Consider the following 115,343-nt stretch of genomic DNA (forward strand, 5'->3'; position numbering starts at 1 on the left):
CCGTGATGACGAAGGCCGGCAAATCGACCACCAGGTGGAAGCCGTTGAACAGCTCCGGCGCCTGCGTCCAAGCCTTGTAGCCGTCCATTTGGGCGGGCGTGGCTTCGGCCAAGGGCCGGCCGGCCTGCATGATGCTCATCACGGCCTCGTAGCCGGCGTGCCCGGTTTGGGTGCCCATGGTGAGCCACAGCGGCAGGTGAATGCCAATGCCATCGAGCAGCCCAGTGAAGTAGTCGGACCAGGAAATGGCCACCACGATGTTGCCCACCGCATATTCCATGATGAGCGCCCACCCGATAATCCAGGCCGCCAGCTCGCCAAACGAGGCGTAGGCGTAGGTGTAGGCCGAGCCGCTAACCGGAATGGTGGCCGCAAACTGCGCGTAGCACAGCGCCGAAAACGCGCAGGCCACGGCCGTGAACACAAACAGCAGCGACACGGCCGGGCCACCGTCGAGGCTGGCCTTGCCAATGGTGCTGAAAATGCCGGCCCCAATGATGGCCGCAATGCCCAGCGCCGTGAGGTCGCGCACGGTGAGGTGGCGGGCCAGGCCGCCGGCGGAAGGCCCTTCGTGGTCGGCGGGTGGGTTTTGGAGGATGGCCGCAATGGTCTTGCGGCGGAAAAGAGACTTGTCGGAGCTCATGAAAGGTGGGAGGAGCGGGTTTGAAGGGCAAAAGATAAAGCATAATGGCGGGGGCGTGTGCAATCGGGGCCGCGCGGGCATCAATCGGGCAAGCTCTTTCGCCTTCTTCCTCAGCCCATGCGCCCCACCGTTTCCCTCACCGTTCCGCAGCCCTGCCACGAAAGCTGGGACGCCATGACTCCCGCCGCCCAGGGCCGCCACTGTGCCGCCTGCCAGAAAACCGTGGTCGACTTCACCCTGAAAACCGATGCCGAGATACTGGCCTATCTGGCCACGGCCGCGGGCGGCCCCACCTGCGGGCGCTTCGCGGCGGGGCAGCTGAAGCGGCCGTTGCAGCGCGCCGTTCCGGCTGCCCCAATGGCTCGGTGGCGGGCCTGGCTGGCGGCGGCCGTGGCCGTGTGGGGCGTGCGCGAAGCGGTGGGCACGAGTGCGCAGGCACAGACGCCGCAGGAATGGCGGGCCCGCTACTGGGGCGGCCCGGTGCCCGCTGCGCCGATGCAGAAGCCTCGCAAGACACCAGCGGCCGAAGCAAAAACCGCAGGCGCGCAGCCCATCAGCCACGCGGCAAGTCAGGAAGCCACCACCGGGGCACCGATGCTAATGTCGTCCTTCCCGGACCAGCTGCCGCCGCAGCCCCTCGCGTCGCTCGTGCTGCGGGGTTTGGTGACTGATTCTATCAGTGGCGAGCCTATTCCCGGCGTGACGGTACTGATTAATGGTACCACCGTGGGTACCAGCACCGACAAGGACGGCTTATACAGCCTAGCTGTGCCGACGGAGCTGGCCAGCAAAAAGGGACTGGAAGTGAAAGTTGCCTCCGTTGGGTTTGTCTCGCAGTTTCGGACAGTAGCAACTCAATCCGGCATGCCCATGAACTTCCGACTGCAAGCCGACATGAAGACTCTGGGCGAGGTGGTAATAGCGGGTGGCTTCATGGTTTCCGCCATGCCGCCCGCGCCCTGGCACCCGCGGGCGCTGTGGGGCTGGGGCAAGTATTGGGTCATGCGGCCGTTTCGGCGGTAGGTGAAGCGTTAAAATTGGTAGTCTAACGTGAGCAGGCCGTGAACCATCGAACCCGGGCTGAAACCCATATACCAACCAAAATCCGGGCCCAGAAAAGCAGATTCCTGCCTGTAAACACTGGTGTCATAATCGGGTTGCGGACGTGGATTGCCCCGAAATCCCAACAGTGCATTGCCGAGCAGTCGCCCATTGGTGGCTCGGCGCAATACGGTGCGCCGATACCCGAGCCCAATGCCGCCACCAAAACTTGTGGTGCGGTAATGATAGGCCACGTACTGCTTGGTTTTAATGTTTACCACGTTTGCCGTCTGCTGGAAATCGAGGATGCTGAGCTGGAATTGGAAGTACAACCCACCCGGAAATTGCTGGGTCAGGAAGCGGCGATAGTAAACTGAGGCTTGCTCTCCCCGGTATTCGCTCAGCGCACCGTAGTGGTAGCTGGCGTGCACGCCCACCGAGCTGCTTTGGCCCGTGCGGTGCTCGTAGCCCAGCTGTGTTTTGTATAAAAGCTCAACGGGCGAAATTGAAACGATGTTGGCCCGGGGCGCCGGTGGCTCAGCGGGAGTTTGCGCTTGCACGGCTCCGCGGCCCAATAGCAGCAAGGCCAGTCCACGCTGGAGGCATAAAAGGCGTTGGCATGCTTGCATGGCTTGAATTACAAGATGAATGCATTGGGTAATCAAATAAAAAATTGGCAAATAAGGACTTTTGCCAGCTGGGGTGCGCTGACACCAATGGTTCTACAGCGCCCGGCAGGGCCATTTGCAGCGCGGTAAAAAGGACTTTACACCCAAACCTTTCGGCCCCAAAAAGCCTTAAAGCAGGGTATGAGATTCCTGCGTTTTACCCTGCTGCTGCTGGCCACGGCGTGCGCCGCCCCGCGCCCCACCACCCGCTTCAACCCCACCGCTACCCGTGCCGAACTGCCCCGCGAAGAAGCTGTGCACCCCAAAAACTCGCTGGAGTGGTGGTACCTCACCGGCCACCTCACCGACCAGGCCACCGGCCACCAATACGGCGTGGAGTACGTTTTCTTCCACTTCAACCTGAAGGACGGCAAGCAGGACTGGCAGATGGTGAACATGGCCCTCACCGACCCACAAAACCAAAAGTTCAACTACGACTACAAGCTGGGCCGGCTGCCGCGCCTGCTCACCGACTCGCTGCCGCTGCGCCTGCGCGAGCAGCAGCGCGGCCAGGTCTGGAAGCTCGACGGGCAGGAGGGGGCCTACCACCTGCAAGCCGCCTTCACCGGCAAGCAGAACGCCGGCTACGCCCTCGACCTCACCACCCGGCCCACCCGGCCCGTGGTGCTGCACAGCGGCACCGGCTACGAAAACTACGGCAACGGCATCACGGCCGGCTACTATTCCTACCCCCGCCTGGCCACCACCGGCACCCTCACGGTGGGCGGCCAAACCCACACCGTGACCGGCGAGCTGTGGTACGACCGCCAGTGGAACTGCACCAGCATCGTGGACAAGAACGTGGGCTGGGATTGGCTCAGCATTCAGCTCGACGAGCCGCGCGAGGAGTTCATGCTCAACACCCTGCGCAACTCCGCCACCGGCCTCTCCCTCAACAATGGCACCTTCAGCCGCGCCACTGGCGGCGCCGACCTGCACCTCTCAGGCACCGATTTCGTGCTCACGCCCCTCACGTACTGGACCAGCCCGAAATCCAAAAAGAAGTACCCCGCCACCTGGCGCGTGCAGGTGCCCGGCCAGGGCTACGACCTCACCGTGGAGCCGCTGGTGCCCCAGCAGGAGCTGGCCCTGCGCTTTTTCCACGCCTTCACTATGTACTACTGGGAGGGCATGTGCCGCGTGACCGGCACCCACAACGGCCAGCCCGTGACGGGCAAGGCGTATGTAGAGATTACGAATCGGTAGAGAAGCGAGACAATGAGACATGAGACACGCGACCCATGGAGAACGTCTTGCCAACCATAAGTTTCACTTTCTCACGTCTCGCTGTCTCAGGTCTCATGTTTTACTGATTTAGCACCACCCGGAACGTGGTGCCGCGGCCCTGCTCGCTCCATTTCACGAAGAGGCGGCCTTCGTGGTAGTTCTCGATGATGCGCTTGGCCAGGGCCAGGCCCAGGCCCCAGCCCCGCTTTTTGGTGGTGTAGCCGGGCAGGAACACGCTTTCCATCTTGTTTTTGGGAATGCCCTTGCCCGTGTCGGTGATGTCGACGGCCACCTGCCGGGCGGGGGTGCCGCGGCGGTACCATGTGCGGCGCGTGCGCACCCGCCGCAGGTGCAGCGTGATGGAGCCGCGGCCATCCATGGCGTCCACGGCATTTTTGCAGATGTTTTCGATGACCCAGTCGAACAGCGGCACGTTGATGCGGGCGGGCGTGTCCGTCGGCAGGTCGGTTTCGATTTTGAAGATGACCTTCTTCGACACCCGACTTTGCAGGTACTCGATGGCATTGCGGGTGGTCTGGAGGAGGTTTTCATCCTTGAGCACCGGCACCGAGCCAATGTTGGAAAACCGCTCCGTGATGATTTCGAGGCGTCGAATGTCCTTGCCCAACTCCTCCACAATGGGCTCGTCCTTGAACCGGTCGGAGTCGCGCAGGTAGTTTTGCCAGCCCACCAGGCTGCTGAGCGGCGTGCCCAGCTGGTGGGCCGTTTCCTTGGCCAGGCCCACCCACACGCGGTTTTGCTCGGCCCGGCGCGAGGCGCTGAACGCGAAGTAGGCAATGACGGCCAGGCAGCCAATCACCACCAGCTGCACCAGCGGGTAGGTGCGCAGCTGCCGCAGCAGCTGCGAGTCGCGGTAAAAAATGTAATTCACCTGCCCGCCGCCGAACTTTACCACAATGGGCGGGTGCTTGGTTTTCATCAGCGCCAGCTCGGTTTCGAGGTACGCCACCGAATCGGCCAGGGGCAGGTGGCGGGCCATGTCGATGTTTTTGGCCGCGATGATGTCCTTACCGTCGCTGCTGAGAATGACCGGAATGGTCGTGTTGCCGTTGATAATCTGGTCGAAAACGAAGGGGTTGGTTTCCGATTCCGAATTGACGATGAATTCCTGCGCCTTGGCGTAAAGCTGAATCTGTTGCTGTTCCCGCTCCGACACGCGCTGCACCAGCAGGTTGGTATACACCACCGTGGCCGCCCCGATGAGCAGGGCCAGTACGGCAATCAGGATTTTGATGCGGGTTTTCTTTTCGTAAATCGGAATCATGTAGTCGTTAGAAAGAACGTCATGCAGAGCGCAGCGAAGCATCTTGCTCGCAATAGCTAACTCTTCCGACTGAATTACTTACTGCGGGCAAGATGCTTCGCTGCGCTCTGCATGACGGGCAGCGAGGACATTCTATTACCCCACCAGCACGGCGTCGCTGCTGGCAATCTCGGCCAGGATTTCCAGCACGGCGGCGGGCGTTTCTGCATCTACCAGGCGGGTGCGCCAGGCTTTGGCGCCCTCCAGGCCGCGGAAGTACTGGGCGTAGTGGCGGCGCATCTCAAACACGCCCACTTTCGGGCCCTTCCACTCCACGCTGCGGTCGAAGTGCATCTGGCACATGGCCACCCGCTCTTCCAGGGTGGGCGGGGCCAGCAGCTCGCCGGTGGCCACGTAGTGCTTCACCTCCCGGAAAATCCAGGGGTAGCCAATGCTGGCCCGGCCTATCATCACGCCGTCCACGCCGTAGCGGTTTTTGTATTCGAGGGCTTTTTCGGGCGAGGTAATGTCGCCGTTACCAAAAATCGGAATCTTGATGCGCGGGTTGTTTTTAATGCTGGCAATGAGGCGCCAGTCGGCCTCGCCCTTGTAGAGCTGGGCGCGGGTGCGGCCGTGTACCGTGAGGGCCTGAATGCCCACGTCCTGCAGGCGCTCGGCCACTTCTTCCACGTTTTTGGTGCCCTCGTCCCAGCCCAGGCGGGTTTTCACGGTCACGGGCAGGTGGGTGTGCTTCACCACGGCGGCCGTCATGGCCACCATTTTGGGGATGTCCTGGAGCAAGGCCGCGCCGGCGCCGCGGCAGGCCACCTGCTTCACCGGGCAGCCGTAGTTGATGTCGATGAGGTCGGGCCCGGCTTCGGTGCTGATGGCCGCGCACTCGCCCATGGTTTCCACATCAGACCCAAAGAGCTGGATGCCGATGGGCCGCTCGTAGTCGAACACGTCGAGCTTCTTGCGGCTCTTGGCGGCCGCCCGGATGAGGCCTTCCGAGGAAATGAACTCGGTGTACATCAGGTCGGCCCCGTTGGCCTTGCACACGGCGCGGAAGGGCGGGTCGCTCACGTCCTCCATGGGGGCGAGCAGGAGCGGGAAGTCGGGGAGGGAGATATTGGGACCGATGTTGACCACGGGGATAATTTAAGTAGGGCGTTGTGTGATGTTCTGGCGGGGCGCCTCGCCCCCTGACCCCCTCTCCAGAGGGAGAGAGGGCACCGGACTTGCTCCAAATGGAAATCGTCGGGCTCCCCTCTCCTTTGGGAGAGGGGCCGGGGGTGAGGCGCCCGCAGTGTGCTACAGCACGTTCTTTGTTTGAGTGACTAAGCCTAAGTTAAAATCTGCGGTAAATTTACGCCCTTCCCAACTAGCGCCCCGCCATGAAAGGTTTCCTGCCCCGCACCCTGCACCCTGGCTTGCAGATACTCCTGTTGCTGGTGACGATGCTGGCCGGGGCCTGCGTGGGACTGGCCGTGTACTACGCCCTGGCCCAGGCCTTGTTCCATACTTCGGTGCTGGAAGCCAGCAACGTGATGGTGCAGCCGGGCACCAATCCGCAGGCCTGGCCCCTCATCATGACCTACCAGGGCGCGGTATTGTTTTTTGCGTTTGCGGGGGGCGCGCTGGCGCTGGCGTCGGCGCTGGGCTACGGCTGGGGCGAGTATTTCAACGCCCGCCGGCTGGGCGCGGGCTGGTGGCTGCTGGGCGCGGCGGCGCTCATCATCGTTCTGCTGCCGTTCATGTCCACGGTCATTGCCTGGAATGCGGGGGCGCATTTCCCCGGCTTCCTGCACGACTTTGAGGTGTGGGCCCGCGCCAGCGAAGACCGGCTGGCCGAGCTCACCAAGTTTCTGACGCGCCTGAATTCGGTGGGGCGGCTGGTGGTGGCCATTGTGGTGGTGGCCCTGGTGCCAGCCATCGGTGAAGAGCTGGTGTTTCGGGGCGTGGTGCAGCGCAACCTGGTGCGCTGGTTTTCGCCGCACGTGGGCGTGTGGCTGGGGGCGGCCATTTTCTCGGCCATTCACATGCAGTTTTTTGGGTTTGTGCCGCGCTTCCTGCTGGGCTTGGTGCTGGGCTACCTCTACCTCTGGAGCGGCAACATTCTGGTGAGCATGGCCGCGCACTTCACTCAGAATGCCTTTCAGCTCCTCATCCTCTACTTCACGCAGCAGGGCCGCTTCGGGTGGGGCTTCGACCCCGACGCCACCGAGCCACTGCCCTGGACGCTGGTAGTGCCGTCGGCGCTGCTCTCGGCCGGGCTGCTCTATTTCCTGCACCAGCGCCTGACCGCGCCCGCCGCGCCCACCACCATGCTCACCCTCAGCAGCGAGGGCGTGGCCGTGCATCGCAACGACAACCAATAATCTGTAGAGACGCGACACCTCGCGTCTCTCGTCTGAACGACCGGTATTGCACCGGCGTACTTTCCCAACGCCGAGACGCGAAGTGTCGCGTCTCTACATCCCTTTCCCACTTGTCCGACTCTACGCCTCCGATTACCAACGCCGCCCCCGAAACCCCCGCCGCCAAAGCCGGCCCCAGCAACCTGCGTTTACGCATCATCTGGGGCGTCATCGGCGCGGCGCTGCTGCTGGGCAGCGTCTGGTTCAGCCCCTGGACGTTCGGGTTGTTTTTCGCCCTCGTGCAGGCCGTGATGCTGTGGGAGTTCTACCGCATGATGCGGGCGGGCGGCTACGCGCCGGCCACGTGGATTGGGATTGGAGCAGGTTTAATACTGTTTGGCGGTACCCTATGGGTCGTTTTTCATGATTTGGTAAGTGCCGTCAACGAATCTAATGGTTTGACCGCTTTTTTTGAAGCTGCGGGGGCTGCTGTCAACATCGACCTGCTATGGCGCGGACTAGCCATTTTGCTTCCCGTGCTGCTGTTGATTCGGGAGATGGTAGTGTGGCCTCGCTACAAGCAGCCATTTGTTAATGCCGCTACGGCTTTTTTTGGGCTGATGTATATCGGAGTTCCCATGTCGCTTCTAAACGTCATTGCCTACGGAAATAGCGGCTACGACTACCGACGCATCTTCGCCCTGCTCTTTCTCATTTGGGCGTCCGACATCGGCGCCTACGCGGCCGGCAAAACCTTCGGCAAGCACAAAATGGCCCCCAAAATCTCGCCCGGCAAAACCTGGGAAGGCTGGGCCGGCGGCTTTGCAATGACGCTGGTAGTGGGCTGGGCCATCGGCTTCATGCTGCCCGATATGCCGCTCACGCACCGCCTCGTGGCAGCCGGCGTGGTGGCCGTGTTCGCGCCGCTGGGCGATTTGGCCGAGTCCATGCTCAAGCGCAGCGTGGGGGTGAAGGACTCGGGCAGCATCATGCCCGGCCACGGCGGCCTGCTCGATAGGTTCGACGCGTTTCTGCTGGTGCTGCCGGTGCTGGCGCTGCTGCAGCTGCTGGCGGGGTAGGGGCCTTTGGTCGTTGCGAATGAAGCACAGCGGAATGCGGCAACCCGTCCTGTTCTCAGCGACCAACCCAATCATGCGAACAAGCCCATCGGAAAACCCCGACACTGCGCAGCGTCGGGGCTTTTTACTAACCGTGGCTCGCACAACGGAAAGTGTCTGTCATTTACAGAACGGATTGCCGCGGCTACGCCTCGCAATGACAGGCGGTTGCAATTTCCCCCAAACGTTTGCGGCCAATTCATCTCCGGTCTTGCCAAAAGCAATACCTTTGCGGCCCTCAATCGTATCCATCATCCCACCCAACGCTTCTTAAAACCAATCCCACCACGAATGGCAGCCCACACCGTGTATAAAGAGCCCGCTCCGCTAGTAGACCGCGAAAATCCGCTCGAATCGATGATGTCGCGCTTCAACATCGCCGCCGAAATCCTCGGCCTCGATGAGGCGACCTACAACGTTCTGAAGGCCCCTGACAAGCAGGTCATCGTCAACATCCCCGTGACGATGGACGATGGCCAGATTCACGTGTTTGAGGGCTACCGCGTGATTCACAACACCATCCTGGGCCCCAGCAAAGGCGGCATCCGCTACGACAAAAACGTGCACCTCGACGAGGTGAAGGCCCTCGCGGCCTGGATGACCTGGAAGTGCGCCGTGGTCGACATCCCCTACGGCGGCGCCAAGGGCGGCATCATCTGCGACCCCACCACCATGAGCCCCGGCGAAATTGAGCGCATGACGCGCGGCTATACGCTGGCCCTGAAAGACATTTTCGGCCCCGACCGCGACATTCCGGCCCCCGACATGGGCACCGGTCCCCGCGAAATGGCCTGGCTGATGGACGAATTCTCGAAAACCAATGGCATGACTTCGCCCGCCGTGGTAACCGGCAAGCCCCTGGTGATGGGCGGCTCGCTGGGCCGCACCGAGGCCACCGGCCGCGGCGTGATGGTGTCGGCCCTGGCCGCCCTCAAAAAGCTGGGCCTGAAGCCGACCGAAGTGTCGGCTGCGGTGCAGGGCTTCGGCAACGTGGGCTCGTGGGCCGCCGTGCTGCTGCACGCCCAAGGCGTGAAGATTAAGGCCGTGTCAGACATTTCGGGCGCCTACTGGAACGAGAACGGCATCAACATCGACGACGCCATCGCCTACAAAAACGCCCACAACGGCCGCCTCGAAGGCTTCGCCGGCGCCACGCCGATGGACCCGAACGACCTGCTGACCTCCGACGTGGACGTACTGGTGCCCGCCGCCGTGGAGGACGTCATCACCGAGCACAACGCCCACAACATCAAGGCTAAGCTTATTGTGGAAGGCGCCAATGGCCCGACTTCGGCCTCGGCCGACCCCATCATCAACGAGAAGGGCATCATGGTGGTGCCAGACATTCTGGCCAACTCGGGCGGCGTGACGGTGTCGTACTTCGAGTGGGTGCAAAACAAGCAGGGCTTCAAGTGGAGCCTCGACATGGTGACCGAGCGCGCCGACCGCATCATGTCCGACGCCTTCGAGAAAGTGTACCAGACCAGCCAGAAATACAAGATTCCGATGCGCATCGCGGCCTACGTGGTAGCCATCGACAAAGTGGCCCAGACGTACAAGTTCCGCGGCGGCTTCTAAGACGCAGGCGCAATGGAACAGGCAGATTTATTGGGTGTTAGCTTTGGTGAAGTGCCCAGGTAGCATCTGTTTTTAAATTCCTTCCGTAATTGCTGGTGAAAAGGCACGTGCCGTGAGGTTCGTGCCTTTTTACTTTTCCTGCCGACCTTTGTTTGCGGATACCACCCGCCCGGCGGCCATTCGGAACCCCAAACCATCCGTATTATCCGCCAAAATCCGTTTACGCTGCGGTTCATGAAAATACACAAAGAAGGACGACGCATCCTGTTCGTTACGCTGCTGATTTTGCTAGCGCTGAACTTGTTGATGTTTTATTTCAACCGGGGCAATACGCTGGTTAACCGCTTGTTCGCGGGGGCTACGGTCATCATTTTCCTGCTGATTCTGCAGTTTTTTCGCAGCCCGTTCCGCCACATGTTCACCCACGAAGACCTGCTGCTGGCGCCCGCCGACGGCAAGGTGGTGGTGATTGAGAACGTGTTTGAGCCCGAGTATTTCGAGGATGAGCGCAAGCAAATCAGCATTTTCATGTCGCCCATCAACGTACACGTCACGCGCAACCCGATTTCGGGCATCGTGAAGTACTTCAAGTACCATCCCGGCAACTACCTGGTGGCCTGGCACCCCAAAAGCAGCACCCAGAACGAGCGCACCACCGTGGTGGTGGAGTCCGACGCCGGCCCGCTGGTGCTTTTCCGGCAGATTGCCGGCGCCATGGCCCGCCGCATTGTGTGGTACGTGAACGAAGGCGACGAAGTGAACCAGGGCGAGGAGTTCGGCTTCATCAAGTTCGGCTCGCGCGTGGACGTATTTGTACCGCTCGATACGGAGGTGAAAGTGGAGCTGGGCCAGAAAGTGAAAGGCGGCGAAACCGTCATTTGCCAGCTCAAAGTCTGAGCCAAGGACGCCATACAACCATAGAGTAAATACAGGGAAGGCCACTCAATCGAGTGGCCTTTTTGTTTGTAGAATCTACATTAACCGTCATACCTCGACTCCGCTCAGCATGACAGATGGAGCGAAGTGGTTCAGACCAGGATGTGCGGCACAAACTCCGATAGGTTGATGATGAGGCCGGCCTCGCGGCGAAAGCCAATGGCGCAGGCCTCGCCGGCCCAGAACACGCCAGCCTGGTAGCGGCGGCCCTGGGCGTCGGTGGGCAGTTCGGCCCAGCGCTGGTAGAGCTGCGGCTGCTGGCCAAACTCGCCGGGGACTTCGGCACCGGGGCGGCCGTCGGCTTGCACCTCGGCCACGTTCTGGCCCTCGCGGCCCAGCACGGGCTTGCGCACGTGGTGGCCGGGCAGCGGGCTCAGGCTGGCTTCGAGCAGCAGCGGGTGGTGCGGAAACGTTTCCCAGAGGTGGGCCAGCAGGGCCTTGCTTTGGAAGAGCAGGGCGTAGGCCGGGTTGGCCATCACCACGTCGCGGGTGAGCTGAAGTTGTACCAGGTCGGCGGTGAGTTCGGGCTCTTCTTCGGCCAGAATTTCCCAGGGCACCAGCTTGAACAGGAAGTCGAACTTCTGCCACTGGCCGGGCACCGATTCGGCCCATACGCCCCGGTCTTCGCCCTGCACCGATACCGTCATGGCATCCACGGAGCACATAAATACGTCGGCAAAACCGGCCGTGCGAGCCGCTTCGGCCAGCACGGCGCAGTTGGCTTCGTCCTCGGCGCTGTCGGGCAGGTGCACGAGCAGGAGCGTGGCTTGCCGGTCCTGGTTGAGGGCGCGCCAGTGGCGGAACTGGTCTTCGAGGCACTCGAACAGGCCGTTGGCCTGGCGTTCATCGTCGGATTGGCCGGCGGCGACCAGGCTGGCCCATTGCACCACGGCGGTTTCGGGCAGGCCGGTGGCGGTATCGGCGTTAAATTCGAGGAGCTTGGAGCCGTCGGCCGTCAGGGCCATATCGAAGCGTCCGTAGAAGTGCCAGTGCCGCTCGTCGTGCCAGGAGTGACGCACGGCTTCCCACAGGTTAGCCGGGATAGCCAGTTTGTGCAGCAGCGCATCGGGAATGGGGTCGGGAATGGCTTCCACCAGCATGTCGTAGAGCGTATCGGCTGCTTGGAGCAGCGTCTCGGCGTCGGCTTCCGGGAGCAGCACGGCTTCACGGGCCACGTAGTTCTGGCAGGCGTCTTCGATAGCCCAGTCCCAGCCCAGGGCCTGCACGGCCGGCGCTACGTCGCCAGAGAGGGGGAGAAGGTTAATCATCTGCGGGGATATAAACTAGGAAGTGTTAACAGTAGGTATTAATTTGGGGTATGGATTATTTGCTCACAGACGCGCAGTGGGCCCGCATCGCGCCGCTGCTGCCGGGTCGGGAAGGCACGAAAGGTGGCCGGGGCCAGGACAACCGCCGTTTTGTAGAAGCGGTGCTGTGGTTGTTGCGCAACGGCTGCCGCTGGCGTGCCTTGCCGGCCGCGTGGGGCAACTGGCACACAACATACACGCGCTTCCAGCGCTGGACCGCCTCGGGCGTGTGGGCCCGGGTGCTGGCCGCCGTGCAAGAGGACGACGCGCTGCACACGCTGCTGGTCGACTCGACCACCGTGCGGGTGCACCAACACGCGAGCGGGGCACGCAAAAAAACGGGCCGCAAGCCCTGGGGCGTAGCCGCGGCGGATTGACCACCAAGCTGCACGCGGTGGCCGACGCTGGGGGCCGGTTCGTGCGCGGCAGCCTGACAGCCGGCCAGCGCCACGACGCCCCGCAAGCGCTGCCGCTGCTCGACGGGCTGGCCCCGGCCTACCTCGTGGCCGACCGGGGCTACGATTCCGACCCGCTCGTGGCCACCCTGGCTGCCCGCGGCACCTGTGCCGTGATTCCGCCCCGGTGCAAGCGCCGCTACCCGCGGGGCTACGACGCGGCGCGTTACGCCCAACGTCACCCCATTGAGCGCCTTTTCAGCCGCCTCAAGCAGTTTCGCCGCGTGGCCACCCGGTATGACAAACTCGATGCGCATTTTTTGGCCTTTATTCACCTCGCTGCAACCGTCCTGTGGCTACGCGACTGTTAACACTTCCTAGAACGTCATGCAGCGCGCAGCGAAGCATCTTGGCAGCGCAATACAATCAACTGATTATTGGAGGCGGGCAAGATGCTTCGCTGCGCGCTGCATGATAGTCTTTGCCAATTGGTTGCGCCGCGACTTCATTGCGCCACCATTACCCCCCAAAGCCCCGGAAGCCCCCGCGGCTGCCAAACCCACTGCTACGGCCCGAGGGCGCGCTGCTCCGGAAGCTGGGCCGCGGCGAGCTGCGCATCGTGGAGCGGCTTTCCTGGATGCCGGCCGTGGGCGTGCGCCGGCCCACGAAGCCCCGGCCGAAGAAGCCGCGGCCCTGGTCCTGGCGCTCGCGGGCCACGTTGGCGCGCCAGCTTTGGTTGCGTTGGAGCAGGCCGGGGTAGGCGTAGTAGCCGGGGTTGGGGGTGAGGAAGCGGCCGGCCATGTAGCCGATGCCGCTCCACATCAGCACGTCCATTAAGCCGGTGCCGTTGGCGCGGTTTTCGGGGTATTGGCGGCTGTAGTCCTGCATCTGGCGCTGCAGGGCCTGGCCTTGCAGGGTGTCGGTTTTGCCGTCGAAGTGGTGCAGCACGGCGGCCACTTCTTCCTTGCCGGCCGGGCGCTCGGCCGTGATTTTCCACTGGCCGGGCTGCACTTCGGTCATCTCCGTCACGACGCCCTGGCTGTAGCTTTCGCCACCCCAGCTGCCTTCGGCGCCGTTGTCGTCGCGGCGGTTGTCGTTGGAGCAGGCGGGCAGCGTCAGGCCCAAGCTGCTGGCCGCGGCAATCAGCAGCACGTTGCGGCGCCAGTCGCCGAGAAGGTGGAAGTGCTTTTTCATGGCGTGGGCGGGTAAGGAGGAATTAAGAGTATAGGTCCAGGCTTAGAACCACTGGCCCGCCAGCTGCATCAACTGCTCCAACGCGGCCTGGTCGTCGTGGTCGAAATCGTTGAGCTGGTCGCTGTCGACATCCAGCACGGCCACTACTTGCCCCTTGTTGAAGATGGGCACTACGATTTCCGACTTCGACTCCGAGCTGCAGGCAATGTGGCCGGGGAAGGCTTCCACGTCGGGCACCAGCAGGGTTTCGGCCCGCGCCCAGCTGGCACCGCACACGCCCTTGCCGTGCCGGATGCGCGTGCAGGCAATGGGGCCCTGGAACGGCCCCAGCACCAGCTCTTCGCCCTTCACGAGGTAAAAGCCCACCCAGAAAAACCCGAACGCCTGCCGCAGGGCCGCGGCCGTATTGGCGAGGTTGGCGGTGAGGTCGGACTCGCCGGTGGTGAGGGCTTCGATTTGGGGCAGCAGCTGGCGGTATTGCTCGGCTTTGGTGAGCGTGGTATCGAGGGAGAGGGTTTCGGCCATGGTTACGAATGCAAAGTCGGGACTCGCGGAATGTTGGAAGGCAAATGATTAATCGGGAAGAGGCGCCAGCCATTACAGGCATTACGGCGATGAACGTGGGCGGCTACTCGTTCACGTACCAGAACAACTCATCGGGGCCAACGTTCGTGCGGCTGCGCAGGCCACTGAACCCGATGCGCGGCGCCGCAATGCCCTGGCCCAGCTTGGTGGGCGCGCGGAACACTCGGATTTCGTCCCACAAGCCCGCTTGCAATAAGGCATTGAGCACCGTGGGGCCGCCTTCCACCAGCACCGACTGCACCTGCCGTTGGTGGAGGTCGGCCAGCATTTGCGGGATGAGGTCATCGGCCTCCGACAGGGTCACGAGGTCGAGGTTGGCTTTGTGGTAGGGCTGGCGGTAGGTGTAGATGAGTGTGGGCTGGGAGCCGTCGAGCAGGTTGTGCGTGGGCGGCAGGCTGAGGTTTTTGTCGATGACGAGGCGGGTGGGCTGGGGCCCGGGCCAGTCGCGCACGCTCAGGCGCGGGTTGTCGTGCAGGGCCGTGCGCGTGCCCACCAGAATGGCCTGCTCCTCGGCCCGCCACTGGTGCGTGAGCAGGTTGGCCTGCGGCGAGCTGATGCGGATGGGCTGGAAGTACTTGCCGGCCAGAAAGCCGTCGGCGGTTTCGGCCCATTTCAGCACCAGGTAAGGCCGCTTCTTTTCGTGGAAGGTGAAGAAGCGCCGGTTCAGCCAGCGGCCTTCGGGGGCCAGCAGGCCGGTTTCGACGCGCACGCCGGCGGCGCGCAGCTTTTCCAGGCCGCGCCCGTCCACCAGCGGGAAGGGGTCCTCGTTGCACACCACCACTTCGGGCACGCCCTTGGCAATGAGCAGGTCGGCGCAGGGCGGCGTTTTGCCGTGGTGGGCGCAGGGCTCCAGCGTCACGTACACGCGGGACTGCTTCAGCAATTCCGGGTCGGCCACGGCAGCCAGGGCGTTTACTTCGGCATGGGGACCGCCGTACTGCTCGTGCCAGCCCTCGCCGATGATGCGGCCCTGGTGCGTCACTACGCAGCCTACCAAGGGGTTGGGCCGGGCGTAGCCGGTGCCGAGGTGAGCCAGCTGCAGCGCGCGGCTCATGCAGGAAACGTCGTCGATTTTCATTGGGGCGAAGGTAGGAACGGGGCCGTGGCTGAGCCCGCCGCCTACCTTTGCGCCGATGACCATTCGCCACTTCACCACCGCTTTGGCCGAGGCCCTAAACGCCGTGTACCCGTCCCGCGAAGCCGAAAGCATTGCGGCCCTTGTGGCAGAGCACCTGCTCGGCGCCACGCCGCTGCAGCGCCTGATGCGGGCGCAGGAGCCCGTGCCGGAAACTGCCCTGGCGGCCCTCCCGGCCCTGCAAACCCGCCTGCTGGCCCACGAGCCGGTGCAATACGTGCTGGGCGTGGCCCACTTCGCCGACATGGAGCTGGAAGTGACGCCCGCCACCCTCATTCCGCGCCCCGAAACTGAAGAGTTGGTGCAGCTCATTGCCCAGGAGCAGCACGGACGGCGCGGCCTGTCGGTGCTCGACGTGGGCACCGGCTCGGGCTGCCTGGCGCTGGCGCTGGCCCGCGACCTGCCCGATTCGGCGGTGCTGGCCGTGGATATTTCGGCCGAAGCCCTGGCCGTGGCCCGGCGCAATGCCGCCCGCTACGGCCCGGCCGTGGCTTTTCAGCAAGTCGACATTCTGCGAAGCCCGCCCGCGGGCCTGGCTGCCGGCACCCTCGATGTGCTGGTAAGCAACCCGCCCTACGTGCGCGAAAGCGAGCGCCCCCAGATGCGCGAAAACGTGCTGGCTTGGGAGCCGGCCACGGCCCTGTTCGTGCCCGATGAGGACCCGCTGCTGTTCTACCGCCGCCTCGTCCAGCTGGGCCACGAGCTGTTGCGCCCGGGCGGCGCCATCTACTTCGAAATCAACGAAGCCCTGGGCCCGGAAACCGCCGACCTGCTCACGCAGCGCGGGTTTGCTGGGGTACGCGTGCAGGCTGATATGTTCGGGAAGGTGCGAATGGTGCGGGGGGAGAGGAGCTAGCACGGCCCCGGTCTGATGGCGCAGCCGTCGGGCTGGGGCTTGATTAACCAGTCGCTTTTTGCAGTAGGCGCCGCCTGTTACGAGCCGGCCGGCCCGGCCCGCGGGCACGGGCCCAAGCCACAGGCTGCCAGCTTTTCAGGTATGGCTAAAGTGCTGTTTTTTGGGGTGATTGGCTTTGCGCGGCAGCTCGGCGCTAATGACGGTATAAGCAAAATCTATCGAACGCCGGCCCGGCTTCTGGCGTTCTTTGCGCAGCAAACCGACATTTTCTTTCCACTATCTAGCACATTCTTTCTATGAGCGAACAGCAAAATCCCACGTCGGGCGACGGCACGGGCACGGCCGTGAACGGCGCGGGCACCGCGCAGGACGGCCGCTTGGCTTCCGGCGAAAACGCCCAGACCCTGACCACCCGCCAAGGCCACCCCCTCACTAACAACCAAAACACCCGCACCGTGGGCAACCGCGGCCCGGCCACGCTGGAGAACTACCAGTTCATTGAGAAAATCAGCCACTTCGACCGAGAGCGCGTGCCCGAGCGTGTGGTGCATGCCCGCGGCGCCGGCGCTCACGGCGTGTTCGAAGCCTACGGCAAGGTGGGCGACGAGGCCATTGAGAAGTACACCCGGGCCAAGCTCTTCAACACCAAGGGCAAGGAGACGCCGGTGTTTGTGCGCTTCAGCACAGTGGGCCACGGCGGCCACTCGCCCGAAACCCTGCGCGACCCGCGCGGCTTCGCGGTGAAATTCTACACCGAAGACGGCAATTGGGACCTGGTGGGCAACAACCTGAAGGTGTTCTTCATCCGCGACGCCATGAAGTTCCCAGACCTCATTCACTCGCAGAAGCCTGACCCGGTGCACAACCGCCAGACCGGCGAGCGCATCTTTGACTTCATCTCGAACACGCCGGAAGCCATGCACATGGTGAGCTTCCTGTTCTCGCCCTGGGGCATTCCGGCCAACTACCGCCAGATGCAGGGCTCGGGCGTGAACACCTACAAGTGGGTGAACGCCAACGGCGACGCCGTGCTGGTGAAATACCACTGGGAGCCGCAGCAGGGCGTGAAAAACCTGACCGCCAGCGAAGCCGAAGCCATTCAGGCCAAGAACTTCAACCACGCCACGCAAGACCTGTTCGAGAACATCGAGAAGGGCAACTTCCCCAAGTGGGAGCTGCGCGTGCAGATGATGAGCGACGACGAGCACCCGGAGCTGGACTTCGACCCGCTCGACGACACCAAAATCTGGCCCGAAGACCAGTTTCCGCACCTGCCCGTGGGCATGATGACGCTGAACCGCAACCCCGAAAACTACTTCGCCGAGGTAGAGCAGTCGGCGTTCGGCACAGGTGTGCTGGTGGACGGCCTCGATTTCTCCGACGACAAGATGCTGCAGGGGCGCACGTTCTCGTATTCCGACACGCAGCGCTACCGCGTGGGCACCAACTACTTGCAGCTGCCCATCAACGCGCCCAAAAAGCACGTGGCCACCAACCAGCGCGACGGCCAGATGGCCTACCACATGGACTCGGCCCCCGGCCAGAACAACCACATCAATTACGAACCCAGCTCGCTGAACGGCCTGAAGGAGGCGCCCCGCACGGCGCCCGACCACATGCCGCAGTACAACGGCCGCCTGATGCGCCAGACCATCGACCGCCAGAACAACTTCAAGCAAGCCGGGGAGCGCTACCGCCTGCACGAAGACTGGGAGCGCGACGACCTCATCAGCAACATGGTGGGCGCCCTCGCCACCGCCAACCGCACCGTGAGCGACAAGATGGTGGAGCTGTGCACCAACTGCGACGCCGACTGGGGCAAGCGCCTAGCCGACGGCCTAGCCGCGGCCCGCGGTGGCCAGGCTGCCGAAGGCGGCAACCAGTACAACGAAGCCAAAGGCTCGAAAGCTGCTGCCGAAGCTGAGGCAGTGGCTCACGACGCCAAGCCGTACTAACTCCGATTAGCCAGGCAACAAAAAAGGGCTCCCGGCATCGGGAGCCCTTTTTTGTTGCCTGGCTAATCGGTTATTTCTGCACTTCAAGGCGCACCGAGCTCGACTGCTGGCCGTTCTGGATGCGCACCAGGTACAGTCCCTGGCGCAGTTCCGGCCGGTTTACGGCAAAGTCGCGCTGCTCGCCGGCCGCAAGCTGGCCGTTGAATACCTGAGTCACCAAATGGCCCTGCATGTCAAACAGGTTTACCTGCACCGGGCCCGTGGCGGTGGCTTGCACGTGCACCTGGAACTGGCCGCTGGTGGCGGGGTTCGGCGAGGTCTGCACCAGCATTTCGGGCGAAGAGGCTTTGATGGCGCTGCTTTCGGTTGTGGCCGTGTTGGCCGCCATCAGCGAAGCGCCACCGGCACTGCAGTCGCCGTAGGAGTCGCCGTGGGCAAGGTGAGCGGCCACAGCCGACTGCGCCACGCAAATCTGATGGCCATTGTGGCACAGGTTGATTTTGTCGCCGTGGGGGCCGCAGGCGGCGTTCACCACCGTCACGGTAGAGGTGCTGGTGGTGGTTTCGCCGCAGCCCGATACGGTGAGCTTCACGGTGTAGGTGCCTGGCGTGAGGGTGAGCGAGGCCACGGCCGGCTGGCCGTAGGAAGCCGTCACGTACAGGCTTTTGGGGAAGACGCCGTAGCAGGGGTCGCCGCCGAAAGTAGAATTTTCAACCGGAATCGACGCCGAGTTATTCCCCAGCAGGTAAGCCTCTACCACGGCTTTGCTGGTGGGGGCGCTGCAGCCGCTGGTGGTGCCGTAGTTGGCGTAGTCAACCGAGGTGAACACCTGGCCGGCCGGGGCGGCAATGTTGAGCTTGCTGCCGCCGCCCTCCGGCTGGGATACCGTCATGCTGCCTTCCTGACCGGTGACGAGCGACACCAGCTGGGTGGTTTGGCTGCAGCCGCTCACCACCGGGCTCAGGGTGGCGGGCGTGATGGTAGCCGTGCCCGCGGCTCCGGTCATAACCGTCAGGCTGGAGGTGGTGGCCGTGAGGCTGGCAGGGGCCAGGGGAGCTGCCTGAGCGGCAGTACCACCCACGAGGGATGCCAAAAGGGCGCCGGCCACGGCAAGGGTACGCGAGTAGTTGTACGTCAACATAGCTGAAAAAAAGTGGTTGACGGCGGTTACGCCCCCGCCGTGGTGGGCTCTTTGGATGATAACGACTCAAAGACAGGACAAACCTATTATGAAAAATCTCATAAAAAATCATACAATAACACTTTATGATAAAATTTATAAAAAAGTGAGCTTAATCATTGCGGTTTGGCCGAAGCACCATTCGGAGGAACATCAATAGCCAGCGTCTTTGCTACGAGTTATAGAAATTCATAAATTTTGTAATGGCTTTGATAAATCATATAGCGTTGGACTGGCTGGTGTTGAGGCCAAAAAAGCCCCGCAACCGGTGCCACGGCGGCACAGTTGCGGGGCTTGCCCGTCCGACGAGTGGCGTTCCTACAGGTTCTGCAGCACGAAGTTGGTCATCTGACGGTAGAGGTGCAGGCGCGTGTTGCCGCCCGCAATGCCGTGGTTGCGGTTGGGGTAGTACAGCGTCTGGTAGTCCTTGTTGGCCTTGATGAGGGCATCGACGAAGGCGATGGAGTTCTGGAAGTGCACGTTGTCGTCGCCGGTGCCGTGCACGAGCAGGAACTTGCCTTTCAGGTTCTGGGCAAACTGCACGGGCGAGTTGTCGTCGTAGCCGCCGGGGTTTTCCTGGGGCGTTTTGAGGTAGCGCTCGGTGTACACGGTGTCGTAGTAGCGCCAGTTCGTGACCGGGGCCACGGCAATGCCCATTTTGAAGAGGTCGGCATTCTTGGTCATGGCCAGCGAGGTCATGTAGCCGCCGTAGCTCCAACCCCAGATGCCGATGCGCGCCTTGTCCACGTAAGGCAGGCCGCCAAGGTACTTGGCGCCCTCGCCCTGGTCGATGGTTTCGAGCTTGCCCAGGTTGGCGTAGGTGGACTTGCGGAAGGCCGCGCCGCGCCCCGAGGAACCCCGGCCTTCGACCGAAACCACGATGTAGCCCTGCTCGGTCAGCAGCTGGTGCCAGAGGTAGTTGGTGAGGGCGGTGCCGCCGCCGGCGTTGTCGAGCACGGTCTGGCTGCTGCTGGCGCCGAAGCTGGGGCCGCCGTACACGTGCATCAGCACGGGGTATTTCTTGGCAGGGTCGAAGTTGCTGGGCTTCATCATCCAGCCGTTGAGCTCCACGCCTTCGGAAGTTTTGAAGCTGAAGAACTCGAACTTGCCGAGGTCGTACTGGCTGAGGGTCTGCTTGAGCTTGGCGTTGTCTTCCAGCGTCTTCACCAGCTTGCCGGTGCTGCCTTCGCGCAGGCTCACCACGGCGGGCACGCCGGCCGAAGAGTGCGTGTTGAGGAAGTACTTGGTGTCGGGGCTCATGTTCACCACGTCGGTGCCGTTGCCGGCTTCGCTGATGCGCTGCTTGCCCTTGCCGCTCACATTGATGCGGTAGAGGTGGCGCTGCAGAGCCGAGCCCTCGGTGCTGGTGTAGTAGACGTTGCCGGTTTTGGCATCGAAGCCGTTGATGGCCGAAATCTCCCAGTTGCCTTTCGTGATTTGGCGCACCTGCTTGCCGCTCATGTCGTGCAGGTAGAGATGCTGGTAGCCGTCCTTCTCGCTGGTGAACACGAACTGCTTGCCGCCGGCCAGGTAGCGCAAATCGTCGTTGATTTCCACGTAGGCCGGGTTGGTGTCGGTCAGCGCCACGCGGGTTTGGCCGGTGTTCACGTCACCGTGCAAGATTTCGAGCTTGTTCTGCAGGCGGTTCAGCCGCTGAATGCTGAGGGTGTTGGGCACCTGCGTCCACATCACGCGCGGGATGTACTGGTCGGGGTTGGGGCCCACGTCCAGCTTGGTGGTTTTGCCGCTGGCCACGTCGTAGCTGCTCACGTTCACCACCGAGTTTTTTTCGCCGGCTTTGGGGTACTTGAAGCGGTATTCTTTGGGGTAGAGGCTGCCCCAGAGCTGCATGTCGTACTCGGGCACCTGGCTTTCGTCAAAGGTGTAGAAGGCAATCTGCTTGCTGTCGGGCGACCAGAAAAAGCCCTGCGCAAAGCCAAACTCCTCCTCGTACACCCAATCCGTGGAGCCGTTGATGAGGTTATTTTTCAGGCCGTTGGTGGTCACGGCGGTTTCCTTCATGGTGGCCAGGTCGGTCACAAACACGTTGTTGTCGCGGGTGAAGGCCACGCGCAGACCGTCGGGCGAGAAGGTGGCGTAGCCCTGCTTGCCGGTGCTTAGGGCCGTCAGCTTCTTCGTGCCGCGGTCGAACACGTAATAGGCCGACTGGGCGCTGTGCCGGTAAATGGGCTCGGTGGCCGTGGTGAACAGGATTTTCTGCTCGTTGGCGTTGAAAGAATAGCCGTCCACGTCCAGGGGTTTGGCGGTGCCGGCGGGCTGCAGGTCGGTGGCGGCCACCAGGGTTTGCACGGCCTTGCCGGTGGTCACTTCGTGCTGCACCAAGCTGCCGCCTTCCAGGGCGGAGTAGTAGCGGCCGTCATTCATCCAGTTGAAGCCCGGCACCGAGGCCGAGCGGAAGGTGGGCTTGGCCCAGATGTCTTCCAGCGTGAGGGGCAGCTTTTGCTGGGCCTGCACGGCGGTGGGGGCGAGACCCGGCAACAGGGCCGGGCCGTTAGTGGCCAGCAGCGCGGCCAGGGCAAGAGAGCGAAAACGCATGTAGGAGGGAATCGTGAGCGAAATAAGAGTCAGTATAAGACGTTAAAGGTACTCGCTGCCCCCAGCACCGGCACGCCCCCGTTACCTTTGCGCCATGCGATTTCGCCTGCTTCTGCTTTGCCTGCCCGTGCTGCTGGGCGCTTGCTCCAAAACCAACCCCGGCGTGCAGCTCGACCTGATTGGCGCTTCGGGGCTGACGTCGGGCAACCGCACAGCCAGCCCCAGCGACACGCTCCTTACCCGCGTCTATGCCGTGGGCAACAACGACTCGCTGCGCCGCCTGCGCATTGTGGTGAACTACGAGCCCGGGCTCACGCCCATTGCCTACCCCACACCGCTTTCCAGCTTCGACCCCAAGAATGCCCCCGAAGCGCAGGAAATCGTGTACCTCGACTCGCTCATCAAACCCGCTTACAAAAGCTCGCCGCCCTACCCCGGCGGCGAGTACCTGTTCAACAACACCTTTGCGGCGCGCACCACTTCTGGCACCGAGCGGTGGCAATACACCGTGACCGACAAGCAGGACGAGTCGGCCAGCCGGGCCTACCGCATCACGGTGCGGCAGACGGATTCGGCCCAGGTGTACCACCGCTTCACGGCGCTGCTGCGCCCCGTGCCCGGCAACCGCCTCCGGGCAGACAGCCTCCGGGCCGTGCGGCGCGTGTATCTCAACCTGCGCACCGGCCTGCTGCTGCCCAAGTTTGCCGTGCTCAGCCGCGTGCCGCAAGCATCCAGCCAAGCGTTGGTCGACCTCATTGCCCTGAGCGCCGACGGCAACAGCGTGAGCCTGAGCTCGCCCAACGACACGCGCGTGCTTAACTTAAGCAATGCCCGCTGGCCCACCCGCCGCACCACCGTGCTGAAAAGCACTACCCTCTCCGATACTGATTTTAACAACGCCGCCTCCGCCGGCACCTTTGTGGCCGCCTTTGCCGGGGGCACCGACTTCCCCAACGGCGCCAACACGGGCTCATTGAGTAAGAACGAAGTCATTGCCTTCCAGGTGAAGGGCGGCGGGAATGACGTATACACCGGCCTGCTGCTGGTGACCAACATTGTGCTGGGTACCTCGCCCACCGTGACCTGCACCGTGAAAGTGCAGAAGGTGCCCTAAACCATGACTTTTACAAAAAAGGCGCTCTCCATACGGAGAGCGCCTTTTTTGTGTGAGCAGCGCAGCCGGGCTAGAACGTGAGGCCCGCCGTGACGCTGGTGGTGAAGCGCGAGTGGTTGATTTTCACCAGCGGCTCCAGGCCGCCGAGGTCGTAGGCGGTGTAGTCCTGGTTGAAGGTGGTGTACACGCCGGCCAGGTCGAGGAAAAAGTTGTTTTGCCGCAGGCCAAAGCCGCCGGTGTAGAAGTTCTGGGCGCGCTCGTTGTTGGTGTCGGCTTTGTAGGGGTCGCCATAGCGGGCGTAGCCCAGGCGCACCCGGAAAATATCGAAGCGGCCCTCGGCGCCGAAGCGCAGGTTCACGGTGTTTTTGTAGAGCGCCTGAATGTCGCTGTTCTCGGCCGTGAAAGGGTAATCGCTGCCGTTGGCATCGTTGGAGTTGTTGTGCAGGCGGGCCTGCCCGTAGCTCACATACTCCACATCGCCGCTCACAAAGCCGTGCTTGCCCAGCGTGTAGGCCAGCCCGCCGTTGGCCCGGAAAGGCGTGGTGAGCGTGTAGGCATAGGGCGCAAACGTCTGGTCGAGCGACTTCACGCCCACCGGGCCCGTGGGCAGCGAGGTGGCCACCACGTCGTTGCCCTGCGCAGTAAACGTCGTCGTAAACACGGCGTTGTAGTTATCTGTCAGCCAGGTGAAGGTCGGGGTCTGAATGGACGCACCGATGCGCAGGGCGTCGGTGGCCCGGTAGATGGCCCCGACGCGGGCGTTGATGCCCGTGCCGCTGGTTTTCAGCTCCTCGCGCAGGGTGTAGTCGCTGAGGTGCGTGTTCGGGTCCGATTCGCGCTCGGTAAACGTCTTAACGGACGTGTAGTTCGAGCTCACCAGCCCCACGCCGATGCCCAGGTAGAGGCGGTCGCGGTAGCTGGCGCCGTAGCCGAGGTCGAACTGCGACGCCGAGCCCCGCGCCACGCTCGTTTCGGCCTGCTGAATGGGCCCGCTGCGGGTGGTGGACGCGATGCCGATGTCGGCCCCGGTGCGCGGGTCTTTCGCGATGCGGCTCAGGTAAGCCCCGTAAGCCAGGGCGTTGAGCGAGTAGTATTCGCCGTTGGAGGCCTGATTACGCAGGTTGTCAATGTTCTCCTGGCCATAGCCATCGAAGCCCACCGTGCGGCGCAGCGACGCCAGGTAGGACTGGTCGTCGGCGGTCAGAGCCAGGTTGCCCACTTTGCGGTCGTTCAGGGTGCCGCCGTAGCGGAAGGACGTGTTGAAATCGGCCAGCCGCGTGAAGCCCAGGGCGAAGGACCCGCCGCGCCAGTTGGTGCTCTGGTCGTCGTCGGGGCGGCGGTTGGCCAGCACCAGGCCCGCGCTGCCAATGTGGAAGCTGTTCTTGGTGTCGTTTTGCGCCGCTGAGCTATTATCCATGCGGCCCGTGCTTTCGCCCAGCCCCACGCCCGGCGTGATATGAACTTCCGATTTTTGAAACAGGCCCAGGCCGGCCGGGTTGCTGCTGAGGTTGCCGAAGTCGGCGCCTACCGCTACGTTGGCTCCCCCAATGCCCTGGGTGCGGGCGGGGCCGCCAAACTGGAGGCGGGAATAGCGCAGGGCGTCGCTGGGGCCCTGGGCAAAGGCGTGGCCGGCCTGCCCTGCTACGAGGGCCAGGCTAAGCCAGTATATCCGTTTTTTCATAGGGGTGGGAAGAAAAGGAGCCGGCCGTTGGGCCGGCTCGCTAGGGAAATGAATTGCAGAAACCGAAGGTGAAAACGCTGGTTAGTCGGCGCGGCCGCGGCCCCGGCCGCCGCCCCCGCCACCGCCGCCATTCGACGGGGCCGAGTACGAAGGCTGGCTGTAGGAACGCTGCGGCTGCTCGTAGCTGCGCTGCTGGGGCTGCTCGTAGGTGCGCTGCGGCTGCTCATACGTGCGCTGCTGCGGCTGCTGGGGTTGCTCATACGTGCGCTGCTGCCGCTGGGGCTGCTCAAAGCGGCGGCGCTGGGGCTGTTCCGTTACTACCTGGTCGGGCGTGGCGTTGGGCCGCTCGGCGGGCACGCTCTGGAATATGCCCCCGCGACGGCGGCCCTCCTGCGGCTGCGGAGTAGCGGGCTGCGTCTGGTCGATTTGCGTGGCGGCGTCGAGGTTGCGCCAGCGGGGGCGGTTGTCTTCGCGCGTCACCTGGCCGGAGCCAGGGGCCGATTCCATGGGTTGGCGTCCTTCGGCGGCGGGGCTCTGGTCCATGTTGCGGTAGCGGGGCTGCAAGCCGTCGGCAGTCATCTGACGGGGGCGGTTGAACCCGCCGCCAGCGGGCGTCGTGGTTTCGGTGCCGGGGGCTGTGGTCAGCACCTCGGTGCGGGTGCGGCCTCCGGCTTCCACCATGCCGGCGGTAGGTTGCGGCGCATTGGGCGACTGCGGGCGCATGTCGTCGCGGGTGCGGCCAGTGCCGGCCGGGGCCGGAATGCCGGTAGAGCCGGGGTTGCTGCCAGCTACGCTGCCGCCGGGCCGACGGCCATCGGAGCTGCGGTCGTTGCGGTGCACCGGAGTGCTGGTGCGGCGGCCGTTGCCGTTGTCGTAGTAACCACCGTTGCTGTAGCCATAGTTGCTGCCGTAATAACGGTTGCCATAGTACCCCCCGCGGCCATAATAGCCGCCGTAGCCCCAGGGACTGTTGTAGTAGAAGGGGTCGTAGTAGCCGGCATAGCCATAGCCGTAGGGACGGCCGTAGCCATAGCCGTAATAGCCGCCGTAGCCATACCCCCACGGGCGCCCAAACCCAAAGGTGATGCTCAGGCCCGAGCCGTAGCCGTAGTACGGGCTATAAAACGGACTGTAGAATGGGTCGGCAAAGCCATAGGCATATGGCGAGAAGCCGCAAGCCCCGCCGCCCCACCCGTAGCCGTAGCTCAGCGTGGTGTAGGCGCTGTAGGGGGTGTAGTAGGCCAGGCCGGGGCCGTAGCTGGGCACGCCCTGCATGTAGGTGTAGGTGTTGTCGTAGTACTGGGTAGAGCCGCTACCCTGGCGGGCCGACGAGCCAGACTGACTGCCGCCGTTGTAGTCGGGGTTGGCGTCTTCCTCAGCGCTGGCGGCCACCGGCGCGGCACTTACCAGGGCCGTGGTGCGGTCTTTGGACGAATAATAAACGCCGTCGTCCTCTGAGGTGGCGACGGCCGAGGTGCTCGCGCAGCCGCCCAGCGCGAGCAGGGCCATGGCGGGCAACAAAGCGGTGAGCAGGTTTTTCATGACGTGAGACGTGAAGAGTGGGAGGGGCGCATCAATAGTAGTAAAGTAACAACGCAAATGGTGGAAAGGGTATGAAGACGGAAAGACTCGATGAGACTTTAACAAGCAGAAAGATAAGGCGGTGTTGCAACGACTGCTGGATACCAGCCCAAGGCCTTGGCGCGTGCCCTCATCAGGTCCACTTATTCCTAACGTAATTTGGCACCGAAACGGTGCCGCTTGGTCAATTCAAATCTTGTACCAGAGTTGGGAACTTTTTCATTTACCCCTAAGATGCCTTCCATGAGCAAAAAGTTGCCTACCCGCCAAGAAGATTATTCACTCTGGTACAACGAGTTAGTGAAGCGTGCTGGCCTGGCCGAAAATTCGGCCGTGCGCGGCTGCATGGTGATAAAACCCTACGGCTACGCCATTTGGGAAAAAATGCAGCGCCAGCTCGACGACATGTTCAAGCGCACCGGCCACGAAAACGCTTACTTCCCCCTCTTCGTGCCCAAAAGCCTGTTTGAGGCAGAGGAGAAAAACGCCGAAGGCTTTGCCAAAGAGTGCGCCGTGGTAACGCACTACCGCCTCCAAACCGACCCCGATAAGCCGGGCAAGCTGCGCGTAGACCCCAATGCCAAGCTGGAAGAAGAGCTGGTGGTGCGCCCCACGTCGGAGGCCATCATCTGGAGCACCTATAAAAACTGGATTCAGAGCTACCGCGACCTGCCGCTGCTCATCAACCAGTGGGCCAACGTGGTGCGCTGGGAAATGCGCACGCGCCTGTTTCTGCGCACCGCCGAGTTCCTGTGGCAGGAAGGCCACACCGCCCACGCCACCGCCGAGGAAGCCGTGGCCGAAACCCGCCAGATGCTGGACGTGTACGCCGAATTTGCCGAAGAGCACATGGCCCTGCCCGTAGTGAAGGGCGTGAAAACGCCCAACGAGCGGTTTGCCGGCGCCGAAGATACCTATTGCATTGAGGCGCTGATGCAGGACGGCAAGGCCCTGCAGGCCGGCACCAGCCACTTCCTGGGCCAGAACTTCGCCAAGGCCTTCGACGTGCAGTTTGCCAATAAAGAAGGCGGTCTGGAGCACGTGTGGGGCACCAGTTGGGGCGTGAGCACCCGCCTGATGGGCGCCCTCGTGATGGCCCACTCTGACGACGAAGGCCTGGTGCTGCCGCCCAAACTGGCGCCCATCCAGGTGGTCATCGTGCCCATCTACAAAACCGGCGAGCTCGACGCGCTGTTGGAGCGCATCCGGCCCATTCAGCAGGGGCTCATTGCCCGCGGCATTGCCGTGAAGGTGGACGCGCGCGACACCGAGCGTCCGGGCTTCAAGTTTGCCGAGTGGGAGATGAAGGGCGTGCCCGTGCGCCTAGCCATCGGCACCCGCGACCTCGACGCCGGCACCGTGGAAGTGGCCCGCCGCGACACCAAGGAGAAAATGAGTCTGCCCCTGGCCGATATCGTGGCCAGCGTTGACCAGCTGCTGACCGACATCCAGAGCAACATCTACAACAAGGCGCTGAAGTTCCGTGAAACGCACACCACCCGCGTCGACAGCTACGACGAGTTTAAGCGGCTGCTGGACGAGGAGCCCGGTTTCCTATTGGCTCACTACGACGGTACTTCCGAAACCGAGGAGCGCATCAAGGAAGAAACCAAAGCCACCGTGCGCTGCTTGGCCCTGGCCGAGCCCGACGAAGACGGTGTGTGCATGGTAACGGGCAAGCCCAGCGTTCGGCGGGCGTATTTTGCTCGGGCTTATTGATAAATATTCCCGTTTAAAAATAAATTCTCGTTTTTAGTAGTGATATTTTAAAACAGAATAGTACCTTAAAGTGGCGTTGGGCCGCGCAACAGTGCGCGGCCCATTAAGCCATGTTGCGATGCGTATTCTTCTACTCAGCTTACTCGTCTTGGCAGCTAGCTCCGGCTATGCTCAAACCACCTCATCCATCGAAGTGCCTGCCAAAGCGGCGGCAAAGCTGGAGCGGGTGCTCAAACAGACCCAAGAAGCGGTGGTCATCGGCAAGCGCGCCGAAACGTTGCCGGTCGAAGCTCGGCCCATGCTGAATCGCATTCTGGCGCAGTCGACGGCGGACTTTTTGGCCGTAACCTCGCAAAGCCCCAGCAAGGAGGCGTACTTCAAAATTGTGGACGCGGGCCTGAACCGCCTCAATCCCATGGCCAAGTCGCTAGAAGACCGCCAGCAAGTGGCCGCTTACTACGAAGACCTGCTCGACATCGTGGGCATTGACAGCTCCGATGGCCGGCTGCCGGCTTTCGTCGAAAACAACCCGGTTGCGGCCAAGCAGTAAGCGCCCTCGCGGCAGCTATGATATGGCCTTCGGGTGGCAGGTTACGTATCTTTAGGAGGTAAACATTTCCCTGACGCTCATGCCCTGGCTCACCATTGCGCTGCTGTTGCTGTTCGGCCTGCTTTTCGTGGCCGCCGAAGTCATTTTCATTCCCGGCACTACCATTGTGGGCATTGTGGGGTTTGTGCTGCTGGCGGTGGGCGTGTGGCTGGGCTACCGCGACCTCGGCACGCCCGTGGGCCACTACGCGCTGGTGGGCGTGGTAGCGCTGGCCGGACTAATAGTGTACGTGGGGCTGCGGCCGAAAAACCTGGCCCGCGTGGCCCTCACCAACGTCAACGACGCCTCGGTGCGCGACGCGCGCTGGCCCGACGTGGCGCCCGGCACGGTGGGCCGCACGCTGTCGGCGCTGCGTCCGGCGGGCACGGTCTTGTTCGGTACCGAGCGGCGGGAAGTGGTGACGCGCGGCGAGTTTTTGGCTGCCGGCCACGAGGTGCGGGTGCTGGGCATTGAGCACAACCGTATTGTGGTGGCCGCGGCGTAGTGCGGTGCGGAATTCGGCGTTACTTTACGCCATGAATTTTCCCATCTTTCCCCTAGCAATAGCGGCCGTTGTGCTGCTGGTGTTCCTGTATTTCTTCCCGATTAGCCTGTGGGTCACGGCTATTTTTTCGGGGGTGCGGGTGAGCTTGTTTCAGCTGGCGTTTATGCGGGTGCGCAAGGTGCCGCCGTCGCTCATCGTCAACTCGCTCATCACCTCCACTAAGGCCGGTCTGCAGCTCACGGCCAACGACCTGGAGACACACTTCTTGGCGGGCGGCAATGTGCCGAGTGTTATCAAAGCCCTGATTTCGGCCGATAAGGCCAACATTCCGCTCAGCTTCAAGCAGGCCACGGCCATCGACTTGGCCGGCCGCAACGTGTTTGAGGCCGTGACGACGAGCGTCAACCCCAAGGTGATAAACACCCCCAGCGTGGCCGCCGTGTCGCAGGACGGCATTCAACTCATCGTCATTGCCCGCGTCACGGTGCGGGCCAACATCGCGCAGCTGGTGGGCGGCGCCGGCGAAGAAACCATTCTGGCCCGCGTGGGCGAGGGCATCGTGAGCACCATCGGCTCGTCGAAATCGCACAAGGAGGTGCTCGAAAACCCCGACAAGATTTCCAAAGTCGTGCTCTCGAAAGGCCTCGATGCCGGCACGGCGTTCGAAATCCTCTCCATTGACATTGCCGACGTGGATATTGGCGAAAACATTGGCGCCAAGCTCCAAACCGACCAGGCCAGCGCCGACCTGCGCGTGGCCGAAGCCCGCGCCGAAGAGCGCCGCGCCATGGCCGTGGCCATGGAGCAGGAAAACCGCGCCAAAACCCAGGACGCCAAAGCCCGCGTGGTGGAAGCCGAAGCCGAAATCCCCAAGGCCATTGCCGAAGCCTTCCGCAGCGGCAACCTGGGCGTGATGGACTACTACAAAATGCGCAACGTGCAAGCCGATACCGAAATGCGCGACTCCATTGCCAACCCTGGTGGCAGTGGTAGCGGCAGCATCAAGCCGGGTAGGGAAGAAGGGCGGCAGTCCTGATGGGCGCCTCACCCCCTGCCCCCCTCTCCAAAAAGGAGAGGGGGGCAGGGGGTGAGGCGCCCATCAGAACGAGCGTTACTTCTTCGTAATCGTGAACTCCACGCGGCGGTTTTTGGCGCGGGTTTCTTCTTGGTCGTTGCTGGCAATGGGCTTGCTGCCGCCGAAGCCCTCGGTGGTGATGCGGCCGCCATTGATGCCGTGGCTCACGAGGTACTTCTTCACTTCGTTCACGCGGTCCACGCTCAGCTTCAGGTTGAGGGCGGGGTCGCCCTGGTTGTCGGTGTGGCCCGAAATCTTGATTTCGACCGACGGGTACTCCTTCAGGATGCGGATGAGGCGGGCCAGCTCGGGGTAGGAGGTGGTGGTGAGGTAGTACTTGCTCTGCTGGAAGAAGATGTTGTTCAGCTTCACGGTCTGGCCCACGTCGAAGGGCACCAGGAACAGGTCTTCCTTCTGCTCCGAGTACTTGTCCTTGGCCGTCACGTCGAGGCTGGCGTTTTCGGAGATGTAGCCTTTGGCTTCGGCGCGCATACCGTATTGCACGCCGCTGGGCAGCACAATGGTGTAGGAGCCGTCGCGCGGGTCGGTTTCGGTCACGCCGATTTCTTCGCCCGTGAGCAGGTTTTCGTAGTGAATAATGGCCCGGATGGGCTTTTTGGTGTTCACGTCCAGCACCTGGCCGGTCACCAGCGTCACCACTTCGGGCTGGAAGGCGGGGGCCAGCGAGATGCGGAAAATGTCCTTGGAGTTGTCGATGCCGTTGCGCGACGACACTAGGTAGGCGTCCTGGCCGGCGGCCGAGATGGTGTAGTAGGCGTCGAAGTCGGGCGAGTTCACCACCGGGCCCAGGTTGCGGGGCGTGCTCCAGTTGGTCCAGCTGTCGTCGAGGCGCTTGGTGTAGAAAATGTCCGACTTGCCGTAGCCGCCGCGGCCGTCGCTGGCGAAGTACAGCGTCTTTTCATCGGCGGCTAGGAAGGGGGCGAAGTCCGATTTTTCGGTGTTTACGGTGCGGCCCAGGCTCTTGGGCTTGGTCCAGGTGTTAGGCGTTTCGGGCACCGGGAAGCTCACGAACAAGTCCTGGCCGCCCAGGCCGTCGGGGCGCTCCACGGCCATGAGCAGGGCCTTGCCCGAAGTGGCCAGGAAGAAGTCGACGTGCTCCTTGTCGAGGTTGATGAAGTCCTTGATGTCCTGCTTCACGGGCTGCGTCCAGCCCATGCGGGTGCGCTTGCTGAGGCTGCAGCCCTGCGGGTCGATGGTGCCGTCGCGGTTGTAGATGTTGATGACGATGGCGCTCTGGCCGTTGGCCGACACCGAGGCCAGGCCGTTGGGGTCGTCGGGGGTGTTAATGGGGCCGCCGATGTTTTTGGCCTTGCTCCAGGTTTTGTTGCGGCCGCTCACCAGCGTGGAGTAGTACACGTCCTGCGGGTCGCGGCCGCCGCCCACGTTTTCGGGCATGCTTTGGCGGGCGAAGTAGAGGGTGCGGCCGTCGGGCGAAATCACGGGGTGGGTGTCCACGTAGCGCGTGTTCACGTTCGGCCCCAGGTTCACCAGCGAAGAGTCGAACTGGCTCGACTTGATGGCATCGGGGCCCTTGGGGGCGTCGAAGGCCTGCTTCACCATGGTGGAGGCCACATCGGCGATGCCGATGGCGTCAATCTGGTTCACGCCTTCCACCTTGGCGGTGTTCATGTACACTTTCACGCCCAGGGTGCGGTAGTCGGCCGGCGGGAAGCGCACTTCCAGCGTGCGGAAGGCCTCGGGCAGCGGGCCGGGGTTGTCGTTGGTATACACCTCGTGGTGCTCGCCCTTGGTGTCCACCAGCTCCACCTTGGTGATGGAGCCCGGATTGAAGTTCTCCACGATGGTGACCTGCTGCGCCTGAATGGAGCGGGCAAAGCGCACTTCGATGAACTCATTGGGCCCTTCCTTGCGCGGAATCCAGGCGTCGTTGCTGATTTGGCCCAGCGGCAGGGCGTTGGGCACGCCCAGCACCTGGTTGGGCGAGAAGGGCTCTTTGCCTTCGGCTTTGTAGGACGAAACCGCTACGAGGCGAGCGGCCCACTGCACGTGTTGGGCGGCAGCCGGCGCGGCCGCCAGCAGCATCGTGGCGGGCACGGCCAGCAGCAAATTCCGGATAAGATAATTATTCATAGTATCGGCAGCATGAAAACGTAACAACAGCGCTAAGTCTGACAAATAACGGGATTTGCAACGGAACCGGGAAGCAGTTTTGCACAGCTAACCTAACGAAAAAGGATTTGCGGAGCCTCCCAAGCGAATGTATTACCTTCCCGATACGGTTCCGCGAGGCAGCATTTCGGGGGCCGCCTATTCGTGGCAATTCCAGTGTTTTCGGTGCGTGAGCGGGCGTTTGGAGCGGGTAACTGCCCCGGATTTTGGCGCGCCAGTGCGGCATTGGTTTTATTGTTTTTCCTAGTAGGTAGTTTTTCGGGCCGGGCCCAGGTGCTGGTGGGCGCCACGCCGTTTGGGCCGGTGTTCAGCGGCCTGCGGCCGGCCGGGGCCGACACCGCCTTGTTTCTGCTGGCCCGGGCCCGGCGGGTGGGCGTGAGCACCTTCGTGCAAACCACCGGCGCCCGCGGCTACCTGCAGCTGGGGCCGCGCCAGCAGCTGCGCTACCGCGTGGGCACCGACATGATTTACGACTCGCGCGGCACGCCGCCCTTTGTGCGCGAGGACTACGGCGCCGACGTGGCCCACGTCTTCGTCCTCGACGCCGCCAACCACTGGCAGCTGGGCCAGCAGCTGCACTACGACCAGAGCCGCGCCAACGCCACCCGCACCGGCCTGTGGCTGGGCCGCCTGGGCTACCAGCGCCGCCTGCGCCCCGCGGGGTCGGCCGACTCGCTTTCCCAGCTGCACCTCACGGTGCTGGGCGGCCTGGCCACTGACCGCCGCAACGGCCGCAACGACGCCGGCGTGGCCTACGGCTTCGACGCGGCGGCGCTGTATTTCCTCAACGGCACCGCGGCGCCGCCGCTGGCCCTGCGCGTGCTGGGCACCCGCTCGCGGCTGGGCCCGCGCACCATGCAGCGGCTGGTGGCCGAAGCCACCGGCGAGCAGGCCTTCATGGCCGATGCGCCCGTGACGGTGCAGGGCCGGCTGGGCTACCGCACCAACCGCGCCGAGGACTACCTGCTGGGCTCGGTGCAGCGCATTCAGTCCGACACGGTGCTGGCCCAGGCCGGGGCCACCTACAAGGTGAACGACTATGCCACCCTGCGCTCCGACAACAGCGTGCTGCTGCCCACGCGCGCCTTCCTGTACCGGCGCCTGAGCGAGGGCGCCGACACGCTGCAGGACGTGGGCTACCGCCAGCGCGAGCTCGACACGCGGCAGGAGCTGCGCTTTGGCCGGCCCCGGCTGCAGGCCAGCATCGTGTTCAACTACCGGGAGCGCACCCGCGCCTACTACCTCGACAACTCGCGCCGGCTGAGCGCCCCGCGCCTGGCCGCCGCCCTCAGCCGCGAGCAGGTGAAGGACATCACCGAGCAAACCACGCTCTGGCAAGGCAGCCTGACCTGGCTGCCCACGCCCCGGCACTCGCTCGACGTGGTGGGCACCGCCCAGCTGCTGCGCGTGGACGCCCCCAGCAAAGACAACCAGCAAACCCGCGACGAAGCCCAGCACCTGGCCCGCCTGACCTGGACGGGGCGTTGGGCCGGAGCCTTCCGCACCACGCTGGGCGTGGCCGGCGAGTACCGCCAGACGGTGTTCATCCGGGCGGGGCTGAGCGCCGAAAACTACGCCGACCACCTGCTGCACTGGGAACCGGGCTTTACGTGGGCACCGGGCAAATGGAGCATCCGCTCGCAGTACCACCTGTGGGTGAGCTACCAGGTGCGCGACCAGCCCACCGAGCAGGCCCGCAACCGCGCCAGCCGCGTGCTGGAGCAAACCCAGAGCATCAGCTACCAGCTGCGGCCCCGCCTGCTGCTGCTGGCCGACTACGTGCGCCGCGAAAACCGCGTGGGCCAGCTCAACTGGTCGCAGTTTCGGGAGAGCCCCCTGGATACCAGCGTGACGCACGACTTTTCTGTAGGGGCGCGGCAGGGGTGGGCGGGGCCCCGTGGCAGCACCAGCCTGCGCCTGGGCTACCGCCTGCTGGAGCAGCGCAACTACGGCCGCGCCGCCCTGCTGCCCGAAGCCACGGCGGCCAACCCCTCGCCGCAGCTCATCTACCTGCACAACATCACCCGGCAGCACGGCCCCGAGGTGGCCGTGGAGCGGCACGCGGTGGCGGGCTTCCACCTCACGGCCAGCCTGTGGCTGCAGTGGCTGCGCACCTTTTCCACCTACACCGTGGGCAAGGGCACCTTCCTCGGCAGCAGCTACTCGGCCCTGGACCTGGACCGCGAAACCACCCGCGTGCTGCCCTACTTTGAGCTGACGGCGGAGTGGCGCGTGGGGCGGCGGTAGGCCGTAGCGCGGACTCTGTAGTCCGCGTCCCCGCGCCAGGTGGCCCAGGGTAAGAAGCCCCGGCTACGTGAGTGGTTGGGGCCTTTGTGTACCGTTGGGTATGTGGACCAGCTGCGGCGCGTGTCCAGAGCACAATGTTATCAAATTGGTTTTACGCGCTGCGTAATGTCCCTTCTGCGCCCCGCAAAACAGCCGTTTTGAGTTGACACCATCGCATTCGATTCCAGGCCGACACGAAAGAGCCTGTTTTAAAAGTCTGAATACTACATATGTTTATTTGACTTCTGCTACCGAATGACTTAGGTTTGATGACTTCCGCATGGCCCTCACGGCCGAGCGGTGCGGCCCCGGATTCTACCCCTCCCCAGCCATGCATTTCCCGATACCCAAGCTCCTGCTGTTACTGGCGCTGCTCTCCTCGCTGGGGGGCTGCAAGAAAGACCCCGCGCCCGAGCCGCCCACCGACCCGCTCAGCCTGCTGCCGCCCGAAACCCAGACCGGCCGGCGCACCTTCGGCTGCCTCGTCAACGGCCAAGCCTGGACTCCCGCCGGCAGCCCGCTCGGCGGACCAGTGCTCACAGCCCAGTACTTGAATAAACATTTAAGCGTGGTGGCAAGCGGGTTGACCTCCGACGGGAAATCTTCCGGAGGTGTAATACAAATCGGTATCGACAACATCACTACCGTAGGCCGCTACACCTTAATCAGAAGAGACACCAGCTTCGTCAGTTACGACGATGTAAGGACCAACTGCCTGTATTACCCCAACGCCTCGCACCCGGCCACGGTGGAAATCACCAAGCTGGACCTGCCCAACCGCATCGTGTCGGGCCGCTTCTCCTTCACGCTGGAAACGCCGGGCTGCGGGCGGGTGGAAGTGACCAACGGCCGCTTCGATTGCCCTTTTTAATACCGCTTTTTCACCTTTCACTTTCCCCTTTTCCACATGAAGCAGTTTCTACTTTCGATGATGCTGGTCCTGGCCAGCGTTTCCGGCAGCCAGGCCCAAAAGACCGGCGGGCCCACCACGCAGGCCACCGTGCCCGGCGGGGGCGGCCCCGTCGCCCCGCCCGCGTTTGCGCCGCCCGTCACGGCCTTTGCCGATTCCCTCAACGCCGTCTTTCAGTACCTCGACAAAAGCCGCGTGGCCTCGGGCATCCTCGAAGAATACGGCCTGCAGCTCCTCGACCACCTGCCCTTCACCGGCACCAACGGCTTCCCCGTTGCCGGGTAACGGACCCTCCTTTGTTCCACGCTTTCCCATTCCGTCATGAACAAACGCCCCCTTTTCCTCGCCCTAATGCTGCTCTCCCTGCTGGGGGGCTGCAAGAAAGAGCCCGCCCCCGAACCGCCCACCGACCCGCTGAGCCTGCTGCCCCCCGAGACGCAAACCGGCCAGAGCACCTTCGGCTGCCTGCTCAACGGCCAAGCGTGGCTGCCGGCTGGCAACCCGACAGCAGGAATAACTTTTACAACTCAATATTTTAATGGCTCGCTAAAAATAAGTTGCCCCAGGGCTTTTAGCAGTCAAGACGGTACTCGTGTAAATCAGGCAATAGTCTTCAGTATTGACTCTGTTTTCGCGGCAGGCAATTATGTTATAGATGGCAAAAATGGGAGGACTTTAACATTCTCCGACTACCTCAGCAACTGTACTTGGGTGTCGTCTGCAAGCTCCCCGGCCCAAATGCAGCTCACGCGCATGGATTTGGTTAATCGCATCGTGTCAGGGCGTTTTTCCTTCACGCTGGAAACACCTGGCTGTAGTCGTATAGTCGTGACTTACGGAAGATTCGATTCACGCTTTTAATTTTTTCACTTTTTCCTTTTCCATATGAAGCAGTTTCTACTTTCGCTGGTGCTGGTGCTGGCCAGCGTTTCCGGCAGCCTGGCCCAAAAGACCGGCGGGCCCACCACGCAGGCCACCGTGCCCGGCCCCGTTGCGCCGCACAATAATTGGCTTGACATCAACCGCTAGCTCGTCTCAAAAAATATCCGGTTTAGGCGGGAAGTTCTTGGCTGTCCGCTACCTTCCCGCCTCACAACCTAACCTCAACCCTTTACCGCTTATGGCCGCTCCCTACCACGACCTGTACGAAAACCATTTCGCCAACATCCGGTGCAGCCGGGCCACGTTTCTGGCCTTCCTGAACTACACCGCCACGGCCACGGCCGGCAGCCCCGTGCCCGCCCTCAAAAAGCTGAGCGCCGACCTGCAGGCCGCCGCCACCGCGCTGGGCGGCGCCGTGGTGACGCGCGAAGGCCAGGGCGCCACCGGCCAGGCCCTCACCCGCTCCAAGAAGGACGTGCTGCGCGCCATGCGCGTGTTTGTGCAAGACACCCACGCCGTGCAGCTGGTGCCCGCCTACCGCCAGCAGCCCGGCAAGCTGAAGGAGCTGCTGCCCCAGGGCCTCATGCACCTCACCGAAGCCAACGCCACCGACCTGCCCGTGCGCTTCGATGCCTTCGCCCAGGCCCTGAAAGCCCACGCCGCCGACTTTCCCGCCGACCCCAGCCCCGCCGCCACCGCCCTCTTGGCTGAGCTCACAGCCGCCAGCGCCGCCAAAGACGCCGGCCTGAAAGTGGCCAAGGAAACCATCGGCAGCATCGGCGGGCAGTGGGCCCAAGCCACCCAGCTGCTCTGGCAAACGCACTGCACCGCCCTGGGCGCCCTGTGGGAGCATCCGGAGCAGGCCTACCTCTACTTCAACTACGGCCTGCTGCCCAACCGCAACCCCGGCCGCGACAAAGCGGCCAAAGTCCCCGCCGCTACGGCCTGACCCCAGCCCCCTCGCCACGCGTGGCGAGGGCCTCGCCCGATGTGCCCCTGCCATCCGCCACCTGTGGCGACGGGCAGGGGCACTGTACTTCTATGCCCTGCCACCCGTGGCGGGGGGCGTGGGAACGGTGCCGGGGTAGTCTGCCACGGGTGGCGGGTGGCGTGGTAGGTGTGCTGGCGGGCGCTACCGCGGGTGGCGGCGTGTGTGGGGCGCCCCTGGGCGTAGGCGGCGCGGGCGTGGCGCCTCACCCCCGGCCCCCTCTCCCAAGGGAGAGGGGGAGCCACGGCGGCGCGGGCGTGGCGCCTCACCCCCGGCGGCGCGGGCGGGCGCCTCACCCCCGGCCCCCTCTCCCGAGGGAGAGGGGGAGCCACGGCGGCGCAGTGATATTTCTACTATATTTTCAGCAGCTATTTCAACCCCAACAACGTCAGGCTCCCCCTCTCCCTTGGGAGAGGGGGCCGGGGGTGAGGCGCCCGCCCGCGCCGCCCGGGGGCGTAGGCGCCCCGTCTGAACGCCCCGCTCCGCCATCACTCATTCCCCAACGCATGGAGCATCACCGCGAAGACTACATCTTCAGCGCCGACAAGCGCCAGTACGGCCGGCTCGACCTCAAGGGCCGCGCCCGCGCCATGCGCCGGCAGTCCACCGCGGCCGAAGAAGCCCTGTGGCAGGCCCTGCGCGGCGGAAAAATCGGGGCCAGGTTCCGCCGCCAGCACCCCATCGACCGCTACGTCGTCGACTTCGTGTGCATCGAAGCCAAGCTGGTGCTGGAAGCCGACGGCGCCGCCCACCTCCCGCCCGACCAGCAGGCCTACGACGCCGGCCGCACCGCCCTGCTCGCCGAGCACGGCTACCGCCTCCTGCGCTTCCCCAACCACCAAATCCTCACGAACCTGCCCCAGGTGCTGCGCGAAATCCAGGCCGCCCTCCAACCGCCCAACCCAGGCAGCCGCCCCTCATCTGGCTCCCCCTCTCCCTCGGGAGAGGGGGCCGGGGGGTGAAGCGCCCGCCCGCGCAGCATGCGCCGCCGTGGCTCCCCCTCTCCCTCGGGAGAGGGGGCCGGGGGGTGAGGCGCCACGCCCGGAGGATAAGGCACCCCTACGCTACACCTCCTTCGGCAGCCCCGCCAGCAGCACTTCCAGCCCCGCAATCAGCTGCTCGGTGCCGGCCTGCCGCTCGGCGTCGCTCGAATCCGGGGCTTCCACGGCGGCGAGGGGCGTCACCACCTGGGCCGCCCCAATCAGGCGCAGCGAGGGGCGCAGCTTGTGGGCCACGGCGGCAGCGGCGGGCCAGTCGGCGGCGGCCAGGGCGGTGCGCAGCTCGGCCACGCTGGCAGGGGTATTGGTGTGAAACGAGGCCAGGATGCGGTTCATGAAGGTGGTGCTGCCGTGGGCCGTTTCGCGCAGCAGGGCCAGGTCGAAGAGCGGGCCGGCGGCTTCGGGCGCGGCCGGCAGCGGCGCCGGGGCGGGCGGCGCGGGGGCGGGCCGGTCGGCGGGCTGGCTGCTTCCGCCGGCCATCAGCGCGGCCAGCTTGCTGAGCAGCTCGGCCTCGTCGAAGGGCTTGGGCAGGGTGTCGTTCATGCCGGCGGCCACGTACTTCTCGGCATCGGCCCGGAAGGCGTTGGCCGTGAGGGCCAGAATGGGCGTGGCCGCCTTCACGGGGTCGGCGTGGGCACGGATGCGGGCCGTGGCCTCCAGGCCGTTCATGCCCGGCATCTGAATGTCCATCAGCACCACGTCGTAGCGGTGCAGCTCAAACTGCTCCAGGGCTTCGAGGCCGCTGGCGGCTTCGTGCACCACCACGCCGTGGCTTTCGAGCAGCAGCTGGGCCACTTCGCGGTTCACGGGGTTGTCTTCCACCAGCAGCACGCGGGCGCCGCGCACGGCTGCCTCCTGGCCCGCCGCCTGGGGCGCCAGGGCTTCCTGCCGGGCTTCGGGGCTGGCCTTGGGCAGGGTGGTGACGAAGGAAAACGAGCTGCCTTTGCCCTGCTCGCTCTGCACCGTGAGCTGGCCGCCCATTTGCTGCACCAGCGCCCGGCTGATGCTCAGGCCCAAGCCCGTGCCGCCAAACTGCCGGGTGGTGTCGGCGTAGGCCTGCGTGAATTCAAGGAAGATGCTCTCGAGCTTGTCGGGGGCAATGCCGATGCCCGTGTCGGTGACCCGAAACTCGGTGGTGAGCGTGTCGTCGGTTTCGCTCACAAAGTAGCCGCCCACGCTCACCGTGCCGCCCGCCGGCGTGAACTTGATGGCGTTCGAGAGCAGGTTTATCAGCACTTGGTTGAGGCGGTAGGAGTCGCCCAGCACCCAGGGGTGGGGGCAGGAGTCGCGCAGCAGCGTGCCCACCACCCGAATGCCCTTTTCCTGGGCCTGCAGCACCAGGGGCTCGGCGGCCCGGCCCATCGAGTCGCAGAGGTTGAAGGCCGACTGCTCCAGCTCCAGCTTGCCGGAGGTGATTTTGGCCATGTCGAGCACGTCGTTCACCACGCTCAGCAAGTGCCGCCCCGAGTGCTGAATGATGGCCGTGTAGTTGCGCTGCTGCTCGTTGAGGCCGGTTTTGGCCAGCAGGCTGGTCATACCCAGCACGCCGTTCAGGGGCGTGCGGATTTCGTGGCTCATGTTGGCCAGGAAGTTTTCGCGGGCCAGGGCGGCGGCCTCGGCGGCCTGCTGGGCCTGTTTCAGGGCGGTAATGTCGGTGCTCACGCCCAGCACCTGCACGGTGTCGTCGGCCGGCACCAGGGGGCAGCGCACGGTCTGGTACCACTTGACTTCGCCGTTGGCCAGCTTCACCGACATTTGCGTGGTGAGCGACTGACCGGTGCTGAGCACCTGCTGGTCGGCCAGAATGGCCACCTGAATTTCGTCCTTGCTCATGGCCGCCTCCATCGAGGGCGCCCCGGCCACCTCGGCAATGTGGCGGCGTTGGGCGCGCATCTCGGCGTTTTCGAACACGGTGCGGCCCTGCGCGTCGCGCACCCAGATGAGGTTGGGGTTGAGGTCGAGCACCAGGTTGGTAAACGCCTGCTGGGCCTTCATTTCGGCTTCGTTTTCGCGCACGCGGGCCTCTGCCTGCCGCCGGATGGTGATGTCGAGCCCGTAGCACATTACCTCGCGCAGCACCCCGTCGGGACCGAAGATGGGCTGGTAGTAGCACAACCAGTACAGTTTTATCTGGCCGTCGGGGCCGGGCCAGCGCTCCTCCCAGCTCACCAGTTGGCGGCTGCTCACGGCGCGCTCAAAGAGGCGGTGGCGGCGCGTCACCAGGGCATCGGGCAGGCCAATGGCGGCCGCGTGCTCGGCAAAGGACAGGCCGATGCGGTTCCGTCGCTTGGCCGCGTCGGGCTCGGCGTAGGGGTTGATGTAGCGGTAGCGCTGGTCGGGGTCGAGCACCGTCACCACGGCCGGCAGGTGGGCCAAAATGGTTTCGTAGAACTCGCGCTGCCAGCGGTTTTCCTGTTCGGCCTGGCGCTGGGCCGTCACGTCGGTGAGGTAGAGCATGGCGTGGCCGTCTTCCACCACAGGCACCGTTACCAGCAGGTAGTGGCGGCCGTTGGCCGTCACCTCGCCCTGGGCCGTTTCGCCGGTGCGCAGGGCCTGGGTGGCGGCCTGCAACAGCTGAGGACGCACCCGCGAAGGCCCCGTGGCTTCCAGCTCCTGGGCCAGCAGCCCGGCCGCGTGATTGGCAAACAGCAGCCGCCCCGTGGCGTCGAGCCGCAGAATAGGGTTGGGGTTGAGCAGCGGGATGCGGCTGAGGGCGTATAGCTGCTGCAGCTCGGCTTCGGCGTGTTCGCGGCGGGCGCGCTCAGCCAGCAGCAGTTCGCGCAGGTCGGCGGTGTCGGTGGGCAGGGCGTCGGTTTTCACAACGTAAATATGCCGACGCGCGGGGGAAATGGGGAGGGAGACGGTGGGGGAGCTTTCCCTTTCCCGACCTCCTACAGCTCCTTGCGTAGCCGCGCCACCGGAATGTTCAACTGCTCACGGTACTTGGCCACGGTGCGGCGGGCAATGTTGTAGCCGCGGGCGTTGAGCATCTTCTCCAGCTTGTCGTCGCTCAGCGGCCGGTCCTTGTTTTCCTTGCCGATGAGGTCTTTGAGGATGCTTTTCACCTCGCGGCTGCTGGCGTCCTCGCCCGAGTCGGTGGCAATGCCTTCGGAGAAAAAGTACTTGAGGGGGTAAATGCCGAACTCCGTCTGAATAGACTTGGAGTTGGCCACGCGGCTCACCGTCGAAATGTCCATGCCAATCATCTGGGCAATGTCTTTCAGAATCATCGGCTTGAGCTTGCCCTCGTCCCCTTCCAGAAAGAACTCGCGCTGCAGCTCCACAATGGCGTTCATGGTGCGCAGCAGCGTGTTCTGCCGCTGCCGGATGGCGTCGATGAACCACTTGGCCGAATCCAGCTTCTGCTTCACGAAGGTCACGGCTTCCTTCATCTTGGTGTCCTTCTTGGCGGCCTTGTCGTAGGTCCGGAACATCTCGGTGTAGGCCGGGCTCACGCGCAGCTCGGGGGCGTTGCGGGCGTTCAGGGTCAGGTTGAGCACGCCGTTGTCGTTCGTCAGAATGAAGTCCGGCATCAGGTACTGCGTCTTGCCCAGGCCGGTGGGGCCGCTGCCGCCCGGCTTCGGGTTCAGCTTCAGAATCACGTTGATGGCTTCTTTCAGCTCGTCATCCTCCAAGTCCAGCTTCTGCTGAATGCGGGGGTAGTGTTTCTTGCTGAACTCCTCAAACGTATCGGTCAGAATGCGCTCGGCGTTCACGGTGTTCTCGTCCTGCGGGCGGCGCTCCAGCTGCAGCAGCAGGCACTCGGGCAGGTCGCGCGCCGCGATGCCGGGCGGGTCGAACTGCTGCACCACGCGCAGCACGGCCTCAATCTCGGGCACAGTCACCTCCAGGTTCTGGCTAAAGGCCAAGTCGTTGGCAATGGCCGAAAGGTCGCGCCGGATGTAGCCGTCGCCGTCAATCGAGCCAATCAGCTGCTGGCCAATGGCCTCCTGGCGCTCGTCGAGGTCGGCAAAGTGCAGCTGGTCGAGCAGCGAGTCCAGCAAGGAGCCGCTGGTGTCGGCCAGGGGCGTGTCGCGCTCCTCTTCTTCGCCGGGGCCGTCGCCCTGCATCTTGTAGCCGGCTATTTCGTCGTCGTTGAGATAGTCGCTCAGGTCGAGGTCGGTGTTGTCGGGGGCTTCGTCGGTCGAAGCCAGGTCTTCCTTGGCGGCCAGGTCGGGCTCGGGCATTTCGTCGGCCGTGTCCTGGCTGCTGCGGTCCTCAAAATCCTCGTCCAGGGTGTTGTCGTCGTTGTCGAGGCTGGCGTCGGGGTCGTCGGAATCGTCGCCGTCGTCGTCGCGGTCCAGGTCTTCGGGTTCGTCGGGCTCGTCTTCTTCCAGCGCGGGGTTCACCTCCATTTCCTCCTTGATGCGCGTCTCAAGCTCCGCCGTCGGGATTTGCAGCAGCTTGATGAACTGAATCTGCTGCGGGCTAAGCTTTTGGGAAAGGAGCTGTTTGAGGTCGAGACGTTGCATAGTAGCGAAATTACGGAAAGGAGGGGCCGGCGGTCAATTTTACTAAAACTTGGCATGAAAAGTTGATGTAAGCTCGTACCCCGAAGCTGTGCTTCGGCTCGCGTCAGCACATCTGTCGTTCCACGCGAGCCGAAGCACAGCTTCGGGGTACAGGCCCACGGCCCTACCTTTGCCCTCTCACACCCGCTTCTCCAACACTATGTCCCTCAAACGGTCCACCGTCAAAGAACTCCTGGCCAGCCAGGACCTCGACCGCGAAGTCCTCGTCAAAGGCTGGGTTCGCTCCCGCCGCGGCAACAAGTACGTGCAGTTTATTATCGTGAACGACGGCTCCACCATCCACACCATTCAGGCCGTGGCCGCCGCCGAGAACTTTCCCGAGGAAACTCTCAAAGACGTGAGCAACGGCGCCTGCGTGGCCATTCGGGGCCAGCTGGTGGCTTCGCAGGGCAAAGGCCAGGCCGTGGAAATTCAGGCCACCGAAGTGACCGTGCTGGGCGCCGCCGATGCCGAAGCTTACCCCCTGCAAAAGAAAGCCACCTCGCTGGAGCACCTGCGCGAAATTGCTCACCTGCGCCCCCGCACCAACACCTTCGGGGCGGTGCTGCGCGTGCGCCACGCGCTGGCCTTTGCCATCCACGACTACTTCAACCGCCACGGCTTCTACTACGTGCACACGCCCATCATCACTGGTTCCGACGCCGAGGGCGCCGGCCAGATGTTCCGCGTCACCACGCTGCCGCCCGAGCACCCGCCCCGCACCGCCGACGGCTCGGTGGACTTTTCGGAGGACTTCTTCGGCAAGCAAACCAACCTCACCGTGTCGGGCCAGCTCGAAGGCGAGTTGGCGGCCATGGCCCTGGGCAGCATCTACACCTTCGGCCCCACGTTCCGGGCCGAGAACTCCAACACCGCCCGCCACCTGGCCGAGTTCTGGATGATTGAGCCCGAAGTGGCTTTCAACGAGCTCGAAGAAAACATGGACCTGGCCGAGGACTTCCTCCAGAGCTTGGTGCGCTACGCTCTCGAGCACTGCGCCGACGACCTGCAGTTCCTCAACGACCAGTACGACAAGGAGTTGCTGGGCCGCCTCAACTTCGTCATCGACAACGCCTTCCAGCGCCTCACCTACACCGAGGCCGTGGAAATCCTGAAGTCGGCCAAGCAGAAGTTTGAATTCCCCGTGGACTGGGGCACCGACCTGCAGAGCGAGCACGAGCGGTACCTGGTGGAGAAGCACTTCAAAAAGCCCGTCATCCTGACCAACTATCCGAAGGAAATCAAGGCCTTCTACATGAAGCTGGACGACGACGGCCGCACCGTGCGCGCCATGGACGTGCTGTTTCCGGGCATCGGCGAAATCATCGGCGGCTCGCAGCGCGAAGAGGACTACACCAAGCTCACCACCCGCATGGCCGAGATGCACGTGCCCGCCGACGAGCTGGACTGGTACCTCGACACCCGCCGCTTCGGCACAGCGCCCCACGCCGGCTTCGGCCTGGGCTTCGAGCGCCTCGTGCTGTTCGTGACGGGCATGAGCAACATCCGCGACGTAATTCCCTTCCCGCGCTATCCCAAGAATGCGGCATTTTAAATCTTAATCAGGTCAACCACACCAAAAAAGCGGCCCAACAAGCCGCTTTTTTGTTGCTCGATACTATGCAAAAATGAAATATTCATGAAGTGAGGTGAATATGTGGTAATTTGAAAGCGGTTTTTTCTTTTCACCCTCTTTCCCCTTTCCACCTCATGCGTATACATTTTCTCTCTTCCCGAGCGGCCAAACGCGCCGGCAGCGCCTTGCTGCTGCTAGGCCTTGGCCGCGCCGCGCAGGCGCAGACGCCGGTCACCATTACAATTGGCGCGGGTACTTCCGCCAGCGCCACCAACGTGCTGCTAAGCACCAGCACCACCACCAACAAGTACGCGCGCACCATCTCCATCTTTTCGGCCGCCGAGCTCACCGCTGCTGGCGCTGTGCCGGGCAACATCGTTAGCATTGCCTGGTTCAAGGGCGGCACTGGGGAACTCACCAGCGCTGACTCGCAGCTTTCGGTGTACATGAAAAGCACCTCGGCCACCAACCTGGGCGGCGACCCCGTGACCTGGGCCACCGAAGTAGCCACCGCTACGCCCGTCTACACCAACCTCACGCTGTCTATGCCCACGGGCACGGGATTCAAAACCTTCGCGCTGAGCACGCCCTTCGCCTGGAACGGCACCAGCAACGTGGAAGTACTGGTGGACTGGTACCGCAACGGCACCCCCACCGCCGACATCAGCTGGCAGTACACGGCCGTGACCGCCGCCTCGGGAGTGCACGCCACCCAAGTCAACAGCGTGGCTATTCCCACGGTGCGCTACGCCGCCAATCGGCCCAATACCCAGTTCGTCATCAGCCGCACCGGGCTGGCCAACCGTGAGAGCCGTGAGGCGGCCTTGGTGAGCCTCTTTCCCAACCCCGCTTGCCAGCTGCTGAACGTGCTGGTGCCCGCTGAACTCACCCACCAACCCGTAGCCGCCACCCTCACAAATGCCTTGGGCCAGGTGGCGCACCGGCAGGTGCTGCCCGCCGGCCCGGCCGGTGCCCAAGGCCAACTCGACATCAGCCAACTGGCCGCGGGCGTCTACACCCTGCAACTGACTACCGGCACGGCCTTCATCTCCAAGCGCGTAATCGTAGAGTAAGCCGCTCGTCGGTCGGCGCACAAAAGAGGCCCTGCTGAAAAGCAGGGCTTTTTTTGTGACTGTCAGGGAGAACGGACTAATCGCGGCGGGAGCGGCCGCGGCCGTTGTTATTGTCGTGGCCGTGGCCCCGGTTGTCCTCGTAGCGGCCTTGCTGGTAGCCGTCGCGGTAGGCCCGGCGCACCTGGCCCGGCGGCATGGCGCGGCGCGGCTGCACCACCACCACGCGGCGCGGGTACCGGTCGCGGTGGGCATTCACAAACACCCAGGGCTGGCGGCCGCGGTAGTCGAGAATGACCGGGTGAAAGGCGTAGGGGTCGTAGTAGGAAGGCGGCAGGGCCACCCACTGCCCGTTCTGGAACACGATGTACTGCTGGGCATACAGGTCGTAATACCCATCAATTTCGGGGATGTAATAGAACTGCGTGCCCTGCGGCACGGGCGGGCCCCAGGCGGGCGGGCCGTAGGTCTGGGCCCGGGCGGTGGGTGCCGCCGTCAGCACCAGCAGGCCCAGCAGCGCGGCGCACAAGAAGTTAGAGAGCGTTTTCATCGGTTTTAAAAAGAAACAAGACAACATCCCAGTTGCAAGGAAGATGCCAAACGCCAGGCACAACAAAGCCCCGCAGGGTGGGCGGGGCTTTGCGTAACAAACTGGAAGCAGGTGAGCTTAGTGCTTGCCTTTGCCATGACCGTGGCCTTTGCCTTTGCCATGGTCGTCGTGGTCACGGTCGTCGTAACGGCGGTCGTCGTAACGGCGGCCATCGTTGTAATAATAGCCTTGTTTCTTGGCCTGGCCGGGGGGGAGGCCGCCGTTGCTGGGATTGGCGCGGTAGCCGTATTTTTTGGCCTGGCCGGGAGGCAGGGGCTTGCGGTAGCGGCCGTCGCGGTACCGGTCGTCGGTGGGCACGCGGTCGACGATGACGGGGTTGTTGCCACCGATGATGACCGTGGGCTGAGTCTGGGGTTGGGGAGCCGGCTGCGAAGCGGGCGCGTTTTTGTCGAGCCACGGTGGCAGCTTGACCTGGGCCCGGGCCGGAGCCGCGGCCAGGGCCAACAGGCCGACCAACGAAGCACAGAGGATTTTATGGAGCTTTTTCATGATACCAAGCAAAAAACAGGGGTGAATAAACAAGCCTACGCAAGGACAGTGCCAGGCTGCAGATGCGTCTTTGTACGCTGCAAAAGTCCCGGCGTTGGCCTGTGCCGGGCGGCTGCTGGCGGCATCTGAAAAAACCGGGCACAAAAGTGCGCCCGTGGATGTTGTTCGCCGACGCCCCGCAGCTTGCCGGTTTCAGCGGTTTGTATTTCACGTTAGCCTGCGGCAGGCGTTTCCCGTACTTTTGCAGAATTATTCGCTGCGTTCCTGAATGGCCAAAAAATCCACTGCTACCCCGGTTGCCCCCGCCCCCAAGGCCAAAGCTGCCGCTCCGATAACCACGGTCAAAAACGGCGCCGCCGATACGGCTGCTGCCGTGCGCGACATTGCCGAGATTCCGGCCGCCGGGCCCACCACCGGGCTCGTGCACGGCCAGCTCAACGGCCACAGCCCTGCCTCGCAGCACCTCGAAGCCCCTTTCATTGAAGTGTACGGCGCTCGCGAGCACAACCTCAAGAACGTGAGCGTGCAGATTCCGCGCAACCGGTTGGTGGTGTTCACGGGCATCTCGGGCTCGGGCAAGAGCAGCCTGGCCTTCGACACCATTTATGCCGAGGGGCAGCGGCGCTACATGGAGACGTTTTCGGCCTACGCCCGCAGCTTCATGGGCGGCTTGGAGCGGCCCGACGTGGACAAGATTGAGGGCCTGTCGCCGGTTATCAGCATCGAGCAGAAGACGACCTCGCGCAACCCCCGCTCCACGGTGGGCACCATCACCGAGATTTATGACTTCCTGCGTCTACTCTATGCGCGTACCGCTGAAGCTTTCAGCTACGCCACGGGCAAGAAGATGATTCGGCAGAGCGACGACCAAATCATCAACTACATTCTCAAACACTTCGACGGCAAGAAGCTGGTGGTGCTGGCGCCGGTAGTGAAGGGCCGCAAGGGCCACTACCGCGAAGATTTCCAGAAGATTGCCAAGCTGGGCTTCGCCAAAGTGCGGGTGGATGGCGAAATCCTCGACATCACGCCCAAGATGCAGGTGGACCGCTACAAAATCCACGACATCGAAATCGTCATCGACCGGCTCATCGTGAAGGAAGAGGACCGGTTCCGTCTCAGCGGCTCGGTGCAAAATGCCCTCACGCACGGCAAAGGCACCATGCTGGTGCTCGACCCCGACGCCAAAAAAGCCGCGCCGCAGTTCTTCTCGCGCTTTTTGATGGACCCGGCCACCGGCATCGCCTACGACGACCCGGCGCCTAACACGTTCTCTTTCAACTCGCCCTACGGCGCCTGCCCCACTTGCAACGGCCTGGGCGAGGTGCAGGAAATCACGGAGGACAGCGTGCTGCCCGACCGCAAGCTGAGCATCGCGCGCGGCGGCATCGCGCCGCTGGGCGAATTCCGCGACATCTGGATTTTTCAGCAGCTTTCGCTCATCCTCAAAAAGAACAAGGCCACGCTGAACACGCCCATTGAGAAGCTGCCCGAGGAACTGCTCAAGCGCCTGCTGCATGGCATTTCGGAAGACGAGGCCGACAGCGGCAAAGGCACTTTCACGGAGCCATTTGAGGGCATTATCCCCTTTCTGCGGCGGCAGATGGATTCCGAGTCGGACAACATTCGGGAGTGGATTGCGCAGTATGCGCAGGCCCAGACTTGCCCGGAGTGTAGCGGCTACCGCCTCAAGAAGGAGAGCCTACACTTTAAGATGGACGACAAGCACATTGGCGAGCTGTCGGTAATGGACCTGAACGAGCTGGCTGGCTGGTTTGAAGGCCTGGAAGACCGGCTGAGCGAACGCCAGAACGTGATTGCGTGCGAACTGCTGAAGGAAATCCGCAAGCGCATCGGCTTCCTGCTGGAAGTCGGGCTGGACTACCTGAACCTGCACCGCCCGGTGCGCACGCTGAGCGGCGGCGAAAGCCAGCGCATCCGCCTCGCTACGCAGATTGGCACCCAGCTCGTGGGCGTGCTCTACATCATGGACGAACCCAGCATCGGCCTGCACCAGCGCGACAACGAGCGCCTCATCAAGGCCCTGCAGCACCTGCGCGACATCGGCAACTCGGTGATTGTGGTGGAGCATGACAAGGACATGATTCTGCACGCCGACCACGTGCTCGACATTGGTCCCGGCGCGGGCATCCACGGCGGCCACATCGTGGCCTCGGGCACACCGCAGGAGATTTTCAACTCCGGTTCGCTCACCTCGCAGTACCTCAGCGGGCAGAAGCACATCGAGCTGCAGAAGAAGAAGCGCAAGGGCGAAGGCACCGAGCTGGTGCTGAAAGGCGCCAAAGGCAACAACCTCAAAAACGTGACGCTGAAAGTGCCGCTGGGCAAGCTGGTGGCCGTCACGGGCGTGTCCGGCTCGGGCAAGTCCACGCTCATCCATGATACGCTGTATCCAATTCTGAACCAGCACTTCTTCAATTCCAAGAAGGAGCCGCTGGCGTATGGCAGCATTGAGGGGCTGGAGTTTATCGACAAGGTGATTGAGGTCGACCAGTCGCCCATTGGGCGCACGCCGCGCTCGAACCCGGCTACTTACACGGGCGTGTTCACCGAAATCCGGCAGCTGTTTGGCGAGATGGCGGAGGCGAAAATCCGGGGCTACGGTCCCGGCCGCTTCTCCTTTAACGTGAAGGGCGGGCGCTGCGAAACCTGCGAGGGCGCCGGCATTCGCACCATCGAGATGAACTTCCTGCCCGACGTGCACGTGCCCTGCGAAACCTGCAAGGGCCGCCGCTACAACCGCGAAACGCTGGAAGTCCGCTTCAAAGGCAAGTCCATCACCGACATTCTGGACATGACCGTGGAGAAGGCCGTGGAGTTCTTCGAGTTCCAGCCCCGCATCCTGCGTAAAATCAAGACCCTGAACGAGGTCGGCCTCGGCTACCTCACGCTGGGCCAGCAGGCCACCACGCTTTCGGGCGGCGAGGCCCAGCGCGTGAAACTCGCCACCGAACTCAGCAAGAAGGACACCGGCAAGACGTTCTACATCCTGGACGAGCCCACCACTGGCCTGCACTTCGAGGACATCAACCACCTCGCCGACGTGCTCCAGAAGCTCGCCGACAAGGGCAATACCGTCCTCATCATCGAGCACAACCTCGACCTGATTAAGGTAGCCGACCACGTCATCGACATCGGCCCCGAGGGCGGCGCGGGCGGCGGCACCATCGTGGCCCAGGGCACGCCCGAGCAGGTGGCCAAGGCCGGTAAGGGCCACACCGCCCGCTTCCTGGCTGAGGAATTGCGCACCAGCAAGTACGCCACGGTCTAAACAGAAAGGGATATTGCGAATGAGGCCGGCAAATAGTTATTTGCCGGCCTCATTTATTTTCCATCCTATGCGTGCATTGCTACTGTTTCCATTGTTGGCGGCCTTAAGCGCCGCCCATCCCACCGCGCCCCCGGCCGGCACCCGCTTCGAGGGCAAATTCACCAACGGGCTTAAGGGCAACACTTTGAGCTTTGTGCTGGCACCCGACGGTAAGACCATCCGCGACTTCACCTTTAAAGGCTACTGGCGCTGCGATGGGAAGCTGGAGATGCTGGGCGGTGCCGGCCCCACCAAGGGCACGTTTGCCGTGAGCAACGGCACCATTGCGGGCCGCATCTGCGAGCCGCCCAACGGCGGAGCCACGGCTTGGTGCTTTGATTTGGGCGGCAAGATTGCGGGCAAAACCGCCACCGGCCGTTTCCGCATGAACATCAACGCCCTGCGCTGCGATTCCTACGAGCTGCAGTGGGAAGCGGCTGCCGTGGGGCCGGCCAAGTAGCGCGGGCTAGGGAGCCGGCGTCGGGGCCGGAAGCGTTTCGGCCGGACTGCTGGGAACTGCTGTCGGCGCCGGCACCCGCGTGTGCTGAAACTCACGCGTCAGCCGCCGAAAGCGGCGCTGGTAGAGCCAGAAGGCCGGAAACAGCAGCATGGGCAGCGGCCGCAGCATCGACGCGTGCACGCCCGGCACAAAAGCCAGCGCAATGCTCAGCAGGAAGATGAGCGGCGACACCAGCGGGCGCACGGGGTCGAGGTCGGGGTGCTGCTGCTCGGCGGGGCGCACCACCGCGGCCGCCGGGCTGCCCAGGTAGGCCTGCAGGCGGTGCTGCATCCAGCCGCTGAACAGGATGTTGAGCGAATAGAGCACCCATGGCAGCCGGAGCATGGCGTATTCGCTCTGAAAAGCCGTGGTGAAAGGCATGAGCACAATGCTGAGCAGAAACAGCATGTTCAGCCACAGCAGCTTAGGCGTGGTGTGCGTCACAAACCGAAAAATGCGGTGGTGCGCCATCCAGTACACCGCAATGATGAAGAAGCTGAGAAAGAAGCCAATGAACTTGGCCGTCTGCTGGGCCAGGCCCTGCAAAGCCGCGTCTTCGCTGCGGTGCTCCAATTCGGGCACTTTTATTTCAATCACAAGTAGCGTGATGGCAATGGCAAACACGGCATCGGTGAACAGAATGACGCGTTCCAGCTGAAACGCTTCGCGGTTGTGCAGGGCTTTTTCGTTGCCGTCCATGGGGGGAGAGCGGCCCAAAGGCCGCCGCCGCAAGATAGGGCAGGCACGGCACGAAAAAGCCGCCCTGGTTTCCCGGAGCGGCTTTCTGCATGCAAATAGTGAGCGGCGGCGAAGCTTACATCTTCATGTCGGAACCCTTCATGGCCATGCCCAGGTGCTGCTCCACCACGGGCACGGTTTTGCCGATGAAGGCTTTCAGGTCGGGGTCTTGGGTCATTTTCTCGTGGGCGCGCATGATGTTGGCCGTTTTCTGGTGGTCGGCCTGCATCTGCGAGAGGTACTTGGCTTCAAACTCCTTGCCCGAGAGCTTTTCCATGGCCGGTTTCATGGCCTTGTGCTCAGCGTCCATGTCGGTGGGCAGGGTCACGCCTTTTTTGGCGGCAATGGCTTTCAGGTCGGCGGTCGACTTCGCGTGGTCGGCTATCATCTTGTTGGCCATCTCCTTGGCCATACCGGTCACGCCCTTAGCCAGGGCCATCTTGCTTTGCTGAATCTCGTTCTGGTCGCTGTGGGCGGCCGTCATCATAAATTCCTTGTCGTCTTTGTGGGGGCCGGTGGGGCCGTTGGGGTCGCCCATGGCCTGGCCGCCGGCCGCCGGTTCGGTGCCGTTCATGGCGCCGTTGCCGTTGTCGCTTTGGGCCGAGCCAGCAGCGCCGGGCTGGTTTTCGGGCTTTTCGGAGCCGGCTGGCATTGTGGCCGACACGGTGTCGCCGCCCGTGGCCGAGCTGGTCATGGTGTTGTCGCTGGCGTTGCCGTTTTCGGCGCTAGCGCCTTTGTCGTCGCCGCACGAGGCCAGCGCAAACAGGCCCGTGGCCAGCAGGGGCATGAGGATGCGTTTCATGAAAAGAAAGTTGGAAAGTGGAAAGGAAGGTGAGCCCGTCTGAGGCACTCAGGAAGACGCCCCGGACGGGTGGAAGTGCAAGTCATACGGGGCGTTACGGATTGGTTGTTGCGCGTCGGCCTGAGTTTTATCCGCCGCTGCCGGGTAAGCAGAACCGTTGCCGGGCATAAAAAAAGCCCGCTTCGCAAAGCGGGCTTTCAGGCACTGCCGGTGGCGGGGCGGGCTATTTGCGGGCGTCCACGGTGGGCTTCATCTTGGTCACCATGTCGAGGTGCATCTGCAGCACGGGCACGTTCTTGGCCGCAAAGGCCTTGATGTCGGGGTCGGAAGCCCGGATGGAGGCATCGGTGAATTCCTTCACGTCTTCCTGGTGGTCTTTCAGCATCTCCTTCAGGTATTCCTGGTCCATCTCGACGCCTTTTTCCTCGGTTACGTCTTTCAGCACCTTGGCGTGGTCGTCGCCGAGAGTGGTGGGCAGGGTGATGTTTTTATTAGCGGCCAGGGCCATCAGTTCGGCGTTCGACTTGGTGTGGTCCGATACCATTTGCTGCGCAAACTGCTTGGCTTCGGGCGTAATGGCGCGGGCGGCCACCTGCTTGCCCAACTCCACTTCCAGCATGCCGCCGCTGGCGGCCTTGGTCAGGAACTCGGAGTCATAATCCATTTTTTTCTCTTCCAGTTTGCCGGTTTCGGTCGACGGCGTGGCGTTGTCGGCCTTGGCTTCGTTGGTTTCCTGAGCCTCCTTCACGGAGTCGTGAGAGTTGCAGGCGGTGGCCAGCAGCACCGCGGCGCTGCACAGGGTAATCAGGGAGCGTTTCATGGGAAAGGAATAAGTGAAAGATGAACCTAAAAAATAGTCTCGCTCGATGAAATCGGAGTGAAGTCCAGTCTTGTTACGGCAGCTTTTCGGCCGCGTCGGCTGCTTCCTCGGCGGCGTCCAACTGCGCTTTGATGGGCTGGTAGTACTTGGCTGCCAGGCCGCGGATGTCGCCATCATAAGCGTCGTCCTTCATGTCGTCGAAGGCGTCTTCGTCCTGGTTCTGGGTTTTCACCAGCAGGGCCATTAGGTGCTTGTCGAGTTGGCTGCCGGTTTGGGCGCTCACTTCGTGGTAGGCTTCCTGCTCGTCCTCGCCCAGCGCGGGCGGAATGGCCAGCTTCTTGGCATCGGCCAGGGCGCGCAGGGCCGCCAGCAGGTCGAGGCGGCTTTGCAGCAGGGCCGCGCCGTGGGCGCGCACGGCGGGGGCAGTGGCGCGGGCCTGGGCCAGCTTGCCCAGCTCCACTTCCAGCAGGGCGTTGCTGGTGGCCTTCACCAGAAACCGGGCGTCGGCCTCCTGCTTCTCGGTGACGTCGGCCGCGCCGATTTTCTGGGCGTTCTGGGCATTGGCGGCTTCCACGGCGTCGTCGGCACCGCTCCCGCCTCCCGACGAGCAGCCCGCGGCCGGCAACAGCAGGGCCAAGCCCAGAAATAGCCGCCGCAGGGGCGCCAAAGCAAGTGGCAGCATGAGCATCACAAAGGGGTAAGATGAAGTAGCCGAAACCGGTGGCCCGCTATACGGAGGCTTGGGGGGCAGGTTTTTTTGGCCGCGACTGAACTTTTTTGGCAGGGCGTTTAAACTTGTGCTGCCGCTGTTCTTCCAACCGGCCAAACACACAGTTCTCATCTTTAATATTCCTATTTTTCTCACCTTCGCCATGCGTACTTTCTCATTCCGCTCCCTCACGTTGGCCTGCCTGGCCAGCGGCCTGCTCCTCACCGCCGGCTGCAACCGCAAGGCCGACGACGCTGCCCCCGACGATATCACTACGGCCGAAGACCGTAGCGAAGACAACATCGAAACCGCCATCAGCACCGATGCCATGAACCTGGCCGGCCCGGCCGATTTCAGCTCCACTACGCCCGCTTTTGCCATTCCCGATGCCGACTTCCGCGCCCGCTTCGGCTCCTGCGCCACCCGCACCTACGACGCCCAGGCCCGCGTGCTGACCATCGACTTTGGCACCACCAACTGCCTGTGCGCCGACGGCCGCTACCGCCGCGGCCAGATTCGGGTGGCCTTCACCACCGACGTGCTCAAGCGCCGCGCCGGGGCCGTGGTGACCCGCGTCAACTACTTCGTGAACGATAACCAGCACACCGCCACCCGCACCTTCACCGACCTGGGCCAGGGTTCCTTCTCGGTTGATGTAACCGGCGCCAGCATCATCCGCGCCAACAACGGCGGCACCCACTCCTGGACCGCCAACTGGACTTTCACCCAAACGGCTGGCTACGGCACCGCCACCTTCGCCGATGATGTGTACACCGTGACCGGCTCGGCCGCTGGTACTAACCGCAAGGCCGTGGGCTACACCACCACCATCGACGCCAACAACCCGCTCATCAAGCGCGGCGACTGCCCCAAGTACTTCGTGCAGGGCAGCATGACCAGCTCCAACACCAACGGCAAAACCATGGTGCTGAACTACGACCCCAGCGGCACCCACGACTGCGACCGGATTGCCAGCGTGACCGTGAACGGCCGCACCCGCACCATCACGCTGCGGTAGGCTCCGGCTTCGACCCGAAGCCGCTAAAAACAAAAGCGCCGTTCCTGTCCGGGACGGCGCTTTTGTTTTTAGGCTAAAGTGGCAAGGGTGCGATTACTGGCCCTTGAACGCCGGCTTGCGCTTCTCGCTGAAGGCCTGCACGCCTTCTAGATAGTCGGCCGACTCGCCGGCAATCTGCTGGCAGTGGGCTTCGTAGTCCAGCATTTCGTCCAGGGTGGCGGCGCCGGCCTTGTTCAGCATCTGCTTGATGAGGCCAATGGATTTGGTGGGCGCCGCGGCATAGCGGGCAGCCAGCGCATACGCGGCTTCGTCGAGCTGCTCGGCCGGCACCACTTGGTTCACCAGGCCGAGGCGCAAGGCTTCATCAGCCGGCACTTTCGAGCCCAGGCTGCACAACTCAAAGGCCTTGAGCGTGCCTACCAGCCGCGGCAGAAACCACGACGAGCCCGAGTCCGGCACCAGCCCGATGTTAATGAACACCTCAATCAGCGAAGCCTCGCTGCTGGCAATGATGGCATCGCAGGCCAGCGCCAAGGAGCAGCCGGCGCCCGCCGCCACGCCATTCAGCCGGCAGATAATGGGCTTGGGCAGCCCGCGCATGGCCCGGATGATGGGGTTGTAGCGCTGGTGCAGCGAGTCGTAGAATGAGCGGGGCTTGCCCTCGGCCGCGGCGGCTTCCTGGGCCGCCTTCAGGTCCTGGCCGGAGCAGAAAGCGCGGCCCGCGCCCGTGAGCACCAAGGCCCGCACGGCGGCATCGCGCGCCACCTGCTTCAGGGCGTCCTGCAGCTCGTAGCTCATGGGGTCGTTGAAGGCGTTGAACACCTCCGGGCGGTTCAGGGTGATGGTGGCCACGCCGTCGGGGCGCACGTCGTAGAGCAGGCTGGAGTATTCCATTTGGTGGGTTTGCGGATGAGCGGGTTGAGGATTTAATGAGGTGCAATAACGTCATGCTGAGCGCAGCGAAGCATCTTTACCGCTTAATGCATTCATATACTGCTGCGGTAAAGATGCTTCGCTGCGCTCGGCATGACGTTCTTTTTCTTATGCCCGCAAATCCACCAATCCACTACCCCGCCAATCCGCCAAGCAATGCCTCTGCCACCAGCAAATCCTCCGGGGTCGTGATTTTCAGGTTGCGGTAGTCGCCGTCCACCAGCTGTACGCGGCAGAGGTCGTCTACCACGGTGGCGTCGTCGGTGAAGGAGGCCAGCTCCGGCATGGCGTAGGCGCGGCGCAGCAGGTCGATTTCAAACGTCTGGGGCGTCTGCATCAGGCGCAGGCGGCTGCGGTTTTGGGCCGCCGAGCCGTGCTGCGACAGCAGCCGCACCGAGTCTTTGGGCATCACGGCGGCGGCGGCGGCGGCGTGGGTGGCCGCGGCGGCGTAGGTGCGCTCCACCACGGTGCGACTCACCAGCGGGCGCACACCGTCGTGCACGGCCACCAGCCCTTCGGGGTATTGACTAAGCGCCGCCAGGCCGGCCTTCACCGAGGCCCAGCGCGTGGCCCCGCCCGTCACCAGCCGGTGCGGAATGTCGACGCTGAACTGTGCGCACAGCGCCTGCCAGGTGTCAAACTGGTCGGCGGGCAGCACCAGTACAATTTCCTGCACGCCCAGCGCGGGCTCAGCAAAGCGGCGCAATGTGTGCAGCAGCACGGGCTCGCCGCGCAGCAATAGGAACTGCTTGGGGCGGTCGGCGCCCATGCGGGTGCCGCTGCCGCCCGCCACCACTATGGCGAGGCGAGGCGCCCGGGGCCGGGCAGTTCGGGCGCCTGGCGCTGGGGGAGGGGAGGGGTTTTCATCGGGGCGAAGTTCTGTTAAAAAAGAACGCCGGAATTCCTGCGTAGGAATTCCGGCGTTCTCGAAGCCTGACGGCTCAACTTCTTACAGAATCAGCATGGCGTCGCCGTAGCTGAAGAACTTATACTTCTCGGCAATGGCCTGCTTGTAGGCTTCCATCAGCAGCGGGTAGCCGGTGAAGGCGGCCGCCAGCATAATGAGCGTGCTCTCCGGCATGTGGAAGTTGGTGAGCATGCAGTTGGCGATTTTGAAATCGTGGGGCGGGAAGATGAACCGGTCAATCCAGCCCTGGGTTGGCTTCATGCGGGCGTTGGCCGACACCGACGCCTCCATGGCGCGGATGGTGGTGGTGCCCACGGCGCACACTTTCTTCTTGGTATCAAGGGCTTTGTTCACCACTTCGCAGGCCGGAGCCGTCACGATGAAGTTCTCCGAGTCCATCTTGTGCTTGGTCAGGTCTTCCACGTCCACGGTGCGGAAGGTGCCCAGGCCCACGTGCAGCGTCACAAACGCCGGCTCCACGCCCTTGATTTCCATGCGCTTCATCACCTCGCGGGTGAAGTGCAGGCCGGCCGAAGGGGCCGCCACCGCGCCGATGTGCTCGGCGTAGATGGTCTGGTACCGCTCCTTGTCGGCGGGCTCGGTTTCGCGGTTGATGACCTCTTTCGGAATCGGGGTCTCGCCCAGCTCGTAGAGGGCCTTGCGGAACTCCTCGTCGGTGCCATCAAACAGAAATTTGATGGTGCGGCCACGCGAAGTGGTATTGTCAATCACCTCGGCCACCATATCCGACTCGCCGAAGTACAGCTTGTTGCCGACGCGGATTTTGCGGGCGGGGTCCACCAGCACGTCCCACAGGCGCAGCTCCTTGTTCAGCTCGCGGAGCAGGAAAACTTCAATCTTGGCGCCGGTTTTTTCTTTGTTGCCGTACAAACGGGCCGGGAAAACCTTGGTGTCGTTGAACACCAACACGTCGCCCTCGTTGAAATAATCGAGAATATCTTTGAAGTTGCGGTGCTCAATCTGGCCGGTGGCGCGGTGCACCACCATCAGGCGGCTTTCGTCGCGGTTGCGGGCCGGGTGCATGGCCACCAGCTCCTCGGGGAGTTCAAACTTGAACTCGTGCAATTTCATCGCCATAGGGCAGTATTTGGGGGAAGTTACGGAAATTTGGGGAGGCAAAAGTACGGCTTTTTCCGGGAGTATCTACTTTTCAGCAAGTGCGCCATCGCGGGGCGTGCTTTCACCGTCAGCAACTTCCCCGCTCGTTTCCGTCTTTTAAAGCCGTAAACCTACTTTACGGCAAAGCGCCGCCGTTGGCGAAAATCTTCCGATGCACTTTTGCAGCAGCTCTCTGCTGCGCTCCACCTTTTCTGCAATCCTTCCTTCGTTATGCTCGCTCTGCGCCTCACCTTCGAAAGCTTCCGCTTCGCCCTCGACGCCCTCAAAGCCAACCTGTTGCGCACCATCCTGTCGCTGCTGGGCGTCACGGTGGGCATTTTTTCCATCATCGCCGTCTTCACCGTCGTCGACTCGCTGGAGGCCAGCATCCGCCACAGCATGGACTTTGTGGGCGACAAGGTGATTTATGTGGCCAAATGGCCTTGGACTTTCGGCCCCGATTATCCCTGGTGGAAATATTTCAACCGGCCCGTGCCCACCGTGCGCGAGTTTCAGGCCCTGCAGCGCCAGCTCGGCAACAACCGCAAGGGCGTGGCCATTTTCGTGGTCAAGGGCGGCAATACCCTCACGGCCGGTTCCAATTCGGTCGCGGACTGTGCCCTGCAGGGCGTGAGCTACGAGTACCGCATTGTGAGCAACGTGCCCATCGCCGACGGCCGCTACTTCACCACTCTGGAAATGGATGCCGCCCGGCCGGTGGCCATCATCGGGGCCACCATCGCCGAAAACCTGTTTCCGCAGGGCGGCGCCGTGGGGCAGGAGTTTAAGGTCAAGGGCCAAAAGTTTATCGTCATTGGGGTGATGGAAAAGGAAGGGAAGAAGATATTGGACACCCCAAGCAACGACACCAACTGCCTGATTCCGTTCGGCATGTTTTCGAAGCTGTACGCCTTAAGCGCCAACGGCATGAGCGGCCCCAGTCCCTCGCTGGGCGTGAAGGGCCGCGACGACGACCCCGGCCTGCTCGACCTGGAATACGAAATGCGCGGCGTGATGCGCAACATCCGCGGCCTCAAGCCCCGCGAGGAAGACAATTTTGCCCTGAACCGGCCCGAAATGTTTGCTTCGGCCATCAGCACGCTGTTTAGCCGCATCGGCGTGATTGGGGCCATCATTGGCGGGCTGGCCACGCTGGTGGGCGGCTTCGGCATTGCCAACATCATGTTCGTGTCGGTGCGCGAGCGCACCAACATCATCGGCATCCAGAAGTCATTGGGGGCCAAGAACTTCTTCATCCTGTTTCAGTTTCTGTTTGAGGCCATTTGCCTGTGCCTCATCGGGGGCGGGGCGGGCCTTTTCTTGGTCTGGCTCATCACCCTCATTCCGCAAGACGCCCTGCCGCTCACCATGTCGGCCGGCCGCATTGTGCTGGGCCTGCTCATCTCGGTGGCCATTGGAGTGGTGGCCGGCATTGTGCCCGCGGCCGTGGCGGCCAACCTCGACCCGGTTATTGCCATTCGGGCCAAGTAGGGGCCGCCGGCCGGGCCGGCGCGCCCCAACAAGGAGGCGCGAAGTTGCGTCTTACCGGGGTTCACCATTGCTTTTGTTGATGACGTTTCCTCCTTTTCTGCACCACGAGGTGCTGGGCAATGCCCTGAGCCAGTACCTCATTGCGGCGCTCATTCTGCTGGTGGGGGCGGGCCTGCGCCGGTTGTTGTCGCGCCTGCTCAGCAAGGTGCTGTTTCGGCTCACCAAGCGCTACACGGCCGGCGTGACGGAGCGCGAGCTCCACGATTTGCTCATTCAGCCCCTGTCGGTGCTGTTTTTGTTGGCCACGCTGTATTTGGCATTCGGCGTGTTGCGCTACCCCCTGCCGCCCGACGCCGTGCCCGGGGTGGAGCCCTGGCCTAAGGTGGCGCTGCTGCGCCTGTTTCTGCTCGGCGTCATTGCCACCATTACCTGGGTGGCGCTGCGACTGGTCGATTTTGCCCTGCTGGTGGTGCAGCGCCGCGGCGAGCTGCGCGAAACCCCGGCCATTCGGCGGCTCGACCACCAGTTTCTGCCTTTTGCCAAAGACCTGCTCAAGGTGCTGGTCATCATCATCGGGCTGATGGTGGTGCTGGGCGAAGTGTTTGGCGTGAACGTGACGGCCCTGATTGGCGGCCTGGGCATTGGCGGGCTGGCGGTGGCCTTTGCGGCCAAGGAAAGCCTCGAAAACCTCATCGCCTCGTTCACCATCTTCCTCGACCAGCCCTTTGGCGTGGGCGACCTCGTGACGGCCGGCGACGTGAGCGGCACCGTGGAGAAAATCGGCTTTCGCAGCACCCGCCTGCGCACCGCCGAGAAAAGCTACGTGACCGTGCCCAACAAAAGCATGATTGACAAGCCCCTCGACAACCTTTCGCTGCGCACCTCGCGCCGGGTGGGCTTCACGCTCGTATTCGACCAGAAAACCACCAGCGCCCAGCTTCACGCCATCATTGCCGGCTCGCTGCAGGCCATGCAGGCCCACCCCCTCGTCACCCAGGACGTGCAAATGAAGTTCAACGCCCTCACGCCCGCCGGCAAGGAAGTCACGGTGCAGTACTTCGTGGATACGACCAGCTACGACGAGTACCTCGACGTGAAAGAAGACCTCAACTACCGCATCATCGAAGTGGTGGAGCAGCACGGCGGTGCATTTGCCGGCACGGTGGCGGCGCCTACCACGGTAGCGGGCAAGGTTTGAGCGTAAAAGCCGAACAACAAAAAGGCCCCTCGCGCGAGGGCCTTTTTGTTGTTACTATTCTGGTTTGAGGCTACCGGCCGCCAAACAGGCCGCCCAGCATGCCACCCAGGCTGCTGCCGCCCAGCAGGCTGCCCAAACCGCCGCCGCCCGCGCTGGCCGGCTGCGAGTTGGGCCGCCCGCCCAGGCCGCCCAGGATGGACATCATCGAACCCAGGCCGCCGCTGCCGATGGCCGAGCCCTGCTGCGGATAGTTGGCCTGCTGGCCGCCACCCATCAGGCCGCCCAGCATGCCGCCGCCCAGCAGGCCGCCGAGCATGCCACCCAGGCCGCTATGGGCCGCACCGCCGAGCAAGCCGCCCAGGCTGCCACCGCCGCCCAGGCCGCCCAGCAGTCCGCCGCCGCCCTGGTTCTGGTTGCTGCCGCCGCTCATCACGCGCGAAATCACCATGGGCGCCACCACGCCGAGCAGGCCGGTCATGAGGGCCGACTTGGGAATGCCGGCACTCGAGAGCTTGTCGCCGATGCGGTCGAAGAAGCCCTGTTTGGCGGGGTCCTGCGGGTCGTGGGCCACGGTGGCGGCTTGGTCAACCACTGTTTCGAGGGTTTGCTTCTGTTCGGGGTTGATGCCGAGGTACTGCGACATCTTGCCAATCATGGCCTCTTCGTCGTTGGCGTAGGCGCCGTCGGCGCGGGCAAAGCTGATGAGGTCGGTGACGAGCGAGAAGCGCAGGTCGCTGCCCTTGAGCGCGTCCAGGTTCTGCTGAATGGTTTGGTTGTTGGCGTCTTGTGCGGCGGCCAGCACCTGCTGCGTGGCGCCTCCCGAGAGGCCCGCCTGTTGGGCCAGGGCCTGCAAGAACTGGGTTTCGGCGCCCGAGGCCTGGCGGTCGGCGGTGGCGAGGCTGGCAATGGCGCTCAGGTAAGCAGTTTTTTCGGCTTCGGAATAGTTCTGGAGGAGTTGGGTTTCCATGGGAAAGAAGGATTGGTTGGAGTGCGGTTTCGGAAGCTTAACGGGAGCGGCCCGAATACGTTGCTTTCCAAAAAGCGGCTGCCAGCGCAGTTTTTTTGCCTGTCCGTTGCAAAAATTCCGGGCCTGAAAATGAAGCCATTGCTTCCTGCAGGGGCTGTGGGTGGCAAAAAATCTGCGCGCTAAATCAGAATTTCGTTTGGCGCTTCCAAAAACACCTCCCATCTTTGCAATCCCAAACGGGAATACCCACGGGGGATTAGCTCAGCTGGTTCAGAGCATCTGCCTTACAAGCAGAGGGTCGTAGGTTCGAACCCTACATCCCCCACTTTGAAAGACAGCCACTTAGCTGCAAGGCCAAGTGGCTGTTTTATTTAAGTTTGTTTGCCTCTGGCACTGGTTGCCGGAGTATTATGGGAGGTTAGCTCAGTTGGTTTAGAGCGCTTCGTTCACACCGAAGAGGTCGAAGGTTCGAATCCTTTACTTCCCACACTTTCAGTAGCAGCCACTCAGCAATAAAGTTGGGTGGCTGTTTTGCTTTTCCCGGTTGGGGAAGAGGGACTCAACGAGGCTCATTTTTCCAATTTGCTCACCGGACTGCAGATGCCTTCCCGGTTGCTGGCATTTTAGCTGGTCTTTCCGGCAGCACGAGCAGCGCCTTTTCACCAACCTGGAAGGCCGGACTCCCGCGGTGGAAGTGCCTGCCCGATTACCCGGGCGTTGCGGAAGGCGTGCGGGGCATAGCTTGCAGCGAAATTGTCACTGCCTCGAGCTGCTGCTTGCGAAAGTGGACCGCCTTCACCGTTCCGGATGTGTATGAAAACCATTAAAGGCCCCGCTATTTTCCTGGCCCAGTTCATCGGCGACCAGCCGCCGTTCAACAGCCTGGCCGCTATTTGCCAGTGGGCCAGCGGCCTGGGTTACAAAGGCGTGCAGCTGCCTACGCTGGACAGCCGGTTTATCGACCTGCAAAAAGCGGCCGAAAGCCAGACCTACGCCGACGAGGTGAAAGGCATCGTGAACGCGGCCGGACTGGAAATTACGGAGCTGTCCACGCATTTGCAGGGGCAGCTGGTGGCCGTCAACCCGGTCTACGACCAGCTGTTCGACGGCTTTGCGCCCGAAGCCTACCGCAACAGCCCCCGCGCCCGCCAGCAGTGGGCCGTGCAGCAGCTCAAGTACGCCGCTCAGGCCTCCAAAAACCTGGGGCTGACGGCCCATGCCACGTTCAGCGGGGCGCTGCTGTGGCCCATGGTGTACCCGTGGCCCCAGCGCCCGGCCGGCCTGGTGGAGGCCGGCTTTGCGGAACTGGCCAAGCGCTGGACGCCCATTCTGAACGTGTTTGACGAGTGCGGGGTGGACCTGTGCTACGAGGTGCACCCCGGCGAGGACCTGCACGACGGCATCAGCTACGAAATGTTCTTGGAGAAGGTGGGCCAGCACCCGCGCGCCTGCCTGCTCTACGACCCCTCGCATTTCGTGCTGCAATGCCTCGATTATCTGGCCTACCTCGACATCTACCACGAGCGCATCCGCATGTTCCACGTCAAGGACGCGGAGTTTAACCCCACGGGCCGGCAGGGCGTGTACGGCGGCTACCAGAACTGGACGGACCGGGCCGGTCGCTTCCGCTCGCCCGGCGACGGGCAGGTCGATTTCAAGGCCATTTTCAGCAAGCTGGCGCAGTACGACTTCCCCGGCTGGGCCGTGCTGGAGTGGGAATGCGCCCTCAAGCACCCCGAAGACGGCGCCCGCGAAAGCGCGAAATTCATCAAGGACCACATCATTCGGGTCACCGACAAAGCCTTCGACGACTTCGCCGCTGCTGGCAGCGACGCGGCGCTGAACCGCGCAATGTTGGGCCTCTAGCCCAGCCGCGCGGCCGAAGCCGCCTGGGCTGCCGCTACACCTCGTAGAATTCCAGCGGCAAGCCGTCGGGGTCGGCAAAGAAGGTAAAGCGGCGGCCCGTTAGTTCATCCACGCGCATGGGTTCGCAGGGCACCGCGTGTTTTTCCAGCCACTGCATGGCGGCCGGCAGGTCGGCCACGGCGAAGGCGAGGTGGCGCAGGCCGGCTGCTTCCGGGTAGCTGGGGCGCGGCGGCGGACTGGGGAAAGAAAACAGCTCGATGAGGTATTGGCCGTGCACGGCCAAGTCCAGCTTATAGGAGTTGCGTTCGGCCCGGTGGGTTTCGGCCAGCACCTCCAGTCCCAGGATTTCGGTGTAGAAATGCTTCGAAACGGCATAATCGGCGCAGATGATGGCGACGTGGTGCAGGCCAAGAATGGGCAGCATGGGGCTTGGAGCTGGAGGTGGATGGAAGCTCAAAGAACAGCCTTGGTGAGTGCCCATCCGAATGAAAGCGGAAAAAGCTGATGGGTTTTGGCGAAACCACCGTTACCAGCCTAGCCAAGCCGGGCTTTGCTTACGGGCGTCTGGTCAATAAAAGGGCAGAACCCTTTTGCTTTCCGCAGAATAAGTAAGGAGCCTAAGCCGTTGCAGCCGCAAAACGGTTTTCACTAATCGGCTAGTCTACTGTGTATATTTGAAAGGTTGCGCCATCCATCCCACCCTGGGCCCAATCGTTCTCTTCCTGTGATTACACAACTATTTTTTCGGGCTTCAGCACGTCTGCTGCCTGTTTTGCTGCTGCTGAGCGCCTGCGGCGGGCCGGCGGCGCACCCGTCGTACCGCATCGGCTTTTCGCAGTGCAGCACCGGCGGCACCTGGCGGCAGGCGGTATTGGCCGGCATGGAGCGCGAGCTGAGCTTCCACCCCGAAATGCACCTGCGCATGCTGGACGCGCACGACAACAGCCAGCGCCAGCAGGAGCAAATCCGGGAGCTGGTGCGCGGGGGGATTGATTTGCTCATTGTGTCGCCGCAGGAGGCCGGGCCCGTGACGCCGGCCGTGGAGGAAGCTTACCAGCGCGGCATCCCGGTGGTGCTGCTCGACCGGCGCATTACTTCGGAGCAATACACCGCTTTTGTGGGCGGCAACAACCTGGAAGTGGGCCAAACGGCGGCCAAGTATGCGGCCCGCCTGCTGAAGGAACACGGAAATGTGCTGGAGATTTTGGGGTCGGCGAGTTCTTCGACCACCGTCAACCGACACCTGGGCTTTGCGCAGGGCCTGGCGGCGTTTCCCAACATGCATTTGGCCACGCAGGTGAATGGCAACTGGGACCGCGCGGCCTTGCAGCCCTTGCTTGTGGCGGCCCTGAAGGCCCATCCCGAAGTATCCATCATTTATGCGCACAACGATGAAATGGGCCTCGGGGCGGCTCAGGTGCTGCGAAAGCTGGGCCTCACCAAAAAGGTGCGCATCATTGGCGTAGACGGCTTGCAGCCCGGTTTGGTGCAGCAGCGCGCGCTCACGGCTTCGCTGCTGTACCCGCCCGCCGGCGAAGACGCCATTCGCACGGCGGTGAAGATTCTCACCCACCAGCCCTTCAAGCGGGAAAATATCCTGGGCACAATGGTCATCGACTCGACCAACGCGGTGACCATGCGCCAGCAGATTGACAAAATGGTGAGCCAGCAGCGCGACATTGAGCGGCAGCAGGGCCTGATGCAGCACCTGCTGGCCACCTACGCCAACCAGCAAACGGCCTTGTACGGCCTGGTGGCCTCGCTACTGGTTGCGCTGGCGCTGGGGGCGGTGGCCTGGCGCTCGGCCCGCAAAAACCGGCAGATAAACCGCGAGCTGGCCCTGCAAAACGCCGAGAACGACAAAATCAACCGCGAGCTGGCCAGCCGCAACGCCGAATACGACCGCATCAACCACGAGCTGACCAGCCAGAACGAGGAAAACGACCGCATCAACCGGCAGCTGCTGGCCCAGAACGAGGAAATCAGCGCCCAGCGCAACCAACTGGAAGTGCTGGCCGAGCAGTCGCGCGCCGACACCGAGGCCAAGCTGCGCTTCTTTACCAATTTCTCGCACGAGTTGCGCACGCCGCTCACCCTCATCATGGGGCCGGTGGAGGAGCTGCTCACCAGCGGCCCCACCCTGACCGACGGCCAGCGCCAGGACTTGACCTTGGTGCGCCGCAACACCCAGCGCCTGCTGCAGTTGGTGAACCAGCTGCTGGACTTCCGCAAGATTGAGGTGGGCAAAATGGCTGTTCGGGCCCGCCAGGGCGATTTGGTGACTTTTGTGCGCGAGATTGTGGAGGTGTTTGAAAAGCCGGCCCGCCTGCGCGGCGTGGACCTGCGGCTGCGGAGTGCCGAGTCGCAGCTGGCCGCCTGGTTCGACGGCAACTTGCTCGACAAGGTCTTCTTCAACCTGCTCTCGAACGCCGTCAAATTCACGCCCGACCAGGGCACGGTAACCATCAGCCTGCAGCCCGCCGACGGCGGGCGGGCCATTCAGGTGAGCATCGCCGACACGGGCCGCGGCATCAGCGAGCAGGACCGGGCGCACATTTTTGAATGGTTTTACCAAGGCGACCAGGGCGCCGTGGCCAAAGGCTCGGGCATTGGCCTGGCGCTGGCGCACGGGCTGGTGCGCCTGCACCAGGGGCAGCTCACGTTCAGCAGCCTGCCGGGCAAGGGCAGCACCTTCACCGTGACGCTGCCGCGCGAGCTGCCGGTGGAGCTGCGTGCCAACGATGCCGTGGACAACCCCGCCGACGAAGCGCTGCTTCCGCTGGGAGTTTCCGCGGAAGTATTGCCGGACCTGGGCCCGGAGGCCCCGGCCGTGGCAGCTACCGAAAGCGACACGCTGGTGCTGGTGATTGAAGACAACGAGGAAGTAAACCACTTCCTGACGCGCAAGCTGGGCGGCGACTTCCGGGTGCAGAGCGCCACTGATGGCCACACCGGTTTCCGCCTGGCCACGGAACTGGTGCCCGACCTGATAGTGTGCGACGTGATGATGCCCGGCCTGAGCGGCCTGGAAGTGGTGGCTCAGCTGCGGGCTGACTGGCGCACCTCGCACATTCCGGTCATCATGCTCACGGCCCGCGGCGCGGCCGAGCAGCAGGTGGAAGGCGTGCAGGCCGGGGCTGACCTCTACCTTACCAAGCCCTTCAACCCCACCTTCCTGCTCGAAAGCGTGCGCACGCTGCTGGCCAACCGTGCCCGCCAGCGTGCGCAGTTTCGCCGCGAGTTCCGCCTGGACGAAGCCACCCCCACGCCCGACCAAAAATTTGTGGCCGACCTCACTGCCACCGTGCAAACTCACCTCAGCGACACCAACCTGGGCGTGGAGGACGTGGCCCGCTACCTCGGCCTCACGCGCATGCAGCTCTACCGGAAAGTGAAGGCCGTGCTGGGCACCGGCGTTACGGAGTTTGTGCAGGGCCAGCGCCTGGAGAAAGCCGGCGAGCTGCTGCTCGATGAAACCCGCTCCATCACCGACGTGGCCTACGAGTTGGGGTTCTCGACGCCGTCGTACTTCTCCAGCAGCTTCCGGGCCCGCTACCAGCTCTCGCCCTCGGAGTACCGCGCCCGCCACGTAGCGCAGTAGGGAAGGGGCTTGCTCGCGCCCGTCTTTGAACGAAATCGTTGAAACGGCGCCAGCGCCTAGGCGGCGGCAAGCCCCGCCCCAACACCGTTCGGACGGCAGAACACTACTAAAAGGATTGTTGCAGACCCGCACTAAAAATGAAACCGAGCCCCTGATGGGTTCGGTTTTTTGCTTTTTATCGATTTCATTTTCAAGCGGTAATAGAAATCACCGCTGGTGAACACATGCTGTTGAAAATGAGAAAGGGTCGGCTGCCGCGCCCCCGGAACTTTGCGCTACTTCGGTTTCAGGTGTTGTTCTAACCTTCTGCTTGTTATGATGCGCAAATTTCTGGTTTGGTGCTGGGCGATGGCCTCGTTGCTGGGCGCTAGTGCTGCTGAAGCACGGCCTCAGAAGGAAGGGCGCCCGGCGTTTATCCTGCTCGATGGTGCCCAATTGGCCGCCTACAAAGCGGCGTACCAGAAAGGCAGCCCGGCCGAAACCCGGCAGGTGCAGGCCGCCGTGGCCGACGCCCAAAAAGCGCTGAATCACGGCCCGTACACCATCGTCAACAAACCTCAGACGCCACCCACCGCCGACAAGCACGACTACATGTCGCAGGCGCCTTACAGCTGGCCCGACCCCGCCAAGCCCGACGGCAAGCCCTACATCAACCGCGACGGGCTGCGCAACCCCGAAGCCGCTGCCTTCACCGACGAGGACAACATGCTGGACATGACCAGCGACGTGAAAAAGCTGGCCGTGGCCTACTACTTCACCGGCCAGGAGGAATACGCCGCACAGGCCGCTAAGCAACTGCGCATCTTCTTCCTGGACCCAGCCACGCGCATGAACCCCAACCTGAACTTCGCGCAGGCCATTCCGGGCCTCTACACGGGCCGCTGCTACGGCCTAATAGAAACCCGCAACCTGGTAGAAATCCCCGATGCGCTGGCCCTGATGGCCGATAGTAAAAGCATTGACACCGAGCTGGTGAGTGGCCTACAGGACTGGTTTCGGCAGTTCACCAACTGGGCGATGACCAGCCCGCTGGGCTCGGCCGAAGGCCGGGTGGAAAACAACCACGGCACCTTCTGGGACTCGGAAGTGGTGGATTTTGCCCTCTTCACCGGTGATGAGGCCCTGGCCCGCAAAGTGCTCGAAACCCAGACCAAGGGCCGCATCGCCACCCAGCTGCAGCCCGATGGCTCGCAGCCCCTGGAGCTGGCCCGCACCCGCCCCTGGAACTACGTGACCATGAACATGCTGGGCTGGGTGCGCCTGGCCCGCCTGGCCGAAAAAGTCAACGTGGACCTGTGGAACTACACCTCGCCCGATGGCCGCAGCCTGCATGCCGGCGTGGCTTGGCTGAAGCCCTACCTGCTGAAAGAGAAAAAGATGGAGCGCGCCGACGTGGCGCCCGTCAGCAACAGCACCGCGTTGTTGCTCTACGACAAGGCCGGCCAGCACTACCCAGACCTGGCCGCCGACAAGGTCTTTGCCCTCTACCCGGACAACGTCCGGCGCCCCTGGACCTTGTAGCGAAGCGGCCCTGGTGGTTTCGCGGTGGGACATGAAGCCCCAGGGCCGCCGAGCTAAAAAACGCCCCACTGGCCGGTGCCGGCCGGCTGTGACACGTTCCTACTGCCACCCTTTCCAGATATCCTTTTGCCATGAACGCACCGCGCCCGACGCTGCTGCTCCTGCTCGCGCTGGCGGGCCCCGCGGCGGCCCAGAAGTCCCCCGAAATTCCCGTCGACCAAGTAGTGGCGCTGGCCGAGGCGCAATACGCCGCCTTCCTGCGGCAATACCCTGATAGCACCCGCCAGCCGCGCAGTACCCAGCCCGACGGCTCGCTGCAGCTCACCACCTCGCGCAACTGGACCAGCGGCTTCTTTGCCGGTAACCTGTGGCAGCTGGCTCGCTTCACGGGCAAGGACAGCTGGCGCCGCCGGGCGGCTGCCCGCACCGAAACCCTGGAAGCCGAGAAATTCACCACCGACAACCACGACCTCGGGTTTATCCTGAACAACTCGTTTGGCCAGGGCTATGCGCAGGCGCCGACGCCGAAGTACCGCGAGGTGCTGTTGCAGGGCGCGGCCACCCTCTCGCGCCGGTTTAGCCCGAAGGTGGGCGCTATTCGGTCGTGGGACTTTGCGCCGTTTACTTATCCGGTCATCGTCGATAACCTGATGAACCTGGATTTTCTGTTCGTGGCCAGCAAGCTCAGCGGCGATACTGCATTTGCCCACCTCGCCACAGCCCATGCCAATACCGACCTGAAATACCGCTTCCGCAAGGACTACAGCACCTTTCACGTCCTCGATTTTGACCCGGCCACTGGCCAGCTGCGCAAGGCCATGACGCACCAAGGCTACGCCGACCAATCGTGCTGGGCCCGCGGGCAGGCCTGGGCCATCTACGGCTACGCCATGCTGTACCGCAACACCCGCGACCCGCGCTACCTGGCTGCCGCCCAGCACGCGGCCGACTACTTCCTCAAGCAAACCAACCGCATTCCCGACCACATTCCTTACTGGGATTTCAATGCGCCCGACATTCCGAATTCCCCGCGCGACGCCTCGGCGGCGGCCATCGCGGCCTCGGGCCTGCTGGAATTGAGCAAGTACGCCAAGAGCCCCAAGAAGTATTACCAGGGCGCCACGGGCCTGCTTAGCAGCTTGTGCACGCCGCAGTACCTGGCCACGGCCGGCACCAATAACTTCTTCCTGCTGAAGCACGCCACCGGCTACAAGCCCGCCAACTCCGAAGTGGACGTGCCGCTGGTGTACGCCGACTATTACCTGCTCGAAGCCCTCTGGCGCTACCAGAACTACAACCAGTTTCTGGCGCTGCTGTAGGAATAAAGGCGTGAGACAGCTTATTGGATGAGGTTAGTTTACTTCAACCATATAGGAAACGAAAGAAGCCAACAGGTGTGCTATTAAGATGCACAACTGCTGGCTTCTTTCGTTTGCGACGGCCCGGCTGAACGCAGGCGAAGCATCTTTATCGTTTGCTTGAATAGGCTTTGTCAGCGTATTAACGGCAGAAGACGGTAAGGGGAATTGTGTATGATGGCCTTCGCCAGCGACTCATTGCTGACGGTTTGTCGACGACAGGGACGTGAAAAACGACGTCTTGGCGGACTCGCTCCTTCATTTTGGCCAGTAGCGGCATGGGCACCTCTCGCGCCGCTTTGTAGAGCCGCACACCGGTGATGTCCTCGATGCGCCCGTTGCCGTCCACTTGAAACCGAAATTCGATGAAGCCGCGGCCTTTTCGGCACAACGTAACCCGTTCGGCGGAAGAAAGCGCGTGGTTAGCTGCCTGGGCTACGGCAGACGGTACGAGGGGCCTCATTTCGTCGGGGTCGGAGTAGACCTGGTTAGCTTTTGTTTGCCCGTAGGCGCTTAACAAGCCACCAGCGCAGCTGAAAAGCACAGCGAATAAATAAGCCTTGGAGAGCATGAAAGGGACTAAGCGCAGCGTTATTGTAAAAGAGACACTATAAACATAGCCTCCTTTTGCGGGTCGAACCAGTCGTTGGCGCTTCGTTGCGCTATATAGGTGCTTCGACCAAGCTAACAGGACGACAGTCTAATTCAATGTAAAAGAGATGGGGAGGTAGCCGAATTTAATTCAGCTACCTCCCCATCTCTTTTACAATCAAGCCTCTGTGCTTAGTACCCCGGGTTCTGCACCAGCTTGCTATTCAACAGGATTTCGACCTGCGGAATGGGGAATAGCTCTTTGTACGTGGCTGGGGCCAGGTTGGCGTTGGCAGCGTCGAGGGTGAGGTACTTGGTTTTGAAGGCCTGCATGGTGCTGGTGGCTTTGCCCCAGCGGATGAGGTCGTGCCAGCGGTGGCCTTCGAAGCACAGCTCCACGCGGCGCTCCTGCTCGATGGCCAGCTGCGTGTCGGCGGTGCTGAGGGTGAGGGCCTTGGCGGCCAGGCCGGCGCGGGTGCGCACGCGGTTGATTTGCGGAATGGCCAGGGCGGTTTTGCCGTTGTTGTTCAACGCCTCGGCGTACATGAGCAACACGTCGGCGAAGCGGATGATGGGCCAGTCGTTGTCGCCTTCGTTCGGCGACAGCACGTTGTACACGAACTTCTTGGCGTAGTAGTCGGTGGCGTTGCCGGTGCCAAAAGCCGTGAGGAAGGCCGCCTTGCGCTGGTCGCCGGCCTCAAAGGCGTCGTTCAGGTCCTTGGTGCCAAGGTTGGTGCTGCCGCCGGCCACGGTGGTCACGTTGGCATTCACCGGGGCGAAGTTGTAGGCGAACTGGTTGCCCTCGCCGTTGCCGGAGCTGAAGTACTGGCAGGCAAAAACGATTTCGGCGTTGTTGTCCTTGCCCACGCCGAACACGTTGTTCACGTCGGGCAGCAGCTGGTATTGCGTGAGCGCCACCACTTCGGCCAGCTTGGCTTCGGCCAGGGCCCATTTTTTCTCCTGCAAGTACACCTTGCCCAGCAGGGCCTTGGCGGCGCCGCTGGTGGCGCGGCCCACGTTGGCGGCGTTGTAGGAGAGGGGCAGCACGGCTTCGGCTTCGGTCAGGTCTTTTTCAATCTGGGCATAGACATCGGCCGTGGGCGTGCGCACCAGGGCCAGCGCTTCGGCCTGGCTCTTGATTTCGGTGAGCACCAGCGGCACATCGCCGAAGAACCGCACCAGGTTGAAATACATCAGCGCGCGGATGAACTTGGCCTGGCCCACAATCTGGGGTTTGGTGGTGGGGGCGGCGTAGCTCACGTCGTCGGCGTGGCCCAGGGTCACGTTGGTGCCGGCAATGACGGTGTAGTGCTGGTTCCAGGCGCTGGCAATGTTGCCGTTGTTTATCAGCCAGTTCAGCTTGTCGAATTGCCCGTAGCCCACTTCGCTGGAGTTGATGGTGCGGGTGTTGTCGGAAGGCAGCTCGGTGAACTGGAAATAGCCGTTGTACACGCTGCGCATCGAGCCGTACGTGCCCGTGAGCGCGCCCTGGATGTCGGCTTCTGTCTTATAAAAGCCGCTCACCGGAATGATGTCCTGCGGCGTGAGGTTCACAAAATCTTTGCAGCCGTAGCTGCTCACCGTGAGGCCGGACAATAGCAAAGCACGGAGAAGGAACGTAGTTGGTTTCATGATATTCAAGAGTCAACAGATTAAAAACCAACCGTGAGGCCGCCCGTGAACACGCGAATGCCGGGGTAGCTGCTCTGGTCGAGGCCGGGCGTGATGAGCGAGCCGCCGTTGATGCTCGTTTCGGGGTCGTAGCCGGGGTACTTGGTGAAGGTGAACAGGTTCTGGCCGGTCACGTACAGGCGCAGGCTCTGCAGCTTCACCTGTTTGAGAAGCGTCGTGGGCAGGGTGTAGCCGAAGGTCAGGTTGCGCACCCGCAGAAACGAGCCGTCGTACACCTGCCGGTCGGTCAGCTGGTTGCCGGGGTTGTAGCCGCCGGCCGAGATGCGGGGCCAGCGCGTTTCCACCTCGGGCGCGTCGGGGCTCCAGGTGTTTTTGTAGAATTCGCGGGTGATGTTGGTGCCGTTGGCGGCCAGCGTGTAGAACTGCCGGATGTTGCCCTGGATGATGTCGCGGCCCTGCACACCCTGCAGGCTCAGGCTGAGGTCAAACGCCTTGTAGGTAAAGGTTTGGTTCAGGCCGTAGAGGAAATCGGGCACGCCCTTGCCCACTTTCACCCGGTCGCTTTCGTTGATGATGCCGTCGCCGTTCTGGTCCTTGATAATCCAGTTGCCGAGGTTCCGGGTGGCGGCGTAGGGGTAGGCGTCGAGGTCTGCCTGGTTCTTGTACACGCCCAGCACCTCAAAGCCGTACATGTTGCCCAGCGGCTCGCCCACAATCAGCTGGTAAGAGTTGTTCCAGCCAAACACCGAAGCCTCGGGCGGCAGTGAAGTCACGCCGCCCAGGTCGAGCACCTTGGTGCGGTTGCCCGAAATGTTGCCGTTGATGTTCCAGCGCACCGGCCCCAGGTTGACGGCCGTGCCGACGGCCAGCTCAAGGCCGCGGTTGCGCAGCCCACCGATGTTGGTGCGGTAGGAGGTGGCAAAGCCGAAGGCGCCGGGCAAGGTCTGGTTCAGCAGCATGCCGGTGGTTTCGCGGTTGTAGTAGTCCAGCGTCAGGGTCACTTTGTCGCCGAAGAAGCCGGCGTCGATGCCCAAGTCCGTCTGCTGGTTTTTCTCCCAGGTCAGGTTGGGGTTGCCCAGGCCGCGCTGGTTGTAGCCGTACACCCGCGCGCCGCCGAAGCTGTAGTTGCTGTTGACCTCGGTGTTCAGGTAGTTGAACGAGCCGATGTTGGCATTACCGGTTTGCCCAATGCTGGCCCGGAATTTCAGCTCGTTCATCACCGGCTTGAGGCCCTGCCAGAACCCTTCCTCGCTCACGCGCCAGCCCAGCGAAGCCGACGGAAACACGGCGTAGCGGTTGTTCGGCCCGAAGCGCGACGAGGCATCGGTGCGCAGCGCCGCCGACAGCAAATACTTCTTCTTGAAATCGTAGGTTAAGCGTCCGCCATAGCTCAGAAAGGCGTTTTGGTCGTAGGTCAGCTCGCCAATGCGGTCGGGCGAGCCGAGCGGATTTTCGAGCAGGTTGGTGGTGATGGTGCCCGGCCGGGCCGTGGTGGCCGTGTTGCGGGCCTGAAACTTCTGCAGCGAAAACAGCCCCAGCAGCCCGAAATTGTGGTCGCCCACCTGCTTGTTGTAGGTGGCCGTGTTTTCCCACAGGAAATCCACCGCCTGGTTCGAGCTTTCGCGGGCGTACACCGAGCCCAGCACCGGGGTGGAGATGTTGGCGTTGCGGGCCGCTTCCGAGGCCATGGTGGCCGGGATGTAGGCCGATTGGTTGTCGGTGGTGAGGGTGCCGCCGCCGGCCGTTTTCAGCCGCAGGCCCGGCAGCGGCGACCATTCCAGGAACGTGTTGGCAAACACCCGGTAGCTGGTGTAGGTGTTCTGGTTCAGGTCCACCGTTTGGCGGGGATTGAAGACGTTTGTAGTGTAAAACGCCGTGTTGTTGGCACCGATGACCTGGTTGACGGGCGTGCCGTAGTCGCCATTGGCAATGAACACGGGTAGCGCCGGCGATTGCAGCAGCGCCAGCGACGTGGCATTGGGCACGGCGCGGGTGCCGTTGTTGGCTGAGCCCCCCGATTGGTTATACGCCCCGTTGGCCGCCTGCCGGTCCTGAATGCCCAACGACGGCGCCACCGACACCCCAATTTTCAGCTTGGAAGTGAGGTTGGCGTCCAGGTTGAAACGCAGGTTGAATCGGTCGAAGGAAGAGCCCAGCAGCACGCCGTCCTGCTTAAAATACGCCCCGGAAACGTTGAAGCGGGCCTTTTCGGTGCCGCCCGAGGCCGACAACTGCACGTTGCGAATCACGGCATCGCGGTAAATCTCGTCTTGCCAATCGGTGTCGGGCAGGCTGCCGGGGTCGCTGAGAAAAATAGGCGGCAGCGGGTTTGCGCCGGTGCCAAAGCCACCCGTGGCGGGGTTGAAGTTCTGCTGCCGCACCCGGTCTTTCTGCCAGTCGATGTATTCGTCGCGGTGCAGCACGTCCAGCTTTTTGGAGATGCGCTGAATGCCCGTGTAGCTCGACAGCGTGAAGCGCGTCTGGCCCGACTTGCCGCGCTTGGTGGTCACAATCACCACGCCATTAGCTGCCCGCGAGCCGTAGATGGCCGTCGAAGCGGCGTCTTTCAGCACCGAAATGGCGTCGATGTCGTTGGGATTGATGAGGTTAAACTGGGCCGCGTCCTGCAGCGGGTAGCCGTCCACCACATACAGCGGGTCGGAGGAAGTGCCCAGCGACGTGCCACCCCGAATGACAATGGTGGGCGGCGCGCCCGGCGCCCCGCCCTGGTCCGATTGCACGGCCACGCCCGGCGCCAGTGCCGCGAGTGCCTCGCCCGGCGTGGCCACGGTCTGCCGGCCAATGGCGTCGCCGTCAATTTGCGTCACGGCCGACGTCAGCGTTTTCTGCGACTGCTCGCCGTAGGCAATCACCACCACTTCGTTGAGCTTCTGCGCGTCCTCGCGCAGCGTCACGTTGATGTCGGAGCGGCCGTTCACCGGCACGTCCTGGGGTGCAAAACCGATGTAGCTGATGCTCAGCACCGGGTCCGATACCGTGCTGGGAATGCTAAGCGAAAAGGTGCCGTCGCTGCCGGTGGAGGCCCCGATGGTGGTGCCCTTCACCACCACGGTCACGCCGGGCAGCGGGCCGCCTTTGTCATCCACCACGCGGCCTTTCACGGTGATGTCGGCCAGCACGGTGGCCGAGATTGGGCTGGCGGCCGGGGCCGGCCCGGCTGCCAGTGCCGCGCCCGTCACGGGCATCAGCAGCAGCGAAGCAGCCGCCCCGCGCAAGCGAGCAGACGGTAAAAAATGACTCATATGAGAAATGAAAAAGGGTGGGATTGCAAAAAAGATGGCGGTAAACAGCGCTAGCCCGGCCACGAGAAGCAAGGGCTTCCGACCAGCTTAAGAAATAGAAAAGCAGCCCTTGCAGAAGCTGACTTTCCTATTTCATAAGCCGGTCCGGTAAAGGGTTAGCGTTTCAAAGGTCCTTGTTGAAATCCCCATTCTCTTTCTCATTTTCGACAGATGTTGTTCATATGAGTATTATTTGTTAAATTATTGAAAAACAGTAATATGAATGGTGTATATCTGGTGTTTTGAAAGGTTGATTTTCATTTTTAGTACGCGTCTGTCACAATATTTTTAGTGGGTATGCCTGTCGTAAGAGGTGCTTATTCGCTAGCCAGGCGTGGAGCAGAAGGAGGAAAAAGCCAGGTTGACGCCGAAACAGCAAGCACGGATACCGGCACAAATGCACCACGCAAAAAGCCCCCGAAGCAGCGTTGCTTCGGTGGCTTTCAGAAACGCATTGCAGGGGTGGCTCACTGCCTCACCATCCTCCGGCCTGCCGGGTTATTTATGCGCCTTCAACCTTCTTTCCAACTGGTCCAGATACAAGGATTTTGGCAGCAAAGACTCGCCTTTGCCAATGCCTTCCTTGAAATCTTCAGGCGCCGAATCGAAGTCGTACTGCTTTATCCGGCCTGCGGTTGGTGAGGTCTTCACCTCGTTGGCCGGGCCGCTGGTGCCAATGATGTATCCCCAGCCGAACTGCTCCGAATCGATGATATAAGGCACCTTGGCGGGGTAAGCTTCGCCCACCGTGTTCCAGTACACGCTTTGCGTGGTCGGGTAGCCGTGCATCTCCGGGAAAGTGCCCCAGGGCCTGAACTTGGCTTCCAGAAAGTCTTTGTTCAGCGTCGTGTTATCGAACAGGTTAGACATGCTCAGGTGCATGTGGAAGTCGCTCGCCAGCGTGGAGTTTTCTCCCCGGCACCGCAAAATGACGTTGCCGTTGCTCCGCATCGATTTGAAATCGTAGTTGTGGCGGGCATACCCGGCAAAGCAATTCCGAATAAGGCAATCATTGGAAGCCAGCGTGTACATGTAGCCGTTGCCGCCTTCGCCCAGGTACTGGGTTTTCTGAAAAGAACAAGCGTCCACGGTTACAAATCTGGAGTTCTGCAGTAAAATTCCGCTGGACACTAGGTGGATGTCGTCTTTATTCTCCTCCGGCCGGTAAGTACTGATGTTTCTAATCCAGCAATTGATGGCGCTGTTTATCATGAGTAGATGCGCACTGTGTACTTCGTAAGCAGCGGTGCCTTTGACGTTGAAGTCCAGGCCGCCTAAACCCGGCAACGTTGATTGCCGATTGGCAATGGAGAAACCCTCAATGCCAACCTCACTCAGCACAGGCCTCACTTTATAAACCCGGGCATGGTCGCGCTTTTTCAGGAAATACCTGGTCGGGGCATCAATTTGAATGGTGTTGGCCTGTTTATCTACTGCCGTGATATACCGGTAGAACATGGTGCCGGTCAGCGAGGTCGCCCACAGGCTATCCATGTTATGCTCTGTGATAAACTCTTTGGTGACATCGGTTCTCAGCACCACCCAGTCTCCCGCCATGAAATCCTGGACGGATGAAACCGGGATGGTTTGAGTGGGAAGCAGCAGGTCTGCCGTTATGCTCACGGCTTTGCCCTCGGGGCTGAGCCAGTTTCCGCCAGCCGTTGGTTTGGCCTGTATAATGGAGACGTTCCGGACGTTGGAGTTATCGTTGAAGATGAAGGTCTTGCCCGCGCCCGCGCCTCGTAGCACCACGTTGCTATAGCTTATGCGCAGCGGGTTCGCCTTGGCGGCAGAAACGTCAAGCTTGTATTTGCCTGCGGGCAAATAGACTACGCCTCCGCCGCGCTGGCCCACGTCGTTCAACGCTTGCTGAATAGCGGCCGTCGCGTCCGCTTTGCCGGTGTTGTCTACTGCGTATGGCGCTTTCGTAACGTCCACTACGTTCTTGTTGATGTCCGGAATAGCCTGCTCGCCACGATGATAGCCGGCGTAGGAAAAGTCGTGCAGGAATCGCCCTTCGCTGTCCTGCATCCCCGGCTTCCAGTTTTGCGGATACAAACTGCTTCTCCACTGCTGCGAGAAAACCGGGCCAGCAGCAAAGAGCAAAACTGCCAGGAGAATGTACTTTTTATTCATGAATTGCGGTGGCTTAGGAGCCTACTTCATTTTCAGCACCTCACTGCCGGCCAGTAAGAATGCGCCCGTGCCGTAGTTCTGCCAGCTGTCGGCAGTGGCCGGTCGAGGGTCGAAGCCGATGTTTTGCACGAAGCCCACCATGCCGTCGGGCTTTTGCATTTTCAATAACGCAGGCCAGGCTTTGGCTACCACGGGCTTAAAGTCAGTGGAATTCAGCAAGCCATTATTGATGCCCCAGGCAATGCCGTAGGTGAAGAAGCCACTGCCGCTGGTTTCGGTGTGGTCGTACGACTCGGGCGAGAGCAAGCTGGTGGTCCACATGCCGTCGGGTTGTTGCAGGGCCTTTACTTTGGTCGCCATCTCCTGAAAGAGCTGCTCGAAAAAAGGCCGGTGGGCATAGTCTTTCGGCATGTCTTGCAGGATTAAGGCCAGACCGCCTAACACCCAGCCGTTGCCGCGGGACCAGAATATCTTTTTGCCGTTTTGTTCTTTCTTGTCGGTGCTGGCGCCCGTCCACAAAAACCGGTCGTCCCGGGCAAAAAGGTGCTCTTCCTTGTCGTAGAGCAGGTCGTAGGTTTCCTTGTAATGCCGGTACATCTCGTCCAATAGCACGGGGTCGTGGTTGCGTTTGGCAAGCACCGTGAAAACCGGAGGCGCCATGAAAAGCGCATCGCACCACCACCACAGCGGCTTGTTGCGTTTTTGCTCCTGCTGGTAAGCCAAATGCTTTTTTATGAAGTCTTCGGTGGGGGCAAGGTTGGCGTCTTTGTCGCCGAGGGCTGCCAGATACAGGTACGCGTAGCTGATGGCTACGTCATCGGCGCTGTTGATGCGGATGTACGTTTGCCATTCGTTCTTCCTGGCCATTGCCTGCAGGGCCTTCAAAAATTCGGCGTCGCCGGTGGCTTGGTGGGCTTTGGCCACGCCTGTGTAGTAAGCGCCGTTGGTCCAGTCTTTGGTCGACTTTTCAACGATTGGATGCGCTTCCTGCCATTCCAACGCCCTGAGCATCGCCTTTTTCGTGCTGGAAGCAGCAGTGCCTCCGCCTGCCTGTTTGGTGGCGGTGCACGCCTGCGTGAAAAAGACGGCGACGAACAAGGAGCAGATGAATAGAAGCCTCATGTAGGATTAGCGTATTTAAGCGTGAAATGTGTTGGAAATCCGCAGGTTGTTACAATTTTCCCGCAGCGTTTTCCAACACTACGTTGGATAGGATGGCGGTATCTACCTTATCCGGAATGTGCGAGCAAAAGCCGATGCCAACGTAAAAAGGCTCTTTGAATGCGAGCTTGATAGGGTCTCCTAATTGGTGCATGGGTTCGCCGTTCTGGCTGATGAACATGGCATAGGTATCGCCCCGCTTTTCTATCCCGATGCGCATGGCGCTTTTCTCCGGGACCTTCATCTGTAGAACTTTGGTGTTTTTGTCTGGCCTCCAGGCCAAGTGCATCAGGCCGGCCCCGTGACGGGCAACCATGGCTTCTTCGGAATCGTCATCAAGGCTTTGGCGGATAATGACGACCGCCTTTCGGTCAAAGAAACCCTCTTCATTCGGGAATTTTACATCGGCCGCCAAGGACACATCGCCCGACATCTTCTTCCACAGAAAACGAAACTCATCCCGGGTGTACCAGATGTTGTAGCCCGCGGAATTGATGGTGTATTCCTTCGCACCGGGGTCAAAGCTCGAATTTCCGGGCACCAGTGAAGCCCCTACGTCGCTTTGGCCGTCAAAAATGCCAATGCGCTTCTTTGACGTTTTGGTGGCCCGGTGAAAATCCGCTGGCGGCGGCACCTGCTTATGGGTCGATGAACCGGGCAATGCCCAGTCTGGCACAATCGGTTTCGCGGCTGCCGTCTGCGAATAACTGACCTTGCACGAACCAACACAGCACGTAACCATCAACGCTGCAATGGCTATTGCCGGGTTTCTGGCAGCATACAGATATAAAGAAGCGTTGCGCGCTTCTCCCAGCACTCTTAACAGGTTTTTCATGTCTTGCCTACGTTTGTGTACTGCCTTTATAAGGTAAAGGCTTGGTTAGCGGTGGCGCAAAGCCGGGTGGTGGTGGGCCGTCGAACGGGCCCGCTGGCGCGTCGTGGCGCGGGTGGTGAGGCGGTGCGTTGCAGCCACGGCCCGCCGCCCCCGGGCCGCCCTGCCCATGCGCTGTCGCCGTCATCGCTGGTATACTACGGCCCCGTTTCCGACCTACACCCAGGCGTTGCCACCCGGCGCGCACGGCCCCATGGGCGAAGGCCAACCCACCATCGTCGAAGTGCCAAATGGCTCCTTGCGGCAGCGGTGCGGCGGGTTAGGGTGCAAACCCTGCGCCTGTAGCAAATCCCGGACAATGCACACGGCGCGCATCAATAGTTGCAACGACCAGCACAAACCACGCACCACCCCATCTAGGCTGCCGCCAATTTTATGGGGTTGTCAAGCACGAAAATGACAACAAGAAGTTTCGTGCTTGACACCCCCATAAAATCACGGAGCAAGCTGATTGAATTTTACGTCATCGTAAAAAATATCTCCCGCAGGGCCCGACCAACTGCTGTCATCCCCGCCTCTAAAGGTGTCAAACGATATTCTGGTTATTTTACGGTAATTGTGGTCATTGGTCCAGCGAATATTGGTAATATTGGCCAGCTCGGTCCAAGTGGTAGCCGTACTTTTTTTGATGAGTATTTTTAAATAGCCATCCTTGTTGCTGTAGGTATTGCTCGTAACATGGATGTAAACATTGTACCACACCCCTTTTTCTAGTCCGTCGAATTGTTTGCTTTGTGGGTTATCACCACAATGATAGGTGGTGGTATTGGGCATGTCATAATAGTAAACGTATGGCTTAATAGCATGCGTTGTAGCGGATGTTCTTTTCCACATTAACCGCACACTCGCTCCGTGTCCGGCCGTTGGCACATTGCAGCCACTGGCTCCGTCGCCAATTTCAAATCCCCAACCCAGTTTTCCGCCTTCCGAAAAAGTAAAGGCGGGGTCAAACTTGAAACTGTAACTCATGTCGTAATCCGTGCCATCGGATACATTGTTTGAAGCTACCAACCCATTGGTGTATGAATAGCCGTCATCCAAATGGACGCGCAGGGAATTGTCGATAATCCATTGTTTGCCTCCACGCCAATTATTGGTTTTCGAATTATCCCCAAAGTCTGCAGCGTATTCAGTAGCAGTGTATTCATTGTTTGCAGCAGTAAACGTTTTTAGGGGAATGCTGCTAAAAACAGCATCGGCCCGTGTGGGGTCGACCTGATAATCCCCGTTGGGGGCCGTTTGAATCGGATTGTCTTTTTTACACGACAACAGGACGGTGGTTGCCAACAGCAGGCACATAGCCCCATTTTGGGTGAATTTAATGCGGTTCATAACCAGTTGCTTTTGGTTTGCAATTGAAATGGAAAAGGAATGACAAAGCTTCGATAGTCAAGCCCGTTAAGGAAGCCTCAATAGAGGAGCCCGCCCGGTAAGGCCTGGCCAGTTGCCGCTGTCCGGACGATGCTCAAGGGTAGCTATTCGACAACCGAGTGCTTGGGCAGTACATGGTTATCGGCTTGTAAGCGCAGGGGGTACATACCCGCGGCCATGCCCAAGGTGTGGAATTCGAAGCGTGACCAGTCGCCGGGCCGGGCACGATGCGTGGGGAGGAGAAGCTTGTTTTTTCATGTGGGAATTGGGTTAGTAGAAGAAAAAAACAGTGGTTGCACAGAGGAAAAAGAAGGCCGGCGGGAGAGCCAGCCTTCTTTGAGTGGACAACGGAGAAAATGAGCTACTTCAGCAGCACCAGGCGCTGGGTTTGCACCGCGCCGTTGCTCACCAGGCGGCAGGTGTAGATGCCCGCCGGCAGGCTGTTGCCGTCAAACGTCACGGTGTAGTCGCGCCCGGCTTCGGCCACCGCGTCGTAGAGCGTGCCCACCAGCTGGCCCATAGCGCTGAACACCTGCACCTGCGTGGCCGCCGTAGCCACCGGCCGGAAATGCACCGCCGCGCTCGTGGTGAAAGGGTTGGGGTAAGATTCGAACACTACCGCCTGGCCAGTCGCCGTGCCGCAACCACCGAGCTGGTCGCCGTGCGAGGCCAGGTGAGTGGCCACTGCGTCTTTCGAAAGGCATAGGGCACGGCCGTTGTGGCACACCTGCACCTTGTCGTTGTTGTTGCCGCAGCGCACGTCCACCACCGTCAGGGTAGCTGTAGCGCTGGCCGAGCAGCCGAACTCGTTGGTGGCAAGCACGGTGAAGGTGTAGGTGCCGGCGGCCGTGGGCGTGAACACCGGTGCCGCGTCCGTGGCATTGCTCAGCCCCGTTGCGGGCGACCATAAGTAGGTGGCCGACGTGCTGTTCGAGGCCGTGAGCACCAGGCTTTGTGCTCCGTAGCCCAGCGCAATGGTATTGGCCGGCAGGCCGGTGTAAGTGTTATCCGTGCGGCGCACGGCAATGGCCGGCGCGGGCGTGGCGCCAATAACCGTCACCGTAGCCGTGCCGGTGGCCGTGTTGCCATTCACGTCCGTCACCGTCAGCGTCACGGTGTTGTCGCCGATGTTGGAGCAGTCAAAGCTGGTTTTATCAAGCGTCAGCGACTGAATACCGCAGGCGTCGGACGAACCATTATCAACCGCAGCCGCAGTTGCGGTGGCGCTGCCATTCACCAGCGTCACGCTGATGTTCTGGGTAAGCACCACGGGCGCGCTCACGTCGCTTACTACCACTTGCTGGGGCACGGTCACCACGCCGCCGTCGCCGTAAGCAAAACTCCAGTTAATGGTGTAGCTGCCCTGGGCGGTGTAAGTAGTCGGGTCGGTGGTGGTGGCCGTCACGGTGCCGGTGCAGAAGTCGGGGGCTGTAGGGGCAGTGGCAGTCACCGAACACTCTGCCGTGAGAGTGGGCAGCGTCACCACCGGCCGTTCGGCCGTGGAGCCCGACGAGGGCGCCGAGAAGCGGGAGGTCAACGCTCCTTCTTTGGCGCGCACCTGGTAGTAGTAGCGAGTAGCGTAGCCCAGGCAGGCATCAGTGTAAGTCGTGGCGTTGGCGGCCACCGTGGCGAGCAGCGTGTAGGCCGTTCCATCGAGCGAGCGGAACACCTCGAAGCCGGTTTCGGTGGCAGAATTATCAGTCCAACTCAAGGCAATGCTGTTGCCGGTGGCGGTGGCAGCCAGGGCCGTGGCCGGTGGCAGCACGGCATCGCGCAAGGACTGGATGTAGGCAATGTTGCCGCTGCCCATGCCATAGCCCCAGTTCGGAGCGCCGCCCAGCTGGATGTCGGCGTCGGCGCCGCTGTAGTCAGCGCCGCGCTGGTTGGGGTTCAGGGGGTAGTGGTAGGCGCCAGGGTCGCCGCCGGCTTCCCGGTTCGGCGACACCAGTTTGGGGCTGGTGATGGATTGGTAGAGCGCCGTGGGCGCCCCGTTGCCGCCGCCGCGGGTGGCAAAGGCGTGGATGGCCCCGCTCACGCCGGTAGCCGCCCCCGTTTTCAGCAGCACCATGTCGTACTGCGCGATGATAAAGGCGTTGGTGCCCGTGGTTTCGTTGGTAAGGTAGGCGGCGTTTTCCAGCAGTAAGTCCACCGTGAAATCGGAGGCGTCGGTGTCCTCGGTGTAGCCCGCGATGCCCGTCGAGAGCTTGTGCAGCACGATGGTAGTGCCGGCGCGCAGGTCCTGCCAGAAGGGAATGTTGGTGAAGCGGTACTTGCCGCCGTTGTCGGTGGTGATGTTGGCATCAAAGTCCTTCACCAGCAGCCCGCGAATATCGAGGTGGTCTTTGATGACGAGCAGCTCCACCGCGTCGCGGGTGCCCAGGGCGTCGTTCGAGCCGTTGTAGAGCCGGTTTACCACAATGTCGGGCGTGGGCGGCAGGATGGAAAGGCGCAGGCCGTTGATGTAAGCAATGTTATTCGCGCCAAAGCCATTGCCCCAGTTAAAGCTGGTGGACGCGGAGGCCACCGCTTTCACGCCATCAAAATCCGCCGTGGTCTGGGCCGTGCTGAGCGGATATTGGAAGCTGCCGGCGGTGTTGGCCGCGGTCGAAACCAGCTTGGCGCCGGTAGTGGCCGCGAAAAGCGCCGTGGTATTGCCCGAGCCCGTTGCGAAGGCGTGCACCGGATTGGCCACGCCGCTGGCGCTGCCGGTTTTCAGCAGCACCATGTCGGTGTCGGTGAGGTTGAAAACGTCGCCCGCACCGGAAAGCGCGGTCAGGTAGGTCGTGTTTTCCAACGCCAGGTCGAGCCGCGAGTCGGAGGCGTTCACGTCCTCCACGTAGCCCGGGATGCCGGCGCCCAGCCGGCGCAGCACGATGGTGGTGCCGAGGCGCAAATCCTTCCACAGGGCCTGGTCTTTGAACTGGTATTTGCCGCCGGTATCAGCCGTGAGGTCGGCGTCAAAATCCTTCACAATCAGCCCGCGCGCGTCCAGGTGGTCCTGCACCACCAGCAGCTCCACGGCATCGGCGGCGCCGTCGGTGGTGGCGCTGGCGTTGTACACGCGGTTTACCACCATGCCGGTCATGGCCTGCGTCTCAAACGTGATTTTGGAGATGTTGAAGCTGCTCGTAACCAAGTCAAACTTCAGCGTCGCGTTCGGCGACGCCTCCAGGTACACGTTGTTGACGACGATGTTCTGGTAGGTGTTGAAGCTGCCCGTGGCGGGGATGGCTATCACGCCGGTTTTGTCCACGTCGTTCACGCTCAGCCGCATTGAGGCCGTCGAGGTGGTCGAGGTCGATACCCGGAACGTGACTTTGTAGAAGCCGCTGTTCTGAATGTTGACGGTGTATTTCAGCCATTCGCCACTGGCCGAGTAGCCCACGTTGCCGTAGCCGCCGTCGCCTTTCTGGGTATCAACGCCCTCGGTGGGCCGGGCCACGGTGGGGTCGGCGGTGGCGCCGCGGTTTTCCGCTTCCAAGTCGTGGTAGGCCACGCCTTCGCCGCCGTAGTCGTATTCGATGGACTTTACCACGCCCGGAATCGGGGCCGGGGCGCCGTTGTAAGGCGTGCGCGTGCAGTTGTTCACCTGCACATAAGCCGGCTTGCTCACCACAATGGTGGTGTCGGGGTTCACCAGCGTCAGGGTCACGTTTTTGGCGCCGCCCGAGGTGTAGGTAACGGCGAAGGGGCCTTTGCCGCTGGCCGTGGCCGGCGTAGCGCCCGCCCCAAAGTTCCAGGTAAGCGAGGCGTAGTTGCCCAGCACCGCGCCTGTGTAGGTCACGGCTTCGGGCGCGGTGCAGCTCACGGTTTTATCGGCCGAAAACCCGGCCAGCGTCACCGTTTGGCCGGGCCGAAGGTAGGTGGGGGGCAGGGCGCCCTGCGCGTGCTCCAGCGAGTACACAATCTTGCGGGTAAGCGCGCCTTGGGCGTCAAATAGCAGCACCAGCGTTGACTGCGCAAAGATTTTGTCGGTGTACGCGGCATTGATATCAGCCGGCACGTTGATTTTGAGCGGGGCCGTGCCCGGCACCGTGGCCCCGTTGAGCTGCACCGTAAAATCGTAGTCCGTTACGTCGCTTTCGTTGAGCACCATCACCGCGGTGGTGCCGTTGTCGGTGCTGCTGATGACCTTCACCAGCGCCTGGTTGTCGGTGGCGTCGAGGTTGGTGCCGTGCATGTTTTCCGACACCAGCATCTCGTGCCAGAAGCAGGAGCGGGGCTTGATGGTGGCCACCGTGCCCCCATCCAGGTAGCCCTTGTCGCTCACGATGCGCGAGCCATTGCTCTCGTGAATGCACCAGGGCTGCATCGACACGGCTTCGTACTTCATGCCCACGCCAAATACTTCGGCCCAAAACTGCCCGTTGATGAACGAGTGCGCGCCCAGGCCTTCCACCGTGTTCACGGTCGGGTTGGCGTAGTCGAGGTTGAATTCGGTGAGGGCCCAGCGCAGGGCGTTGGCCCCGGTGCGGTTATTTTTGGTGTTGGCGGCGGCCATCAGGCCCAGCAGGTTGGTCACGGTGTTGGCCACGTTTTGGCCGGCGGCTACCACCTGGGCCCGCGTCTGGCTGCCCGAGAAAGGGTAGGTGTGGAAGGAGATGATGTCGATGTAATAGCGGCCGTTGGCGTCTTTGCCGGTCACGTCGTTGGCGCCCCCACCAAAGCGGGGTAGTAGGCGTTGTAGCCGGCGTTTTCGGGGCCCACAATCAGGATGCTGGGGTCCACGGCCTTCATGGCCGAGGCGAACGTTTTGAGGTAGGTTTCCACGCCGGCAATGCTCACCACGTTGGGCTGGGCCGACAAATCGGGCTCGTTGCCGATAATCCAGTACTTCACGTTGCGGCCCATCGTCACGTTCACGTGCTGCACCACCTGCGCGGCCTGCGCCGCCGTGAACCGCCCGCGGCCTTCCGACACCTGCACCATGGGCTCGGCCCCGATGCGGCGAATGGAGTCAATCAGGGCGATGTACTGGGCGTTGGTTATCAGGTTGGTGTTCGCGCCGTTGCCGCCGATGCGAATCATCTTCACCTTCGACTGCTTCACCACCGGCCACAGCTTGTCGAGCAGCCCGCCGTAGTTGGTAGTGCCCAGGGCCGTGGGCAGCCAGGCATTCTGGCCCGCCAGGTAGGGCGAGATGGCCTGGCCGTGGCTGGCGCCCAAGGCGAGCCAGCTCAGCAGGAGGAGGGATAGCAGTTTCTTCATGCGCGGGAATTTTGGGTTGGTGTAGAAGTAGGAGGAAGCCAATGCGGCGCGGGCAGAGCTGCATCCGACAAGGCCGATGAGTATCGACAAGCCGCCGATGCGGAGTGGCTGGTTTGCCGGACTAGGAGCCGTCAGGTCTGCCGGTGTTGGATGGGGCGCTTAGCGACGTTCCATGTGCAGCGGCCAGGTTGCAGAGCAGCTAGTTGCTGACAGGCTCTACAAATGTCTACGGACGCCTCCGCAACCACTTTCTCATTTCGAACCGTCGCGGTTCATTTTGTAAAATGCTTATCAAATTATTGTTAATTAGACAATTGCGTGAAATGTATAAGTGTAATCGAAAGCTGTTATTTCACTTTTAGAACGCGCTTGTCACAATAGTTTTAGTAAAAAGGGCGGTAGTTTAACCCGACACCCGCCGCAGTGCGGCAAAGCCGGAAAGAAGTGAAAAGCCGGAAAGACGGCAGCTGAAAACGGCGTGTATATTTCCGCCACAGCAGCAACAGAAACCCCATTGCGGGTCCATGTGCCCAGTAGTTCGATGACACCGGCTCAGAGCGCCGACCCACGAATTCGGCTAGTAGTGGCCCACCCCACGACTTAGGCTGATTGACGCACCCACGGTGCATAAATGAAGGATTTTCGCGGCTAGCCCGCCCAAATACACGAGCGAAAACGCCTGACTGCGGCAGCCGTTGGGGTGCTTCCGCTTCGCGCGTCTTCTAAGCCCTTCTTCGATAATGGCGTTTCACCTCCCACGTTTTACCCTGGCCATAGTGCCTGCGCTGCTATTGCCGCTTGCGTTGCGCTTCGCAGTTGGTGCCGGCGTCAATCCTGCGCCTTCGGCTACGCTGGCTTTCACCGTGCGCAACCGGCTGGCGGCGGCCCGGCCCACCGAAACGGTGAGTTTGCCAGCGGCCCGGCTATCGAGCCTTATCAAAGCCTACGGCGCCGACAATCTGCTGGTGCGCGATGCGGCCGGCACGGTGCTGGTAAGCCAGGTGCTCGATAACAATGCCGACGGCCAAGCCGATGAGCTGCTGTTCCAAACCGCGCTGGCCGCCAATGAAACCCGGAAATTCACCGTGTCGGGCGCCGCCGACGGCGCCGCCCAGCGGCCCCAAAGCCCTTACACCACTTTCTCCCGCTTCGTGCCCGAGCGCATTGATGACTACGCTTGGGAAAATGAGCGGGTGGCTTTCCGCACCTATGGCCCCGTGGCCCAGCAGCTCACCGAGGCCGGCCGCAAAGACGGCACCCTCACCAGCGGCATGGACTGCTGGCTGAAGCGAGTGCCCTACCCGGTCATCGACAAGTGGTACGCCGGCTACCAAACCGACCCGAGCTACTACCACCACGACCGCGGCGAGGGCTACGACCCCTACCACGTGGGCGACAGCCGCGGCTGTGGCGGCACCGGTATCTGGGACGAGGGCCGGCTGTGGGTTTCCAAGAACTTCGTCAGCTACAAAACGCTGGCCACCGGCCCCATCCGCACCGTGTTTGAGCTGACGTATGCGCCCTGGCAGGCCAACGGCCGCACCGTCACCGAGCGCAAGCGCATTTCGCTGGACCTGGGCAGCAACCTGACCCGCTACGAAGACTATATAAGCAGCCCGCAGGCACTACCCAATTTCGTGGTCGGCATCACCCTACACGATAAAAAGGGCGCGGTGCAGACCGACCAGAAAGCCGGCTGGTTCCGCTACTGGGAGGCCGTGGACGACGCCGAAATCGGCACCGGCGTAGTACTCGACCCGCGCGCCGTCACGAAGGTGGAGGACTACCGCGTGGAGCAGCCCGACCAAAGTAACCTACTTGTTTTTACCCGCCCACAGAGCGGCCCGCTGGTTTTCTACGCGGGCTTTGGCTGGACGAAAAGCGGCCAGTTCCGCACCGTGCAGGAATGGGATGCCTACCTGGCTCAATTCGCGCAACGCCTCGCTTCTCCGCTAGAAATAAGCTGGGCAAAACACCAGTAAAAACAACGTCAACATCGGCAATTCTTGCCTGTAACCCTTCCACTCTCACCTTATGAAATTTGCTTCTGTACGCCTGGTCGCGGTGACCTGCACGGCTCTTTGCGCCGCTACTGCTTTCAATCTGGCTTCACCTCCCGCCAAGCCCAAACGCGCCGTCGCGCCGCCAAACCGGCAGACCGCCCTCATGGACAACGAAGCGGCCGTGAATGCGCTGCTAAAGCAGCTCACGCTGGAAGAAAAAATCAAAATGGTGCACGCCAACTCGTCGTTTGCCGCCGGCGGCATTGCGCGGCTCAATATACCCGAGCTGATGACTTCCGACGGCCCCCACGGCGTGCGCCCCGAGCAGGGCCGCGACTGGAAGGCCGTGAAAGACCCCAACAACGCGGGCACCTACCTGCCCACCAATAATACCCTGGCCGCCACCTGGAACCCGGAGCTGGGCTATGCCTACGGTACTGTGCTGGGCCAGGAAGCCAATTTTCGCGGCAAAGACATCATTCTGGGGCCGGGCATCAACATCATCCGGGCCCCGCTCAACGGGCGCAATTTTGAGTACCTCAGCGAAGACCCTTACCTGGTGGGGCAGATGGCGGCGGGCTACATCCGCGGCGTGCAGGACCAGGGCGTGTCGGCCTGCGTGAAGCACTACGCGGCCAACAACCAGGAATGGCAGCGCAATAAAATCGACGTGTACATGAGCGAGCGGGCCCTGCGGGAAATCTATTTGCCCGGCTTCCAGGCGGCGGTGCAACAGGGTGGCGCGCACGCGCTGATGGGCTCGTACAACAAGTTTCGGGGCCAGTTTGCCACCGAAAACGCCTACCTGATGAATGACATTCTCAAAGGCGAATGGGGCTTCAAAGGGCTGGTGATGAGCGACTGGGGCTCCAACCACAACACCATGGACGCCCTGCGCAACGGCACCGACCTGGAAATGGGCACCGACCTGGTGCTGAAGCGCAACAGCGTGGACCAGAGTGCCACCGCCAGCACTGGCGCGGCCACCCCGGCCGTGACCAAGAACATCTACGACCGGTTCTACCTGGCCGATGCGGCTCTGGAAGCCATCAAGCAAGACCCCAAGCTGGAGCCACTGCTCGATGACAAGGTGCGGCGCATTCTGCGGGTGATGTACGCCACCAACATGCTGGACGGCAAAAAGCGCCAGCCGGGCTCGCACAACACCGCCGCGCACCAGGCCACCGCCCTCAAAGTGGCCGAGGAAGGCATTGTGCTGCTCAAAAACAACGGCCTGCTGCCGCTGAAGAAAACGGCACGCACGGTGGCCGTCATCGGGGCCAATGCCACGCGCGAAAACGCGGGCGGCGGCGGCAGCGCGCAGCTGCAGGCCAAGTACGAAATCACGCCCTTGCAAGGCATTAAGAACGAGTTGGGCGACAAGGCTACTGTCACCTATGCCGAAGGCTACAAAGTGGCCCGCGGCCAAAAAGCCGACCCGGCCCTGATTGCCGAAGCCGTGGCCGCCGCCAAAGCTGCCGACGCGGTGGTGTATGTGGGCGGCTACATCCACGGCTACGACTACGCTAACTGGGGCCAAAACGCCTACGACGCCGAAGGCATCGACAAGCCCGACCTGAAAATGCCCTTCGGCCAGGACGAGCTGGTGCAGGCCGTGCTGGCCGCCAATCCCAATACCGTGGTGGTGTTGCTCGGCGGCGGGCCCATTGAAGTCGCGCCCTGGGTGGGCCAGGCTAAGGCATTGGTGGAAGCCTGGTACCCCGGCATGGAAGGCGGCAATGCTATTGCTCACATCCTATTCGGCGACGTGAACCCCTCCGGAAAGCTGCCCCTCACGTTTCCGGTGAAGCTGGAAGACGCGCCGGCCCACAAGCTGGGCGAATACCCAAGCACCCCCGGCGACCCGCTCAAGCAGACTTATAAGGATGACATCTGGGTGGGCTACCGCTACTACGACACTTACAACGTCGCGCCCCAATTCGCCTTTGGCCACGGCCTGAGCTACACCACCTTCAAATACAGCAACCTGACCGTGACGCCCGGCCCCAAAAGCGCCACTGTGAAGCTGACCGTGACCAACACCGGCAAGACGGCCGGCGCCGAAGTAGTGCAGGTGTACGTGCACGACGAGCAAGCCTCGGTGAAGCGCCCCGAAAAAGAACTCAAAGGCTTTAAAAAAGTATTCCTCAAGCCTGGTGAAGCACAAACGGTTACCGTGCCCTTGAATGCCGAAGCGTTTCAGTTTTACAGCGATGCCAAAAAGCAGTGGGTGATGGAACCCGGCAAATTCGACGTGCTGGTGGGCAGCTCCTCGCGCGACATTCGCCTGAAAGGCAGCACGACGCTTTAAGAGCAGGCCACTACTTCATTTCATCTCCCTACCGTATTGCAAGCTCCAATGGCTTCACTTTTTGATTTAACTGGTAAAGTGGCGCTGGTGACGGGCTGCACCCGCGGCATTGGCCAGGCCATGGCGCTGGGCCTGGCCGAAGCCGGAGCCGACATTATCGGCGTATCGGCCACAGCGGAGCCGGACGGCGGCGAAACCGGCCGGCTAGTACGGCTGCTGGGCCGCCGGTTCCACAGCTACCAAGCCGATTTCAGCCAGCGTGCGCAAGTGACCAGATTCTTGAGCCGGGTGCAGCAGGAGTTTCCGGTTATCGACATCCTGGTTAATAATGCCGGCATCATCCGCCGCGCGCCGGCCGCCCAGCACTCCGATAAGGACTGGGATGATGTGCTCAACATTAATCTCGACGCGCCCTTCCGCCTGGCCCGTGCCATTGGCGGCCGGATGCTGCAAAACGGCTCGGGCAAAATCGTCTTCACGGCCTCGCTGCTCACTTTTCAGGGCGGCATCAACGTGCCCGGCTACGCGGCCAGCAAGGGCGCCATCGGCTCACTGGTGAAGGCGCTGGCCAACGAGTGGGCCGGCCGCGGCGTGAACGTGAACGCCATTGCCCCCGGCTACGTGGCCACCGACAATACCGCCGCCCTGCGCCAGGATGCCGAGCGCAGCGCCGCCATTCTCTCCCGTATTCCGGCCGGCCGCTGGGCCGAGGCCGACGATTTCAAAGGCCCGGCCGTGTTCCTGGCTTCGGCGGCTTCCGACTACGTGCACGGCACCATCCTCACCGTCGACGGCGGCTGGATGGGGCGATAAAATCAGTTAACAGTTATCAGTGAGCAGTGAACATGATTTTTCAACTGCTCACTGATACCTGCTCACTAACAACTGCTAACTGAAATATGACCCAGCGCTTTGCCATCGGCCCCCGCGAAACGGCCACGCTCAACACGAGCGGCATTCGGGAGCATTTCCTGATTGAAAACATCTTCACGCCCGGCGCCATCGAGCTGACCTACACGCACTACGACCGCATGGTGGTGGGCGGGGCCCAGCCCACCGGCGCGGCGCTCACGCTGCCCTGCCCCGGGTCGCTCAAGGCCAATTTTTTCCTGGAGCGCCGCGAGCTGGGCGCGCTGAACGTGGGCGGGGCGGGCACCGTGACGGTGGACGGCACGGTGTACGAGTTGAATAACCAGGACTGCCTCTACGTGGGCATGGGCTCGAAGGAAGTGGTTTTTGCCAGCGCGGACGCGGCCCAGCCGGCCAAGTTCTACCTGCTCTCGGCCCCGGCGCACGCGGTGCACCCCACCACGCGCCGCACCCAGGCCGAAGCCACGCCGGTGGAGATGGGGGCCCGGGAAACGGCCAACGAGCGCACCATCTACAAGTACATCTACCAGGAAGGCATCCCCAGCTGCCAGCTGGTGATGGGCCTGACCCAGCTCAAGGTGGGCTCGGTGTGGAACACGATGCCCAGCCACACCCACGACCGCCGCATGGAGGCCTACCTCTACTTCAACCTGCCCGCCGGCCAGCGCGTGCTGCACCTGCTGGGCGAGCCGCAGGAAACGCGCCCGCTGTGGGTGAGCACCGAGCAGGCCATCCTTTCGCCGCCCTGGTCCATCCACACCGGCTGCGGCTCGAGCCACTACGCCTTCATCTGGGGCATGGCCGGCGAAAACCGCGAATACACCGACATGGACGCCGTGCCCCTCGAGGCCCTGCGCTAAGCCATCCGGCATACTATGCAAAGGCCTGTTGGCTAAAATCTGAAGAACATGAAAGCAACCCTCGCGCTTGTTATTTTACTGTCCTGCTGTTTCGTTACCAGTGCCTGGGCCCAACTGCCGGCCGCCCGCCCTGGCGAAGTAGAAACAGCGCGCAGTCGCTGCGTGCGGCTCTTGCTTTCCGACACTGCCTACGCCAGCGAGCGGAGCTACCAGCTGAGTGGCGACATCACCTACACGAAGGACGGCGCGGGCTACTACGCCTCCCTGACGCCGGAGGGCGCCTGGCCCGACATCGACTACCAATCCACGCTGAGCAACGCGTGGCCGCCTTCGTGGCACTTGTACCGCCTGCTGCTGGTGGCCCGGCAGTACCACCGCAACCACGACCCGCGGTACCTGGCGGCGCTGCACCGCGGCCTGACCTATTGGACAAGCCACGATTTCCGCTGCCCAAACTGGTGGCAAAACCAAATCAACACGCCCTTTGCCTATTCCAGCCTGCTGCTAATGCTGGGAGCTGAGGCCAATGCGCAAGAGCGGGCGTTTCTCGACGACGTGCTGCGCCCGCGCATTGCGCAGAAGAACCCCACGGGCCAGAACAAAATCTGGCAGCACGACATCGAAGCCCGCGTGGCGCTGCTCCACGACGATGCCGCCGGGCTGGCCCAGGCGCTGACTAACATGGCCACCGTTATTGAAGTCACCACGGGCGAAGGCATTCAGCCGGACTATTCGTTTCAGCAACACGGGGCCATGCTGCAGTTTGGCAATTACGGCCTGCACTTCGTGAACAGCCTGCTGTTTTGGCTGGCCGTCACGGAGGGCACCAGCTACGCCTTTACGCCGCAAAAGCAGCGCATACTGTTTGATTATTGCGCCAACGGCCTGCGCTGGACGGTGTTCCGGGGCCGGATGGATATGACGACCCGCGGCCGGCAACTGCGGGCCGGCGCCGACACCAAGCGGGGACAGGTGCTCTACGACGATTTGCGGCTGGTGCGTGCCCTCAACCCAGCCCAGGCCTGCCGCTACTTTCTCGACGGCTTCGGCGGCCCGGCCGATGCGGCCTGCCAGTTGCAGGGCAACCAGAATTTCTGGCGGAGCGGCTATCAGGTGCAAATGGCCCGGGGGCAGTATTTCATGAGCGTGAAAACGCACGGCCCCTTCGTGAAAAAAATCGAATCCATCAACGGAGAAAACCTGCTCGGGGCCTATTTGAACGACGGCGTGAGCCTGGTGCAGCGCACCGGTCGGGAGTACCACGACATCGAGGCCTATTGGAACTGGGCCATGCTGCCCGGCACCACTGCCGATACTACCCTGGCGCCCGGCGACGCCCAGGTGCTGAAATCCAGCAACGAAGCGGCCTTTGTGGGCCAGGTGTCGGACGGCATTGCGGGCCTGAGCACCATGGCCTACGACCGGCTCGGCCTGCAGGCACGCAAAAGCTATTTCATGGTGGGCAATACGCTCGTGGCCTTGGGGGCAGGAATAACGGGTAAAGACCCGAAAAACGTAGTTACAACGGTAAATCAAACCTACTACCAGGCCCCGCTCCTGAGCGCCGAAGCAACCTCAAGCAGCCTGCGCTGGCTTTGGCACGACAGCATCGGCTACTTTTTTCTGAGCCCCGGTAACCAGCCAAAAACGTTGGTGCAGGCCAGAAAAAGCAACTGGCCGGCCGTGGATGTCGCCTCGCTGGTAGTGCCGCCGGCAGGGACCGAATCCCGGAAAACCTGCACCATTATGCTGCCTCAGAGCAAAACGTCGGATTATGCCTACGCCGTCCAAATTGGTCTGAGCCAGAAACAGACCCGCGACGCGGCGCGCCGTTTTCCGGCACAGGTGTTGGCGAATACCCGCGCCATCCAAGCCATTTTCTTTAACAACCAGGTGCTTGCCGCCTTCTACCAGCCCGGGAAGCTGCGCGCAAGTGCCACCGTCAGCATCGGGGTGGACAGTCCGTGTCTGCTGATGTACAAGCGTGCGACTTCGCAGGCGGAAGTATGGGTGGCCGACCCTACCCGGACGCTGCGAAGCGTTAAAGTGAGCATCAACGGGGCATCCCGAACCGTCGCCTTGCCCCAGAACGACCTGCTAGGCAGCAGCGTAAAAGTGCGCCTTTGAACGTGCCGGTTGCCTGATATTGGCTCAACGCATTGTTTGTCAGTGGGGACATCGTGCCGCACTGCTAATAAGTCCTCGTTGCCATTGCCGAGCTTGTGACCGGTTAGGTGGTTGGGTTTCGGCCATTAGCTGACTCGCGGGTTCCAGTCCGAGGCAGGACGCATAAACAGCGCTGAAAGCCCTGCCTGCCGGTGCGAGAGCAGGGGGGAAGTGCATGCCTGCTGCTGAGTGCAGGCGCCCAGGGCATACCGCGGGCTTCGGTGAAGTGAGCCGCGCTATTGAGGATGATGAATTCACGGTTTCGGTGAACGAGCTGTGGGGGTGTAAACAATTGGCTCACAAGAGCAATTGGTCGATTCTTCGTGGTTTGCCAGCTCAAGAGAGTAAGGCTTCATTGTACCCCCGCAGTTGGGTGCCACCCCCAGCGTAGCAGAACGCAAGTAGCCGTTTCGGTGGCTGCCCGGGCGCTTGCAGCAGGCGGTGAAAAGCAGCGGAGACAGACCATGGAATGTTACCAAAATAGGAATTACTCTTAAAATATATATAATAAATAATATTTATTTCTTAATTTTAAAGCGGGGCTTTGAGGAGCTTATGCGCTGCTTCGCCGAAGGCAGACGCATTGGTTGCTAGTTTTTTATCACTCATTAAAGTCGCGTTTCATGAAGCACCTCTACACCCTCCGTTTCTTGCTGGCTGGCCCACTGGCTTTGCTGGCACTGCTGGCGGCCGCGCCCGCCGTGGCCCAGGTTGTAGTTGGCCGGGCCGCGCCCACGGTGGAGGCCCGCAAGCAGGTGCTGCGCGACGCCCTGCACCTTGCCCCCAATACCGACCTGCGCCCCACCGCCACCGAGCCCGACCCGCTGGGCTTCGTGCACGAGCAATACCAGGTGTACTACCAGGGCGTGAAGGTGGAGCACGGCCTGCTGCGGGTGCACAGCCGCGCCGGCAAAGTGGAATCAATCAGTGGCGAGACGTTACAGCCGGCCGCGGGCCTGGCCGTGCAGCCGAGGCTGAGCGAGGCCGCCGCCCTGCAACGGGCGCTGGCCGTGGTGGGGGCCCGCACCTACAAGTGGCAGCTGCCCGCCGAAGAAGCCGTCCTCCAGCAGCAAACCGGCAAGCCCACGGCCACCTACCAGCCGGAAGGCGAACTGGTGCTGGTGGGCGACTTCCGCCAGCCCGAAGCCGGCCGGCCGCTGGTGCTGGCCTGGAAATTCAACATCTACGCCCACGAGCCGGTGAGCCGTGCCTGGTACTACGTCGATGCCCAGACCGGGCAGGTGGTGCTGCGCGATGCCATCATCAAGCACGCCAATGCGCCGGGGGCCACGTTTGCCACCCGCTACGTGGGCACGCGCACTTCTATTACCGACAACACCGGCAGCGGCTACCGCCTGCGCGAAACCGCCACCAGCCGGGGCGTTACCACCCTGAACGTGCGCAAGGGTAACACCTTCTCGGCAGCGGTGGACTTCGTGGATAACGACAACAACTGGACGGCCGCCGAGCACAACAACGCCAACTTCGACAACGCCGCCCTCGACGCCCACCTCGGGGCCCAGGCCACCCAGGGGTATTGGGCCAGTGTGCACGGCCGCGATTCTTACGACGACCGCGGCTCCGTGCTGCTGAGCTACGTGCACTACGACGAAACCCCCACCAGTACGGCTGGCACCGACAACGCCTATTGGAATGGCACGGCCATGCTCTACGGCGACGGCAACACCCTGTTCAGGCCGCTGACGGCCATCGACGTGTGCGGCCACGAAATCGGCCACGCCGTGTGCGAGGCCACCGCCAATCTGGTGTATTCCAACGAGTCGGGGGCGCTCAACGAAGGCTTCTCCGACATCTGGGGGGCTTGCGTGGAAAATTATTTTGACCCCGCCAAGCAGGTGTACCTCATCGGCGAAGATATTACGCTGCCCAGCTTCGGCCTGGCGCTGCGCTCGATGAGCAACCCCAACCAGTTCGGCCAGCCCGACACCTACAAGGGCACCAACTGGTATACCGGTACCGCCGACGACGGCGGGGTGCACACCAACTCGGGCGTGCTCAACTACTGGTTTTATCTGCTGAGCGCCGGCGGCGCGGGCACCAACGACTTTGGCACCAGCTTCAGCGTGACGGGCATCAGCATTGCCAAGGCCGAGCGCATAGCCTACCGCGCCGAGCGGTTTTACATGACGCCGAGCACCAACTACCTAGCCGCCCGTCAGGCCACCCTGCAGGCCGCCATCGATTTGTTTGGCCTGGGCTCGGCCGAGGCCACGGCCACGGCGCAGGCCTGGCGGGCGGTGGGCGTGGGCACCGCCACCGGCGCGCTGGAAGGCGCGCCCACCCTCACCGGCTTCGCGCCCACCAGCGGCCCGACGGGCACGGAAGTGACCCTCTCGGGCACCAACCTGGGCGCCACGTACAAGGTGACGTTCAACGGCGTCGATGCCCGCATTGCCACGCTCAGCACGGGTACTACGGTCACGGTGACGGTGCCCGGCACGGCCACCACGGGCATTATCAGCCTGACCACGCCCAGCGGCACCGTGACAACCAGCACCCTCACGCCAGCCAATTTCACGGTGAATTCGCCGGGCCTGGCCCCCACCATTACCGGCTATTTGCCGGCTGCCGGGCAGGTGCAGGGCGGTAGCGTGAGCATCAGCGGCACCAACTTTACCGGGGCCACGGCGGTGAAGTTCAACGGCACGGCGGCGGTGTTTGCCGTGGTGAACGCCACCACCATCACGGCCACGGTGCCGGCTGGGGCCACGTCCGGGGCCCTTACCGTGACCACGCCCAGCGGCACTGCCACGGCCCCAACCACCTTCCTGGTGCTGCCAGCCATTACGAGCTTCTCGCCCACGAGCGCCACCGTGGGCACCACGGTGACGATAACGGGCACCAGCTTCACGGGGGCGGTAAACGTGAAGTTCAACGGCGTATACGCGACGGCTTTTGCCGTGGTGAATGCCACTACCATCACCGCCACGGTGCCCAACGGGGCCACCACTGGCCCGATTACTGTGCGCACGCCCAGCGGCACGGCCACTTCGCCCACCAACTTCACGGTGACGGCGTCGCTGGCCATTACCAGCTTCTCGCCCACGACCGGGATAGTGGGCACTGTCGTTAATATCCAGGGCCGGGGCTTTACCGGCACCTCAGCCATCACGTTTGGCGGGGTGAACGCGCCCACGTACACGGTGGCGTCGGACCTGGAAATATGGGCGACGGTGCCGACGGGGGCGCCGACGGGCAGCATTGTGCTGACCACGCCGCTGGGTACGGCTACCTCGCCAAGTGTCTTCACGGTAGACCCCGGCTTGCCCATTATCAGCAGCTTCACGCCGACGAGCGGGGCGGTGGGCACGGCCGTTACCCTCACGGGAAATTACTTCACGGGCACAACGGCGGTGCGTTTCAATGGCACGGCGGCCACGTTTACGGCGGTCAACAGTACCACCATCAACACGACGGTGCCGGCCGGGGCCACCACGGGGCCCATCAGCGTGACAAATGCCGTGGGCACCGGCACCAGCGCGGCCAGCTTCAACCTGCCGCCAGGCAACGACCTGTGCGCTAACGCGCTGCCGCTGGCCTGCGGCGGCACGGTGACGGGCACCACCGTGGGCGTTACGAACACCGGCGACCCGACGGTGGCTTGCGGTGGCAGAACGCCCAGCACCTCGGGCGGGGTGTTTTACCAGATAACGGGCACCGGCACCAGCATCACGCTCACCGCCTGCACCGGCACTACCTACGACATGGTGCTGTTTGTGTACACGGGCAGTTGTGGGGCCTACACCTGCGTGGCCAGCGACGACGACGGATGCGGCGTGACCACCGGCGGCCCCTCAACGCTAACGTTTGCTTCGACGGCCGGCACCCCCTACCTGGTGTACGTGACGGGCTTTAACACAGCCAAGGGCCCGTTTACCCTCACGGCCACTTGCGGTGCGCCGCCCACCATCAGCAGCTTTACGCCTACCAGCGGCGCGGGCGGCACGGCGGTGAGCATCACGGGGACCAATTTTACGGGGGCCACGGCCGTGCGCTTTGCCGGGGTGGCGGCCGCTGGGTTTAGCGTGACCAATGCCACCACCATCTCGGCCACCGCCCCGGCGGGCGTGGTCACGGGCCCCATCAGCGTGGTGACGCCGGGCGGCACGGCCACGAGCGCGACGGATTTTGTGGGGCCGCCCACCGTCAGCAGCTTCACGCCCGTTGTGGGGCTGGCGGGCACCAGCGTCACGGTGAGTGGCACGGGCTTCGTCGGGGTCACGGCGGTGCGCTTCAATGGCACGGCGGCCACCACGTTCGCCGTCACCAACAGCACCACCCTCACGGCCACGGTGCCGGCCGGGGCCACCACGGGACCCATCAGCGTGGTCAATGCGGCGGGCACGGGCACCAGCGCCGCGCCTTACACCGTGGCGCTGCCGCTGCTGGTCAGCGCCCTCAGCCCCACGCGCAACGCCCGGGCGGCGGCGCGTACAACCAACGTGGGCATCACCTTCAACCAAAATGTGAACGCGGCCACGGCCGGCACCGTGCGGGCGTACAGCCCGCAGCGCGGCGGGCAGGTGGTGCGCGGCGGCAACGCCACGGCCAGCGCCGCCGTGCTCACGGTGAACCCCGCCACCGACCTCAAGCCCGGCGAAACGGTGCTGGTGACCGTGCCCGCTGCGGTCACCAGCAGCAGCACGGGCCTTGGGGCCAAGCCGCAGGTGTACCAGTTCACGGCGGCGGCCGGCGGCTCGGGCACCGGCAGTTTCCAGCCCGGCTCCGACTTCACCACCGGCACCACCCCAACGGGCATAGCCGCCGCCGACGTGGACGGCGACGGCGACCTGGACCTGCTCACGGCCAACTTCAACGCCAGCACGGTGAGCGTGCGCTACAACGACGGCACCGGCGCCTACAGTGGCAGCCAGACCGTGCCGGTGGGCAGCCAGCCCTATGACGTGGTGATGGCCGACGTGGACGGTGACGGGGACCTCGACTTCCTGGCCACCAACTCCGGCAGCAACACCGTGAGCGTGCGCCTGAACGGCGGCGACGCCACCGGCTCCAATACCGGCCTGTTTGGTAACGGCTCCACCGTGAGCGTGGGCACCGCTCCCTTCAACACAGCCGTGGGCGACGTGGACGGCGACGGGGATTTGGACTTCCTGACGGCCAACTACAGCACCACCGCCGCCACCGTGAGCGTGCGGCTGAACAACGGCACGGGCACCTTCGCCGCCGGTTCCACGGTGAGCGTGGGCAACGGCGGCGGCTATGTGGCGGTGGGCGACGTGGACGGCGATGGCGACCTCGACCTCCTCACGGCCAACTTCAACGCCAATACGGTGAGCGTGCGCCTGAACGGCGGCGATGCCACCGGCTCGAACACCGGCACCTTCTCCGGCGGTTCTAACCCGGCCGTCGGCACCGGCCCTTACGCCGTGCAGCTGGGCGACGTGGATGCGGACGGCGACCTGGACTTCATCAGTGCCAACTTCACCGGCAACACCGTGAGCGTGCAACTGAACAACGGCACCGGCACCTTCGCCGCCGGCTCCACGGTGAGCGTGGGTACCGGCCCCTCTTACGCCGGGCTGGCCGACGTGGACGCGGACGGCGACCTGGACATCGTGACGGCGAACTTTGGCACGGGTGCGAACACGGCGAGCGTGCGGCTGAACGGCGGCACCGGCACCTTCACGGGCAGCACCAACGTCGCCGTGGGCACCAAGCCCTATAGCGTGGCCCTGGGCGACGTGGACGGCGACGGCGACTTGGATTTGCTTGCGGCCATTTCCGACGACGGCGGCTCGACGGGGGGCGGGGCGAGCGTGCGCTTCAACCGCGGCCCGGCCCCTGTCATCAGCAGCTTCTCGCCCACCAGCGGCGTGGCCGGCACCCCCGTCACCCTCACCGGCACCAACCTGGGCGCGGCCACCAGCCTCACGGTGAACGGCGTGAGCACGACGCCCACCGTAGTCAATGGCACCAGCCTCACTTTCACGGTACCGGCCGGCTGCAGCGCCACCCAAAGCATCACCGTGGGCGCCCCCGACGGCAGCAGCGCCGCCAACGCCACCTTCGCGGTGCGGCTGGCCGTGGCCAGTACCAGCCCGGCCGCCAACGCCCGCAGCGCCCCGCGCACCAGCTCGGCCGTGGGCCTGACCTTCAGCGAGCCGGTGAGCAGTGCCAGCGTGACCACGGCGGCCAGCCAGGTGAAAGTGTATTCGGCGCAAGCGGGTGGGCGCAAAGCCGGCACCTGGACCGGGGGCGGCGGCAGCACCATCGGCTACACCAGCAGCCTGCCGGGCAGCCGCGCCAATTTCCAGCCCGGCGAAGTGGTGAACGTGACCGTGCCGGCCACCCTGGCGACGGCCACCGGCCTGGCGGCCCGCCCGCGCGTGTACCAGTTTGTGGCGGCCACGAGCGGCCAGGGCCGGGGGGCCTTCCCGGACGGCTCGAACATTGCCGTGGGTGCCAACCCCGCCGGCGTGGCCGTGGGCGACGTGGACGGCGACGGCGACCTCGACCTGGTCAGCGTCAACTCGGGCAACTTCAGCGTGAGCGTGCGCCTGAACGGCGGCGACGCCACCGGCTCCAATACGGGCACGTTTGGCAACGGCACCGACGTGAGCGTGGGTGGCAGCCCCGCCAGCATTGTGCTGGGCGACGTGGACGGCGACGGCGACCTGGACATCCTCACCGCCAACTCGGGCAGCAACACCGTGAGCGTGTTGCTAAATGGCGGCAACGCCACCGGCTCGAACACGGGCGTCTTCTCGGGCGGCTCGACGGCCAGCGGCACCAACCAAGCCACCGACCTGGCCCTGGGCGACCTGGACGGCGACGGCGATTTGGATTTGGTCATCGTGAATGGCGGCACCAGCACGGTGAGCGTGCGCCTGAACGGCGGCGACGCCACCGGTTCCAATACGGGCACGTTCAGCAACGGCTCGAACCCCACCGTGGGCAACAACCCCGCCAGCGTGGCCGTGGGCGACGTGGACAACGACGGCGACCTGGACCTGCTTGTGAGCGCCGGCACCATCATCAGCTCCGTGGGCGTACTGCTGAACGGCGGCGACGCCACCGGTTCCAATACCGGCATATTCGCCGCCGGCGCCAGCGTTGGGGTGGGGCAGCTGGCGCGCGGACTAGCCGTGGGCGATGTGAACGGCGACGGTGCGCTGGACTTTGTGACCGCCAACGGCATCAGCACGGGCACGGTGAGCGTGGCCCTCAATACAGGCACGGGCGGCTTCAATGCCCCCGCCACCGTGACGGTAGGCAACACCCCCAACGATGTGGCGCTGGCCGATGTGGACGCCGACGGCGACCTCGACCTGCTGGCGGCTAACTTCGGCAGCAACACCGTGAGCGTGCGCCTGAACGGCGGCAATGCCAATGGCACAAATACCGGGGTGTTCAGCAACGGCACCGACCCCGCCGTGGGCAACTCCCCGCTCGGCGTGGCCGCGGGAGACCTGGATGGCGACGGCGACCTCGACCTGCTGGCGGCCAACTCGGGCAGCAACACCGTGAGCGTGCGCCTCAACCTGAACACGGCCCCGCTGCCCGTGGAGCTGACGGCCTTCACCGCCACGGCCAAAGCGCCGAACGTGCAGTTGCACTGGCGCACCGCCAGCGAAAAGAACAGCGCCCGCTTCGAAGTCGAGCGCAGCCTCAACGGGCAGCAGTTTGATAGAATTGGCGAAGTAGCCGGCCAGGGCACCAAAACCAGCGCGACGGACTACGCTTATCTGGACAGCCCGCTCCCCCAGGCCGGCACCAGCCAGGCCCCCATCTACTACCGCCTGCGGCAGGTAGACCTCGACGGCACGGCCGCATTCTCGCCCGTGCGGGCCGTGACGCTGAGCGGGAAGCAGCCGCTCACGCTTTACCCCAATCCGGCCCGCGAGACGGTGACGGTGGGCGGCACCGCGGCCGGGGCGCCGGTGGAAGTATGCGATGCGCTGGGCCGCGTGGTGGCCGCGGCCACGGCCGATGCGGCGGGCACCGCCCAGCTGGCATTGCCGGCCGGGCTGGCCGCCGGCGTGTACGTGGTGCGCAGCGGCCCCAGCACCTTGCGCCTGCTGGTGGAATAAACGCCGTTACCTCGACGGAACAACCCTGGCGCCGAACGAGGCACCCGGTGCTCAACTTGCGGCCACGGTGCCCTGGCGGCGCCACGCCTATTACTTCCTGGTCGGCGGTAGTCGGACAAAAGGTGGTACTTTGCAGTGCTAAATGGCCGTAAAGTCATAAGCATTCTTTCAAGCATCCATCATTTTCGGCTCCTGACATTGTGAAGTCATTTTCTGCCCTCGTTTTTTTTCTGGCTGTAGCAGCGGTTGGCTGCAATGCTGAGCGCGTCAGCAGCAGCCCTTCATCATTGCGCGAGCAAGAAGTGGTGCATTTCCGGACCGTGCCGGGCAAAGCGCCCGTGCTGTTTGGCCAGGTGCAAGCCGTGGATGATGCCGGGCGCTACCCCATGGCCACCTCCTCGGTTTCGGTCGATGGCAAAGTGTACTACACCAATGCCCTGGGCGCGTACCGCGTGCCGGTGGCCGTGGGCAAGCACCAGCTGGTGGTGGAGCACACGGGCGTACGTTCCTCGCGCGCCTCCGTGAAAGTGGAGCCGGGCGATTCCGTGCAGGTCAACTTCTACCTGCGTTACGCCGATTGAGGCATCGCCCGATGGCAAAAAGCAAAAAGGCCACCCGATGTGTCGGGTGGCCTTTTTTGCGTTTGGGAGGATGCACCACCGGGTGGCTATTCTACCTGTAGCATGCGGCTAAGCTGTCGGTCGGCGGTGGAGAGGCGCACGAGGTAGGTGCCGGCGGCCAGCTGGGGCAGGCTGAGGATAGCGCTGCCGGCGCTGGCGGCGGGTATTTCCTGACGGTACACCTGCTGCCCCAGCGTGTTGAACACCGTGACCGTGGCGGCCTGGCGGCCCAGGCCCGGCACCTGCAGCTGCACGCGCTGGCTGGCGCCGGCCACGGGGTTGGGGTAGAGGCGCAGTTCCGCGGCGGCGGTTTCGGTGCCGTTGCGGGCGGCCAGCACCGTGCCCCCGTTCAGGCGCAGGCTCAGGCCAGGAGCGGCGGTGGTGCCCGACATGCTGATGAGGTCCAGGTCGCCGTCGGTGTCGAAGTCGGCCAGGGCCAGCGCGCTGGGCGTGCCCGGCACTGAAACGGGCGTGCCCGCCGTGAAGGCAAAGCTGCCGCCGTTCATGCGCAGCTGCACAGTGCCGGCCCCAGCCGTGATGGCCAGGTCCAGGTCGCCGTCGTGGTCGAGGTCGCCCAGGGCCAGGGTGCTGGGTGCCCCGGTCATGGGCAGCACCACGGGCGCGGCAAACGTGTTGGCCGAGCCGGTGTTGCGGTAGAGGCGCGCCTCGCCAGCTGCCGCGCCGGTGGAGCCCAGCACGGCCAGGTCGAGATGGCCGTCGCCGTCGAAGTCGCCCGCTTTCAGGTCCTTGGCCGTGAAGCCGGTGCCGGCGTTCAGGCCCAAGGGCACCACCTGGCCTGAAATGCCCAAATCGTCGTTGTTGGCGTTGTACCACATGCTCACGGCGCCGGTGGCGGCGTCGGCCACGGCCAGGTCGAGGCCGCCGTTGCGGTCGAAGTCGCCCATGGCCAGGCCCACGGGCAGCGCGAAGCCGTGCGTGAACGTGTAGGGCTTGTCGACGAAGTAGCCGCGGGTATTCACGTAGATGTCGATGGCCTGCGGGCGGGTGAGGGCTAAGTCCTGGTCGCCGTCGCCATCGAAGTCACCGAAAGCAATGGCGTAAGCGCCCGTGTCCAAGGTGAAGGAGTAGTACATGTTTGTGCTGAACGAGTTGCCGGTGTTGTAGGCCAGGTTCAGGTGCGATTGCAGCGGGCCACCGTAGTGGTCCACAATGGCCGCCTCCAGGTCGCCGTCGTTATCCAGGTCCACGGCGGCCATGTGGGCGCTCGAGGAGTAGGCGTAGGGAATCAGGGTGGAATGGTAGGTGAAGGCACCCGTGTGGTTGGGGGTGCCCATCCACAGGTACATCTGCGTCACGTCGACGTTGGAAAACGGGCCCGGGCCGGCGGTGATGATGTCGAGGGCGCCGTCGTCGTTGAAGTCACCCGTGATGAAGTCGCGGGGCGGGCCCAGGTTCACGCCAAACGGGTTGGGCGCCTGCGGGGCCACCCCGAAGTTGCCGACGCCCGTGCCGCCCACGGCCGCCGTGTACTGAAACACTTCGGGCTTGGCCCGCGCCCCGGCCACGCCGGGCGTTGTGGGGGCCGCCTGCAGGAACGAGGGGATGCTCACGCTCACCTGCTCGCCGGGCATTAGCGCGTCCTGGGGCGTCAGGTCCGGGGTGGCGGTGCCCACTTGGCCATAGGAAGCGCGGCGCTTGCCCTGGCGCATGGTGGTGTGCATGCGCCAGGCGTCGAAGTTGGCGGCGGTCAGGGCCTGGTTGAAGTTGAGGCGCACGGGGGCCGTGCGCGACACGTTCAGGGCGTTGGTGGCGGGCGTGTGGCTCAGCAGCTGCAGGGGCGGCACCACCGGTCCGTTGCGCAGCAGCCGGATGCCGGCGTTGGCCGTGTAGAAAGACGTGGTGAACACGTCGAGGTCGCCGTCGCCGTCGAAATCGGCCATGGCAATGGGCGACGCCAGCGTGGTAGCCACCGTCGTGGGCTGCGCAAAACTCATGTTGCCGGTGTTGCGCAGCACGCTCAGGCCGGCGTTGAAGGTGCCCATCACCACGTCGAGGTCGCCGTCGGCATCCATGTCGCCCACGCTCACGCCGTCGCTGGTGCCGACGGTGCCCACCATGGGGTAGCTCACGTAGCGCACAAACTGGCCAAAACCACCCGCGCCGTCGTTGGCGTAGAAAGCCAGGCCGGGCAGGTAGTTGTTCTGCAGCATCAGGTCGAGGTCGCCGTCGCCGTCGAAGTCGCCCAGGTTGACGTTGGCGAAGCCGTACTCGTAGCGCGGCGGCGTGGCCGGCGCCACTAGCTGGCCGGCCCCATCGTTGAACAGCACCGATATCACGCCGGTGTAGTAGTTGGCCTGCACGTAGCCGTAGGTCAGCGCATCGAGGTCGCCGTCGTTGTCGAGGTCGGCCAGGCGCAGCCCGTCGATGGGAGTGGTGCCAATGGCAATGGCCGGCAGCGGGGCCGCAAAGCCGCCCCGGCCCGTGCCCGGGTACACGCGCAGGCCGGAGTCGTCGCGCAGTATCAGGTCGATGTGGCCGTCGCCGGTGATGTCGCCCAGGTCGTAGCCGACGGGATTATACCAGGTGCTGCTGGCAAGGGCCGCTGGCACCTGGAAGTTGCCCTGGCCGTCGTTAATCAGCGACTGCACGATGCCCGGCGAGCCGTTCATACGGTTAGTGCCCACCACGTCGAGGTCGCCGTCCTCGTCGAGGTCGGCCTGGCCGAGGTAGTTGAACTCCCCGCTCCCGAAGGCCAGCTGGGTCGTAAACCCACCCTGGCCGTTGTTGCGGTAGAGCGTGCCATAGTTGTTGCCGCTGCTGGGGTTGGAAATGGTGAGCAGGTCCACGGCGTTGTCGCCGGTGAAGTCAGCTGCCAGGTAGCGGCGGGTCTGGCTGGGCGGGGTCATGGGGGCATCGGCCACTAGAGCGCCGCGGCCGGTGCCGCCGGTGGCCGCCCGGAAGGTGAGCACCCGGGCCGTGTTGCCCAGCACGGTGTTGCCGTTCTGGTCGAGCAGGCCGGGCAGCACGCTCAGGGCCAGCTCCTCGCCGGGCAGCAGGGCCGCAGTGGGCCGGTAGGTGAGGGGCGTGCCGCCGCTCACGGCGCCGCTGCGCTTGCCGCGCAGGTTGCTGGTCAGGAGCAGCTTGCTGGTGGCCGAGGCCTGGTCGATGGGCTGCGAATACGTGAGGGCCAGCGAAGCGCTGGGCGCCGCGCCGATGGCGTGGCGGGCCGGCAGCGAAGAAAGCTGCACGGGATTGGGCACCACCACAAACGCCGTGGGGCTGGTGGCCGTGCCGCTGGGCGTGGTGATGCTGATGGCGCCCGAAGTGGCCCCGGCCGGCACCGGCACCGTGAGCTGGGTGCCGCCCTGCACCGCAAAGCCCGGCGCCAGCGTGCCATTGAAGCGCACCGCCGTGGTGCCGCCAAAGTACTGACCTGCCACCGTGACCACGCGTTGCACCGCGCCGCTGGCCGGCGTGAAGCTGCTAATGGCCGGCACCGGCACCGTGAACGTGGCGCCCGTGGCCACGCCCGACAGCCCCGACACCACCACGGGCCCCGTGGCCGTGGCCGGCGTGGTGGTGATGGTAATTTGGGTGGCTGACACGATGGTGAAGGGCACCGACACGCCGCCGATGGTGACGGTGGTCACGCTGCCCAGCGACGTGCCCGTGATGGTGATGACCGTGCCCACCGGCCCGTTGGTGGGCGTGAAACCGGCAATGGTGGGCTGCAGGGGCCGGTTGAAGTAAGTGTAGAGCCCGCTCTTATAATTGCTGCCGTTGGCGGCAATGAGGCTGTCGCCGCCCACAATGATGTCGAGGCTGCCGTCGAGGTTAAAATCGGCCACGGTCATGTCGCGCGGCACGGTGCTGGGCGCCAGCGTGAGGGGCGCGGCAAACGTGCCGGTACCGTTGTTGAGCAGGATGTTGGCGCCGGTGTAATACACGGTCTGGCCGGTAGCTAGGTCCAAGTCGCCATCAGCATCGAAGTCGCCCACGCGCAGGGCACCGAAGTAGCCGTTGGGCCCCACGGCCTGCGCCGTACCGAAGTTGCCCAGGCCATCGCCCTTGCGCAGGCGCACGTTGCCCTGGGAGTACGACGTGGCCGTGCTGGCCACCAGGTCGAGGGTGCCGTCGCCGTCGAGGTCGCCGGTTTCGAAGGCGATGACGGGCTCGGCGAAGGTGAGGGCGGCCACGGGCACAAAGTCGCCGGTGCCGGTGCCCATGCTGCGGCCCACCTGCGCCGAAGTCAGTTGCGCGCCGCCCGTGAGCAGGTCGAGGTTGCCGTCGTTGTCGAGGTCGGCCAGTCGCAGGGTGTTGCAGCCGCGCACGGCGGCCACGTCGGCGCGGCGCTGGAAGGTGCCGTTGCCCGCGTTCAGGGTCACCATCACGCTGTCGGCGTTTTGCACCAGGGCGGCCAGGTCGGAAGTGCCGTCGGCGTTGAGGTCGCCCACGGCCAGGTCCAGCACCGTGCCGTTCACGACGTGCACGGGCTGGGCGGTCCCAAAGCTGCCGGTGCCGGTGCCGGCCCGCCACCACACGCGGTTGATTTCGCGGCCCGAGCGGTAGGCCAGAAACTCGGCTGTCACGAGGTCGAGGTGGGAGTCGCCGTTGATGTCGGCCACCCGAATGGCGCGCACCAGCGAAGTACTCACGGTTTGGGTGCGGGCCCCAAACCGGCCCTGGCCGTCATTAAACAGAATGCGCAGACGGTTCTGAAAGGACTCCTGCGTGATGATGTCGACGGCGCCGTCTTCGTCGAAGTCGCCCACGGCGCTGCTCAGGTAGCCGGTGTAGTTGGCGTAGCCGCCCCAGCGCAGATTGCCCTGCCCCGGGCCGCCGGTGGCCGCCGTGAAGTCGTACACCTGCGGCGGCGTGCTGCCGGCACCGGCCGGGACCGGAATGGTCACCTGCACCCGCTCGCCGGGCGCGTAGTCCAGGGCGGGGTCGAAACCAAGAGTGCTGGTGCCGGCACCAGAGGCCGTGCCGGCGCGCCGACCCTGCCATAGGTTGCTGCGCACCACCAGGTTGGCGGTGCTGGCGCCCTGGCCCAGGCTCAGGCTGATGTTGCCGTTACGGGGGGCGCTGGTGGCGTTGCGGGCCGGCGACAAGCTGCTGATGGGCAGCGGCGCCGTGATGGTGAAGCTGCCGGCGCTGGTGGCCACGCCGCCCGGCGTGGTAAGCGTAATTGGGCCCGATGTGGCACCGGCCGGCACCACGGCCGTGCTCTGCGTGTCCGAAAGCACCGTCACGCTGCTGGCCGGCGTGCCATTGAAGGCTACGCTACGGGTGCTGCTGAAGTTGGTGCCGGTGATGATGACGCGGGTGCCCGTCGCGCCGCGCGTGGGCGAGAAAGCGGTGATGGTGGGAGCGGGGCGGCCCTGGTTGAGGCGCAGCTCAATGGCGTTGCCACCGGCCGGGTACAGCACGTCCAAGTCGCCGTCGCCGTCGAAGTCGGCCAGCTCGCCGTTGTAAATGGCGGTGCCGGCGGTGCTCACCGAGTAGTCGGTGGGCAGCTGGAGCAGGCCGGTGCCGTTGCCCAGACGCACGCTGATTTTGGGCAGCGCGGTGCCCCCGCCACTGCCGCTAAACGATACGAGGTCAAGGTTGCCGTCGCCGTTCACGTCCACCAGGTTCAGGCCGGTGGGGTCGCTGGGCACGGTGGTGGCGGCCACGGCTGAAGTAAACTGCCCGTTGCCCAAGCCTGCCCAAAACAGCACCGGCACGGGGTTGCTGTTGAACACATTGGTGGTGGTTACCAGGTCGAGGCGGCCGTCTCCGTTCAGGTCGGCGAGGTCCATGTTGGCACCGTAGGTAGTGCCCAACGACACGCGCGGCAGCAGTGTGAATTGTGCCTGGCCGTTGTTGAGGGCCACGTGCAGGCCGCCGCTGTAGGACGTAGACACCACGTCGAGGTCGCCGTCGTTGTCCAGGTCGCCGAGGCGCAGCTGGCTGGGGTTGTTGAGGTCGAGCGGCGAGCCAAATAAGCCGAAAGTACCCCCGCCGTTGTTCAGGGCCACGCGTAGGTACTGTGAGTAGTCCAGGTACGCCAGGTCGAGGTCGCCGTCGCCGTCGAGGTCGCCCACGCGCATCGGGCCCGATACATTGTTGGCGCTCAGCGGGCTGCCCATCGAGAACTGTCCCCGGCCGTCGTTCAGCAGCACGTCCACGCGCACGGTGGTGGTACTGCCGGTCACGATTTCGGCCACCAGCAGGTCGAGGTCGCCGTCGCCGTCCACGTCGGCCGGCAGGGGCTCGCTGGTTACCGAGCCCGCCAGCGTGGGCAAGCCCGCGCCGGTCGTGAAAGTGCCCGTGCTGTTGTTGAGGCGCACCATCAGGCCAAACGTGCTGGTGCCCGTGCTAACGGTGCCCACCACGTCGAGGTCGCCGTCGTTGTCCAGGTCCACGGCGTGCAGGCTGCCGGCTGTGCTGCCCATGGCCGTAGAGCTAGCTACCGCGGAGTACACTCCTTCGCCGGTGCCGCCCGTGGCGGCCCGGAATTCGATTACCTGCGGCTGCACCGAGCCACCCGACGTGCCCGTGAGCGTGGCCGGCAGCAGCAGCGAAACCCGCTCGCCGGGCGCAAAGGCCGGGCTGGGCGTGAGGCTCAGCGTGGCGGTGCCCGCGCCACTCACCGCGCCCAGCTGCCGCCCCCGGCGCTGCGAGCCGAACACGCGCAGCTCATTGGCCGAGAGCGTGGAAATGGGGCTGGCAAACGTGGCCTGCACCGCCGCAGTGCGGCTCACGCTCGTGGCGTTGCGGGCGGGCGTGGTGCCGGCCACCAGCACGGCGGGCACCGGCCCGGCAGTCACCACGAAGGTTTGCGTGGAGGTCGCGGCACCGCCCGCGGTGGTCACGCCGATGACGCCGGTGGTGGCGCCGGCTGGCACGGTGGCCGTCACCTGTTGGTTGGAATTGACGAGAAAGGCGGCCGGCACGCCGTTGAAGCGCACGGCCGAAGTGCTGCTGAGGGCAGTGCCGGCAATGCGCACGGACGTGCCCACCGGGCCCGCCGCCGGCGAAAACGCGGTGAGCGTGGGCGCCGATACCGGGGGCGCCAGGCCGTCGCGGCCCATTATCACGCGGTTGGAAGGGCCGGCGGCGGTGATGACGTCGAGGTCGCCGTCGCCGTCCACGTCGCCCAGCGTCACGCCCAGCGAGTAGGGCGTGCCTTGGGTGGCTTTTAGCTCCAGCGCACCAAACTGGGTGGCAAAGCTGCCGGCTCCGTTATTGAGGATGGTGATGACCTGGCCGCCGGTGCCCTGGGCCACTACCAGGTCCATGTCGCCGTCGGCGTCCACGTCGCCGGTGCTCACGGCGTTGGGCGTGCTGCCCGTGGGCAGGGTGAGGGTGGTGCTGCCCACAAAGCTGCCGGCGCTGTTGAAGCGCACGCTCAGGGTGCCGGCCGTGGCGTTGGTGGTGATGAGGTCGAGGTCGCCGTCGCCGTCGATGTCGGCCAGGGCCACGTCCGACGGGGCGGCGCCCACGGCCACGCTGGTGCTGCCCGAGAAGCTACCGCTGCCGTTGTTCACGCGCACGCTCACCGTGTTGCTGCCGCTGTTGCTGGTGATGATGTCCAGGTCGCCGTCGTTGTCCACGTCGGCCAGCTGCACGCTGGTGGGCTGGCTGCCCACTGCCACCGTCACCACGCCCGTGAACACGCCCTGGCCGCCATTAAGGCCCACGCTCACGGTGTTGCTGTTGTAGTTGGCCGAGGCGAAATCGATGTCGCCGTCGCCGTCCACGTCGCCGGCGGCCACGCTCACGGGGCGGTTGCCCACGTTGAGGAGCTGCCCGGCCAGGTTGGCCACGCCGAAGTGGCCGTCGCCGTTGTTGAGGGCAATGGCCACGGTGGCGTTGTCGGCGTCGCCGGCCAGCAGGTCCAGAAAGCCGTCCTGGTTCACGTCGGCCAGCACGGCGCCGCTGGGCGTGTTGCCCACCACGGTGTTGAAATTGGCGGTGAAGGCGCCCTGCCCGTTGTTCAGAAACGAGTACATGCCGAACAGGCCGATGTTCGAGAGCAGGTCCAGGTCGCCGTCGTTGTCGATGTCACCGAGCAGCATGTCGCGCGAGTTGGTGTAGGTCACCTCCGTCGTGTCGAGGAAGAAGCCCTTGCCCGGGCCGCCCGTAGCCGCCGTGAACTGGTACACCTGCTTGGCCGCTCCTGTGCCCGCCCCGCTGGAGAGGGTGTTGGGTACCGTCACGCTCACGCGCTCGCCGGCCGCGAAGGGCTGGGTGGGGGCGAAGCTCAGAATGCTGGTGCCGCCCCCGCTCACGGTGCCGGGCCGCTTGCCGCGCAGCTGGTTGCCGTACACCTTCAGGTTGGAAGCCGAGGCGGCGCTGATGGGCTGCGAAAAGCTTACCGTGACCGGCCCCGTGCGGGGCGCGGCCACCGCCTGTCGGGCCGGCTGCAATGACGTGACGGTGGGCGCCTGGGCCTGGGCTGGTAGCTGCCCTACACCACTAACCAATAAGAAGCCAAGCGCGAGCCTGGCAAGCTGCGTAAACCGTTGGGTCATACTGTGAAATAAAGGATAAGAAGAACGGCAGTAAAGCTACTGTGCAATAGCGCTATTTCAGTCATGGCGCTTTAAGGTGAACAACCCCGCCCAGCTCTCCACCGTGCTCAACAAGCTCGGCGGCATTCAGCAGGAGTTCAACACGGCCCAGACCGGCGGCAAGCAGGTTTCGATGGCCGACCTCATCGTGCTGGCCGGCGTGGTCGGCATCGAGCAGGCCGCCAAAAATGCTGGCCACGACGTGACGGTGCCCTTCACCCCCGGCCGCGCCGATGCCTCGCAGGAGCAAACCGACGTGGTATCGTTCCAGGCCCTGGAGCCGGCCGCCGATGGCTTCCGCAACTACCTGAAAACGCACCACCGCGCCGCCGCCGAGGAGCTGCTGATTGACAAAGCCCAGCTCCTGACCCTGACCGCGCCCGAGATGACCGTCCTGTTCGGTGGCCTGCGCGCCATCAACATCAACTTCGACGGCTCGAACAACGGCGTGTTCACCACCCAGGCCGGCGCGCTCACCAACGACTACTTCCTGAACCTGCTCGACCTGAACACCACCTGGGCCAGCACCTCGGATGCCCAAAACCTCTTCAACGGCCGCGACCGCAAAACCGGTCAGACGATATGGACCGGCACCCGCGTCGACCTGATTTTCGGTTCGAACTCCGAGCTGCGCGCATTGGCCGAAGTGTACGCCTTCGGCGACTCGCAGGAGAAGTTCGTGAAGGACTTCGTGGCCGTGTGGGCCAAAGTGATGAACCTCGGCCGCTTCGACCTGGCCAAGTCGTAAGGCCTCCCGTCAGCGCTTCCGCCCCGCAAGGTGCGGCAGTAGCTGAAGCCTCAAAAGAAACGCCCCGTAACGAATTCGTTGCGGGGCGTTTCTTTTTGACAGCAGTTTCAAGTTCCCATCTCTACATTATCCCAGTCATTGGCTCTATTACAGACCCATTCTAAAGATTTTCTCCTTTCATATACTAACCCTTCTCTCAATACTGCTTGCCGTCCGTTTAACCGTTCATCTACACAGTACCAATGTAATCTATAGTAGTAATCAAGCATTTCATAAATCTCTAATTCTTGCCGCAGACCCAGTATGGAATCAATTTTCTTGTTGTTGTCACCTTTTTGAAGGTTGGGCAGTAGGGAGGCCATGTTATCTCCAACAGGCTCTTCTGCTTCTAAGTCATCAATCATTTTAGTGGCCCACATTAAAGCCCACAACGACTCTAAATACCAGTGCAATGAGCCTGTATCAAAATCAGTTAATTCATTATTTGATTTACTTAATATTATTCTCTCAGAATCTGAAAGAAATTCGGTCAAAGCATGAGACTCAATCCAGTTTTTGATAATATGAACTGGTGCGTTAAAAGCAATATTAAGCATTGCATTCATCACAGCCATACGGCCCTTTATTTCATTCAGCGGCCTTAAAGCTGGCGTTTCCAGAATTGGCAACCAGCCATTTACTCTATAGCCTTTATGGCTGATGGTACTGTCATTCTTTGCTTTGATTGCAATTTTCTGTTCGTCTGTCATGAGATGGTTTTTAGTCACATTAAACTGTGATACTAAGCAATTTATTTGAGCCAAATCAGGGTTGTTTTAATCCACCGTCAGCTTCAAATGCTCACCAAAACCCTCCCACACAATCCGCATGAGCGTGGAGAGGCGAATGTCGCTGGCGTTGTTCCTTAATCAAGTTCATCAGCGGCTTTCAATGCCAGTGATTCAAGCTCTGGTGACAACCGGAAATTCGTTTGCTTAATCTTATCAAGCAAAGGTTTGACCGACGTAATCACCCCGCGCAGTTTGGCCTTGATGATTACGCCAATCGTCCCGGTCAGATTCAATCCCAGCCGCTCCGCGATTTTACGGGCTTTGTAATCATCCAGAATAAGGATGCAGTCCGGCGTTTCAAGCGCCAACGCAATGGCACTGGACTCGCCTTTGTCAATCTGCATCTCCAGAAGAAGCTGCCGCGTCTGGTCCTTCACCGCCACAACTGCTACCCACTCGGGCAGCGTTTCGCCATACTCCACTGCAATATCTGGCGTCGTCACCACCTGCCCGTAAACCTGATGCAGCAGCTCGAGCGCACCAATCTTCGTCAGCACGATGAAGCAGCTGGTATCCGAAATAATGGTTCTAGGCATTCGCTATGTCACTAGCTAAATCAGATGCCGGCGAATTGAATATCGACACGCCATAACTGCCTAGTAGCTCGGCAAAAGCCCGTTTCGTTAAACCTGCTATGTCTGCTGCCTGGCCCAGCGAGAGCTTGCCTTGCTCATACAGACGGGTTGAGACAATCATTGCGATGTCCTGATTATCCAAATCAAGCGCATCCGGTATGCTAAGGGTTAAAGTCTTCATAATTCGTTGGTGAAAGCAGTAGCCTGTCTGCTTATCGTCATGGCTTGGGGGATGAATTAAAGGTAACAAGGAAGGCTTCACATTCCTCACCAACCCGCCCCACCGCCAGCCCCAAAAGTGCCTCTGGACGCGGTAGATGCGGGCCGGAAAATAAAAATTCATCTTCATAAACCTTCATTTCCGCTTCATGCCATCGGGGGGAAGTTTGTATTGTCACCCCATGACCCAGGCCGCGTGGCCTCGCCCCTCCCACCCTGCGATGCGCGCTTTTGGCTTGGTTTGGCCCCGGCAGGTTGCTGGTGGCCAAAGGCGTTCTGCTAGTTGAGCGACGCCTTTCGTGAAGTATGAATAATCCCCAAACCGGCTAGCTCGGCCCTACCCATCTGCCGGCCGCGCCCAGCGTCGCGGGCTTCCCCCACTGCATTCTGGGTTTGGCCGGCCGCCGGGTGTTTCCCGCCGCATTACCGCTTTCTATGCAATACCCCCCGCTTGTCACGTTACCCCAGGTTCTTATGAAAAGAGTATTCATGCTGCTGAGTTGCGGCGTTTTGTGCTACACCACCGGCTGCAAGGAAGAGAAAAAACAAGTCGAAGAGCAGATTAGACTGGTGGCCACCAGCCCCTTGCAGAAGGACACCACCATCACGAAGGAGTACGTGGCTCAGATTCACTCCTACCAGCGCATCGAGCTGCGGGCGCTGGAGAAGGGCTACCTGGAGAAGATTTTCGTGGACGAGGGCCAGAAAGTAGCGCAGGGCCAGACCATGTTCCAGATTAAGCCCACCGTGTACCAGGCCGAGCTGAAGAAGTCGCAGGCCGAGGCGCACTACGTGCAGATGGAGTACCAGAACACCAAGAACCTGGCCGACAAGAACATCGTGTCGAAGAGCGAGCTGGCGCTGTCGCAGGCCAAGTACGACAAGGCCAACGCCGACGTATCGCTGGCTCAGGCCCACCTGCAGTTCACGACGGTGAAGGCCCCGTTCACCGGCATCATGGACCACTTCCAGGGCCGGCTGGGCAGTCTCGTGGACGAGGGCGACCTGCTGACGACCCTGTCGGACAACAGCAAAATGTGGGTGTACTACAACGTGCCCGAGGCCGAATACCTGGCTTATAAGGAGCACGCCAAGTCGAACGACAAGGCCGCGCACGTGAAGCTGCGCATGGCCAACAACGAGGTGTTCGACCAGACCGGCATCGTGCAAACCATTGAGGCTGATTTCAATAATGAAACCGGCAACATCGCCTTCCGCGCCACCTTCCCCAACCCCGACGGCCTGCTGCGCAACGGCGAAACCGGCAGCGTGCTCATGACCGTGCCGCTGAAACACGCCCTCATCATCCCGCAGAAAGCCACCTTCGAAATCCTCGAAAAGAAATACGTCTTCGTGGTTGATAAAAACAACGTGGTGCACCAGCGCGAAGTCGGCATTGCCTCCGAAATGCCTGACCTGTACATCATTGGCTCCGGCATCACGCCCAACGACCGCATCCTCCTGGAAGGCCTGCGCAAGGTGAAAGACGGCGACAAGGTGACCTACGACTACAAAGCGCCGCAGGGGGTGCTCTCGAATTTGAAGGTGACGGCCGAGTAAGCGTCAGGGCGCCGCCCGGCGGGGTGTAGCGTGGACTCTGCGAGTCCGCGCCCGGGCGAACATCCCGCTCATGCGCGGACTCGCAGAGT

The 115,343-nt window shown here is 62.9% G+C and carries 79 protein-coding genes, 2 tRNA genes and 2 pseudogenes (1 of these 83 only partly in view); 44 read left to right on the top strand and 39 right to left on the bottom strand.

The features are described 5' to 3' along the window. On the bottom strand, positions 1–643 hold the beginning of the coding sequence (locus MUN81_RS03915; protein WP_245115255.1) for an amino acid permease. Its footprint begins 1,142 nt before the window's first position; the window shows 643 of its 1,785 coding nt (coding positions 1–643); its start codon is at positions 641–643; its stop codon lies beyond the left edge, outside the window. 117 nt (positions 644–760) lie between these two features. Here MUN81_RS03915 and MUN81_RS03920 point away from each other — a divergent pair, with 117 nt between their 5' ends. Beyond that, positions 761–1,666 carry a carboxypeptidase-like regulatory domain-containing protein gene (locus tag MUN81_RS03920; RefSeq protein ID WP_245115257.1) on the top strand — a complete coding sequence of 302 codons (906 nt, stop codon included), beginning with the start codon at positions 761–763 and terminating at the stop codon, positions 1,664–1,666. Between the two features lie 8 nt (positions 1,667–1,674). Here the strand turns inward: MUN81_RS03920 and MUN81_RS03925 are convergent, their stop codons facing one another. Continuing rightward, positions 1,675–2,313, bottom strand: a complete 639-nt coding sequence (locus MUN81_RS03925; protein WP_245115259.1) for a hypothetical protein — start codon at positions 2,311–2,313, stop codon at positions 1,675–1,677. Positions 2,314–2,493: 180 nt separating this feature from the next. Here MUN81_RS03925 and MUN81_RS03930 point away from each other — a divergent pair, with 180 nt between their 5' ends. Next, positions 2,494–3,558, top strand: a complete 1,065-nt coding sequence (locus tag MUN81_RS03930) for a lipocalin family protein (RefSeq protein ID WP_245115261.1) — start codon at positions 2,494–2,496, stop codon at positions 3,556–3,558. A gap of 100 nt (positions 3,559–3,658) precedes the next feature. Here MUN81_RS03930 and MUN81_RS03935 read toward each other — a convergent pair whose 3' ends face one another. Both MUN81_RS03935 and dusB read right to left on the bottom strand, forming a co-directional pair. Further along, a complete protein-coding gene (locus MUN81_RS03935) occupies positions 3,659–4,906 on the bottom strand; it encodes a HAMP domain-containing sensor histidine kinase (protein ID WP_245115263.1) in 1,248 nt (415 codons plus the stop codon). 93 nt (positions 4,907–4,999) lie between these two features. Then, the gene (gene dusB, locus MUN81_RS03940) at positions 5,000–5,992 is read right to left on the bottom strand and encodes a tRNA dihydrouridine synthase DusB (RefSeq protein WP_198976691.1); all 993 of its coding nucleotides are present in this window, start codon (positions 5,990–5,992) and stop codon (positions 5,000–5,002) included. Positions 5,993–6,237: 245 nt separating this feature from the next. Between dusB and MUN81_RS03945 the strand changes: the two genes are divergently transcribed. The 4 genes from MUN81_RS03945 (at position 6,238) to MUN81_RS03960 (ending at position 10,793) form a co-directional block, all read left to right on the top strand. Continuing rightward, the gene (locus MUN81_RS03945; RefSeq protein ID WP_245115265.1) at positions 6,238–7,221 is read left to right on the top strand and encodes a CPBP family intramembrane glutamic endopeptidase; all 984 of its coding nucleotides are present in this window, start codon (positions 6,238–6,240) and stop codon (positions 7,219–7,221) included. Positions 7,222–7,331: 110 nt separating this feature from the next. Continuing rightward, the gene (locus MUN81_RS03950) at positions 7,332–8,279 is read left to right on the top strand and encodes a phosphatidate cytidylyltransferase (RefSeq protein WP_245115267.1); all 948 of its coding nucleotides are present in this window, start codon (positions 7,332–7,334) and stop codon (positions 8,277–8,279) included. 330 nt (positions 8,280–8,609) lie between these two features. Then, positions 8,610–9,896, top strand: coding sequence for a Glu/Leu/Phe/Val dehydrogenase (locus MUN81_RS03955; protein ID WP_190925292.1), 1,287 nt, complete (start codon positions 8,610–8,612; stop codon positions 9,894–9,896). 234 nt (positions 9,897–10,130) lie between these two features. Further along, a complete protein-coding gene (locus tag MUN81_RS03960; protein ID WP_245115269.1) occupies positions 10,131–10,793 on the top strand; it encodes a phosphatidylserine decarboxylase family protein in 663 nt (220 codons plus the stop codon). 131 nt (positions 10,794–10,924) lie between these two features. Here MUN81_RS03960 and MUN81_RS03965 read toward each other — a convergent pair whose 3' ends face one another. Continuing rightward, the gene (locus tag MUN81_RS03965) at positions 10,925–12,100 is read right to left on the bottom strand and encodes a glutathionylspermidine synthase family protein (protein WP_245115271.1); all 1,176 of its coding nucleotides are present in this window, start codon (positions 12,098–12,100) and stop codon (positions 10,925–10,927) included. Between the two features lie 50 nt (positions 12,101–12,150). On the opposite strand from MUN81_RS03965, the pseudogene MUN81_RS03970 reads away from it, so the two are divergent. After that, positions 12,151–12,905: pseudogene (locus MUN81_RS03970) on the top strand (IS5 family transposase). A gap of 148 nt (positions 12,906–13,053) precedes the next feature. On the opposite strand, the gene MUN81_RS03975 reads toward MUN81_RS03970, so the two are convergent. The 3 genes from MUN81_RS03975 to ribD form a co-directional block, all read right to left on the bottom strand. Further along, complete coding sequence (locus tag MUN81_RS03975) at positions 13,054–13,728, bottom strand: hypothetical protein (RefSeq protein WP_245115273.1); 675 nt, start codon at positions 13,726–13,728, stop codon at positions 13,054–13,056. Between the two features lie 42 nt (positions 13,729–13,770). Further along, positions 13,771–14,253 (bottom strand): GAF domain-containing protein, encoded by a 483-nt coding sequence (locus tag MUN81_RS03980; protein ID WP_245115275.1) that lies wholly within the window; start codon positions 14,251–14,253, stop codon positions 13,771–13,773. 103 nt (positions 14,254–14,356) lie between these two features. Continuing rightward, positions 14,357–15,391 (bottom strand): bifunctional diaminohydroxyphosphoribosylaminopyrimidine deaminase/5-amino-6-(5-phosphoribosylamino)uracil reductase RibD, encoded by a 1,035-nt coding sequence (ribD, locus tag MUN81_RS03985; RefSeq protein WP_245115277.1) that lies wholly within the window; start codon positions 15,389–15,391, stop codon positions 14,357–14,359. Between the two features lie 55 nt (positions 15,392–15,446). Here ribD and prmC point away from each other — a divergent pair, with 55 nt between their 5' ends. From prmC to MUN81_RS04000, 3 genes are all read left to right on the top strand, one after another. Next, on the top strand, positions 15,447–16,304 hold the full coding sequence (gene prmC / locus MUN81_RS03990) for a peptide chain release factor N(5)-glutamine methyltransferase (protein WP_245115279.1): 858 nt from the start codon (positions 15,447–15,449) through the stop codon (positions 16,302–16,304). A 141-nt stretch (positions 16,305–16,445) separates the two neighbouring features. Continuing rightward, positions 16,446–16,604 carry a hypothetical protein gene (locus tag MUN81_RS03995; RefSeq protein WP_245115281.1) on the top strand — a complete coding sequence of 53 codons (159 nt, stop codon included), beginning with the start codon at positions 16,446–16,448 and terminating at the stop codon, positions 16,602–16,604. Further along, positions 16,601–18,259, top strand: a complete 1,659-nt coding sequence (locus MUN81_RS04000; RefSeq protein ID WP_245115283.1) for a catalase — start codon at positions 16,601–16,603, stop codon at positions 18,257–18,259. Before MUN81_RS03995 ends, MUN81_RS04000 begins: the two co-directional genes overlap by 4 nt. Before the next feature lie 70 nt (positions 18,260–18,329). Here the strand turns inward: MUN81_RS04000 and MUN81_RS04005 are convergent, their stop codons facing one another. Both MUN81_RS04005 and MUN81_RS04010 read right to left on the bottom strand, forming a co-directional pair. After that, on the bottom strand, positions 18,330–19,400 hold the full coding sequence (locus tag MUN81_RS04005; RefSeq protein WP_245115285.1) for a T9SS type A sorting domain-containing protein: 1,071 nt from the start codon (positions 19,398–19,400) through the stop codon (positions 18,330–18,332). 357 nt (positions 19,401–19,757) lie between these two features. Continuing rightward, on the bottom strand, positions 19,758–21,995 hold the full coding sequence (locus MUN81_RS04010; protein ID WP_245115287.1) for a S9 family peptidase: 2,238 nt from the start codon (positions 21,993–21,995) through the stop codon (positions 19,758–19,760). A gap of 94 nt (positions 21,996–22,089) precedes the next feature. Between MUN81_RS04010 and MUN81_RS04015 the strand changes: the two genes are divergently transcribed. After that, the gene (locus MUN81_RS04015) at positions 22,090–23,109 is read left to right on the top strand and encodes a hypothetical protein (protein WP_245115289.1); all 1,020 of its coding nucleotides are present in this window, start codon (positions 22,090–22,092) and stop codon (positions 23,107–23,109) included. 70 nt (positions 23,110–23,179) lie between these two features. Here the strand turns inward: MUN81_RS04015 and MUN81_RS04020 are convergent, their stop codons facing one another. Next, positions 23,180–24,790, bottom strand: coding sequence for a hypothetical protein (locus tag MUN81_RS04020; RefSeq protein ID WP_245115291.1), 1,611 nt, complete (start codon positions 24,788–24,790; stop codon positions 23,180–23,182). 81 nt (positions 24,791–24,871) lie between these two features. Next, positions 24,872–26,332: a hypothetical protein gene (locus MUN81_RS04025; protein WP_245115293.1), complete on the bottom strand. Its 1,461-nt coding sequence runs from the start codon at positions 26,330–26,332 to the stop codon at positions 24,872–24,874. 282 nt (positions 26,333–26,614) lie between these two features. Here MUN81_RS04025 and proS point away from each other — a divergent pair, with 282 nt between their 5' ends. From proS to floA, 4 genes are all read left to right on the top strand, one after another. Then, positions 26,615–28,090 carry a proline--tRNA ligase gene (gene proS / locus MUN81_RS04030; RefSeq protein WP_245115295.1) on the top strand — a complete coding sequence of 492 codons (1,476 nt, stop codon included), beginning with the start codon at positions 26,615–26,617 and terminating at the stop codon, positions 28,088–28,090. A 148-nt stretch (positions 28,091–28,238) separates the two neighbouring features. After that, positions 28,239–28,640: a DUF4844 domain-containing protein gene (locus MUN81_RS04035; RefSeq protein WP_245115297.1), complete on the top strand. Its 402-nt coding sequence runs from the start codon at positions 28,239–28,241 to the stop codon at positions 28,638–28,640. A gap of 79 nt (positions 28,641–28,719) precedes the next feature. After that, on the top strand, positions 28,720–29,184 hold the full coding sequence (locus MUN81_RS04040; protein WP_245115299.1) for an NfeD family protein: 465 nt from the start codon (positions 28,720–28,722) through the stop codon (positions 29,182–29,184). A 31-nt stretch (positions 29,185–29,215) separates the two neighbouring features. Beyond that, positions 29,216–30,220, top strand: coding sequence for a flotillin-like protein FloA (gene floA, locus MUN81_RS04045; RefSeq protein WP_245115301.1), 1,005 nt, complete (start codon positions 29,216–29,218; stop codon positions 30,218–30,220). Positions 30,221–30,295: 75 nt separating this feature from the next. Here the strand turns inward: floA and MUN81_RS04050 are convergent, their stop codons facing one another. After that, positions 30,296–32,371, bottom strand: coding sequence for an OmpA family protein (locus MUN81_RS04050; protein ID WP_245115303.1), 2,076 nt, complete (start codon positions 32,369–32,371; stop codon positions 30,296–30,298). A 273-nt stretch (positions 32,372–32,644) separates the two neighbouring features. Here MUN81_RS04050 and MUN81_RS04055 point away from each other — a divergent pair, with 273 nt between their 5' ends. The 7 genes from MUN81_RS04055 to MUN81_RS04085 all read left to right on the top strand — a co-directional run bounded on the left by MUN81_RS04055 (position 32,645) and on the right by MUN81_RS04085 (position 38,438). Further along, positions 32,645–34,657 (top strand): hypothetical protein, encoded by a 2,013-nt coding sequence (locus tag MUN81_RS04055; protein ID WP_245115305.1) that lies wholly within the window; start codon positions 32,645–32,647, stop codon positions 34,655–34,657. Positions 34,658–35,027: 370 nt separating this feature from the next. Next, complete coding sequence (locus tag MUN81_RS04060; protein ID WP_245115306.1) at positions 35,028–35,567, top strand: DUF6252 family protein; 540 nt, start codon at positions 35,028–35,030, stop codon at positions 35,565–35,567. A gap of 36 nt (positions 35,568–35,603) precedes the next feature. Beyond that, positions 35,604–35,891, top strand: a complete 288-nt coding sequence (locus MUN81_RS04065; RefSeq protein WP_245115307.1) for a hypothetical protein — start codon at positions 35,604–35,606, stop codon at positions 35,889–35,891. A gap of 36 nt (positions 35,892–35,927) precedes the next feature. Beyond that, entirely contained in the window at positions 35,928–36,467 is a 540-nt protein-coding gene (locus MUN81_RS04070; RefSeq protein ID WP_245115308.1) for a hypothetical protein, read from the top strand. Between the two features lie 24 nt (positions 36,468–36,491). Beyond that, on the top strand, positions 36,492–36,635 hold the full coding sequence (locus tag MUN81_RS04075; protein WP_245115309.1) for a hypothetical protein: 144 nt from the start codon (positions 36,492–36,494) through the stop codon (positions 36,633–36,635). Between the two features lie 91 nt (positions 36,636–36,726). After that, a complete protein-coding gene (locus MUN81_RS04080; protein ID WP_245115310.1) occupies positions 36,727–37,437 on the top strand; it encodes a hypothetical protein in 711 nt (236 codons plus the stop codon). 545 nt (positions 37,438–37,982) lie between these two features. Further along, positions 37,983–38,438 carry a DUF559 domain-containing protein gene (locus MUN81_RS04085; protein ID WP_245115311.1) on the top strand — a complete coding sequence of 152 codons (456 nt, stop codon included), beginning with the start codon at positions 37,983–37,985 and terminating at the stop codon, positions 38,436–38,438. Between the two features lie 102 nt (positions 38,439–38,540). Here MUN81_RS04085 and MUN81_RS04090 read toward each other — a convergent pair whose 3' ends face one another. Further along, the gene (locus tag MUN81_RS04090) at positions 38,541–41,294 is read right to left on the bottom strand and encodes a PAS domain-containing hybrid sensor histidine kinase/response regulator (protein WP_245115312.1); all 2,754 of its coding nucleotides are present in this window, start codon (positions 41,292–41,294) and stop codon (positions 38,541–38,543) included. 71 nt (positions 41,295–41,365) lie between these two features. Next, positions 41,366–42,946: an RNA polymerase factor sigma-54 gene (gene rpoN, locus MUN81_RS04095; RefSeq protein WP_245115313.1), complete on the bottom strand. Its 1,581-nt coding sequence runs from the start codon at positions 42,944–42,946 to the stop codon at positions 41,366–41,368. Positions 42,947–43,145: 199 nt separating this feature from the next. Here rpoN and asnS point away from each other — a divergent pair, with 199 nt between their 5' ends. Further along, complete coding sequence (gene asnS / locus MUN81_RS04100; RefSeq protein ID WP_245115315.1) at positions 43,146–44,540, top strand: asparagine--tRNA ligase; 1,395 nt, start codon at positions 43,146–43,148, stop codon at positions 44,538–44,540. Between the two features lie 155 nt (positions 44,541–44,695). Then, positions 44,696–45,634, top strand: coding sequence for a T9SS type A sorting domain-containing protein (locus tag MUN81_RS04105; RefSeq protein WP_245115317.1), 939 nt, complete (start codon positions 44,696–44,698; stop codon positions 45,632–45,634). A gap of 76 nt (positions 45,635–45,710) precedes the next feature. Here MUN81_RS04105 and MUN81_RS04110 read toward each other — a convergent pair whose 3' ends face one another. Together MUN81_RS04110 and MUN81_RS04115 are read right to left on the bottom strand one after the other, a co-directional pair. Then, on the bottom strand, positions 45,711–46,181 hold the full coding sequence (locus tag MUN81_RS04110) for a hypothetical protein (RefSeq protein WP_245115319.1): 471 nt from the start codon (positions 46,179–46,181) through the stop codon (positions 45,711–45,713). Between the two features lie 117 nt (positions 46,182–46,298). Continuing rightward, positions 46,299–46,730, bottom strand: coding sequence for a hypothetical protein (locus tag MUN81_RS04115; protein ID WP_245115321.1), 432 nt, complete (start codon positions 46,728–46,730; stop codon positions 46,299–46,301). 268 nt (positions 46,731–46,998) lie between these two features. Between MUN81_RS04115 and uvrA the strand changes: the two genes are divergently transcribed. Both uvrA and MUN81_RS04125 read left to right on the top strand, forming a co-directional pair. Beyond that, positions 46,999–50,022, top strand: a complete 3,024-nt coding sequence (gene uvrA, locus MUN81_RS04120; protein ID WP_245115323.1) for an excinuclease ABC subunit UvrA — start codon at positions 46,999–47,001, stop codon at positions 50,020–50,022. Positions 50,023–50,089: 67 nt separating this feature from the next. Then, on the top strand, positions 50,090–50,521 hold the full coding sequence (locus MUN81_RS04125; protein ID WP_245115325.1) for a hypothetical protein: 432 nt from the start codon (positions 50,090–50,092) through the stop codon (positions 50,519–50,521). A 6-nt stretch (positions 50,522–50,527) separates the two neighbouring features. Here the strand turns inward: MUN81_RS04125 and MUN81_RS04130 are convergent, their stop codons facing one another. The 4 genes from MUN81_RS04130 to MUN81_RS04145 form a co-directional block, all read right to left on the bottom strand. Beyond that, complete coding sequence (locus MUN81_RS04130) at positions 50,528–51,259, bottom strand: TMEM175 family protein (protein ID WP_245115327.1); 732 nt, start codon at positions 51,257–51,259, stop codon at positions 50,528–50,530. Between the two features lie 115 nt (positions 51,260–51,374). After that, positions 51,375–52,100, bottom strand: a complete 726-nt coding sequence (locus tag MUN81_RS04135; RefSeq protein WP_245115329.1) for a DUF4142 domain-containing protein — start codon at positions 52,098–52,100, stop codon at positions 51,375–51,377. Between the two features lie 223 nt (positions 52,101–52,323). Then, positions 52,324–52,920: a DUF4142 domain-containing protein gene (locus tag MUN81_RS04140; protein WP_245115331.1), complete on the bottom strand. Its 597-nt coding sequence runs from the start codon at positions 52,918–52,920 to the stop codon at positions 52,324–52,326. Between the two features lie 73 nt (positions 52,921–52,993). Further along, positions 52,994–53,602 carry a DUF4142 domain-containing protein gene (locus MUN81_RS04145; RefSeq protein ID WP_245115333.1) on the bottom strand — a complete coding sequence of 203 codons (609 nt, stop codon included), beginning with the start codon at positions 53,600–53,602 and terminating at the stop codon, positions 52,994–52,996. A 190-nt stretch (positions 53,603–53,792) separates the two neighbouring features. Here MUN81_RS04145 and MUN81_RS04150 point away from each other — a divergent pair, with 190 nt between their 5' ends. Further along, positions 53,793–54,647: a hypothetical protein gene (locus MUN81_RS04150; protein WP_245115335.1), complete on the top strand. Its 855-nt coding sequence runs from the start codon at positions 53,793–53,795 to the stop codon at positions 54,645–54,647. 93 nt (positions 54,648–54,740) lie between these two features. Here the strand turns inward: MUN81_RS04150 and MUN81_RS04155 are convergent, their stop codons facing one another. From MUN81_RS04155 to queA, 3 genes are all read right to left on the bottom strand, one after another. Beyond that, entirely contained in the window at positions 54,741–55,541 is an 801-nt protein-coding gene (locus tag MUN81_RS04155) for an enoyl-CoA hydratase-related protein (protein ID WP_245115337.1), read from the bottom strand. 172 nt (positions 55,542–55,713) lie between these two features. Continuing rightward, positions 55,714–56,376 (bottom strand): 2-C-methyl-D-erythritol 4-phosphate cytidylyltransferase, encoded by a 663-nt coding sequence (locus MUN81_RS04160; RefSeq protein ID WP_348533164.1) that lies wholly within the window; start codon positions 56,374–56,376, stop codon positions 55,714–55,716. 153 nt (positions 56,377–56,529) lie between these two features. Beyond that, positions 56,530–57,579 carry a tRNA preQ1(34) S-adenosylmethionine ribosyltransferase-isomerase QueA gene (gene queA / locus MUN81_RS04165; RefSeq protein ID WP_245117362.1) on the bottom strand — a complete coding sequence of 350 codons (1,050 nt, stop codon included), beginning with the start codon at positions 57,577–57,579 and terminating at the stop codon, positions 56,530–56,532. A gap of 258 nt (positions 57,580–57,837) precedes the next feature. Between queA and MUN81_RS04170 the strand changes: the two genes are divergently transcribed. Together MUN81_RS04170 and MUN81_RS04175 are read left to right on the top strand one after the other, a co-directional pair. Continuing rightward, positions 57,838–59,097, top strand: coding sequence for an ABC transporter permease (locus MUN81_RS04170; protein ID WP_245115340.1), 1,260 nt, complete (start codon positions 57,838–57,840; stop codon positions 59,095–59,097). Between the two features lie 79 nt (positions 59,098–59,176). Further along, complete coding sequence (locus MUN81_RS04175; protein ID WP_245115351.1) at positions 59,177–60,295, top strand: mechanosensitive ion channel family protein; 1,119 nt, start codon at positions 59,177–59,179, stop codon at positions 60,293–60,295. 70 nt (positions 60,296–60,365) lie between these two features. Here MUN81_RS04175 and MUN81_RS04180 read toward each other — a convergent pair whose 3' ends face one another. Continuing rightward, a complete protein-coding gene (locus MUN81_RS04180) occupies positions 60,366–61,262 on the bottom strand; it encodes a TerB family tellurite resistance protein (RefSeq protein ID WP_245115353.1) in 897 nt (298 codons plus the stop codon). A gap of 250 nt (positions 61,263–61,512) precedes the next feature. Here MUN81_RS04180 and MUN81_RS04185 point away from each other — a divergent pair. The 3 genes from MUN81_RS04185 (at position 61,513) to MUN81_RS04195 (ending at position 63,128) form a co-directional block, all read left to right on the top strand. Next, a tRNA-Val gene (locus tag MUN81_RS04185) sits at positions 61,513–61,587 on the top strand. Positions 61,588–61,674: 87 nt separating this feature from the next. After that, positions 61,675–61,749, top strand: a tRNA-Val gene (locus MUN81_RS04190). Positions 61,750–62,075: 326 nt separating this feature from the next. Beyond that, positions 62,076–63,128, top strand: coding sequence for a sugar phosphate isomerase/epimerase (locus tag MUN81_RS04195; protein ID WP_245115354.1), 1,053 nt, complete (start codon positions 62,076–62,078; stop codon positions 63,126–63,128). 34 nt (positions 63,129–63,162) lie between these two features. Here the strand turns inward: MUN81_RS04195 and MUN81_RS04200 are convergent, their stop codons facing one another. Continuing rightward, complete coding sequence (locus MUN81_RS04200) at positions 63,163–63,552, bottom strand: VOC family protein (RefSeq protein ID WP_245115355.1); 390 nt, start codon at positions 63,550–63,552, stop codon at positions 63,163–63,165. A gap of 300 nt (positions 63,553–63,852) precedes the next feature. Here MUN81_RS04200 and MUN81_RS04205 point away from each other — a divergent pair, with 300 nt between their 5' ends. The 3 genes from MUN81_RS04205 (at position 63,853) to MUN81_RS04215 (ending at position 69,569) form a co-directional block, all read left to right on the top strand. After that, a complete protein-coding gene (locus tag MUN81_RS04205) occupies positions 63,853–66,729 on the top strand; it encodes a substrate-binding domain-containing protein (protein ID WP_245115357.1) in 2,877 nt (958 codons plus the stop codon). 315 nt (positions 66,730–67,044) lie between these two features. Further along, complete coding sequence (locus MUN81_RS04210; RefSeq protein ID WP_245115359.1) at positions 67,045–68,250, top strand: alginate lyase family protein; 1,206 nt, start codon at positions 67,045–67,047, stop codon at positions 68,248–68,250. A gap of 131 nt (positions 68,251–68,381) precedes the next feature. Next, on the top strand, positions 68,382–69,569 hold the full coding sequence (locus MUN81_RS04215) for a glycoside hydrolase family 88 protein (RefSeq protein WP_245115361.1): 1,188 nt from the start codon (positions 68,382–68,384) through the stop codon (positions 69,567–69,569). A 181-nt stretch (positions 69,570–69,750) separates the two neighbouring features. Here the strand turns inward: MUN81_RS04215 and MUN81_RS04220 are convergent, their stop codons facing one another. The 9 genes from MUN81_RS04220 to MUN81_RS04260 all read right to left on the bottom strand — a co-directional run bounded on the left by MUN81_RS04220 (position 69,751) and on the right by MUN81_RS04260 (position 85,901). Then, positions 69,751–70,179, bottom strand: coding sequence for a hypothetical protein (locus MUN81_RS04220; RefSeq protein WP_245115363.1), 429 nt, complete (start codon positions 70,177–70,179; stop codon positions 69,751–69,753). Positions 70,180–70,391: 212 nt separating this feature from the next. Then, on the bottom strand, positions 70,392–71,831 hold the full coding sequence (locus tag MUN81_RS04225) for a RagB/SusD family nutrient uptake outer membrane protein (RefSeq protein ID WP_245115365.1): 1,440 nt from the start codon (positions 71,829–71,831) through the stop codon (positions 70,392–70,394). A 20-nt stretch (positions 71,832–71,851) separates the two neighbouring features. Next, positions 71,852–75,094, bottom strand: a complete 3,243-nt coding sequence (locus tag MUN81_RS04230; protein ID WP_245115367.1) for a TonB-dependent receptor — start codon at positions 75,092–75,094, stop codon at positions 71,852–71,854. A 537-nt stretch (positions 75,095–75,631) separates the two neighbouring features. After that, on the bottom strand, positions 75,632–77,269 hold the full coding sequence (locus tag MUN81_RS04235; RefSeq protein ID WP_245115369.1) for a glycoside hydrolase family 55 protein: 1,638 nt from the start codon (positions 77,267–77,269) through the stop codon (positions 75,632–75,634). Between the two features lie 21 nt (positions 77,270–77,290). Continuing rightward, positions 77,291–78,367 (bottom strand): glycoside hydrolase family 88 protein, encoded by a 1,077-nt coding sequence (locus MUN81_RS04240; RefSeq protein WP_245115370.1) that lies wholly within the window; start codon positions 78,365–78,367, stop codon positions 77,291–77,293. Positions 78,368–78,440: 73 nt separating this feature from the next. After that, a complete protein-coding gene (locus MUN81_RS04245; protein ID WP_245115371.1) occupies positions 78,441–79,265 on the bottom strand; it encodes a hypothetical protein in 825 nt (274 codons plus the stop codon). Between the two features lie 492 nt (positions 79,266–79,757). Next, positions 79,758–80,654, bottom strand: coding sequence for a polysaccharide lyase (locus MUN81_RS04250; RefSeq protein ID WP_245115373.1), 897 nt, complete (start codon positions 80,652–80,654; stop codon positions 79,758–79,760). Positions 80,655–81,054: 400 nt separating this feature from the next. Continuing rightward, the gene (locus MUN81_RS04255; protein WP_245115375.1) at positions 81,055–85,338 is read right to left on the bottom strand and encodes a carbohydrate-binding protein; all 4,284 of its coding nucleotides are present in this window, start codon (positions 85,336–85,338) and stop codon (positions 81,055–81,057) included. Next, on the bottom strand, positions 85,335–85,901 hold the full coding sequence (locus MUN81_RS04260; protein ID WP_245115377.1) for a glycoside hydrolase family 44 protein: 567 nt from the start codon (positions 85,899–85,901) through the stop codon (positions 85,335–85,337). The genes MUN81_RS04255 and MUN81_RS04260 overlap by 4 nt, the downstream gene beginning before the upstream one ends. Before the next feature lie 803 nt (positions 85,902–86,704). Here MUN81_RS04260 and MUN81_RS04265 point away from each other — a divergent pair. From MUN81_RS04265 to MUN81_RS04295, 7 genes are all read left to right on the top strand, one after another. Then, positions 86,705–87,883: a DUF4861 domain-containing protein gene (locus tag MUN81_RS04265; RefSeq protein WP_245115379.1), complete on the top strand. Its 1,179-nt coding sequence runs from the start codon at positions 86,705–86,707 to the stop codon at positions 87,881–87,883. Between the two features lie 52 nt (positions 87,884–87,935). After that, positions 87,936–90,215, top strand: coding sequence for a glycoside hydrolase family 3 C-terminal domain-containing protein (locus MUN81_RS04270; RefSeq protein ID WP_245115381.1), 2,280 nt, complete (start codon positions 87,936–87,938; stop codon positions 90,213–90,215). A gap of 48 nt (positions 90,216–90,263) precedes the next feature. Beyond that, positions 90,264–91,028 (top strand): 2-dehydro-3-deoxy-D-gluconate 5-dehydrogenase KduD, encoded by a 765-nt coding sequence (gene kduD / locus MUN81_RS04275; RefSeq protein WP_245115383.1) that lies wholly within the window; start codon positions 90,264–90,266, stop codon positions 91,026–91,028. A gap of 86 nt (positions 91,029–91,114) precedes the next feature. Beyond that, a complete protein-coding gene (gene kduI, locus MUN81_RS04280; RefSeq protein WP_245115385.1) occupies positions 91,115–91,945 on the top strand; it encodes a 5-dehydro-4-deoxy-D-glucuronate isomerase in 831 nt (276 codons plus the stop codon). 171 nt (positions 91,946–92,116) lie between these two features. Further along, a complete protein-coding gene (locus MUN81_RS04285; protein WP_245115387.1) occupies positions 92,117–94,072 on the top strand; it encodes a polysaccharide lyase family 8 super-sandwich domain-containing protein in 1,956 nt (651 codons plus the stop codon). Positions 94,073–94,734: 662 nt separating this feature from the next. Beyond that, a complete protein-coding gene (locus tag MUN81_RS04290; protein ID WP_245115389.1) occupies positions 94,735–102,183 on the top strand; it encodes an FG-GAP-like repeat-containing protein in 7,449 nt (2,482 codons plus the stop codon). A 287-nt stretch (positions 102,184–102,470) separates the two neighbouring features. Then, the gene (locus tag MUN81_RS04295; protein ID WP_245115391.1) at positions 102,471–102,764 is read left to right on the top strand and encodes a carboxypeptidase regulatory-like domain-containing protein; all 294 of its coding nucleotides are present in this window, start codon (positions 102,471–102,473) and stop codon (positions 102,762–102,764) included. An 86-nt stretch (positions 102,765–102,850) separates the two neighbouring features. Here MUN81_RS04295 and MUN81_RS04300 read toward each other — a convergent pair whose 3' ends face one another. Continuing rightward, positions 102,851–111,283 carry an FG-GAP-like repeat-containing protein gene (locus MUN81_RS04300; RefSeq protein ID WP_245115393.1) on the bottom strand — a complete coding sequence of 2,811 codons (8,433 nt, stop codon included), beginning with the start codon at positions 111,281–111,283 and terminating at the stop codon, positions 102,851–102,853. A gap of 73 nt (positions 111,284–111,356) precedes the next feature. On the opposite strand from MUN81_RS04300, the pseudogene MUN81_RS04305 reads away from it, so the two are divergent. Beyond that, a pseudogene (locus MUN81_RS04305) lies at positions 111,357–112,070 on the top strand (peroxidase family protein); the annotation flags it as partial. Positions 112,071–112,177: 107 nt separating this feature from the next. Here the strand turns inward: MUN81_RS04305 and MUN81_RS04310 are convergent. The 3 genes from MUN81_RS04310 to MUN81_RS04320 all read right to left on the bottom strand — a co-directional run bounded on the left by MUN81_RS04310 (position 112,178) and on the right by MUN81_RS04320 (position 113,656). After that, the gene (locus MUN81_RS04310) at positions 112,178–112,819 is read right to left on the bottom strand and encodes a DUF4272 domain-containing protein (protein ID WP_245115395.1); all 642 of its coding nucleotides are present in this window, start codon (positions 112,817–112,819) and stop codon (positions 112,178–112,180) included. Positions 112,820–112,974: 155 nt separating this feature from the next. Continuing rightward, positions 112,975–113,436, bottom strand: a complete 462-nt coding sequence (locus MUN81_RS04315; protein WP_245115397.1) for a DUF3368 domain-containing protein — start codon at positions 113,434–113,436, stop codon at positions 112,975–112,977. Further along, complete coding sequence (locus tag MUN81_RS04320; protein ID WP_245115399.1) at positions 113,429–113,656, bottom strand: UPF0175 family protein; 228 nt, start codon at positions 113,654–113,656, stop codon at positions 113,429–113,431. Before MUN81_RS04320 ends, MUN81_RS04315 begins: the two co-directional genes overlap by 8 nt. 512 nt (positions 113,657–114,168) lie before the next feature. On the opposite strand from MUN81_RS04320, the gene MUN81_RS04325 reads away from it, so the two are divergent. Beyond that, positions 114,169–115,254, top strand: a complete 1,086-nt coding sequence (locus MUN81_RS04325) for an efflux RND transporter periplasmic adaptor subunit (RefSeq protein WP_245115401.1) — start codon at positions 114,169–114,171, stop codon at positions 115,252–115,254. The last annotated feature ends 89 nt before the right edge of the window (positions 115,255–115,343 follow it).

Source organism: Hymenobacter sp. 5317J-9 (assembly GCF_022921075.1).
Classification (GTDB): Bacteria; Bacteroidota; Bacteroidia; order Cytophagales; family Hymenobacteraceae; genus Hymenobacter.

Bases quoted from the DNA above. Each gene is read 5' to 3' on its own strand.
- prmC (WP_245115279.1), top strand. From the start codon at position 15,447: ATGACCATTCGCCACTTCACCACCGCTTTGGCCGAGGCCCTAAACGCC.
- MUN81_RS04325 (WP_245115401.1), top strand. From the start codon at position 114,169: ATGAAAAGAGTATTCATGCTGCTGAGTTGCGGCGTTTTGTGCTACACC.
- MUN81_RS04170 (WP_245115340.1), top strand. From the start codon at position 57,838: ATGCTCGCTCTGCGCCTCACCTTCGAAAGCTTCCGCTTCGCCCTCGAC.
- MUN81_RS04070 (WP_245115308.1), top strand. From the start codon at position 35,928: ATGAACAAACGCCCCCTTTTCCTCGCCCTAATGCTGCTCTCCCTGCTG.
- MUN81_RS04310 (WP_245115395.1), bottom strand. From the start codon at position 112,819: ATGACAGACGAACAGAAAATTGCAATCAAAGCAAAGAATGACAGTACC.
- MUN81_RS03945 (WP_245115265.1), top strand. From the start codon at position 6,238: ATGAAAGGTTTCCTGCCCCGCACCCTGCACCCTGGCTTGCAGATACTC.
- MUN81_RS04130 (WP_245115327.1), bottom strand. From the start codon at position 51,259: ATGGACGGCAACGAAAAAGCCCTGCACAACCGCGAAGCGTTTCAGCTG.
- MUN81_RS04180 (WP_245115353.1), bottom strand. From the start codon at position 61,262: ATGGAAACCCAACTCCTCCAGAACTATTCCGAAGCCGAAAAAACTGCT.
- MUN81_RS04125 (WP_245115325.1), top strand. From the start codon at position 50,090: ATGCGTGCATTGCTACTGTTTCCATTGTTGGCGGCCTTAAGCGCCGCC.
- uvrA (WP_245115323.1), top strand. From the start codon at position 46,999: ATGGCCAAAAAATCCACTGCTACCCCGGTTGCCCCCGCCCCCAAGGCC.
- MUN81_RS03995 (WP_245115281.1), top strand. From the start codon at position 16,446: ATGGCTAAAGTGCTGTTTTTTGGGGTGATTGGCTTTGCGCGGCAGCTC.
- MUN81_RS04140 (WP_245115331.1), bottom strand. From the start codon at position 52,920: ATGAAACGCTCCCTGATTACCCTGTGCAGCGCCGCGGTGCTGCTGGCC.
- MUN81_RS04300 (WP_245115393.1), bottom strand. From the start codon at position 111,283: ATGACCCAACGGTTTACGCAGCTTGCCAGGCTCGCGCTTGGCTTCTTA.
- kduD (WP_245115383.1), top strand. From the start codon at position 90,264: ATGGCTTCACTTTTTGATTTAACTGGTAAAGTGGCGCTGGTGACGGGC.
- MUN81_RS04115 (WP_245115321.1), bottom strand. From the start codon at position 46,730: ATGAAAAAGCTCCATAAAATCCTCTGTGCTTCGTTGGTCGGCCTGTTG.
- asnS (WP_245115315.1), top strand. From the start codon at position 43,146: ATGTCCCTCAAACGGTCCACCGTCAAAGAACTCCTGGCCAGCCAGGAC.
- MUN81_RS04040 (WP_245115299.1), top strand. From the start codon at position 28,720: ATGCCCTGGCTCACCATTGCGCTGCTGTTGCTGTTCGGCCTGCTTTTC.
- MUN81_RS04015 (WP_245115289.1), top strand. From the start codon at position 22,090: ATGCGATTTCGCCTGCTTCTGCTTTGCCTGCCCGTGCTGCTGGGCGCT.
- MUN81_RS04315 (WP_245115397.1), bottom strand. From the start codon at position 113,436: ATGCCTAGAACCATTATTTCGGATACCAGCTGCTTCATCGTGCTGACG.
- MUN81_RS04220 (WP_245115363.1), bottom strand. From the start codon at position 70,179: ATGCTCTCCAAGGCTTATTTATTCGCTGTGCTTTTCAGCTGCGCTGGT.
- MUN81_RS04290 (WP_245115389.1), top strand. From the start codon at position 94,735: ATGAAGCACCTCTACACCCTCCGTTTCTTGCTGGCTGGCCCACTGGCT.
- MUN81_RS03975 (WP_245115273.1), bottom strand. From the start codon at position 13,728: ATGAAAAAGCACTTCCACCTTCTCGGCGACTGGCGCCGCAACGTGCTG.
- MUN81_RS04145 (WP_245115333.1), bottom strand. From the start codon at position 53,602: ATGCTGCCACTTGCTTTGGCGCCCCTGCGGCGGCTATTTCTGGGCTTG.
- MUN81_RS04075 (WP_245115309.1), top strand. From the start codon at position 36,492: ATGAAGCAGTTTCTACTTTCGCTGGTGCTGGTGCTGGCCAGCGTTTCC.
- MUN81_RS03960 (WP_245115269.1), top strand. From the start codon at position 10,131: ATGAAAATACACAAAGAAGGACGACGCATCCTGTTCGTTACGCTGCTG.
- MUN81_RS04270 (WP_245115381.1), top strand. From the start codon at position 87,936: ATGAAATTTGCTTCTGTACGCCTGGTCGCGGTGACCTGCACGGCTCTT.
- MUN81_RS03920 (WP_245115257.1), top strand. From the start codon at position 761: ATGCGCCCCACCGTTTCCCTCACCGTTCCGCAGCCCTGCCACGAAAGC.
- MUN81_RS04085 (WP_245115311.1), top strand. From the start codon at position 37,983: ATGGAGCATCACCGCGAAGACTACATCTTCAGCGCCGACAAGCGCCAG.
- MUN81_RS04150 (WP_245115335.1), top strand. From the start codon at position 53,793: ATGCGTACTTTCTCATTCCGCTCCCTCACGTTGGCCTGCCTGGCCAGC.
- MUN81_RS04000 (WP_245115283.1), top strand. From the start codon at position 16,601: ATGAGCGAACAGCAAAATCCCACGTCGGGCGACGGCACGGGCACGGCC.
- MUN81_RS04225 (WP_245115365.1), bottom strand. From the start codon at position 71,831: ATGAAACCAACTACGTTCCTTCTCCGTGCTTTGCTATTGTCCGGCCTC.
- MUN81_RS03930 (WP_245115261.1), top strand. From the start codon at position 2,494: ATGAGATTCCTGCGTTTTACCCTGCTGCTGCTGGCCACGGCGTGCGCC.
- MUN81_RS04210 (WP_245115359.1), top strand. From the start codon at position 67,045: ATGATGCGCAAATTTCTGGTTTGGTGCTGGGCGATGGCCTCGTTGCTG.
- MUN81_RS04080 (WP_245115310.1), top strand. From the start codon at position 36,727: ATGGCCGCTCCCTACCACGACCTGTACGAAAACCATTTCGCCAACATC.
- MUN81_RS04250 (WP_245115373.1), bottom strand. From the start codon at position 80,654: ATGAACCGCATTAAATTCACCCAAAATGGGGCTATGTGCCTGCTGTTG.
- MUN81_RS04060 (WP_245115306.1), top strand. From the start codon at position 35,028: ATGCATTTCCCGATACCCAAGCTCCTGCTGTTACTGGCGCTGCTCTCC.
- MUN81_RS04195 (WP_245115354.1), top strand. From the start codon at position 62,076: ATGAAAACCATTAAAGGCCCCGCTATTTTCCTGGCCCAGTTCATCGGC.
- MUN81_RS04110 (WP_245115319.1), bottom strand. From the start codon at position 46,181: ATGAAAACGCTCTCTAACTTCTTGTGCGCCGCGCTGCTGGGCCTGCTG.
- MUN81_RS04105 (WP_245115317.1), top strand. From the start codon at position 44,696: ATGCGTATACATTTTCTCTCTTCCCGAGCGGCCAAACGCGCCGGCAGC.
- MUN81_RS04155 (WP_245115337.1), bottom strand. From the start codon at position 55,541: ATGGAATACTCCAGCCTGCTCTACGACGTGCGCCCCGACGGCGTGGCC.
- MUN81_RS04320 (WP_245115399.1), bottom strand. From the start codon at position 113,656: ATGAAGACTTTAACCCTTAGCATACCGGATGCGCTTGATTTGGATAAT.
- MUN81_RS04005 (WP_245115285.1), bottom strand. From the start codon at position 19,400: ATGTTGACGTACAACTACTCGCGTACCCTTGCCGTGGCCGGCGCCCTT.
- proS (WP_245115295.1), top strand. From the start codon at position 26,615: ATGAGCAAAAAGTTGCCTACCCGCCAAGAAGATTATTCACTCTGGTAC.
- MUN81_RS03980 (WP_245115275.1), bottom strand. From the start codon at position 14,253: ATGGCCGAAACCCTCTCCCTCGATACCACGCTCACCAAAGCCGAGCAA.
- MUN81_RS03925 (WP_245115259.1), bottom strand. From the start codon at position 2,313: ATGCAAGCATGCCAACGCCTTTTATGCCTCCAGCGTGGACTGGCCTTG.
- MUN81_RS04245 (WP_245115371.1), bottom strand. From the start codon at position 79,265: ATGAAAAACCTGTTAAGAGTGCTGGGAGAAGCGCGCAACGCTTCTTTA.
- MUN81_RS04235 (WP_245115369.1), bottom strand. From the start codon at position 77,269: ATGAATAAAAAGTACATTCTCCTGGCAGTTTTGCTCTTTGCTGCTGGC.
- MUN81_RS04065 (WP_245115307.1), top strand. From the start codon at position 35,604: ATGAAGCAGTTTCTACTTTCGATGATGCTGGTCCTGGCCAGCGTTTCC.
- MUN81_RS04200 (WP_245115355.1), bottom strand. From the start codon at position 63,552: ATGCTGCCCATTCTTGGCCTGCACCACGTCGCCATCATCTGCGCCGAT.
- MUN81_RS04050 (WP_245115303.1), bottom strand. From the start codon at position 32,371: ATGAATAATTATCTTATCCGGAATTTGCTGCTGGCCGTGCCCGCCACG.
- MUN81_RS04025 (WP_245115293.1), bottom strand. From the start codon at position 26,332: ATGAAAAACCTGCTCACCGCTTTGTTGCCCGCCATGGCCCTGCTCGCG.
- MUN81_RS04215 (WP_245115361.1), top strand. From the start codon at position 68,382: ATGAACGCACCGCGCCCGACGCTGCTGCTCCTGCTCGCGCTGGCGGGC.
- MUN81_RS04175 (WP_245115351.1), top strand. From the start codon at position 59,177: ATGACGTTTCCTCCTTTTCTGCACCACGAGGTGCTGGGCAATGCCCTG.
- floA (WP_245115301.1), top strand. From the start codon at position 29,216: ATGAATTTTCCCATCTTTCCCCTAGCAATAGCGGCCGTTGTGCTGCTG.
- MUN81_RS04230 (WP_245115367.1), bottom strand. From the start codon at position 75,094: ATGAGTCATTTTTTACCGTCTGCTCGCTTGCGCGGGGCGGCTGCTTCG.
- MUN81_RS03965 (WP_245115271.1), bottom strand. From the start codon at position 12,100: ATGATTAACCTTCTCCCCCTCTCTGGCGACGTAGCGCCGGCCGTGCAG.
- MUN81_RS03955 (WP_190925292.1), top strand. From the start codon at position 8,610: ATGGCAGCCCACACCGTGTATAAAGAGCCCGCTCCGCTAGTAGACCGC.
- rpoN (WP_245115313.1), bottom strand. From the start codon at position 42,946: ATGCAACGTCTCGACCTCAAACAGCTCCTTTCCCAAAAGCTTAGCCCG.
- MUN81_RS04260 (WP_245115377.1), bottom strand. From the start codon at position 85,901: ATGAAGAAACTGCTATCCCTCCTCCTGCTGAGCTGGCTCGCCTTGGGC.
- MUN81_RS04135 (WP_245115329.1), bottom strand. From the start codon at position 52,100: ATGAAACGCATCCTCATGCCCCTGCTGGCCACGGGCCTGTTTGCGCTG.
- ribD (WP_245115277.1), bottom strand. From the start codon at position 15,391: ATGAAAATCGACGACGTTTCCTGCATGAGCCGCGCGCTGCAGCTGGCT.
- queA (WP_245117362.1), bottom strand. From the start codon at position 57,579: ATGAAATTGCACGAGTTCAAGTTTGAACTCCCCGAGGAGCTGGTGGCC.
- kduI (WP_245115385.1), top strand. From the start codon at position 91,115: ATGACCCAGCGCTTTGCCATCGGCCCCCGCGAAACGGCCACGCTCAAC.
- MUN81_RS04020 (WP_245115291.1), bottom strand. From the start codon at position 24,790: ATGAAAAAACGGATATACTGGCTTAGCCTGGCCCTCGTAGCAGGGCAG.
- MUN81_RS03935 (WP_245115263.1), bottom strand. From the start codon at position 4,906: ATGCTTCGCTGCGCTCTGCATGACGTTCTTTCTAACGACTACATGATT.
- MUN81_RS04010 (WP_245115287.1), bottom strand. From the start codon at position 21,995: ATGCGTTTTCGCTCTCTTGCCCTGGCCGCGCTGCTGGCCACTAACGGC.